General features: G+C 62.7%; 112 protein-coding genes (1 of these 112 running past the window's edge). 59 read left to right on the top strand and 53 right to left on the bottom strand.

Annotated features, from left to right (window positions below; genetic code table 11):
* Together M653_RS0115650 and M653_RS0115645 are read right to left on the bottom strand one after the other, a co-directional pair.
* Positions 1-500, bottom strand: partial view of an alpha/beta hydrolase gene (locus M653_RS0115650; RefSeq protein WP_027144200.1) — the 5' portion only. It extends 400 nt beyond the left edge of the window; 500 of the gene's 900 nt are visible here — the first part of the coding sequence; the start codon lies at positions 498-500; its stop codon lies beyond the left edge, outside the window.
* Positions 501-608: 108 nt separating this feature from the next.
* Complete coding sequence (locus tag M653_RS0115645; RefSeq protein WP_027144199.1) at positions 609-2,639, bottom strand: lytic transglycosylase domain-containing protein; 2,031 nt, start codon at positions 2,637-2,639, stop codon at positions 609-611.
* Between the two features lie 350 nt (positions 2,640-2,989).
* Here M653_RS0115645 and dapA point away from each other — a divergent pair, with 350 nt between their 5' ends.
* The 3 genes from dapA to M653_RS0115630 all read left to right on the top strand — a co-directional run bounded on the left by dapA (position 2,990) and on the right by M653_RS0115630 (position 5,383).
* Positions 2,990-3,871, top strand: coding sequence for a 4-hydroxy-tetrahydrodipicolinate synthase (gene dapA, locus M653_RS0115640; RefSeq protein WP_027144198.1), 882 nt, complete (start codon positions 2,990-2,992; stop codon positions 3,869-3,871).
* 247 nt (positions 3,872-4,118) lie between these two features.
* Entirely contained in the window at positions 4,119-4,598 is a 480-nt protein-coding gene (gene smpB / locus M653_RS0115635; protein ID WP_027144197.1) for an SsrA-binding protein SmpB, read from the top strand.
* Positions 4,599-4,672: 74 nt separating this feature from the next.
* The gene (locus tag M653_RS0115630) at positions 4,673-5,383 is read left to right on the top strand and encodes a GH25 family lysozyme (RefSeq protein ID WP_027144196.1); all 711 of its coding nucleotides are present in this window, start codon (positions 4,673-4,675) and stop codon (positions 5,381-5,383) included.
* A 61-nt stretch (positions 5,384-5,444) separates the two neighbouring features.
* On the opposite strand, the gene M653_RS1000000137670 is transcribed toward M653_RS0115630, so the two are convergent.
* Both M653_RS1000000137670 and M653_RS1000000137665 read right to left on the bottom strand, forming a co-directional pair.
* The gene (locus M653_RS1000000137670) at positions 5,445-6,035 is read right to left on the bottom strand and encodes a DMT family transporter (protein WP_245262148.1); all 591 of its coding nucleotides are present in this window, start codon (positions 6,033-6,035) and stop codon (positions 5,445-5,447) included.
* A gap of 47 nt (positions 6,036-6,082) precedes the next feature.
* Positions 6,083-6,367, bottom strand: coding sequence for a hypothetical protein (locus M653_RS1000000137665; RefSeq protein ID WP_245262147.1), 285 nt, complete (start codon positions 6,365-6,367; stop codon positions 6,083-6,085).
* 147 nt (positions 6,368-6,514) lie between these two features.
* Here M653_RS1000000137665 and M653_RS0115620 point away from each other — a divergent pair, with 147 nt between their 5' ends.
* A complete protein-coding gene (locus M653_RS0115620) occupies positions 6,515-6,988 on the top strand; it encodes an Lrp/AsnC ligand binding domain-containing protein (protein ID WP_027144195.1) in 474 nt (157 codons plus the stop codon).
* A 32-nt stretch (positions 6,989-7,020) separates the two neighbouring features.
* On the opposite strand, the gene M653_RS0115615 is transcribed toward M653_RS0115620, so the two are convergent.
* Together M653_RS0115615 and M653_RS0115610 are read right to left on the bottom strand one after the other, a co-directional pair.
* Positions 7,021-7,677 (bottom strand): uracil-DNA glycosylase, encoded by a 657-nt coding sequence (locus M653_RS0115615; RefSeq protein WP_027144194.1) that lies wholly within the window; start codon positions 7,675-7,677, stop codon positions 7,021-7,023.
* 11 nt (positions 7,678-7,688) lie between these two features.
* Entirely contained in the window at positions 7,689-8,270 is a 582-nt protein-coding gene (locus M653_RS0115610) for an NYN domain-containing protein (protein ID WP_027144193.1), read from the bottom strand.
* A 282-nt stretch (positions 8,271-8,552) separates the two neighbouring features.
* Here M653_RS0115610 and rpoZ point away from each other — a divergent pair, with 282 nt between their 5' ends.
* From rpoZ to M653_RS0115510, 19 genes are all read left to right on the top strand, one after another.
* The gene (gene rpoZ / locus M653_RS0115605; protein WP_027144192.1) at positions 8,553-8,954 is read left to right on the top strand and encodes a DNA-directed RNA polymerase subunit omega; all 402 of its coding nucleotides are present in this window, start codon (positions 8,553-8,555) and stop codon (positions 8,952-8,954) included.
* A 258-nt stretch (positions 8,955-9,212) separates the two neighbouring features.
* On the top strand, positions 9,213-11,441 hold the full coding sequence (locus tag M653_RS0115600) for a bifunctional (p)ppGpp synthetase/guanosine-3',5'-bis(diphosphate) 3'-pyrophosphohydrolase (protein ID WP_027144191.1): 2,229 nt from the start codon (positions 9,213-9,215) through the stop codon (positions 11,439-11,441).
* Positions 11,442-11,465: 24 nt separating this feature from the next.
* Complete coding sequence (gene pyrE, locus M653_RS0115595; protein WP_027144190.1) at positions 11,466-12,044, top strand: orotate phosphoribosyltransferase; 579 nt, start codon at positions 11,466-11,468, stop codon at positions 12,042-12,044.
* A gap of 10 nt (positions 12,045-12,054) precedes the next feature.
* Positions 12,055-12,435 (top strand): VOC family protein, encoded by a 381-nt coding sequence (locus M653_RS0115590; RefSeq protein WP_027144189.1) that lies wholly within the window; start codon positions 12,055-12,057, stop codon positions 12,433-12,435.
* A gap of 262 nt (positions 12,436-12,697) precedes the next feature.
* Positions 12,698-13,297: a DUF2062 domain-containing protein gene (locus tag M653_RS0115580; RefSeq protein WP_027144188.1), complete on the top strand. Its 600-nt coding sequence runs from the start codon at positions 12,698-12,700 to the stop codon at positions 13,295-13,297.
* The gene (acpS, locus tag M653_RS0115575; RefSeq protein WP_015318576.1) at positions 13,294-13,707 is read left to right on the top strand and encodes a holo-ACP synthase; all 414 of its coding nucleotides are present in this window, start codon (positions 13,294-13,296) and stop codon (positions 13,705-13,707) included. The genes M653_RS0115580 and acpS overlap by 4 nt, the downstream gene beginning before the upstream one ends.
* A 77-nt stretch (positions 13,708-13,784) precedes the next feature.
* Positions 13,785-14,534: a signal peptidase I gene (gene lepB / locus M653_RS0115570; RefSeq protein WP_027144187.1), complete on the top strand. Its 750-nt coding sequence runs from the start codon at positions 13,785-13,787 to the stop codon at positions 14,532-14,534.
* A 4-nt stretch (positions 14,535-14,538) separates the two neighbouring features.
* Complete coding sequence (rnc, locus tag M653_RS0115565; RefSeq protein WP_027144186.1) at positions 14,539-15,264, top strand: ribonuclease III; 726 nt, start codon at positions 14,539-14,541, stop codon at positions 15,262-15,264.
* The gene (gene era, locus M653_RS0115560; protein WP_027144185.1) at positions 15,261-16,181 is read left to right on the top strand and encodes a GTPase Era; all 921 of its coding nucleotides are present in this window, start codon (positions 15,261-15,263) and stop codon (positions 16,179-16,181) included. The genes rnc and era overlap by 4 nt, the downstream gene beginning before the upstream one ends.
* 40 nt (positions 16,182-16,221) lie before the next feature.
* Positions 16,222-17,112 carry an aminoglycoside phosphotransferase family protein gene (locus M653_RS0115555; protein ID WP_027144184.1) on the top strand — a complete coding sequence of 297 codons (891 nt, stop codon included), beginning with the start codon at positions 16,222-16,224 and terminating at the stop codon, positions 17,110-17,112.
* Between the two features lie 511 nt (positions 17,113-17,623).
* On the top strand, positions 17,624-18,802 hold the full coding sequence (locus M653_RS0115550) for a porin (RefSeq protein ID WP_027144183.1): 1,179 nt from the start codon (positions 17,624-17,626) through the stop codon (positions 18,800-18,802).
* A gap of 131 nt (positions 18,803-18,933) precedes the next feature.
* Complete coding sequence (gene recO, locus M653_RS0115545) at positions 18,934-19,710, top strand: DNA repair protein RecO (RefSeq protein ID WP_027144182.1); 777 nt, start codon at positions 18,934-18,936, stop codon at positions 19,708-19,710.
* Positions 19,707-20,225, top strand: coding sequence for a PaaI family thioesterase (locus M653_RS0115540; protein WP_027144181.1), 519 nt, complete (start codon positions 19,707-19,709; stop codon positions 20,223-20,225). The genes recO and M653_RS0115540 overlap by 4 nt, the downstream gene beginning before the upstream one ends.
* Positions 20,226-20,307: 82 nt before the next feature.
* Positions 20,308-23,046: a DUF2339 domain-containing protein gene (locus tag M653_RS0115535; protein ID WP_027144180.1), complete on the top strand. Its 2,739-nt coding sequence runs from the start codon at positions 20,308-20,310 to the stop codon at positions 23,044-23,046.
* A 172-nt stretch (positions 23,047-23,218) separates the two neighbouring features.
* Positions 23,219-23,737 carry an RNA polymerase sigma factor gene (locus M653_RS0115530; RefSeq protein WP_027144179.1) on the top strand — a complete coding sequence of 173 codons (519 nt, stop codon included), beginning with the start codon at positions 23,219-23,221 and terminating at the stop codon, positions 23,735-23,737.
* Positions 23,734-24,525 carry an anti-sigma factor gene (locus M653_RS0115525; protein WP_027144178.1) on the top strand — a complete coding sequence of 264 codons (792 nt, stop codon included), beginning with the start codon at positions 23,734-23,736 and terminating at the stop codon, positions 24,523-24,525. Before M653_RS0115530 ends, M653_RS0115525 begins: the two co-directional genes overlap by 4 nt.
* A 208-nt stretch (positions 24,526-24,733) precedes the next feature.
* Positions 24,734-25,831 carry a GNAT family N-acetyltransferase/peptidase C39 family protein gene (locus tag M653_RS0115520; RefSeq protein WP_027144177.1) on the top strand — a complete coding sequence of 366 codons (1,098 nt, stop codon included), beginning with the start codon at positions 24,734-24,736 and terminating at the stop codon, positions 25,829-25,831.
* Positions 25,831-27,294: a RimK family protein gene (locus tag M653_RS0115515; protein WP_027144176.1), complete on the top strand. Its 1,464-nt coding sequence runs from the start codon at positions 25,831-25,833 to the stop codon at positions 27,292-27,294. Before M653_RS0115520 ends, M653_RS0115515 begins: the two co-directional genes overlap by 1 nt.
* 16 nt (positions 27,295-27,310) lie before the next feature.
* Complete coding sequence (locus tag M653_RS0115510) at positions 27,311-27,583, top strand: DUF3303 family protein (protein ID WP_027144175.1); 273 nt, start codon at positions 27,311-27,313, stop codon at positions 27,581-27,583.
* A gap of 16 nt (positions 27,584-27,599) precedes the next feature.
* On the opposite strand, the gene M653_RS0115505 is transcribed toward M653_RS0115510, so the two are convergent.
* Positions 27,600-28,517 (bottom strand): LysR substrate-binding domain-containing protein, encoded by a 918-nt coding sequence (locus M653_RS0115505; protein ID WP_027144174.1) that lies wholly within the window; start codon positions 28,515-28,517, stop codon positions 27,600-27,602.
* Between the two features lie 113 nt (positions 28,518-28,630).
* Between M653_RS0115505 and M653_RS0115500 the strand changes: the two genes are divergently transcribed.
* Complete coding sequence (locus M653_RS0115500) at positions 28,631-29,521, top strand: fatty acid desaturase family protein (protein ID WP_027144173.1); 891 nt, start codon at positions 28,631-28,633, stop codon at positions 29,519-29,521.
* Positions 29,522-29,536: 15 nt separating this feature from the next.
* On the opposite strand, the gene M653_RS0115495 is transcribed toward M653_RS0115500, so the two are convergent.
* The 3 genes from M653_RS0115495 to M653_RS0115485 form a co-directional block, all read right to left on the bottom strand.
* A complete protein-coding gene (locus M653_RS0115495; protein WP_027144172.1) occupies positions 29,537-31,672 on the bottom strand; it encodes an EAL domain-containing protein in 2,136 nt (711 codons plus the stop codon).
* 65 nt (positions 31,673-31,737) lie between these two features.
* Positions 31,738-32,373, bottom strand: a complete 636-nt coding sequence (locus M653_RS0115490; RefSeq protein WP_027144171.1) for an HD family hydrolase — start codon at positions 32,371-32,373, stop codon at positions 31,738-31,740.
* Positions 32,373-33,233, bottom strand: a complete 861-nt coding sequence (locus tag M653_RS0115485; protein WP_027144170.1) for a folate-binding protein YgfZ — start codon at positions 33,231-33,233, stop codon at positions 32,373-32,375. Before M653_RS0115485 ends, M653_RS0115490 begins: the two co-directional genes overlap by 1 nt.
* A 75-nt stretch (positions 33,234-33,308) precedes the next feature.
* Between M653_RS0115485 and M653_RS0115480 the strand changes: the two genes are divergently transcribed.
* Positions 33,309-34,640 carry a dihydroorotase gene (locus M653_RS0115480; RefSeq protein ID WP_198028787.1) on the top strand — a complete coding sequence of 444 codons (1,332 nt, stop codon included), beginning with the start codon at positions 33,309-33,311 and terminating at the stop codon, positions 34,638-34,640.
* A 33-nt stretch (positions 34,641-34,673) separates the two neighbouring features.
* Here the strand turns inward: M653_RS0115480 and M653_RS0115475 are convergent, their stop codons facing one another.
* From M653_RS0115475 to M653_RS0115460, 4 genes are all read right to left on the bottom strand, one after another.
* Positions 34,674-35,462 carry a hypothetical protein gene (locus M653_RS0115475; protein ID WP_027144168.1) on the bottom strand — a complete coding sequence of 263 codons (789 nt, stop codon included), beginning with the start codon at positions 35,460-35,462 and terminating at the stop codon, positions 34,674-34,676.
* Between the two features lie 70 nt (positions 35,463-35,532).
* On the bottom strand, positions 35,533-35,790 hold the full coding sequence (locus M653_RS0115470) for a hypothetical protein (protein ID WP_015318556.1): 258 nt from the start codon (positions 35,788-35,790) through the stop codon (positions 35,533-35,535).
* A 352-nt stretch (positions 35,791-36,142) separates the two neighbouring features.
* Positions 36,143-36,520, bottom strand: coding sequence for a TIGR02301 family protein (locus tag M653_RS0115465; protein WP_027144167.1), 378 nt, complete (start codon positions 36,518-36,520; stop codon positions 36,143-36,145).
* 111 nt (positions 36,521-36,631) lie between these two features.
* Positions 36,632-37,054: an NUDIX hydrolase gene (locus M653_RS0115460; RefSeq protein WP_027144166.1), complete on the bottom strand. Its 423-nt coding sequence runs from the start codon at positions 37,052-37,054 to the stop codon at positions 36,632-36,634.
* A 119-nt stretch (positions 37,055-37,173) separates the two neighbouring features.
* Here M653_RS0115460 and M653_RS0115455 point away from each other — a divergent pair, with 119 nt between their 5' ends.
* Positions 37,174-37,935 carry an SOS response-associated peptidase gene (locus tag M653_RS0115455; protein WP_027144165.1) on the top strand — a complete coding sequence of 254 codons (762 nt, stop codon included), beginning with the start codon at positions 37,174-37,176 and terminating at the stop codon, positions 37,933-37,935.
* A gap of 79 nt (positions 37,936-38,014) precedes the next feature.
* On the opposite strand, the gene M653_RS1000000135620 is transcribed toward M653_RS0115455, so the two are convergent.
* Together M653_RS1000000135620 and M653_RS1000000137300 are read right to left on the bottom strand one after the other, a co-directional pair.
* On the bottom strand, positions 38,015-38,170 hold the full coding sequence (locus tag M653_RS1000000135620; protein ID WP_023771655.1) for a hypothetical protein: 156 nt from the start codon (positions 38,168-38,170) through the stop codon (positions 38,015-38,017).
* Between the two features lie 111 nt (positions 38,171-38,281).
* The gene (locus M653_RS1000000137300; RefSeq protein WP_181167474.1) at positions 38,282-38,422 is read right to left on the bottom strand and encodes a hypothetical protein; all 141 of its coding nucleotides are present in this window, start codon (positions 38,420-38,422) and stop codon (positions 38,282-38,284) included.
* A gap of 167 nt (positions 38,423-38,589) precedes the next feature.
* On the opposite strand from M653_RS1000000137300, the gene cysS reads away from it, so the two are divergent.
* The 8 genes from cysS (at position 38,590) to rarD (ending at position 45,581) form a co-directional block, all read left to right on the top strand.
* Positions 38,590-40,041, top strand: coding sequence for a cysteine--tRNA ligase (gene cysS, locus M653_RS0115440; RefSeq protein WP_027144164.1), 1,452 nt, complete (start codon positions 38,590-38,592; stop codon positions 40,039-40,041).
* 199 nt (positions 40,042-40,240) lie between these two features.
* A complete protein-coding gene (locus M653_RS0115435; RefSeq protein WP_027144163.1) occupies positions 40,241-40,651 on the top strand; it encodes an endonuclease domain-containing protein in 411 nt (136 codons plus the stop codon).
* The gene (locus M653_RS0115430; RefSeq protein ID WP_027144162.1) at positions 40,648-41,034 is read left to right on the top strand and encodes a VOC family protein; all 387 of its coding nucleotides are present in this window, start codon (positions 40,648-40,650) and stop codon (positions 41,032-41,034) included. The genes M653_RS0115435 and M653_RS0115430 overlap by 4 nt, the downstream gene beginning before the upstream one ends.
* 6 nt (positions 41,035-41,040) lie before the next feature.
* The gene (locus tag M653_RS0115425; RefSeq protein ID WP_027144161.1) at positions 41,041-41,532 is read left to right on the top strand and encodes a GFA family protein; all 492 of its coding nucleotides are present in this window, start codon (positions 41,041-41,043) and stop codon (positions 41,530-41,532) included.
* The gene (locus M653_RS0115420) at positions 41,529-42,005 is read left to right on the top strand and encodes a GFA family protein (RefSeq protein WP_027144160.1); all 477 of its coding nucleotides are present in this window, start codon (positions 41,529-41,531) and stop codon (positions 42,003-42,005) included. Before M653_RS0115425 ends, M653_RS0115420 begins: the two co-directional genes overlap by 4 nt.
* A complete protein-coding gene (gene pip, locus M653_RS0115415; RefSeq protein WP_027144159.1) occupies positions 42,002-42,952 on the top strand; it encodes a prolyl aminopeptidase in 951 nt (316 codons plus the stop codon). Before M653_RS0115420 ends, pip begins: the two co-directional genes overlap by 4 nt.
* Entirely contained in the window at positions 42,949-44,571 is a 1,623-nt protein-coding gene (gene cimA, locus M653_RS0115410; RefSeq protein ID WP_198028785.1) for a citramalate synthase, read from the top strand. The genes pip and cimA overlap by 4 nt, the downstream gene beginning before the upstream one ends.
* 83 nt (positions 44,572-44,654) lie before the next feature.
* Entirely contained in the window at positions 44,655-45,581 is a 927-nt protein-coding gene (rarD, locus tag M653_RS0115405) for an EamA family transporter RarD (protein ID WP_027144157.1), read from the top strand.
* Here the strand turns inward: rarD and M653_RS0115400 are convergent.
* The 3 genes from M653_RS0115400 to M653_RS0115390 all read right to left on the bottom strand — a co-directional run bounded on the left by M653_RS0115400 (position 45,559) and on the right by M653_RS0115390 (position 47,896).
* The gene (locus tag M653_RS0115400; protein ID WP_027144156.1) at positions 45,559-46,557 is read right to left on the bottom strand and encodes a transporter; all 999 of its coding nucleotides are present in this window, start codon (positions 46,555-46,557) and stop codon (positions 45,559-45,561) included. The two genes, rarD and M653_RS0115400, sit on opposite strands and share 23 nt — an antisense overlap.
* A 107-nt stretch (positions 46,558-46,664) precedes the next feature.
* Positions 46,665-47,447: a glucose 1-dehydrogenase gene (locus M653_RS0115395; RefSeq protein ID WP_027144155.1), complete on the bottom strand. Its 783-nt coding sequence runs from the start codon at positions 47,445-47,447 to the stop codon at positions 46,665-46,667.
* Between the two features lie 158 nt (positions 47,448-47,605).
* Positions 47,606-47,896: a muconolactone Delta-isomerase family protein gene (locus M653_RS0115390; protein WP_027144154.1), complete on the bottom strand. Its 291-nt coding sequence runs from the start codon at positions 47,894-47,896 to the stop codon at positions 47,606-47,608.
* Positions 47,897-48,015: 119 nt separating this feature from the next.
* On the opposite strand from M653_RS0115390, the gene M653_RS1000000135610 reads away from it, so the two are divergent.
* Entirely contained in the window at positions 48,016-49,035 is a 1,020-nt protein-coding gene (locus M653_RS1000000135610) for a LysR substrate-binding domain-containing protein (RefSeq protein WP_084636707.1), read from the top strand.
* Here M653_RS1000000135610 and M653_RS0115380 read toward each other — a convergent pair.
* Positions 48,968-49,579, bottom strand: a complete 612-nt coding sequence (locus M653_RS0115380; protein ID WP_027144152.1) for a TIGR00730 family Rossman fold protein — start codon at positions 49,577-49,579, stop codon at positions 48,968-48,970. The two genes, M653_RS1000000135610 and M653_RS0115380, sit on opposite strands and share 68 nt — an antisense overlap.
* Before the next feature lie 126 nt (positions 49,580-49,705).
* Here M653_RS0115380 and M653_RS0115375 point away from each other — a divergent pair, with 126 nt between their 5' ends.
* From M653_RS0115375 to M653_RS0115360, 4 genes are all read left to right on the top strand, one after another.
* On the top strand, positions 49,706-51,181 hold the full coding sequence (locus M653_RS0115375) for a LysM peptidoglycan-binding domain-containing protein (protein WP_027144151.1): 1,476 nt from the start codon (positions 49,706-49,708) through the stop codon (positions 51,179-51,181).
* A 131-nt stretch (positions 51,182-51,312) separates the two neighbouring features.
* On the top strand, positions 51,313-51,606 hold the full coding sequence (locus M653_RS0115370) for a metalloregulator ArsR/SmtB family transcription factor (RefSeq protein WP_156938202.1): 294 nt from the start codon (positions 51,313-51,315) through the stop codon (positions 51,604-51,606).
* A gap of 25 nt (positions 51,607-51,631) precedes the next feature.
* Positions 51,632-53,515: an ABC transporter ATP-binding protein/permease gene (locus M653_RS0115365; protein WP_027144149.1), complete on the top strand. Its 1,884-nt coding sequence runs from the start codon at positions 51,632-51,634 to the stop codon at positions 53,513-53,515.
* 90 nt (positions 53,516-53,605) lie between these two features.
* Positions 53,606-53,959, top strand: coding sequence for a hypothetical protein (locus tag M653_RS0115360; protein WP_051442686.1), 354 nt, complete (start codon positions 53,606-53,608; stop codon positions 53,957-53,959).
* A gap of 67 nt (positions 53,960-54,026) precedes the next feature.
* Here M653_RS0115360 and M653_RS1000000134445 read toward each other — a convergent pair whose 3' ends face one another.
* The gene (locus tag M653_RS1000000134445; RefSeq protein ID WP_245262146.1) at positions 54,027-54,728 is read right to left on the bottom strand and encodes an SMP-30/gluconolactonase/LRE family protein; all 702 of its coding nucleotides are present in this window, start codon (positions 54,726-54,728) and stop codon (positions 54,027-54,029) included.
* Between the two features lie 360 nt (positions 54,729-55,088).
* Here M653_RS1000000134445 and M653_RS0115350 point away from each other — a divergent pair, with 360 nt between their 5' ends.
* Complete coding sequence (locus tag M653_RS0115350; protein WP_027144147.1) at positions 55,089-55,787, top strand: phosphatidylserine decarboxylase; 699 nt, start codon at positions 55,089-55,091, stop codon at positions 55,785-55,787.
* 2 nt (positions 55,788-55,789) lie between these two features.
* Entirely contained in the window at positions 55,790-56,608 is an 819-nt protein-coding gene (locus M653_RS0115345) for a phosphatidylcholine/phosphatidylserine synthase (RefSeq protein ID WP_027144146.1), read from the top strand.
* Here M653_RS0115345 and M653_RS1000000134970 read toward each other — a convergent pair.
* The 4 genes from M653_RS1000000134970 to M653_RS0115325 all read right to left on the bottom strand — a co-directional run bounded on the left by M653_RS1000000134970 (position 56,605) and on the right by M653_RS0115325 (position 61,015).
* Complete coding sequence (locus tag M653_RS1000000134970) at positions 56,605-57,198, bottom strand: TetR/AcrR family transcriptional regulator (RefSeq protein ID WP_051442685.1); 594 nt, start codon at positions 57,196-57,198, stop codon at positions 56,605-56,607. The genes M653_RS0115345 and M653_RS1000000134970 overlap by 4 nt on opposite strands.
* A gap of 78 nt (positions 57,199-57,276) precedes the next feature.
* Positions 57,277-58,077: an NAD(P)H-binding protein gene (locus M653_RS0115335; RefSeq protein WP_027144145.1), complete on the bottom strand. Its 801-nt coding sequence runs from the start codon at positions 58,075-58,077 to the stop codon at positions 57,277-57,279.
* Positions 58,078-58,281: 204 nt separating this feature from the next.
* Positions 58,282-60,504: an AMP-binding protein gene (locus M653_RS0115330; protein WP_027144144.1), complete on the bottom strand. Its 2,223-nt coding sequence runs from the start codon at positions 60,502-60,504 to the stop codon at positions 58,282-58,284.
* Positions 60,505-60,607: 103 nt separating this feature from the next.
* Positions 60,608-61,015: a 4-oxalocrotonate tautomerase family protein gene (locus M653_RS0115325; RefSeq protein ID WP_027144143.1), complete on the bottom strand. Its 408-nt coding sequence runs from the start codon at positions 61,013-61,015 to the stop codon at positions 60,608-60,610.
* 112 nt (positions 61,016-61,127) lie between these two features.
* Here M653_RS0115325 and M653_RS0115320 point away from each other — a divergent pair, with 112 nt between their 5' ends.
* Positions 61,128-61,991 (top strand): LysR substrate-binding domain-containing protein, encoded by an 864-nt coding sequence (locus tag M653_RS0115320; protein WP_027144142.1) that lies wholly within the window; start codon positions 61,128-61,130, stop codon positions 61,989-61,991.
* 206 nt (positions 61,992-62,197) lie between these two features.
* On the opposite strand, the gene M653_RS0115315 is transcribed toward M653_RS0115320, so the two are convergent.
* Together M653_RS0115315 and M653_RS0115310 are read right to left on the bottom strand one after the other, a co-directional pair.
* Complete coding sequence (locus tag M653_RS0115315; RefSeq protein ID WP_027144141.1) at positions 62,198-63,106, bottom strand: DMT family transporter; 909 nt, start codon at positions 63,104-63,106, stop codon at positions 62,198-62,200.
* A gap of 53 nt (positions 63,107-63,159) precedes the next feature.
* Positions 63,160-64,047: a DMT family transporter gene (locus M653_RS0115310; RefSeq protein WP_027144140.1), complete on the bottom strand. Its 888-nt coding sequence runs from the start codon at positions 64,045-64,047 to the stop codon at positions 63,160-63,162.
* 336 nt (positions 64,048-64,383) lie between these two features.
* Between M653_RS0115310 and M653_RS0115305 the strand changes: the two genes are divergently transcribed.
* The 3 genes from M653_RS0115305 to M653_RS0115295 all read left to right on the top strand — a co-directional run bounded on the left by M653_RS0115305 (position 64,384) and on the right by M653_RS0115295 (position 66,714).
* Entirely contained in the window at positions 64,384-64,965 is a 582-nt protein-coding gene (locus M653_RS0115305) for a VOC family protein (protein ID WP_027144139.1), read from the top strand.
* A 26-nt stretch (positions 64,966-64,991) separates the two neighbouring features.
* A complete protein-coding gene (locus M653_RS0115300; protein ID WP_027144138.1) occupies positions 64,992-65,840 on the top strand; it encodes a glutathione S-transferase family protein in 849 nt (282 codons plus the stop codon).
* Between the two features lie 166 nt (positions 65,841-66,006).
* A complete protein-coding gene (locus M653_RS0115295; protein ID WP_032935341.1) occupies positions 66,007-66,714 on the top strand; it encodes a LuxR C-terminal-related transcriptional regulator in 708 nt (235 codons plus the stop codon).
* Between the two features lie 19 nt (positions 66,715-66,733).
* Here M653_RS0115295 and M653_RS0115290 read toward each other — a convergent pair whose 3' ends face one another.
* The 3 genes from M653_RS0115290 to M653_RS0115280 form a co-directional block, all read right to left on the bottom strand.
* Positions 66,734-67,837: a polyamine ABC transporter substrate-binding protein gene (locus M653_RS0115290; RefSeq protein WP_027144136.1), complete on the bottom strand. Its 1,104-nt coding sequence runs from the start codon at positions 67,835-67,837 to the stop codon at positions 66,734-66,736.
* Between the two features lie 75 nt (positions 67,838-67,912).
* Positions 67,913-69,019, bottom strand: coding sequence for an agmatine deiminase (gene aguA / locus M653_RS0115285; RefSeq protein WP_027144135.1), 1,107 nt, complete (start codon positions 69,017-69,019; stop codon positions 67,913-67,915).
* A 182-nt stretch (positions 69,020-69,201) separates the two neighbouring features.
* Positions 69,202-70,719, bottom strand: a complete 1,518-nt coding sequence (locus M653_RS0115280; protein WP_027144134.1) for an alpha/beta hydrolase — start codon at positions 70,717-70,719, stop codon at positions 69,202-69,204.
* Between the two features lie 192 nt (positions 70,720-70,911).
* Here M653_RS0115280 and M653_RS0115275 point away from each other — a divergent pair, with 192 nt between their 5' ends.
* Positions 70,912-71,415 carry an OsmC family protein gene (locus M653_RS0115275; RefSeq protein ID WP_027144133.1) on the top strand — a complete coding sequence of 168 codons (504 nt, stop codon included), beginning with the start codon at positions 70,912-70,914 and terminating at the stop codon, positions 71,413-71,415.
* Positions 71,416-71,465: 50 nt separating this feature from the next.
* On the opposite strand, the gene M653_RS0115270 is transcribed toward M653_RS0115275, so the two are convergent.
* The 12 genes from M653_RS0115270 to rpsF form a co-directional block, all read right to left on the bottom strand.
* The gene (locus M653_RS0115270) at positions 71,466-71,684 is read right to left on the bottom strand and encodes a hypothetical protein (protein WP_015318519.1); all 219 of its coding nucleotides are present in this window, start codon (positions 71,682-71,684) and stop codon (positions 71,466-71,468) included.
* Positions 71,685-71,940: 256 nt separating this feature from the next.
* Positions 71,941-72,681: an SDR family NAD(P)-dependent oxidoreductase gene (locus M653_RS0115265; protein ID WP_027144132.1), complete on the bottom strand. Its 741-nt coding sequence runs from the start codon at positions 72,679-72,681 to the stop codon at positions 71,941-71,943.
* 48 nt (positions 72,682-72,729) lie between these two features.
* Positions 72,730-74,199, bottom strand: coding sequence for an amidophosphoribosyltransferase (gene purF / locus M653_RS0115260; protein WP_027144131.1), 1,470 nt, complete (start codon positions 74,197-74,199; stop codon positions 72,730-72,732).
* A 105-nt stretch (positions 74,200-74,304) separates the two neighbouring features.
* Positions 74,305-74,964 carry a CvpA family protein gene (locus M653_RS0115255; RefSeq protein ID WP_027144130.1) on the bottom strand — a complete coding sequence of 220 codons (660 nt, stop codon included), beginning with the start codon at positions 74,962-74,964 and terminating at the stop codon, positions 74,305-74,307.
* Positions 74,965-75,011: 47 nt separating this feature from the next.
* Complete coding sequence (gene radA / locus M653_RS0115250; RefSeq protein ID WP_027144129.1) at positions 75,012-76,415, bottom strand: DNA repair protein RadA; 1,404 nt, start codon at positions 76,413-76,415, stop codon at positions 75,012-75,014.
* 125 nt (positions 76,416-76,540) lie between these two features.
* The gene (locus M653_RS0115245) at positions 76,541-78,031 is read right to left on the bottom strand and encodes a replicative DNA helicase (RefSeq protein WP_027144128.1); all 1,491 of its coding nucleotides are present in this window, start codon (positions 78,029-78,031) and stop codon (positions 76,541-76,543) included.
* A 245-nt stretch (positions 78,032-78,276) separates the two neighbouring features.
* Positions 78,277-79,242, bottom strand: coding sequence for a small ribosomal subunit Rsm22 family protein (locus M653_RS0115240; protein WP_027144127.1), 966 nt, complete (start codon positions 79,240-79,242; stop codon positions 78,277-78,279).
* Positions 79,243-79,245: 3 nt separating this feature from the next.
* Positions 79,246-79,569, bottom strand: a complete 324-nt coding sequence (locus tag M653_RS0115235; protein ID WP_027144126.1) for a YnfA family protein — start codon at positions 79,567-79,569, stop codon at positions 79,246-79,248.
* An 88-nt stretch (positions 79,570-79,657) separates the two neighbouring features.
* Positions 79,658-80,986: a cyclopropane-fatty-acyl-phospholipid synthase family protein gene (locus M653_RS0115230; protein WP_027144125.1), complete on the bottom strand. Its 1,329-nt coding sequence runs from the start codon at positions 80,984-80,986 to the stop codon at positions 79,658-79,660.
* 161 nt (positions 80,987-81,147) lie between these two features.
* Positions 81,148-81,732: a 50S ribosomal protein L9 gene (rplI, locus tag M653_RS0115225; RefSeq protein ID WP_027144124.1), complete on the bottom strand. Its 585-nt coding sequence runs from the start codon at positions 81,730-81,732 to the stop codon at positions 81,148-81,150.
* 214 nt (positions 81,733-81,946) lie between these two features.
* Positions 81,947-82,195: a 30S ribosomal protein S18 gene (rpsR, locus tag M653_RS0115220; RefSeq protein WP_006203718.1), complete on the bottom strand. Its 249-nt coding sequence runs from the start codon at positions 82,193-82,195 to the stop codon at positions 81,947-81,949.
* Entirely contained in the window at positions 82,195-82,683 is a 489-nt protein-coding gene (gene rpsF, locus M653_RS0115215) for a 30S ribosomal protein S6 (RefSeq protein WP_027144123.1), read from the bottom strand. Before rpsF ends, rpsR begins: the two co-directional genes overlap by 1 nt.
* Before the next feature lie 459 nt (positions 82,684-83,142).
* Here rpsF and M653_RS0115210 point away from each other — a divergent pair, with 459 nt between their 5' ends.
* Entirely contained in the window at positions 83,143-84,783 is a 1,641-nt protein-coding gene (locus tag M653_RS0115210; RefSeq protein WP_027144122.1) for a pilus assembly protein, read from the top strand.
* Between the two features lie 42 nt (positions 84,784-84,825).
* Here M653_RS0115210 and M653_RS0115205 read toward each other — a convergent pair whose 3' ends face one another.
* Positions 84,826-86,787, bottom strand: a complete 1,962-nt coding sequence (locus M653_RS0115205) for an LTA synthase family protein (protein ID WP_027144121.1) — start codon at positions 86,785-86,787, stop codon at positions 84,826-84,828.
* Positions 86,788-87,032: 245 nt separating this feature from the next.
* On the opposite strand from M653_RS0115205, the gene fabD reads away from it, so the two are divergent.
* From fabD to gmk, 7 genes are all read left to right on the top strand, one after another.
* A complete protein-coding gene (gene fabD / locus M653_RS0115200) occupies positions 87,033-87,986 on the top strand; it encodes an ACP S-malonyltransferase (protein WP_027144120.1) in 954 nt (317 codons plus the stop codon).
* Between the two features lie 57 nt (positions 87,987-88,043).
* The gene (gene fabG / locus M653_RS0115195) at positions 88,044-88,781 is read left to right on the top strand and encodes a 3-oxoacyl-[acyl-carrier-protein] reductase (protein ID WP_027144119.1); all 738 of its coding nucleotides are present in this window, start codon (positions 88,044-88,046) and stop codon (positions 88,779-88,781) included.
* A 209-nt stretch (positions 88,782-88,990) separates the two neighbouring features.
* On the top strand, positions 88,991-89,227 hold the full coding sequence (locus M653_RS0115190; RefSeq protein WP_006203723.1) for an acyl carrier protein: 237 nt from the start codon (positions 88,991-88,993) through the stop codon (positions 89,225-89,227).
* Positions 89,228-89,261: 34 nt separating this feature from the next.
* Positions 89,262-90,524, top strand: coding sequence for a beta-ketoacyl-ACP synthase II (fabF, locus tag M653_RS0115185; RefSeq protein WP_027144118.1), 1,263 nt, complete (start codon positions 89,262-89,264; stop codon positions 90,522-90,524).
* Positions 90,525-90,626: 102 nt separating this feature from the next.
* Positions 90,627-91,910, top strand: a complete 1,284-nt coding sequence (mltG, locus tag M653_RS0115180) for an endolytic transglycosylase MltG (protein ID WP_027144117.1) — start codon at positions 90,627-90,629, stop codon at positions 91,908-91,910.
* A gap of 155 nt (positions 91,911-92,065) precedes the next feature.
* Positions 92,066-92,956, top strand: coding sequence for a YicC/YloC family endoribonuclease (locus M653_RS0115175; protein WP_027144116.1), 891 nt, complete (start codon positions 92,066-92,068; stop codon positions 92,954-92,956).
* 21 nt (positions 92,957-92,977) lie between these two features.
* Positions 92,978-93,634 carry a guanylate kinase gene (gmk, locus tag M653_RS0115170; protein ID WP_027144115.1) on the top strand — a complete coding sequence of 219 codons (657 nt, stop codon included), beginning with the start codon at positions 92,978-92,980 and terminating at the stop codon, positions 93,632-93,634.
* A 6-nt stretch (positions 93,635-93,640) separates the two neighbouring features.
* Here gmk and M653_RS0115165 read toward each other — a convergent pair whose 3' ends face one another.
* The 7 genes from M653_RS0115165 to lptF all read right to left on the bottom strand — a co-directional run bounded on the left by M653_RS0115165 (position 93,641) and on the right by lptF (position 101,617).
* Positions 93,641-93,934, bottom strand: a complete 294-nt coding sequence (locus M653_RS0115165; protein WP_027144114.1) for a DUF1330 domain-containing protein — start codon at positions 93,932-93,934, stop codon at positions 93,641-93,643.
* Between the two features lie 68 nt (positions 93,935-94,002).
* Complete coding sequence (gene rsmA, locus M653_RS0115160) at positions 94,003-94,836, bottom strand: 16S rRNA (adenine(1518)-N(6)/adenine(1519)-N(6))-dimethyltransferase RsmA (RefSeq protein ID WP_027144113.1); 834 nt, start codon at positions 94,834-94,836, stop codon at positions 94,003-94,005.
* A 25-nt stretch (positions 94,837-94,861) separates the two neighbouring features.
* Positions 94,862-95,878: a 4-hydroxythreonine-4-phosphate dehydrogenase PdxA gene (gene pdxA, locus M653_RS0115155; RefSeq protein WP_198028784.1), complete on the bottom strand. Its 1,017-nt coding sequence runs from the start codon at positions 95,876-95,878 to the stop codon at positions 94,862-94,864.
* A gap of 13 nt (positions 95,879-95,891) precedes the next feature.
* Positions 95,892-96,824 (bottom strand): peptidylprolyl isomerase, encoded by a 933-nt coding sequence (locus M653_RS0115150; protein WP_027144111.1) that lies wholly within the window; start codon positions 96,822-96,824, stop codon positions 95,892-95,894.
* Positions 96,825-96,912: 88 nt separating this feature from the next.
* Positions 96,913-99,333, bottom strand: coding sequence for an LPS-assembly protein LptD (locus M653_RS0115145; RefSeq protein ID WP_027144110.1), 2,421 nt, complete (start codon positions 99,331-99,333; stop codon positions 96,913-96,915).
* A complete protein-coding gene (gene lptG, locus M653_RS0115140; RefSeq protein WP_027144109.1) occupies positions 99,333-100,418 on the bottom strand; it encodes an LPS export ABC transporter permease LptG in 1,086 nt (361 codons plus the stop codon). The genes M653_RS0115145 and lptG overlap by 1 nt, the downstream gene beginning before the upstream one ends.
* Positions 100,415-101,617 (bottom strand): LPS export ABC transporter permease LptF, encoded by a 1,203-nt coding sequence (gene lptF, locus M653_RS0115135; RefSeq protein WP_027144108.1) that lies wholly within the window; start codon positions 101,615-101,617, stop codon positions 100,415-100,417. Before lptF ends, lptG begins: the two co-directional genes overlap by 4 nt.
* 362 nt (positions 101,618-101,979) lie before the next feature.
* On the opposite strand from lptF, the gene M653_RS0115130 reads away from it, so the two are divergent.
* Positions 101,980-103,500 carry a leucyl aminopeptidase gene (locus tag M653_RS0115130; RefSeq protein WP_027144107.1) on the top strand — a complete coding sequence of 507 codons (1,521 nt, stop codon included), beginning with the start codon at positions 101,980-101,982 and terminating at the stop codon, positions 103,498-103,500.
* 9 nt (positions 103,501-103,509) lie between these two features.
* Entirely contained in the window at positions 103,510-103,959 is a 450-nt protein-coding gene (locus M653_RS0115125; RefSeq protein WP_027144106.1) for a DNA polymerase III subunit chi, read from the top strand.
* Between the two features lie 152 nt (positions 103,960-104,111).
* Here the strand turns inward: M653_RS0115125 and M653_RS0115120 are convergent, their stop codons facing one another.
* Both M653_RS0115120 and M653_RS0115115 read right to left on the bottom strand, forming a co-directional pair.
* On the bottom strand, positions 104,112-104,627 hold the full coding sequence (locus tag M653_RS0115120; RefSeq protein WP_027144105.1) for a DUF995 domain-containing protein: 516 nt from the start codon (positions 104,625-104,627) through the stop codon (positions 104,112-104,114).
* Between the two features lie 85 nt (positions 104,628-104,712).
* Positions 104,713-105,582: a glycoside hydrolase family 26 protein gene (locus M653_RS0115115; protein ID WP_245262151.1), complete on the bottom strand. Its 870-nt coding sequence runs from the start codon at positions 105,580-105,582 to the stop codon at positions 104,713-104,715.
* A 669-nt stretch (positions 105,583-106,251) separates the two neighbouring features.
* Here M653_RS0115115 and M653_RS0115110 point away from each other — a divergent pair.
* The 3 genes from M653_RS0115110 (at position 106,252) to M653_RS01000000132620 (ending at position 109,813) form a co-directional block, all read left to right on the top strand.
* Positions 106,252-108,132, top strand: coding sequence for a cellulose synthase catalytic subunit (locus M653_RS0115110; RefSeq protein ID WP_027144103.1), 1,881 nt, complete (start codon positions 106,252-106,254; stop codon positions 108,130-108,132).
* A 301-nt stretch (positions 108,133-108,433) separates the two neighbouring features.
* Positions 108,434-108,844, top strand: coding sequence for a hypothetical protein (locus M653_RS0115105; protein WP_084636698.1), 411 nt, complete (start codon positions 108,434-108,436; stop codon positions 108,842-108,844).
* Between the two features lie 468 nt (positions 108,845-109,312).
* Positions 109,313-109,813: a DUF995 domain-containing protein gene (locus M653_RS01000000132620; RefSeq protein WP_032935334.1), complete on the top strand. Its 501-nt coding sequence runs from the start codon at positions 109,313-109,315 to the stop codon at positions 109,811-109,813.
* 964 nt (positions 109,814-110,777) lie between these two features.
* Here M653_RS01000000132620 and M653_RS01000000132610 read toward each other — a convergent pair.
* A complete protein-coding gene (locus M653_RS01000000132610; protein ID WP_245262149.1) occupies positions 110,778-111,890 on the bottom strand; it encodes a UDP-glucuronic acid decarboxylase family protein in 1,113 nt (370 codons plus the stop codon).
* Positions 111,891-112,973 lie beyond the last annotated feature (1,083 nt).

Here is a 112,973-nt window from a genome sequence, read left to right as displayed (position 1 = left end):
GCCATCGCCTCGGCGAGGGTTTTCGGCTTCGGTGCGCGTTCGAGATAGGACTGGATGTGAGCGAGACCCGCGGGTTCGATCACTGGCCCGATGTCGTTGAGCACGATGGCTTTCAGCGCCGCCGGCTGCATCGCGCCAAGCACATGGATGATCAGCCCGCCGCGCGAGGTGCCGATGAAGGCCGCCTGTTCGATGCCGAGCGCCGCCAGCCCGGCAAGGACGTCGCCGGCTTCGATGACGACATTATAGTGGCTGACATCGGGATCGTAGGCCGACTGCCCGCGTCCGCGGTAGTCGAAAGCGACGACCTTACGCGCAAGGGCGGATCGCGTCGAGAGATGGAGCGCAAGCTCGTGAAAATCCCGCGCGTTACGCGTCAAGCCAGGCAGACAGACGACCGGCCAATGTGCGGAATTCGCTTCGCCATAGACGCGCGCGTGAAGTCTCAGCCCATCCGGCGCCGCATAGAAGAAGTCGGAGAAATCTGGATTGCTCGACATGGGACGGGCTCTTTAGCCGAAGGATCGTCCACGACTGCTACAGACGGAGCGCCGGAGGGTCAAACGGGAAAGGCTCCTCCTTTTCCTCGCAAGGCGAGGGCAAGAGCCTCAGCTGCGCCCGTTCACGAGATCGCCGACGATGTCGTACTTGCCGGAAATGCGCATTTTGTAGACCTCGTAATTCTCCATCACGCGCTGCACGTAACTTCTTGTTTCCGTGTAGGGAATCCGCTCGATCCAGTCCACCACCGCATCGATGTCCTTGCCGCGCGGGTCACCGTATTTCGCCACCCACTGGCTGGCTCGGGTCGGGCCGGCATTGTAGCCCGCGAAGGTCAATACGTACGAGCCATTGAAGCGATCGAGCTGTTCGCCGAGGAACGCCGAACCAAGCGTTGCATTGTAGCCGGCGTCGGTAGTCAGCCTGGTCTGCGAAAACTGTAATCCGGCCTTCTTCGCCAATTGCTTGGCGGTTCCCGGCATCAGCTGCAGCAGTCCGCGTGCGCCGGCACTGGATACGGCGCCGATATTGAATTCGCTTTCCTGGCGGGCGATCGCATAGGCCAGTGCCTTGCCCGAACCGGAAATATTGGCCGAATCGGGGATGACGCCGAGCGGATGCGACAGCGCGCCGACATCGATGCCGCGCGCCCCGGCGATCTTGCCGATTTTCAGCGCCATGAAATGGTTGTCCTGCTTTTCGGCAAGGACAGCGAGCAGCGCCAGTTCACCCGGGCTGGTCAACTGCCCGGCAAGGTCGCGATAGAGCGTTTCGGCATAACGGTCGTAGCCTGCCTCTTGCAGGCGCTTGATGGCCGAGACGGCCTCGCGGCCGGCAAAGTTCTGCCGGTCGGCGGCACTGGGCTGGGGATAGACGATGTTGAGCGCCTGCCGGCCGACGCGTTCGGCGGCTAGCTGGCCGTAAAACGTCGTGCCGTAGGTCGCCGCACGCCCAAGATAGTCCTTGGCATTGCCGGGGCCACCGACTTCCGCCGCACGGCCGAGCCAGTAATAGGCGCGCGACAGGGTCATTGGCCCTTGGGCAAGGTCGGCGATACGCGCGAAATGCGTCGCCGCGAGCTTGGGATCGTTCAGGCCGCGCAGCGCATACCAGCCGGCATGGAATTCGGCTTCCGCCGCATTGGCCGCGCTTTCGGCGGCATGCGTGGCGACTATTTTGTAGGCGGTCTTCATGTCGCCCTGGTCGACCAATTCGCGCGACAGCACCCGGCGTTCGACCCACCAGGCATCCGGATCGACCAGGGATTCCCGGTCTGCCGGCGCTTTCATGACAATTGCCGCGGCGCCCGCAAAATCCTTCTGCTTGCGCAGATATTCGGCCTGCGCGAAGAAATAGCCGGCCGAGCGTTGCGCCACCGGCACAGTCTTCAATAGTTTGGCAGCATTCTTGTCGCCCTTGTCGACCGCCGCCCAGGCGTCGGCAAGCTGCTGGGCGCCGGCGAGGCCGGCGACACGCAAGGCGGAATTCACCCGGTCGGCATAGAACATGCGCTCCATGCGAAAACGGTGATCGGCGGCGGGAACAAGGCTGCCGAACTCCTTGATCAGAGCCGTCTCGTCCTTGGCTTCCAGGATCGCGGTGCGCCAGAACGGCGACAGCACCGATCGCGCCGCCTTGGCGTTGCCCGACGACACATAGGCGCGCGCGAGAACCATCACGCCTTCGACTGTCTGCGGCTGGCTGCCGTCGAATGCCTTGACGACGACATCCGCCGCCGGGTTCTCGCGATAGAGTGCGCGCTCGCTGTTCTTGCGCAATGCAACGGTGCCCGGCCAGTTGGGCAGCATCTTCGCGGCCGTGGCGATGTCGCCGCTCGGAACCTTGTCGCCCCCGTAGAGCGCGATCGCCCAGGCCAATATGTGCTGGTCGAGCGATTGTGCGGGTAGCGCATCGCGCACACCGCGCGCGCCGGGAATATCGCCAGCCGCCAGCGCATCCAGTCCGCTTTTCAGGAGCGTGACGGCCGGTGAGGGGTCCGGTTGCGCCTTGTCCTGTACACCAGGCATCGGAATGGCCGAGGTGACCCGCACATCGACGCTGCCGCTGATCGCCACGCCGGGCACCAGCGCGGCGATGGCGCCAAGAAGCGCGAACAGGTGGGGCCGACTGGGCGGCATGATTTCGTGTCTTTCCTTAATCCAGCATTTTACCAGCGGGCGAAGAAGCCTTGAAGCCTAAGCTTAGGTCATGAAGGGCTCGTAAACAAAGGGTTATCGAGGCCGTTCGAATTACGCTTGCTGGCACCATGGCAATGCTTGCCGCGCAACAATGTCGAGACTATGGTGCGCCGCTTCGCTTTCGGTTAGAAGGCGCGCACGACAAAACACCGATGCATGTCGCCCAAAAGTGGATACCGGTTTTGGGGCAGCGACATGCATAACCGACAAAGTGCATGTCGCCCAAAAGTGGATACCGGTTTTGGGACCACGACATGCGTGTACCAAGAAGTCCCAAGGAGTTGGACGACATGCTGAGAGGCTCGCTTACTGCGCTCGTGACACCGTTCGAAAAGAGCGGGCGTTTCGACGAGAAAGCCTTTCGCGCGTTCGTCGAATGGCAGCTTGGCGAAGGCACCACGGGCCTTGTCCCGGTAGGCACCACCGGCGAATCCCCGACGCTGTCGCATGACGAGCACCGCCATGTCGTCAAGGTCTGCATCGAGGTGGCCAAGGGCAGGGCGCCTGTCGTCGCCGGCGCTGGCTCCAATAACACCGTGGAAGCGGTAGGTCTGGTGCAATATGCCGAAAAGGCCGGTGCCGATGCCGCCCTGGTCGTCACGCCCTATTACAACAGGCCGACGCAGCGCGGCCTGTACGAGCATTTCGCCGCCGTCGCCAGGGCGACCAGCCTGCCGATCATCATCTACAACATCCCGCCTCGCTCGGTGATCGACATGACGCCGGAAACGATGGGCCGGCTGGCGCACGACTTCAAGAACATCGTCGGCGTCAAGGATGCGACCGGCAAGGTCGAGCGCGTGTCCGAGCAGCGCATGACCTGCGGCAAGGATTTCATCCAGCTTTCCGGCGAGGATGCCTCAGCACTCGGCTTCAACGCGCATGGCGGCGTCGGCTGCATTTCGGTGACCTCGAACGTTGCACCGCGGCTGTGCGCCGAGTTTCAGGAAGCGACGCTCTCCGGCGACAGCGCCAAGGCGCTGGAACTGCAGGACCGCTTGCTGCCGCTGCACAAGGCGATCTTCATCGAGCCCGGCGTGTCCGGCGCCAAATACGCGTTGTCGAAGCTGGGCAAGGTCGAGAACGTCCTGCGTTCGCCGCTGGTCACCATCGAGCAGTCGACGGCCGAAAAGATCGATGCGGCCATGAAGCACGCCGGCTTGATTAATTAACGAGTCCGTTTGGAAACTCTACTCCTGCGGCCATCTGAAGGCGCCACCTGCGCTTCCGGTGCTCGCGTACTATATGTACGCTCCGCTCCGGTTCCGCGCGTGGCCCCGAAAGCACTTCGCTTTCGGAAAGGACCATGCGCAAAGTCGGATTTCTAGAGCGTCCCTTGCGCGTTAAAAAACGCGCGGCGCTCTAGTAGCACCATCATCTGACTCGCAGGAGCGAGTTTCGAAACGGATTCTAGACGTTATGAACCAAGTCAGAAAAGCCGATCCCAACAACAAGACCGTTGCGGAAAACCGCAAGGCGCGGTTTTCCTATGAAGTGCTCGACACGATCGAGACAGGCCTGGTGCTGACCGGAACCGAGGTCAAGTCGCTGCGCCAGGGCCAGGCCAACATCCAGGACAGCTATGCCTCGGTCGAAGGCGGCGAGATCTGGCTGATCAATTCCTATCTGCCGGAATACCTGCAGGCCAATCGCTTCAACCACGAGCCGCGCCGGCGCCGCAAACTGCTGCTCAACAAGCGCGAGATGGCAAAACTATCGCAGAGCGTCGATCGGGAAGGCATGACGCTGGTGCCGCTGAAAATCTATTTCAACGACCAAGGGCGCGCCAAGCTGCTGCTTGCAGTTGGCCGCGGCAAGAAACTGCATGACAAGCGCGAGACCGAGAAGCAACGCGACTGGTCGCGCGAAAAGGGGCGGCTGCTCAAGGAACGTGGGTGATCAGGTGACAGCCTGAAAAAAGCCAACGATCGGGCTTCAAGGTCGAACAACGGCAAGCCCTACAGGGGATGGTCTTGAAGAAGCGGATTGTTCTCCGGGGCGTGGCCAGTCTTGCCTTGGCATGCGTCGTTGTGGTGGGCGCCGTGGTCTATTTCCACACCTACTCCCCCGACCGAGGCGAATATCCGGTCCGGGGCATCGACGTCTCCCATCATCAGGGCAAGATCGACTGGCGGCGTGTTGCCGCCGATGATGTGGCTTTCGCCGTCATCAAGGCGACTGAAGGCGGCGACCATGTCGATAATGCCTTCGCCGGCAATCTGCGCGAGGCCCGCGCCGCCGGGCTCGCCGTCGGCGCCTATCATTTCTTCACCTTCTGCCGGCCGGGCGCCGACCAGGCCAGGAATTTTATCTCGGTGGTGCCGCACGATCAGCCATCGCTGCCGCCGGTGGTCGACATCGAGTTCGGGGGCAACTGTCCGCAGCGCCTGTCGCCCGAGCAACTGAATGCCGAACTGGAGGCTTTCCTCGGACCCGTCGAGGCTGCCTTCGGCAAGCCGGCGATCATCTATCTGACGGATGAAGCCGAGGCTGCCTATGCCGGGCAAATCGCCGCTCGCCCACTCTGGCTGCGCTCGCTGCTCATGGAGCCGGACCGCCGTGACTGGATTTACTGGCAGTACCACAACATGGGGCGCGTGGACGGCATAGAGGGGGACGTCGACCTGAACGTTTTGCAGGGTGGGCCGGAGAAACTGGCGGCGCTGCTTGCCTCCGCACTTTGACGGACAGACCCGATCCGATGCCGGCCGGTTCTTCAGAAGCCTGCCATGCCGCTGAAACCATTCACGATCCAACTGATGTCGGGACAGCCAGATTTTCCCTGGTGCCGCGTCGACCCGTCGCCGAATAACCTATCCCGGCGGCCATGATGGCGATGGCCACGCATTGGATCGCCAGCGGGGTCTCGCCAAGAACGATCATGCCGACCATCACGGTGGCGATCGGCACACCCGGCAGGAACAGCGATGCAGCCTGCGAGCCCAATCGGTCGACAATGTAAGTGTAGAGGAACATTGCGGCAGCGCCCGCGAGAAGACCTTGAATGACGATCTGGCTGGCGATTTCGGCGCCCGCGGCGGCATGAAGCCCGCTTGGTGCAAACAGGCAGAGAAGCGGCAGCGGCAGGCACGACAAGATCACGACGGTCGCGGTCGCGGTGACGGGTTCGACGCGCCATCGCTGCACAAGAGCCGCATAGGCGGAAAACATCGCGCCCGATCCGATGAACAGCAGATCGCCGAAGAGGACATCGCCGGCACCGCTGCGCGCCGGCGCGATGAACAGCAGCAGCCCAGCGATGATCGTGACGACACCGATGACCCGCTGCCGCGAAGCACTTTCCCTGAACAAGGACAGCAGGAATGAGAAGAACACGATCGAGGCCGGGCAAAGTGCCGCGCCATGGGCGGCGGGCGCATAGGTCAGGCCCAGTTGATGATGAGTGGGTAGGGCAAACCGGCCAGTGCCGCCAACGTCAGTCCACGTCGCCAGCCCAGCGCCTTCAGGGGCGCCAGGCCGCGCCACCAGACGATCGGCAGGAACACCACGCCGGCACCGGCAAAGCGCAGGCTGGCCATGTCGGTGGGCGTCAGATGCTCCCTGAGGCTGAAGCGGGCGGCGACGAACTGCGCCGCATAGATGGCGATCATGACGAGGCCGGCGATCACCGCCAGTCTTGTGTTTCCGGTGTCTCGTACGTCCGCCATGTCAGTTCTGCCGTCATATTCATTGTCGCCAGGAGGAGATAGCCCCGACCTCGCGACGAAGCGCAGCCTATTGCCGAAATGGCCGCGACGAAATACGCTGTTTTTCGCAACTTCAAGTGTAATTCACGCAAAAGAGGTGGCTTGAACGTGAATTCTGAATCTGGCGACCTGGACGCCATCGACCGCACTCTTCTGCGACTGCTGCAGGAAGATGGACGCCGCACCACGCTTGACCTGGTCGCGCGCGTCGGCCTGTCGCCGACCGGCGCCAGCCAGCGCGTGAAGCGCCTGTTTCGCGACGGGTTCATCACAGCCGTCAGAGCGGTGCTCAATCCGGCAAAGATTGGCCGCGGCATGCTTGTTTTCATCGAGGTGCGGCTCGATCACACGGCCCCGCATATCTTTGACCGCTTCGCAGAGGCGGTCGCAAAGGCGCCCGAGGTTCTGGAATGCCACATGGTCGTCGGCGGCTTCGACTATCTCGTGAAGGCGCGCATTGCCGAGATGGCCGACTATCAGGACTTTCTCAAACGCGTCATCCTGCCGCTGCCGGGAGTGAAGGAAACGCATACCTATGCATCCATCGGCGACGTGAAACCGGATGCCCTGCTGCCGGTGTGAGCAGGCACGGGATACCGCCCGGTGTCCGATCCTCAATTCTTCAGGAATGCCTCGATCTCGCTGAACACCCTGACGAACATGTCTTCGGTCAACACGCCGGTATTGGTGTTGTAACGTGAGCAATGATAGCTCGAAAACAGCGTAATGCCGCCGGCCGGCAATTGCCCGCCATGTTTGAACGGGTAGGCGGCGATGCGCCCGCCCAGTGCCCGCACGGTCGACTGGTGCGCGATCGATCCCAGCGCCAGCACGGCGCGCAGGTTGGGAAAACGAGCGATCGTCGGCACCAAAAATGTCCGGCAGGTGGCGATCTCTGCACCCACCGGCTTGTTCTCCGGAGGCACGCAGCGCACCGCGTTGGTGATCGCCGTGCCGACGAGCTCCAGCCCATCATCGGGCCGCGCCTTGAACTCGCCGCGTGCGAAGCCGTGGGCAATCAGCGTCGAGTAGAGCAGGTCGCCGGCATAGTCGCCGGTGAACGGACGCCCGGTGCGGTTGGCGCCGCGCAAGCCAGGCGCCAGACCGACGATCAGAAGCCGGACGGTATCTTCGCCGCCCAATGGCAGGAAGGTCGGCACCGGCGCGTTGAACCAGGACGGCTCGCGCTGCCGCCATTCGGCGATGAAATCATGCAACCGCGGGCAGAGTGGGCAGTCGCGGCTGGGTTCGGAAGCGGGGAGGGTGGTCAAGTCGACCGGCCTCAGTAGTCGTCCTCATCGACTTCAGCCGGTTCGGGCCGCCTTACGGGCCGCTCCGAGGGATCGCGGCCGACTTCGTTCTTCAGCGTCGCCAGGTCGATGAAATGGTCCGCCTGGCGGCGCAGGTCATCTGAGATCATCGGCGGCTGCGAGGCCATGGTCGATACGATCGACACCTTGCGGCCACGCCGTTGCAGCGCCTCGACCAGCGTGCGGAAATCGCCGTCTCCGGAGAATATGACATAGTGGTCGACGACGTCGGCGAGTTCCAGCGCATCGACGGTGAGCTCGATGTCCATATTGCCCTTGATCTTGCGGCGGCCGGTCGAGTCGGTGAATTCCTTGGCCGGCTTGGTCACCACCTTGAAGCCGTTATAGTCGAGCCAGTCGATCAGCGGCCGGATCGAGGAGTATTCCTGGTCCTCGACCAGTGCGGTGTAATAATAGGCGCGCAGCAGGTAACCGCGCTTGTGGAAGCTCGCCAAAAGCTTGCGATAGTCGATGTCGAACCCGAGCGCGCGTGAGGTGGCGTAGAGATTGGCGCCGTCGATGAACAGGGCGATTTTTTCACGGGGATCGAACATGGAAATAGTCCTTTTCGAAATAACGGCCGTCTAACGAAATGCGGTAGCGACGAGCGGTCAGGCCCATAATAAACCGGCCGACCTTGGACCAACCGAGATAACGCCAGTTTGGTGGCAATCCAAGGGCACGTGGCGCACTGCAAGCAATTGTGATCGCGGCGCCGAACCGTGGACGCGGGCTGCCCTGTGGGCACGCATTGCCATGATGCTTGTATTTTGGCGCCGTTCGGGTTATGGACCGCGCCTGTTTTCCATTACATCCAGGCATGAAAGGGGCAATCCATGGCCCGCGTAACCGTTGAAGATTGCATCGACAAGGTCGACAACCGCTTCGAGCTGGTGCTTCTGGCCGGCCACCGCGCTCGTCAGATCAGCCAAGGCGCGCAGATCACCGTGCCGCGCGACAATGACAAGAACCCGGTCATCGCGCTGCGCGAGATTGCCGACGAGACGCTGTCGCCCGACGATCTCAAGGAAGATCTGATCCATTCGCTGCAGAAGCATGTCGAGGTCGACGAGCCCGAAGCCGATGGCGAAGTGATCGCCGACCAGACTGGCGGTGCCGTTGCCGCCGCCGACGCGGACGACACCGAGGACAACGTCACCTTCGATCGCATGACCGAGGAAGACCTGCTGGCCGGCATCGAAGGTCTGGTTCCCCCGGAAAAGAGCGACGACTACTAAGAGCTTTGATAATTCTACCCAGCCGGTCGCCTAGCGCAGTTTTCTGCGCTTCCGGTGCGCACGGACCCAAATGTCCGCTCCGCTCCGGTTCTCGAAAACTACGCTATCCGGCTCGGCTGAGCGAATTCTGAAAAGCCCTTTGGAATTGGCTGGAACAATCTTCCGGCACTTCCGTCCCGGCGGTTTCGTGGCTATCTATGACATGCGCCGTACAGCAGTGCGGCGCATGATTCATTTCATCGCCGAGAGATTCCGCCCATGATGCGTCAGTATGAGCTTGTCGAGCGCGTCCAGCGCTACAAGCCTGACGTCAACGAGGCGTTGCTCAACAAGGCCTACGTCTACGCCATGCAGAAGCATGGCCACCAGAAGCGCGCTTCCGGCGACCCCTATTTCTCGCATCCGCTCGAAGTCGCAGCCATCCTCACCGAAATGCATATGGATGAGGCCACGATCGCCGTCGCCCTGCTGCACGACACCATCGAGGACACCACGGCGACCAGGGCCGAGATCGATGAGCTGTTCGGTCCAGAAATGGGCAAGCTGGTCGAAGGCCTGACCAAGCTGAAGAAGCTCGACCTCGTGTCGAAGAAGGCGGAGCAGGCGGAAAACCTGCGCAAGCTTCTGCTGGCGATCTCGGAAGATGTCCGCGTGCTCCTCGTCAAGCTCGCCGACCGCCTGCACAACATGCGCACCCTCGACCATATGCCGGAGGCCAAGCGCCTGCGCATCGCCGAGGAAACGATGGACATCTATGCGCCCTTGGCCGGGCGCATGGGCATGCAAGGCATGCGCGAGGAGCTGGAGGAGATAGCCTTCCGCTTCATCAATCCGGAAGCCTATCGCGCCGTTACCGCCCGGCTCGCCGAAATCTTCGAGCGCAACAAGGATGTGCTGTCCGAGATCGAGAAGGCTCTTTCGGGCCTGTTCGAGAAACACGCCATCAAGGCCGGCGTCAAAAGCCGGCAGAAGAAGCCGTGGTCGGTGTTCCGCAAGATGGAGGCCAAGGCGCTGTCCTTCGAGCAATTGTCCGACATTTTCGGCTTCCGCGTCGTGGTCGACTCTGTCGAAGACTGCTATCGCGCGCTGGGAGCCATCCACACCACCTGGTCGATGGTGCCCGGCCGTTTCAAGGATTATATCTCGACGCCGAAACAGAACGACTACCGTTCGATCCACACCACCATCGTCGGTCCTTCGCGCCAGCGCGTCGAGCTGCAGATCCGCACCCGCGAGATGAACAAGATCGCTGAATATGGCGTCGCCGCCCATTCGATCTACAAGGACACTGGCGGCAAGACGAACGGCGCCGTGCACGCGATCTCGAAGGAGACCAATGCCTATGCCTGGCTGCGGCGCACCATCGAGCAGCTGGCAGAGGGCGACAACCCGGAAGATTTCCTCGAGAACACCAAGCTGGAGCTGTTCCAGGACCAGGTGTTCTGCTTCACGCCGAAGGGCATGCTGATTGCCTTGCCGCGCGGAGCCACGCCGATCGATTTCGCCTATGCCGTCCACACCGATGTCGGCGATACCTGCGTCGGCGCCAAGGTCAACGGCCGCATCATGCCGCTGATGACGGAACTGAAGAATGGCGACGAGGTCGAGATCATCCGCTCCAAGGCGCAGGTGCCGCCGGCCGCGTGGGAATCGGTCGTCGTCACCGGCAAGGCGCGCGCCGCCATCCGCCGCGCTACCAAGAATGCGATCCGCAAGCAGTATTCCGGCCTTGGCGCGCGTATCCTGGAGCGTGCCTTCGAACGAGCCGGCAAGACCTTCACCAAGGAAAGCCTGAAGCCCGTCCTGCACCGGTTGGCGCGCAAGGACATCGAGGATGTGCTGGCATCCGTCGGTCGCGGCGAACTGGCTTCCACCGATGTCATGAAGGCGGTCTTCCCTGACTACAAGGACGAGCGCGTCACCCCCGCGGCTCCCAAACAGCGCGAGGAGGGCTGGTCGAAGATCCGCAACGCCGCCGGCATGCTGTTCCAGATTCCGGGCCGGGCCGCGCGCAAGGACAAGGACCAGCCAGGCGCCGGCGCGGTGCCGATCCGTGGTGTGCGCGGCGATCTGCCGGTGCGCTTCGCGCCGGAAGGCGCGGTCCCTGGCGACCGTATCGTCGGCATCGTCCAGCCGGGCACCGGCATCACCATTTACCCGATCCAGTCGCCGGCGCTGCAGGCTTTCGATGACCAGCCGGAGCGCTGGATCGACGTACGTTGGGACATCGACGAACGCACCAAGGAACGGTTTCCCGCGCGCGTCTCGGTCACCGCCATCAACGCGCCGGGCTCGCTTGCCGACATCGCCCAGGTCGTTGCCTCCAACGACGCCAACATCCATACGCTGTCGATGGTGCGCACCGCGCCCGATTTCACCGAAATGCTGATCGATCTCGAAGTCTGGGACCTGAAGCATCTCAACCGGCTGCTGTCGCAGCTCAAGGACAATTCGAGCGTCAGCGATGCGCGGCGCGTCAATGGCTAGCGATAGCCGACCATGGGGGACGAGATGAATACCGACGAAGTGCTGGGCATATTCCGTGAGGCTGGCGCTGTTCTGGAGGGTCATTTCATCCTGACGTCGGGCCTGCGCAGTCCAGTCTTCCTGCAGAAGGCACGGGTGTTCATGCATGCCGACAAGACCGAGCGGCTGTGCAAGGCGCTGGCCGAGAAGATCCGCGCCGCGATCCCAGGCAAGCTCGACTATATCGTCGGGCCGGCGATCGGCGGGCTGATCCCGGCTTACGAAACTTCGCGCCACCTTGGCGTGCCGGCGATCTGGGTGGAGCGGGAAGGGGGCGAGTTCCGCCTGCGGCGCTTCGAGATTGACCGAGGCGCGCGCGTCGTCATCGTCGAGGACATCGTCACCACCGGATTGTCGATCCGCGAAACCATCGATTGCCTGCGCGTCCTTGGTGCAGAGGTGGTCGCGGCCGCCTGCATCATCGACCGATCGGCCGGCAAGACCCATGTCGGCGTGCCGCTGATCGCGCTTGCCGAATATGAGGTCCCAGCCTATCCGCCGGACAGATTGCCGCCGGAGCTTGCCGCCATCCCGGCCATCAAGCCGGGCAGCCGCAACATCTGAGGAGGTCGCATTGATCGTCGGTATCGATCATTTCGTGCTGACGGTGGTGTCGCTCGACGCGACCTGCGCCTTTTATCAGCGCGTGCTGGGCTTCGAACGCGTCGACACGCCGGGCCGGCCGACGGCACTTGCCTTCGGCAACCAGAAGATCAATGTCCACGAGATCAGCCGCACCTTCGAGCCGAAGGCGAAGTCGCAGACGCCCGGATCCGGTGACTTCTGCCTGATCACCGACCGCCCGCTCGATGAATTCCTTGCCGGCCTCGAAGCCAATCACGTAGTGGTGGAACTCGGGCCGGTCGAACGCATCGGTGCGCAGGGGCCGATGATGTCGGTCTACTTCCGCGATCCGGATGGCAACCTTGTCGAAGTCAGCCAGTACCCGCGGTAGCATATCGATCATTGGCTGCGACAATTAGCCGAAACCACTTCTCAAATTCGCCGCGATTCTCCGATGTTGGAGGAGACGGACCTTACCCGAATTTGGCGGTGCGGCCGCTGCGCGGACGGCCTCCAGTTGTTGTCGGGGTTGCGGATGGCTATATCAAAGTCGCGATTGCCTTCTGGCGACCGTAAAGCGCAGGATGTGGTGGTCGAAGCCCGGCTGGAAACAGCGGGCGTGTAAGCTGTGAATTGTCGGGAATAGGAAGAGAGTGCTTTTTCGTCGCCGCAAACCTGATGGTCTTTTCGAGCGGGTGCGCACCTATCTGTGGCCGCGCCGTTCGTTTTCGCGCTCGCTTCAATATTTCTCCAAGCGCATCCTGCGGCTGAAGGCCACCCCGCATGCGGTGGCGGCGGGCGTCGCGGCAGGTGTTTTTGCTTCGTTCTTCCCCGTCGGTTTCCACTTCATCATCGCCGCCGTTCTGTGTTGGGTGATCGCCGGCAATCTGGTGGCAGCAGCTCTCGGAGCCGTGTTTTTCGGCAATCCGCTGACCTTTCCGCTCTTGTGGGGCGCGTCCTGGGAAACCGGCAAGCTCATCTTGCACGATCGCCTGCCTACGCATGGCCCGCCTGCGCATCTGGGCGAAATGATGCACAAGCTTTCCTTCGCCAAACTATGGCATCCCGTACTGGAGCCTATGCTGATCGGGGCGGTGCCGCTCGGGCTCGTGTTCGGCCTGGTGTTCTACGGCATCACGCGCTGGGGCATGAATGTCTTCCGCGAACAGAGGCGCAAGCGGCTGGCAGAGCGCGCGAAACGCCGTGAGCATTCGCCTCATCCCGGCGGAAGCATCGGTTCCGCCACCCAATGATCATTGGCATCGGCAGCGACCTGATCGACATCACACGCATCGAGAAATCGCTTGAGCGTCATGGCCAGCGCTTCATCCAGAGGATCTACACCGAGGTGGAGCAGGCGCGTTCGGAGAACCGGCGCGCCCGCGCGGCGTCCTACGCCAAGCGCTTTGCCGCCAAGGAGGCTTGCGCCAAGGCACTGGGCACCGGTCTGGCGCAAGGGGTCTTCTGGCGTGACATGGGTGTCGTCAACCTGCCCAGCGGTGCGCCGACGATGGCGCTGACCGGCGGAGCGCTGGCGCGGCTGGAGAAGATCCTGCCGCAAGGTCATCGGGCAGCGATCCACCTCACCATCACGGATGATTTCCCGCTCGCTCAAGCCTTTGTGATCATAGAAGCGCTACCGGTCGAAGAAGCGCCACATTGATTGCATCTGACGACCGGCATTGACGTTGCCCAGCGCGCGCCGAGACTCTATACCATCCAACGCACATCGAGGACGACATGAGCGTGGCTGAAAAATCCCAGAAGAAATCCGGCGGGCTTGGCGAAACCGTCAGCGTCATCGTCCAGGCGCTTTTGCTCGCCCTGGTCATTCGCACGCTGCTGTTCCAGCCGTTCTCGATCCCGTCGGGCTCCATGCGGCCGACGCTTCTGGAAGGCGACTATCTGTTCGTCACCAAATGGTCCTACGGCTATTCACGCTATTCGCTGCCTTTTGGACCGGACATTTTCTCGGGCCGTATCTGGGGCTCCGAGCCCAAGCGTGGTGACGTGGTGGTGTTCAAGTTCCCGCCGGATCCGTCCGTCGACTACATCAAGCGCGTCATTGGTCTCCCCGGCGACAAGATCCAGATGAAGGATGGCCAAGTCTTCATCAACGGCGTCGGCGTGCCGCGCGTCAAGACCGGCCAGATCGACAATCCCGACATCACGGAAAAGGATTATCCGATCGATGTCTATCGCGAGACGCTGCCCGATGGCGTCAGCTACGACACGCTTGACCTGTCGCCGAACTCGATTGGCGACAACACCCGCGAATTCGACGTGCCTCCCGGCCACTATTTCATGATGGGCGACAACAGGGACAATTCCGCCGACAGCCGCTTCACCGTCGGCTATGTTCCGGCCGAGAACCTGGTCGGCCGCGCCAACCTTGTCTTCTTCTCGATCGCCGGCAAGGCAAGCCCGCTCGAAATCTGGAAATGGCCGTCGCTGATGCGCGCCTCGCGCCTATTCCATTTCGTCAACTAGGGTCATGGCGGCACCAAAAAGGTTGACCGCCGATGCGCTCGCCGAAGCGCTTGCGGAACGCACGGGCCATGCCTTTGCCGACCGTCAGCGCCTGCAGCGTGCGCTTACCCATGCCAGTGCGCGAGGCGCCAATGCGGGCGCCGATTATGAGCGGTTCGAATTTCTCGGCGACCGGGTTCTTGGCCTTGTTGTCGCCGATATGCTGTTGGCTGCCTTTCCCGATGCCGCGGAAGGGGAGTTGTCGCTGCGGCTCAATGCGTTGGTCAATGCCGAGGCGCTGTCTGACATCGCCGAAGATATCGGGCTGCCGGACCTGATCCGTGCCGGGTCGGATGTGCGCGGGCTCGAGGGACGCAAGCGCGTCAACCTACGCGCCGACGCACTGGAATCGCTGATCGCCGTGCTGTATCTCGATGGTGGTCTGGAAGCAGCCCGCGCGTTCATCCATAAATACTGGCAGCCGCGTTCGCAGGCCTCGGGTGCCGCGCGCCGCGACGCCAAGACCGAATTGCAGGAATGGGCGCATCAATCGGCGAGTGCTGTTCCCGCCTATCAGATCGACGGCCGGGAAGGCCCCGATCACGATCCGCTGTTTACCGTCAGCGTCAAGGTCGGCGCGTTTCAGCCGGCAACCGGCAGCGGCCGCTCCAAGCGCGAGGCCGAACAGGCCGCCGCTGCTGCCCTTCTGGTTCGGGAGGGCGTCTGGGTTCATGAAGGGAGTGCGGCATGACCGCCGAAGACACCGCAGCCGCTCCAGTCACGCATTCCGGCTTCGTCGCGCTGATCGGCGCGCCCAATGCCGGCAAGTCGACGCTGGTCAACCAACTGGTCGGCGCCAAGGTCTCGATCGTCACCCATAAGGTGCAGACGACACGCGCCATCGTGCGCGGTATCGCCACGCACGACAACGCGCAGATCGTCTTTGTCGACACACCGGGCATCTTCAAGCCCAAGCGGCGGCTGGACACCGCGATGGTGACCACCGCCTGGGGCGGCGCCAAGGATGCCGATATCGTGCTGCTGCTGATCGACGCCGAGCGCGGCATCAGGGGCGACGCCGATGCGATCCTCGAACGGCTGAAGGATGTGCGCCAGCCGATGGTGCTGATCCTCAACAAGGTCGATCGGGTGAAGCATGAGGCGCTGCTCGCCCTGTCCGCGGCAGCGAACGAGAAAGTACCGTTCCAGCGCACCTTCATGGTCTCGGCGCTGACCGGCTCCGGCTGCAAGGACCTGCTCGACTACCTGGCCCAGGCGCTGCCGGCCGGCCCGTGGTACTACCCGGAAGATCAGATTTCCGACCTGCCTATGCGCCAGCTGGCGGCCGAGATCACCCGCGAGAAGCTCTATCTCAGGCTGCATCAGGAACTACCCTATTCCTCGCATATCGAGACCGAGAAATGGGAAGAGAAGAAGGACGGTTCGGTGCGCATCGACCAGACCATCTTTGTCGAGCGCGACAGCCAGAAGAAGATCGTGCTCGGCCACAAGGGCGAGACCATCCGCGCCATCGGGCAGGCCGCGCGGATGGAAATATCAGGCATATTGGAGCAGAAGGTGCACCTGTTCCTGTTCGTGAAAGTGCGCGAGAATTGGGGCGACGACCCCGAGCGCTATCGCGAGATGGGGTTGGAGTTTCCGCATTAGGCGTGATCCCGAGAAGTGAGCGCCGTTTTCGGGAAAGATCATGCTTGAGGTAGCGATCGATGCCGCCTTGGTGCGCCGGCTGATTGCCGCGCAATTCCCGCGTTGGAAGAATCTTGCGGTCAGGCCGGTTGATTTTGGCGGCTGGGACAACAGGACCTTTCATCTCGGCGACGAGATGACCGTGCGGTTGCCGAGCGCCGCCGCCTACGCCCTGCAAGTGGAAAAGGAACATCGCTGGCTGCCGAGATTGGCGCCGCTGCTGCCACTGCCCATTCCCGTACCGCTGGCGATGGGCGTTCCGGCCGAGGGCTATCCCTGGCATTGGTCAGTCTATGGCTGGATCGAGGGCGAGATCGCGAAACGGGAACGTATCGCAAATCTGTCGGAATTCGCGGCGGACCTGGCTCGGTTCCTGGTTGCGTTGAAACAGGTGGACGCGACCGATGGGCCCGCGCCTGGGCAGCACAATTTCTTTCGCGGCGGACCGCTGACGGTCTATGACGGCGAGACAAGGCAAGCGATCTCGGCGCTCGGCAACCGCATCGATGCCGGCGCCGCCACCGCCGTCTGGGAGATAGCTCTTGCCGCGGCCTGGGAAAGTCCGCCCGTCTGGTTCCATGGCGATGTCAGCCGGGGCAACCTCCTGGTCGAAAAGGGCAGGTTGAGCGCCGTGATCGATTTCGGCACCTCCGGTGTCGGCGATCCATCCTGCGATCTGGCAATTGCCTGGACGCTGTTCGAAGGCGAAAGCCGGGACACGTTTCGCGCCTGCCTCGCGGCAGATGAAGCGACCTGGGCGCGCGGGCGCGGCTGGGCGCTATGGAAGGCATTGATCACCGCCGCCGGGCACATAGACGTGGCCTCGGCCGAGATCGAAGAATCGTGGCGAGTGATCGATGCTGTGCTGATCGATCGCAAGCGCCAGGCATGAGGCGAGACGCCTGGCTCCGTCATCGGGCGGCGCTGATGGATCAAAAAAAACTGCTGTCCCGGCAGCTTTCGCATGGGCCTCTATCGTCGGTTGAGCGCTCAAGAAATTGGCCAGATTTGACTTGAGAATCTGATGTTTAAAAAATAACATATTCGACATTTGTTAGACAACGTGCGCGATTGACTTGAAAATAGTGGAATAAACTGGAATATTGGAGTCTAAAGTAAAAGAAATCCGGGATTATTACATAAAAATGACGATGTGCCATTTGTGCCGATTTGAAAATTGACCTGACTCGGTCAGTGTTATTTGTGCAACACAGATTTAATCTGTGGCGTGAATCCAGCATATTTGCGGAATTGTCATTGAAGGCGGAAGATTGGTGGGTATGTTCGCCGCGAAAAGGGGACGCGATGCGAGCCTTTTTTCATTGTGGGGGTGAGGCGGGAAAACATATCCGCCAGCCACAATTCGGAAGCCATTTTAATAACTTGACTGGAGAGGTCAGAAAATGAACATCAAGAGCCTTCTTCTCGGCTCAGCCGCGGCACTGATCGCGGTGTCCGGCGCACGCGCCGCGGACCCTGTCGTCGTCGCCGAACCGGAACCGGCCGAATACGTCAAGATCTGTGACGTCTACGGCGCCGGCTATTTCTACATCCCGGGCACCGAAACCTGCCTGCGCATCGGCGGCTATCTCCGCTACGACATTGGCGTCGGCGATTCCGGCACGTTTGATGGCGTCAACAACGTTCGCGATCACATGGACGGCGGAAACCACGACACCTACTACAAAAATATGCGCTTCACGCTGCGGACCTATACCGGCCAGGAAACCGAGCTCGGCACGCTGAAGACCTTCACCGAGACCCGCTTCCAGTTCGGCAACTCCTCTGGCGACTATGATGGAAGCGCAAGCACTGGCTGGCAGGCTGGCAATACCAAGGCAGACGGAACCAGCAAGACTTCGCTGAATTTCGCCTGGATCCAGCTCGGTGGCCTGCGCGTCGGTAAGGACGAGACGGCATACGACCAGTTCATCGGTTACGCCGGCAATGTCATTCAGGACACGATCATCCCGTATGGCATCAAGGACACCAACGTCGTCCAGTACTACTTCGACGCTGGCAGCGGCTTCACGGGTGTGGTCTCGCTCGAAGAAGGCACCGGTGCTAACACGATCGACAGCTATGTTCCGCATGTCGTCGGCGGCTTGAAGTATAAGGGCGACTGGGGTGCGATCACCGGCGTCGTCGCTTATGACAGCAACTACGAGGAAGTGGCCGGCAAGGTTCGCTTGGACGTCAACGTCAGCAAGGAACTGTCGCTGTTCATCATGGGCGGCTACGGCACCGACGACAACCTCACGGACGACGCCCACAATGCCATCGACGCACATGGCCGTGGCCAGTACAAGCCGTGGGGCGGCAACTGGGCTGTCTGGGGCGGCGGTACCTACAAGTTCAACGAGAAGACCTCGTTCAACGTCCAGGCTTCGGCTGACGACGACAAGAACTACGCTCTTGCCGCGAACGTCGCCTACACGATCGTCCCGGGCTTCACGATCACGACCGAAGTCGACTGGGATCACTACGGCAATTTCGGCAATCCCTCCATCTACGGCAACTGGTCCAAGGCCGACAAGAAGGACAGCGTCGGCGGCATCGTCCGTTTCCAGCGCAGCTTCTAAATCGACTGACCTCATCAACCGCCCGCAGCACATCGCTGCGGGCGGCTTTTTTATGCGTTGTTGCGGGAGACGGCCCAGGCGCTCAGGCCCATACCTTGATTTTGCCACCCGATCGGTGAAAAGCTCGTGATATGGAATGGCGCGACGAGGGAATCATTCTCGGCACCCGCAAGCATGGCGAAACCAGCGCCATTCTCGAGGTGATGACGCGTGCCCATGGCCGTCATCTCGGCCTCGTGCGTGGCGGCCGCTCGCGCAAGCTGCAACCCGTTCTCCAGCCCGGCAATCGCGTAGATCTCTTGTGGCGCGCGCGCCTCGACGAGCATCTGGGTACCTTCCAGGCCGAAGCGATCGAGATGAACGCCGCCCGGCTGATGGACAGTGCCATCGCCGTCTACGGCCTTCAGACGATGGCGGCGCATCTGCGCCTGCTGCCCGAGCGTGATGCCCATGGGGGCCTTTACGAGGCGCTTTCGGTGATGATCGTCCACCTGGACGATGCCGACGCCGCCGGCGAGCTGGTGGCGCGTTTCGAACTGCTGATCCTCGATGAACTCGGCTTTGGCCTCGATCTCAGCCAATGCGCCGCCACCGGCACCAAACAGGACCTTGCTTATGTCTCGCCGAAATCGGGGCGCGCGGTGTCGCGTGAAGCCGGAGCACCATGGCACGACAAGATGCTGGTGCTGCCTGCATTTCTGCAGCGCGGTTCCGGCATGGGCGCGAATCATGCGGCGATCGCGGACGCCTTCCGCTTGACCGGTTTCTTCTTCACCCGCCATGTCTACGAGCCGCGCGGCATCGATCAGCCCGACGCGCGCGCCGGATTTCTTGCAGCGTTGCGCAAGCACCACGCAACGCACAAGCCCATCGCCGGAGAGATCGCGGCCAGAGAAATCATCAGATGAGCGAAGTCGAACTCTATCCAGGCCGTGTCTCGCCGCTCGGCCTCGGCACCATTCCTCACGCCGACATCCTGAAATACACCGGCCTGGAATTGCTTCAGCGAATCATCGACGGCAAATATCCGGCACCGCCGATCTCCTTCCAGCTCAGCTTCGCGTTGACCGAAGTATCGGAAGGTCGCGCCGTATTCCGCGGCGTGCCGAACGAACGTCACCTCAACCCGCTGGGTGGCGTTCATGGCGGCTGGGCGGCGACGCTGCTCGATTCGGCGTTGGCCTGCGCCGTGCAGTCACTGCTCGACAAGGGTGAGGCCTACACGACGGCGGAGTTCAAGGTGAACCTCACGCGGCCGATAACGCCCAGGACCGGCGAGGTCGTCTGCGAAGGCAAGGTGGTCCACAAGGGCCGCACGCTTGCCGTTTCGGAAGCGACGCTGAAGGACGCCAGCGGCAAACTGCTGGCTTTCGGCACCGAGACATGTTCGATATTTCCAGCCGCCAATCTGGCGGCACGTTGAGTTTTCAGCCGTTTGGCCGCCGCATTTGAATGTCAATGAGACGAAACGTCAGTGAAAACTGGCCTGGTTTGGGGGAACCGCCATGTTTGAAAGCCTGATCGGCCTTGTCGCCATCATCGCCTTGTTCGTCATCATTTCGCGCCAGCAGAGCCGGATCGGCCTGATCGAGCGCGAACTTGGCGCGTTGCGCAGTCTCGTGCTTTCGGGCGCGGTGCCGTTCGCGGCCAGGCCGTCGGAACAGGAAGCGGCCGAGGGCGAGGCCTACACGGCACCGGTGGCCGCGCCCGCGGCCGATATCGCCCCGGCAGCAATCAGCGAGCCCGCGCCGGTACAGGCCACCGAGGCGGAAATCCCGGCCGCAGAGAGTGTGCCCGGTCCCTGGAGCACCCCCGAGGCAACACCGAAAACGCCAGAGGTCGCGCCGGCCGCGGTCGCCAAAGCCGCTCGCCAGTCCGACGTCGAAACCGCGCTCGGCACGCGTTGGGCGGTCTGGGTCGGTGGCATTGCACTTGCTCTGGGCGGCTTGTTCCTGATCCGCTACACCATCGAGGCCGGCATTTTCGGCCCCGGCGTGCGGCTCACCATGGCGGCCGTGCTCGGTTTGGTGCTGGTCGCCGCCGGCGAGTTCATTCGTCGCACTGGATTCAAGGTGCCGGTGCAAGGTGTTGCCGGCGCTTATATTCCGGCGATCCTCACGGCAGCCGGCGCCTTCATCCTGTTCGGCACCGTCTATGCCGCCCATGGCGTTTACGGCTTCATCGGCCCGGCGCTTGCCTTCACGTTGCTTGGTGCGATCGGCATTGCAACCATCGCCGCCGCTCTCGTCCATGGCCAGGCGCTGGCTGGCATCGGTCTAGTCGGCGCCATGGTGACGCCGGTGCTGATCGCTTCGCAGGCGCCCAATCCCTGGGCGTTGTTCGGCTATCTCGCAATCGTGCTCGCCGCCACCGGCGTTATCGCCCGCATGCGCGACTGGAAAGCGCTGATGGCGGCCGCCTTTTTCGGCACCGGCATCTGGACCATCCTCTACATGACCGACGCACCGGGCGCGAACCTTTCCGCGATCCTGTTCATCGACACTGTGACGCTGGCTGTGCTTGCCCTTGTCTGGCTGAGCAGTCGCGGCAACGAGACCGGACCAGCAAGGTCCTTTGACTGGCCGTCCATCGTGCCTGGACTGTTCGTCGCCTTCTCGGCGCTGGGCCTCTCGGTTGACCCGGTCTTCGCCGCTGCCGGTGATGCCTTGCCGGGCGCGGTGCTGCTTATGGTGATGGTAGCGGTCGCGCTCTACCGCCCGCTGGCGCTGCCACTGCTTTATGCCGCGGGACTGGCGACGGTACTGATCTATCTCGGCATCATCCCGCCGACCTCTATCGCTTCCGATTTTTCGAGCGGCGCTCTGGGTGTTGATGGGGTGCCTTTGGCCACGGCCAACGCGCTGAGCTTGCGCCTTGGCATCGGACTTGGCGTGGTCTTCGTTGCCGCCGGTCTCTGGGCCGCGCGCCGTTTCGCCGCCTCGGCGCAGATCCGAGCAGCCTCGTGGGCTGCATGGGGTGTCATCGCGCCTCTGGTCATCCTGCTGGCGCTCTGGTTCACCTTCGGCAATCTCGACCGTGACTTTGTCTATGCCGCCGTTGCGGCCCTGCTGGTCGTGGTCTTCGCCGCCGGCGGCGAGTGGATCGCGCGGGCTGACGAACCGCCGCTCAGGGGCGGCGTGGCAGTGTCGTTTGCCTTGGGTGGCGCAGCGGTCGCCGGACTCCTGATGCTGCATATGGCTTTTGATTCCGGCTGGACCACCACCTTGCTCGGTGCCGCGGCAATCGTGCCGGCGCTCGCCACGCGCTGGCGCTCGTATCCTGTGCTCGGCTGGATTTCAGTCGCCGCCGTCATCGCGGTGCTTGGCCGCGTCGCCTTCGACCCGACGATCGTCGGCGCCGAGTTCCTGTCAACGACACCGGTCTTCAACTGGTTGTTGCCGGGCTATGGCGTGCCGGCGCTCGCCTTCGGCTTCGCGGCCTGGCAGCTCGCCAACACTACCGATGGCCGACCGCGCCTTGCCATGGATGCGGCGGCGACACTGTTCGCGCTGCTGACGCTCGCCATGCTGGTGCGCCACGCCATGCATGGCGGCGTCATCAACAGCGACGCGCCGACGCTCGCCGAACAAGCGATCTACACGCTGATCGCAATCGGTGCCGGAGCCATCCTGATCGCCATCGACAGGCGCTCGCCAAGTTCGGTGCTGCGCTATGCTTCGATGGCGGTGGGCGTGGTCTCGGTCGCCTTTGTCGTCATCCAGCATTTCCTGGTGCTCAATCCGTTGTTCACCGACGAATCGACCGGTCGGATTCCGGTTTTCAATCTTTTGTTCCTGGCCTATCTCGTGCCGGCCGTCGCCGCCGGCGGTCTGGCGCTCTATAGCAGGGGCAAGCGGCCGAAATGGTATTCGGCCATGCTGGCGCTGGTGGCGGCGCTGCTTGCCTTCGCCTATGCCACGCTGTCGGTGAGGCGCCTGTTCAAGGGTGAGTTCATCGGCTTGTGGAGTGGCCTTGGCCAGTTGGAGACCTATACCTATTCGGCACTCTGGCTGGCGATCGGCGTGGCGCTGCTCACGGCTGGCGTCTGGCTGAAATCGCAGGTTCTGCGCATTGCTTCGGCCGGGCTGATCGCGGTTGCTGTGCTGAAAGTTTTCCTCTTCGACATGTCGGAACTGGAGGGCGTACTCAGGGCGCTGTCCTTTATCGGTCTGGGTGCGGTGCTGATCGGCATTGGCCTGTTCTACCAGCGGCTTTTGACGCGGGCGGCGAAGGAAAAAGGATAATCGCCTGCGATCATTGGTTTTCCTTGCCGGTCGGGAATAAACCGGCACCCGCCGGCGTTATCTCGTTGCTTGGGTGACCGGAGCGGTGGACCGCTTCGCGCTGGCCGCTTGCGCCGTGCCGGGAAGGCGCGTTCAATCGAGATCAACAAGGGCGACCTCAGAACCAGCGGTCATGAACGAAAAAAAGGCAGCAATCCTTGGCGAAATACCGCGCCTGCGACGCTACGCACGCTCGCTTTTGCGCGACCGCGATGCTGCCGACGATCTCGTTCAGGACTGTCTTGAGCGCGCGCTGTTGCGGCTCGACAATTGGCAGACAGGAGAAAGCCCCAGGAGGTGGCTGTTTACGATCATGCATCATTTGTTCATCGACCAGATGCGCAAGGTGAATCGCCGCGGCGAAGCGGCGATGCTGCCGCTGGAGGCGGGCGAGACGGTTGCGCAGCCGCCCGAACAGTTGGAGGGCATCGCTTCGCGCGAGATCATCGACGCATTGCAGGCGATCAGCCCGGATCGCCGCGCGGCGCTGGTCATGGTCGCCATTGAGGGCTTTTCCTATGCCGAAGCCGCCAACATTCTGGGTGTGCCCGCGGGCACGCTGATGTCGCGCATCGCGCGTGGCCGTGAGGAACTGCGTGGGTTGCTGGACGACACAGCACGCCGCCGAGCCATAAGGATCGTCGAGAAATGATCCGCCGCGATTTTTCCGAACGGGACATCCACATGGCGCTCGACGGCGAACTGCCGCCCGATGAACGTGCCGCCTACGATGCCTGGCTCGACTCCAATCCCGAGATGAAGGCCAGGAGCGCCCGCTTCACCGCCGACCGGGAGGCATTGCGCTCGGCTTTTGCCGGCGTACTGGATGAGGCTGTACCAGTGCGCCTGCGCAAGGTGGTGCTCGGCGAAGCGCCTGTTAAGGTTGTGGTGCCACGCTCACGCTGGTGGCTTGCCGCCGCTGCGGCCGTGCTTCTCGCCACGGGCGGATTTGGCGGCTACTTTGCCGGCATCGGCGGCCTCGGGCAGGAGGATCCGGCGGAGGATCAGCTCGCCGAACAGGCGATCGCCGCCCACGTCATCTATGCCGCCGAGAAGCGGCATGCGGTGGAAGTTCCGGCCAGCGACAAGGATCATTTGCAGACCTGGCTGTCCAACCGGATCGGCCTGAATCTGGTGGTGCCGGACCTGAGCGCGAACGGCTTCCAATTGGTTGGTGGCCGGTTGCTGCCGGCCGGCGAAAGCAAGGCCGCGATGCTGCTTTACGAAGACGACAAGGGCGAGCGCATATCCCTCTTCGTGACGGCGGAATCGACCGAGAATGCCAAGGGTACCTACGCTTCGGCGCAGGACGGTCCGCAGGCGGTCTACTGGCTGGACAAGGGCTATGGCTGTGCCGTCGTCGGTTCGCTGCCGCGCGAGCAATTGGCGGTCGTGGCCAAGAGCGCGTATGGCCAGCTTTTGGCCGGGCTGGCCAGTTGAGCCGGTTGCGAACTTGCGCGGCCGACTGACTTGAAAACAGCGATTGCGTTCAAAGCTTGCCAGCTTCCCTGTCGTGGCGGAAACTGTCACAATTCGGCCCTAATCAAGGAGCGATAGCGCTTGATGAATACCGGCGCTTCGGCCGGTGTTCGCGACGCTTTTGACCGGGGCCGTTTTCCGCAACGCAATCGAGGTTTTCTCAAGCCGCATGCCTGCCGAGATCCGCAAGGCCCGCGCGTCAGACGTCGATGATCTCGCCGCCATCGAGAAAGCCGTGTTCTCGAGCGACCGCATTTCCCGCCGCTCCTTCCGCCAGTTCATCGAGCGGGAGACCGCCGAGACGCTGGTCGCCGAAATCGATGGCCGCGTAGGCGGTTATGCGATCGTGCTGTTTCGCAAGGGCAGTGGGGTGGCGCGGCTCTATTCCATAGCCGTCGGACCGTTCTTCGGCGGGCTCGGCATAGGCCGCCAATTACTGTCCGCGGCCGAAGAGGCAGCCTTCGAACACGACCGCATGATGCTGCGTCTCGAAGCGCGCGAGGACAATGGCCGCGCCATCCATATCTACGAGCAGGCCGGCTACCGCAAGATTGGCCGTGAGCCGGGGTACTACGAAGACGGCGCGACGGCGCTACGCTATGAAAAAACCCTGCGCGGCGACCTTCCGGTCGCCACCAGGGTGCCGTTCTACCAGCAGACCTGCGAGTTCACCTGCGGTCCATGCTGCCTGATGATGGCCATGGCCAATTTCGATGGTGGCTTCGTACCCGACCCGGTGATGGAAATCCGCCTCTGGCGCGAGGCAACGACCGTCTTCATGATGTCTGGACCAGGCGGCTGCGAACCATTCGGTCTGGCCGTTTCGGGGTACGAAAGCGGGCTTGCTGCGGAGATTTACGTTTCCTTCTACGGCGCATTGTTCCTGCAATCGGTGCGCAGCGAGGAGAAGCGCCGGGTCATGGAACTGGCACAGGTCGACTTTCGCCGCCGCGCGGAACTTTACGGCATCCCGGTGAATTACCGTCCGTTCACCATCGACGATATAAGGGCGGCTCTCGCTAGTGGCAAACTGGTGCTGGTGCTGATCAGCGGCTTCCTGATGTTTGGCAAGAAGGTGCCGCACTGGGTGCTGGCCATCGGCGATGATGGCGATCATATTCTGATCCACGATCCGTGGGTCGAGGATGAAAGGCAGGAAACCATCCTTGATGCCGCCAACATTCCCGTGCCTTACGGCATCTTCATGAACATGGCGCAGTTCGGTCGCGACGGACTGCGTGCCGCCATCACTTTGGGAAAGAGATAATGACCTGGGTCATTCTTACCGGCAGGCAGAGCGATCTCGACCAGGTGGCGACACCGCACAAGATCATCACCAATCGTGACTATCTCGCGCATCCCTCGCTATTCCGCGGCCAGCGGCCGAAGGTCATCAACCTGTCGAACAACTACGGCTACCAGAGCCGCGGTTATTATGCGTCACTGCTGGCAAGTTCGCGCGGCCACAAGGTCATCCCGACCGTCGAGACGATGATCGACCTGTCGGAGCGCAAGCTCTACGAGCACGCCTTGCCGGAACTGGAACTGGCGCTCAACAAATGCCGCAAGGATCTCGGCGGTATATTCCCGGCGAAGGTCTGCATCTTCTTCGGCATCGGCCCGTCCAAGATCTGGGACCGTTTTGCCAAGCTGTTGTTCGACTGGTTCCGGGCGCCAGCGCTCGAAGTCCACATCAAGGACAGCGCCGAATGGGCTTCGATCCGCAAGATCGGCTTCCACCCGCTGGCGCGCATGACCGAGGACGAGGAAAAGAGCTTCATCCAATGCCTGGAGACCTACACCAACCGCGAGTGGCGCGACACCAAGGGCCGCACGCCGGCGCGGTACACCTTCGCCACGCTGGTCGATCCGCATGAGGAATTGCCGCCCTCGGAAATCTCCTCGCTGCGCTACTGGGCCAAGATCGCCGAAAAGATGGGGGTCGAAATCGAGCCCATCACCAGGAAGGATCTCGCCAAGCTCGCGAATTACGATGCGCTGTTCATCCGCGAGACCACCTCGATCTCCAATCATACCTATCGTTTCGCCCGCCGCGCCCAGCAGGAAGGCATGCCTGTCATCGACGACCCGCTGTCGATGATCCGCTGCACCAACAAGGTCTATCTCAACGAACTGATGGCCTACAACAAGGTGCCGGTGCCGCCGACGGTGATGATCGCCGGCGCCTCCGATCTCGAACTCGCGGCGCAGACGCTGGGTTTTCCCCTGGTGTTGAAGATCCCGGATTCGTCATTCTCGCGCGGTGTCAAGAAATGCGCCAATTTCGAGGAGCTGAAGACGCTTGCCACCGAATGGCTCGAGGATTCCGATCTTCTGATCGCGCAGAAATTCATCCCGACCGAATATGACTGGCGTGTCGGCGTGCTCGGTGGCCAGCCGCTGTTTGCCGTGCATTATCTAATGGCCAAGAAGCACTGGCAGATCGTCAACCACAAGGCCAATGGCAAGCCCGACCAGGGCGGCATCAAGACCTTCACGCTGAAGGAGACGCCGCCTCATGTCGTCGAGACGGCAGTGAAGGCGGCGCGATGTATCGGCGATGGTCTCTATGGGGTCGACCTCAAGGAGACCAAGGACGGCGTCTTCGTCATCGAGGTCAACGACAACCCCAACCTTGATCATGGCTGGGAGGATTCCGGCGAGAAGGATGAGGTCTGGGTGCGGCTGACGCAGTGGTTCCTAGAGCGGCTGGACAGGCCGGGACGGTAATCAACCGAGGGGAAACATGCAGTTCATCGTCATCGAGGATTTCACCGGCTGCGACCGCAAGGAAATCTATCGCCGGTTCCGCGACCGCGGCCGCCTGAAGCCGGAGGAGCTTGTTGTGCATCATAGCTGGATCGCGGCCGATATGAGCCGCTGTTTCCTGCTGGTGGAGACCGATGACGTCACGCTGCTGCAGCGCTGGGTCATCGAATGGGCTGATCTGGTCGAGTTCGAGATCGTGCCCGTGGCGGCCAACAAGGACATGGTGGCGGCCTTGAGCGCGCACCTCTGATCATGGCCCCACCCGGTCAGCGCAGCGCCGGCGAGCCCACGGCGCGCTGGCATTCATCGATCAGCCAATCGCGGAACGCGGCCACCACGTCGCGCCTTGCGCTTCGCTCCGGGACGGTCAGGCAATAGGGCTGTCGCAGGGCAATTGCGCTCTTGGCGGGGCGGACCAGCCGGCCGTCCTCCACCGCCTCGGCACAGTAGATCCCTTGCGCCAGTGCCAGGCCCAGCCCCGAAATGGCGAGGTCGAGGGCCGCGCGCGACGAATTGGCCGAGAGCCCGCGCCGTACCGCCCGGCCAGATTGGGCGCCCGCCGCCTCGAACCAGTTGCGCCAGGCCGGAAACGATGCGCCGGTCGGTCCCCAATCCGTGTGAATGAGCGGCAGCCCGGCGAGCGGCTCGCCGCCCGCCTTGATCATGCCGGCAAGCTTTGGCGCGCAGACGGGGTAGACCGCATCCCTGGCAATGTCCTCGGTCGGATGCTCGCGATAATGCGGGCCGTAGGAGAGCCTGATGTCGATCAGCTCGCGGTCGAACGGCACCGGGTCGTCATCGCCCCGGAGCGATATGTCGGCGGCGCCATGGCTTGCGACGAAGCCGGCCAGACGCTGCGAAAGCCAACCCATGGCCATGGATGGCGGTACCGATACCACGAGACGCGGGCGGAATGCGTCGCCGGCAAGCTCGCGCGAGACGCTGCCGATCTCCTGAAAGGCCACGGTCAGCCGCGGCAGCATTTCCACGCCGGCCTCGGTGAGGACAACGCGCCGGTTGACCCGCTGAAACAGCTTGCGGCCCATCTGCTCCTCCAAGGTGCGGATAAGCTGGCTGACGGCGGCGGCCGAAACCGACAGCTCCTCCGCCGCCGCGGCAAAGCTGCCCGTACGTGCCGCAGCCTCGAAAGCCTGAAGCCCTTTCAGGGATGGAGATGTGACCATTGCCGCCCAATAAGATAAGCTTACCTTATCCAAATCGCAGGAATCGTCGTTTTTGGAAAGCTTTTTCGCCGGCTAGAGTGGTCGTCATCAATCTCCAGCCTGGATCGAAGCCGATGGACCATCGCGACATCATCGCGTCACTGACACCGGAAGAGCGCAATCGCCTGACGACCAAATCCGATGTAGCGGGCCTGTTCCAGCTCTGCGCTCACTTGGGCGCGATTGTCATCATTGGATCGTTGATCGCGGCCAAGGTGCCGTTCTGGCCATTGCTGATGTTGCCGCAGGGCATTCTGATCGTGTTCCTGTTCACGCTATTGCACGAGACGGTTCACCGCACGGCTTTCGAAACACAGCGGCTGAACGACGGCGTGGCGCGGCTGTGCAGCCTGGCGATCGCGCTGCCGGCCGACTGGTTCCGCTACTTCCATTTCGCTCACCACCGATACACGCAGGATCTGGAGAACGATCCCGAGCTCGCTTTCCCCAAACCCGAGACCTTGCGGCAATACATTGTCCACGTCTCGGGCCTCCCGGTGTGGTGGGGGCATGTCAAGACGCTGTACACCAATGCAGGTGGTGGCAGTCAGGAGAGTTATGTGCCGCCGAAAGGTCGACCCAAGGTACGGGCCGAGGCGCGCGCCATGATTGCCTTCTACGCTGTGGTCATTCTGCTCACCGTCTATTTCCGGCTCACCGTGCTGCTCTATGTCTGGATCATTCCCGCACTACTCGGGCAGCCATTCCTGCGCCTGTATCTGCTGGCCGAGCATGGCCGCTGTCCGTTCGTCGCCAACATGCTGGAGAACACAAGAACCACGCTGACCAATTGGGTGGTGCGCAAGCTGGCCTGGAACATGCCGTTTCATGCCGAGCATCATGCCTATCCCGGAGTGCCGTTTCACCAATTGCCGCGGTTTCACGCGCTGATCGAGCGGCATCTGAAGGTGGTCGAGCCCGGCTACGTCAGCTTCCACGAGAAATACCTGGAAACATTGAGCTGACATGTCCCGATGCCGTCAGCCGGTTTGGCTGCGCGTCGCACGCGACTTCAATAGGCGCTGGATCTCGGCCGGCTCCGATGGCACGCCGATCAGATAGCCTTGCGCCTCGACACAACCATTGTCGCGCAGCATGTCGAGTTGCCTCTCGGTTTCGACGCCCTCTGCCGTGACCACGATGCCAAGCTCGGCACCCAGCCCGATGATGGTGCGAACGATCGCCGCCGTGTCGCGGTTGCCGATGTCGCGAATGAATGATCGGTCGATCTTGATCTTGTCGACCGGAAACCGTCTGAGGTAGCCGAGCGAGGAATAGCCGGTGCCGAAATCGTCCAGCGCGATGCGGATACCGAGCTCACGCAACTGGCGCAGCGTTTTCAGCACGGCTTTGCTCTCGTCCATCAGCACGGTTTCGGTGATCTCCAGTTCCAGCTGTCCGGCCGGCATGCCGGAAAAAGCCAGCGCCGAGATGACGCTGCGGGCAAACCCGCTGCTTTTGAGCTGCACCGCCGAGACATTGACCGCGATGCGCAACCCCGGCGGCCAGCTAGCCGCCACCGCACAGGCTTTCCTCAGCGCCCATTCGCCAAGCGGCACGATCAGTCCTGTCTCTTCGGCGACTGGAATGAAGTCGTCCGGCGCCACCCTGCCGCGCGCTGGTGAATGCCAGCGCATCAAGGCCTCCGCGCCGATGATCTCGCCCGAGGCGATGTTCATGATGGGCTGGAAATCGAGACCGAATTCCTGGCGCGGCAGTGCCGCCTCCAGATCGACTTCAAGCGCCCGGCGGGCCTGCACCACTGCGTCCATTCCAGGTTCGAAGAAGCGATAGAGGTTTCGCCCATCGTTCTTTGCCCGATAGAGCGCCGTATCGGCGTTCTTCAGCAGCGTGTCGGCGTCACGGCCATCGGCGGGGAAAACGGCAATGCCCAGGCTGACGCCGACATGCATGTCCCGGCCCTTGTCGCGAAATGGTTTTGCGATTGCCTCGACGATGCGTTTCGCCAGTTTCTCGGCATCGGCAATGCCCACGGAGTTGGATTGGATGACGACGAACTCATCGCCGCCGAAACGGGCGATCATATCTGCATCATTGCGCAGGCAACGCTGCAGTCTTTCGGCCACACTCTTCAACAGCCAGTCGCCGGCGGGGTGTCCCCAGGTGTCGTTGACCGCCTTGAAGCGGTCGAGGTCGAGCGAGAAGATCGCGAGCGGTGTAGCGGCCACATCCTCCAGCGCAAGGTCGAGCCGCTCGCGAAACATCGATCGATTGGGCAGTCCGGTCAGCATGTCGTGATGCGCGAGATGGGTCATGCGCTCTTCGGCCAGGCGGCGTTCCGTGACGTCGTCGAACGTCGCTACCCAACCGCCGCCACTCATTGGCTGGCGCACGACCAGAAACGTCCTGCCGTCGGCAAGATGGCGATAGGTCGAATGCATTTTTCCCGCCCGCCGGCAGGCTTCGGCCTTGGCGACTTCGCTGTCGACGTCGATCTCCGTGTAGATGCCGAGTTCCAGCAGTCGTTCGAGCGCGTCGCGATGCGTCGTTCCAAGCGGGAAGTCGGCCGCCGTGACGTTGTACAGTTCCAGAAAACGCCCGTTGCGCACGATCATTTTGCCGTCGGCGTCGTACATCAGCAGGCCTTGCGACATGTTGGCGAGCGCTGCGTCGAAGCGGCGATGCTGCTCCTTGAGATCCTGCTCGGCGCGCCGCTGTTCAGTAATGTCCTCGTAGATCGAGACCCAGCCGCCCGAAGCCAGCGGCCGGTGCGAGATAAGGATGATGCGGCCGTCCGACAGGATTTCTTCGTAGGTCGAAGGCTTCGCCTGGTCGATATAGGGCTTGCGGATGGCATAGAGCTCGTCGGCGCTTTGCGAGGCGACGCCGAGATCGACGCTGTGCCGCAGGATATCGAGGAAGCGGATGCCTGGCCGTATCAGCTTGGCGTCGAGGTGGAAGATGTCGATGTAGTTGCGGTTGCAGATGATCATGCGTTCATCGGCGTCGAACATGCACAGACCATGCGACATGTTTTCGACAGCGGCTGAAAAACGTTCGTTCTGCTCGCGCAGCTCATCTTCAATGCGGCGCGACCGCTCCACGCCTCCGGCCACCCGTTCCGGGACGATCGAACCATCCTTGACGACGGGCATGAGGCGCCCCTGCGGTGTTTGATCGAACACCACACTGTTGACGCTTTCGGTTAATTTAGCGTTTTCTATCCTAATGCGGATGTCGCAACGTGATGCCTTGACGTCTCGATCGCCGAAAACCGCTTCAGGAACGCATTCTGTGCCCAGATCACCGAGCGTGGCGTGAAGTCGAAACGTTCGGCTGAAAAACCGCGCGGGCGGCCGAAGAACTCGGTCGCCTCCGCGGTCGAAAAGCCGGCGAGCAGCGTAGCCTCGAAATAGGCGGCGATCTGGTCGGCGCGCTTGATCTCCTTGCGCAGGGCAGCGGCCGGTTCGGGAGGCAGCGAGAAACGCAGATGGATGGCGCGCTGCAGGCGCAATTCGCAGTCCTTGTAGCTGCCGCCCATCACCGACTTGAATGGCGAGATCATGTCGCCGATGACATATTCCGGCGCGTCGTGCAGCAGTGCCGCCAACTGGTCGTCGGCCGAAGCCTGCGGCACCAACTCGTTGAACAGCGCCTCGACCAGCAGTGAATGCTGGGCCACCGAGAAGGCGTGCTCGCCGCTGGTTTGGCCGTTCCAGCGCGCGACGCGGGCAAGCCCATGGGCGATGTCCGAAATCTCGATGTCGAGCGGCGAGGGGTCGAGCAGGTCGAGCCTGCGGCCGGACAGCATGCGCTGCCAGGCGCGTGGTGGCGCACCGGCGCGGTCTGCCGCCATCAGGCATCCTCCGCGCCGGCGGTTTCCTGCGGGAAACTGAATTTGGCCCAGGCGGGGATGGTGAGCGTCACTGGCACGTCGTCCGCCAGGACCGGCTGGCCGGCATCGAGCGCCGCCTTGACCCTGTCGATGCGGGCGATGGCGAGCCCGGTCACGGTGGCGGTCGAGCCGAGCGTGCCGACCGGGCGCCCGCCGACGGTGAGCTCGGCACCCGCGGCGGGCAGAGGAAGTCCAGCCTGGACGATCAGCACGCGCCGCCGGGCCGTGCCCCGATGCTGCATGCGCGACACGACCTCCTGGCCGACATAGCAGCCCTTCTTGAAGCCGACACCGCCCATCTCGTCGAGCAGCACGTCATGCGGGAACGCGTCGCCGAGTGCATAGTCGGACCCGCTCTCGGCAATGCCGCAGGCGATGCGGAAGGCCTGCCACGCGGCGATGTCGCCGGCGTCCGCTGTGCCGGCATGGAAGCGCGTGACGCCTTCGTCGCCAAAGCGCCTGTCGGCAACCGCGGTTGAATCACTTTCTGAGGCGATTGACTCTTTTCCCCACGCGACAGTGACAAGCGTTTGTTCCGACTTGGCAATCTCGACCTTGGCGCGAAGCCTGTAGAGCATCAGCCGGCGAATGAAATCGTCTGAAACGTCGGCACGGCATTCGATGCGGAAGGCGTTTTCTCCTGCCCGTGAGATCAGGAAGTCGAACAGTATCTTGCCTTGCGGCGTCAGCAGCGCGCCCGGCTTGGCCTCACCATTGCCAAGCGCATCGAGATCGGTGGTCAGGATGTTTTGCAGAAAATGTTCGGCATCCGGGCCGGAGACGGAGATAAGCGCGCGGTCTTTCAGCAGGGCAAAGGGCATGGAGCGGATAAAAGCCTGATCTTGCAAAACGGTTGGCCATTACGTAAGCCGCTGACACCTCCCCCGCAAGAGAGCATCACCATGACCTATGACCTCATCCTGACAGGCGGCACAGTGGTCAATCATGACGGCGAGGGGTTGCGCGACATTGGCGTGAAGGGCGGTCGCATCGCCGCGATCGGCGATCTGCGCCAGGCCTCGGCCGGCGAGACGATCGACTGCCGGGGCCTTCATATCCTGCCCGGTGTCGTCGACAGCCAGGTGCATTTCCGCGAGCCGGGACTGGAGCACAAGGAAGACCTGGAAACGGGATCGCGGGCTGCTGTGCTCGGCGGTGTCACCGCCGTCTTCGAGATGCCCAACACCGACCCGTTGACCACCAGCGAGGCAACGCTTGCCGACAAGCTCCGGCGCGGCAGCGGCCGCATGCATTGCGATTTTGCTTTCTGGGTTGGCGGTACCCGCGATAACGCCAGGGATGTCGGCGACCTCGAGCGTTTGCCGGGAGCTGCGGGAATAAAGGTCTTCATGGGGTCGTCCACCGGTGACCTGCTGGTCGAGGACGACGAAAGCGTCGCCTCGATCCTGAGGAATACCCGCCGCCGCGCCGCTTTTCATTCGGAGGACGAGTTCCGGCTGCGCGAGCGCCTGGGCGAGCGCATTGAGGGCGACCCGTCATCGCATCCCGTTTGGCGTGACGAGATCGCCGCCTTGCGCTGCACCGAACGGCTGGTGCGCATCGCGCGCGACGTCCGCGCCCGCATCCATGTCCTGCACATTTCGACCTCCGAGGAAATCCTGTTCCTCGAACGGCACAAGGATGTCGCGACCTGTGAGGCCACGCCGCACCATCTGACGCTGAGCGCCGACGATTATGCGCGGCTCGGCACGCTGATCCAGATGAACCCGCCGGTGCGGGACAAGCGCCATCGCGACGGCGTCTGGCATGGTATTGCGCAGGGCATTGTGGACGTGCTCGGCTCCGACCACGCGCCACACACATTGGCGGAGAAGGCAAAGCCCTATCCGGCTTCGCCCTCGGGCATGACCGGCGTGCAGACGCTGGTGCCGATCATGCTCGACCACGTCAACGCCGGCCGGCTGACCCTGCAGCGCTTCGTCGATCTCTCCAGCCATGGCCCGCAGCGCATCTTCGGCATGGCCCGGAAAGGCCGTATCGCCGCCGGCTATGACGCCGACTTCACCATTGTCGACATGAAGCGGCGCGAGACCATCACCAACGCGCAAGCCGGCTCGAAAGCCGGCTGGACACCTTATCACGGCAAGGAGGTGACCGGTTGGCCGGTCGGCACAGTCATTCGCGGTCAGCGTGTCATGTGGGAGGGCGAAATCGTTACACCCGGCCGGGGCAGGGCGGTGGAGTTCTCCGAGGCATTGCCCGGTTAGGCCTTCTTAATACCTTGCAGCCTGGTCGTGCCTTCAATCGCCCGCGACGAAGAAGGACCATTGCCCGGCGGGCGTGATGCCGACGCGGTAGAAGATGTAGGCGCCGAACTGCTTCATGTCGTCGAAATCGCCGGCGGTGACGATCTTGAACAGCTCGACCCGCTGCCTGGCGTCGAGCCTGTCGAGCGGCAGCGCGAAGAAATACGGCCAGACATAGAGTTCCTGTGGCGTGCCCGCATCGACATGGACGTAGCCGGCGCTAAGCACCTCCTCCAGAATGGCCAGGATCTCCTGGCCGTCAGGGTCGCCGGACAGCCCTTTGAGGAAGGCGATGGCATCGCCATCGATGTCGGCCAGCGACAGCTGGGTCATGCTGTCGCCCTTGCCGATTAGAGGCCTGAGCTTCTCGATGTCGCCGCTCTTGCAAGCTTCGATGATGAGGTCATGCATGCGTCGCACGGACTCGGGCAGCTTGCCGAGGTCATAGACGACCTCGGGCAAGGGCGCCTGGGGATCGACACGCGGCCTGTTGCTGCCGCCATCCGACGGAATGTCCGGCTCCGCGGCGTCGGGAGCGGCCGGTTGGCTGGCCGAAGGCGGCGTTCCCAGCGGGCCAGGCACGGGAATCGCGCCTCCGGGCGACGACGCGTCGTCGTCCGTCGAGGGTGTGACCGGCGAGGGGAGTTCTTCGCTTTTGATCTCGCTCAGCGCATAGGCAGGGCTGCTGGCCAGGCACGTCACCAAGGCAATCGCGCCACAGCAGGCAGCGAGGCGGATGTAGAGGACAAGACCCTTCGGCCTGCCTGACATCGGAAAATTCACTGCCCCTATCTCCCTGCTCCCGGGCATGGTGCCCGGTCGGCATCTACTCGTCAAAGAACCTGATGTTGGTTCAGTGCCGCAGCCGCTCGGGTTCGAAGGCGCCAGCAATCACCTTTTCACGCATACGGTCCAGCAGGGCAAGGGCCGAGGTCTCGCCATTGGCGCGCAGCATTTCGCCGAATGCCGTTTCGAGCGCCGCCTCGGCAATGATCTCGGGCTCGATGCCGGCCGAAAGGCCTTCCGCCCAGGCTTCGCTGTGGCTCTCAACCGCCGTCAGGCGCTTCTCTTCCCTGACCAGCGCGTCGATGTCGTTGGCAGCATGTTCCATAAGCGATGTCCACCCTTTCAAGCGGCAACCCATCAGTGTGGATCAGGCTTGATCTGTTCCATTCATAGGCAGCGCCAAGTAAGTATCTGTAAATACGACATTTTTTTGGTCGCGTTTTACAGGGGCCAATTGTGTTTGGCGAAGCTGCGTTTCAACCCGGATCAAACTTAGCCGATTAGGCCGGCCTGCGGGGCGAAAACCTTCAGTTTGAGTTAATTCCGCATTCGCGTGGTAACGTTTGATTAACGCTGTTGCAGAAGTGCAACATCAGAATTGCACCAAGACATGGACAGGCACAAGTAGGATATGCCGACGATCCTTGCCGACGCGCCTGATATCTGTTGATGGATGCTCAGTTGCCATAACGCGAGGCGATGTCGCGCGACAGCGTCTCACCTTCCTTCATATAACGGCTGATGGCTTCAGCGGCCGAAGCAGTGCACTGGGTGTAGGTGCCGCCGAAGGAGCGATAGCCGCGGTTGAAGCTGGCGATGAAGCGGGCGCGGCGTTCTGGATCGGGATTTTCCGAATCGAGCAGTTTTTCCATCTCGCCCCGCCACTGGTCGCCTTTCTCCCCGCACAGATTGCGCAGGAAATGCAGCGACCCCAGAACCTCCGCCAATCGCATCAGCCCCGGCTCGAACGGCGACTCGGCACTGAACGCGGGCCGTACCGGGACGGCCGCGCTGACGGCAAGGCAAATGGCGAGGAGTATTGACGGACGGTTCATAAGCCCAAAGCCGCTACGGTCCGCCGAATGGCCTAAACCGTGGCTGGCGAGACAACATAAGCGTTGTGACGAAACAATTTGTCGCCTGCAAGGCGATTTTTCAGTGCTGCGTCAGCGTGTTTGAATGTGACCGAGGAGTTCCTCGGCGACCGCCAACACCGAGCCGGCAAGCGGTAACAGGGTCATTTCTTTAAGTGTGTAGAAGGCAGCTGTCTCGGCGTCGTCGCTGGCCACGGCCTCGCCACCGGCATAGGCGGCGCCGAACACCGTGAGGAGATAATCGACCGGGTAGCTGTCGTCCCTGCCGTCGATGTGGATTTGCCGAAGCGGGCGCAAACCGGTGGCGCGCAAGCCGGTCTCTTCCATCAGTTCACGCCGTGCCGCGTCCTCCAGTGTCTCGTCGCCTTCGACCTTGCCGCCGGGAAAGGCGTAGAACCCTTGCGAAGGCGGCCGTGCCCGTTTCACGAGGAGTACGCTGTCGCCGCGCACGACGGCGACCGAGACGGCGGGAAGTGTCTTGCGTGCTTCGTTCATGATCAGGCTCATTCGAGGACCGCTCTGTTGTGGACCGCCCGGTAAGGGGAAGCATTACCGGTTGCGCAACACCGGTTCCATAGCCACTTTCGAAGCCGAACCATTCGAAAGGCTCCATCATGTGCGGACGTTTTGCCTTGACCGCCACGCCGGACCAGACCGCCGCCTTCCTGGGCCTTGCCGAGCTGGAGGATTTCCCGGCCCGCTACAACATCGCGCCGACACAGCCGGTCCTGATGGCGACCGCCGGCGCGCCGCGGGCTCCGGGCTCCAACCTGCCGGACCGGCAGCCGATGCTGGTGCGCTGGGGCCTCCTTCCCGCCTGGGTCAAGGACACCAGGGAATTTCCGCTGCTGTTCAACGCGCGTTCGGAAGGCGCAATCGAAAAGGCCTCATTCAAGGCCGCCATGCGCCATCGGCGCGCGCTGGTGCCGGCATCCGGCTTTTACGAGTGGCGGCAGACCGGAGGCAAGAAGGGGCAACCCTATTGGATCCGGCCGCGGCATGGCGGGCTGGTCGCCTTTGCCGGTCTGATCGAAACCTATGCCGAGCCGGGCGGCTCGGAGATGGACACCGGCGCCATCCTGACCGTGAACGCCAATGCCGACATCGCCCATATCCATGACCGGATGCCGGTGGTGATCGATATCCCCGACTTTGCCCGCTGGCTGGATTGCCGTACGCGCGAACCGCGCGATGTCGCTGATTTGCTGCGGCCGGCGAAGCCCGATTTCTTCGAGGCGATTCCCGTCTCCGACCTCGTCAACAAGGTCGCCAACACCGGACCGGAGATACAAGAGAGGGGCGAGATCGGACCTGAGCCCGAGAAAGCCAGGCGCAAGAAACCCGGCGCGGACGACAGTCAAATGACGCTGTTCTAGCGAAGCCCGTCGGGGCCTTAAATCAGGGCGCTTGTTCGCGCCCCTCGGGGCCGGCGATTGCGTCGGCCGGAGCGCCGCTTCAGGCGGCGCGGGGCGATACGATCTTCTGCGCCGGCTTGTTCTTCTTGGCGGTGTGAAGAAGGGCGGCGACGATAGCTGCCGGGCCGATCGCACGATAGTGATTGGCCAGCGCCGGTTGCTTGGCGCGGTTGGCTTCCTGCTTGCTTCGAGGCATGTTTCTCTTCCCAGATAACGTTTTCGTGTATGCGATTTGGTCGCCGAATCCGACCAAATCGTGACGCTTGGTGATCTAGCGGGCGAATGTTTCATGACCGTGCCGACATGTTTAATAAAATGTTTCATTGGCTGATTCCGTGTGATCGGGCGATGCGTTTGCCAGTCTTTGCGACGTTTTTCCCGGGATCAGCGACTTGACGGCAACACCGGCCAAGGCGATAAAGCCGCCCATGAAAACGTCTTTCGCCATTTGTGGCATTTGCATTATTGGCTAGCCTCGCGCTGGTCCGGACGTTTTCGCCTCATCTTTCCCCAGATTGGACAAACGCCCCGGCCAGCAGGCTGGAGCCAGATTTGCGCCTCGGCGCTGGGCTGGCTCCATCCAGACAAGAAGTTCAGAAACCGGGAAGGCATGGAATGTCTGACGCATCGCAGGGCCTGCGCCTCTACAACACGCTGACGCGCACGAAAGAGGACTTCGTGCCGATCGATCCGCGAAATGTGCGCATGTATGTCTGCGGCCCGACCGTCTACGACTTCGCCCATATCGGCAACGCCAGGCCGGTGATCGTCTTCGACGTGCTGTTTCGTCTGCTGCGCCATCTCCATGGCGAGACGCACGTCACCTATGTGCGCAACATCACCGACGTCGACGACAAGATCAACGCACGCGCCTTGCGGGACTTCGGCGGCGAGATCGCTTCAGGGGCGCTTTCGCTCAACGAGGCGATCCGGCGGGTTACCGAAAAAACGGCCGATCAGTTCCACAGGGATGTCGCGACGCTTGGCTGCCTGGAGCCGACGGTCGAGCCGCGCGCCACCGAATTCGTCGAGCCCCGCGCCGACGGCAAGGCTGACATGATCACCTTGATTCAAAGCCTGATCGGGCGCGGCCATGCCTATGTCGCGGCGGGCGAAGTGCTGTTCGATACGGCGTCGATGCCGGACTACGGGCAATTGTCGAAACGCAATCTCGACGAGCAGCAGGCCGGCGCCCGCATCGCCGTCGACGCGCATAAGAAGAACCCCGGCGATTTCGTGCTGTGGAAACTGTCGTCGCCGGAGGAGCCCGGTTGGCGAAGTCCATGGGGCAGGGGCCGGCCCGGTTGGCATATCGAGTGCTCGGCCATGTCGGCCGCCTATCTCGGCGAGGTCTTCGATATCCATGGCGGCGGCCTCGATCTGATCTTCCCGCACCATGAGAACGAGATCGCCCAGTCGCGCTGCGCCCACGGCACGTCGGTCATGGCCAATGTGTGGATGCACAATGGCTTCCTGCAGGTCGAGGGCCAGAAGATGTCGAAGAGCCTCGGCAATTTCTACTCGATCCACGAGTTGCTGGAGACCGACACTTTTGGTGGTCGCAAATGGCCCGGCGATGTGCTGCGGCTGGCGATGCTGATGACGCATTACCGCGAACCGATCGACTTTTCCGTGCGCAAGCTGGAGGAGGCGGAAAACACGCTGCGCAAATGGAAACGCGCGGCGGATCTGGCGCCGGCCGCCGGAAGTCAGTTGCCGGTTGAGGTGGTGGAGGCGCTGTCGGATGATCTTGCGACCTACGCGGCCTTCCAGCAACTCACCCAGCTTGCCGGCGAGGCGAGCGACTTTGACGGTAACGGCGACAACGCCGCCGCCGTCGCATTGAAGACTGCGCTCACCTTCCTTGGCTTCGATATTGGCGCGACCAAAGTGGACGAAACCGTGGTCGCCAAAGCGATTGCCGAGCGCCTGACGCTTATCGCTGCGAAAAACTGGGCAGAGGCCGATCGCGTGCGCGATGAACTTCTGGCGCAAGGTGTACAGTTGAAGGACGGCAAGGACCCGGTCACCGGCGAGCGCGTGACGACGTGGGAGATCAAGCGGTGAGGGTGACGGCGGGAATGGAGAGGTCATCGCGAGGCGCCCCCCTCTGCCCTGCCGGGCATCTCCCCCTCCAGGGGGGAGATCGGCAGCTTCATCGATGGCGCCGAATCTTCAACGTCGGCGATTGGCGAAAGCCGAAGCGACGTCCAATCTCCCCCCTTGCGGGGGAGATGTCCGGCAGGACAGAGGGGGGCGCCTCGCGATGACCCATCATCTCGTATCTCCCCTTAATCGTGGCAATGCGCGCAAGATGCGCAAGGCAATGACCGATGCCGAACTCAAACTTTGGAATGAGATACGTGCACATCGCCTTATGGGGCTGGCTTTCAGGCGCCAGATGCCGATCGGTGGCTACATCGTCGACTTTGCTTGCCCGACCAGAAAACTGATCGTCGAGATTGACGGCTCCCAACATACAACGGCCAAAGCCTCGGAGATGGATGCGGCGCGTACCGCGAAGCTTGAAGCGCTGAGCTGGACCATCCTGCGCTTCTGGAATGACGACGTCATCCGCGATATCGACAATGTCTGCCAGCACATCGTGATCGTGGCCGGTTTGGCCGATGCTGTGATGCCGGCAAGCCAACCAGCAACGGAGGAGCTCGTTCCATGATCGATCATCTTGGCATCGCCGTTTCCGATTTCGATGCTTCCAAGGCCTTCTATGACAAGGCGATGGCGCCTTTGGGCGCCTCGCTGCTTTACATGGTGCCGCAGGAATATACCGGCGGCACCAAGGTTGGCGGTTATGGCCGCGACCGGCCGGTGTTCTGGCTGAGCGCGGCAAGGGAAAAGCCTCGGGATCACCAGCACGTCGCCTTCACAGCGCGCAGCCGCGCCGAGGTCAACGCCTTCCATGCTGCCGCCCTTGCAGCCGGCGGCAGGGACAATGGCGGGCCGGGCCTGCGTCCGCACTATCACCCCAACTACTACGGCGCCTTCGTCTTCGATCCCGACGGCAACAATGTCGAGGCGGTCTGTCATGATCCGGAGTGAAAGCCGATGAGCCTCGACAACCGGCCGGTCTACACCGGCGGCTGCCAATGCGGGGCGGTGCGCTTCCGCGTCGAAGGCGCGCTTGGCGACGCTTCGGTCTGCCACTGCCGCATGTGTCAGAAGGCGAGCGGCAATTTCTACCTGCCGCTGGTCTCGGTGCGGGGCGCAAAGGTCGACTGGACGCGCGGCGAGCCCAAGCGTTTCCGTTCCTCCAATGCCGCCTGGCGCGGCTTCTGCGCCGACTGCGGCACGCCGCTGACCTTCGAGGCGCCCGACGGCATGGCGCTGGCGATCGCGGCCTTCGACGATCCGGCTGGTATCGCGCCGACCATTCAATGGGGCACGGAAGCAAAACTGCCCTATGTGGATTCCATACCGCGATTGCCGGGCGAGGACACGATGGCGGATATTGGCTCGGCCCCCTATCTCGCCGAACTCGTCTCCTATCAGCATCCCGACCACGACACCGACCAATGGCCGCCGGAGGAAAGACCATGACCGAGACCGTCCGAACCGGCGGCTGCCAATGCGGCGCCGTGCGCTTCCGCATCAAGGGGGCGCTGGGACGCGCGTCCATCTGCCATTGCCGCATGTGCCAGAAACAGTTCGGCTCCTTCTTCGGCGCCTTAGTGACGGTGCCCAAGGACGGCGTCGAATGGACCCATGAAGAACCAAGCTATTTCCAGTCTTCGGTCAACATCGATCGCGGATTCTGCGCCCGTTGCGGCACGCCGCTGACCTATCGCCAGCCCGGCGGGCTCGAGATTGCCATCGGCGCGTTCGACGACCGCTCGGATCTGGCGCCGCGGATCCAGGTCAACTACGCGGCACGGCTGCCTTGGGTCGAGACGATCTTCGATCAGCCTGTCCACGATGATCCCGACTATTACGCGCGGCAGGAGCAGATCATCTCCTTCCAGCATCCCGATCACGAAACGGCCAATTGGCCGCAACAGGGCCTGAAACTATGAGCTTGCGCACTCTCTACCCGGAAATCGAACCGTTCGAGTCGGGGATGCTCGACGTCGGTGATGGCCATAGGGTTTATTGGGAGCGGTCAGGCACCAAGGGCGCCAAGCCGGCGGTGTTCCTGCATGGCGGGCCGGGAGGCACCATCTCGCCAAAACACCGGCGGCTGTTCGACCCCAAGCTTTACGATGTCATCCTGTTCGATCAGCGCGGCTGTGGAAAGTCGACGCCGAACGCCTCGCTGGAGGCCAACACGACCTGGCATCTCGTTGCAGACATCGAACGCCTGCGCGAAATGGCCGGCTTCGATAAATGGCTGGTGTTTGGCGGCTCCTGGGGCTCGACGCTGGCGCTCGCCTATGCCGAGACACACCCTGATCGCGTCAGCGAACTGGTGGTGCGCGGCATCTATACGCTGACCCGCGCGGAGCTCGAATGGTACTATCAGTTCGGCGTCTCAGAGATGTTCCCCGACAAATGGGAGCGCTTCCTGGCGCCGATCCCGGAGGCCGAGCGCAGCGACATGATGGCCGCCTACCGCAAGCGGCTGGTCGGGTCCGACCGCAAGGCGCAGGTCGAGGCTGCCCGCGCCTGGAGCCTGTGGGAAGGCGAGACGATCACCCTGCTGCCGGAGCCTGAAACCAGCGGTCCGTTTGGCCAGGACGACTACGCTGTCGCCTTCGCCCGCATCGAGAACCACTATTTCGTCCATGCCGGCTGGCTGGAGGAGGGGCAGTTGCTGCGCGATGCCGGGAAGCTCAAGGACATCCCCGGCACCATCGTCCATGGCCGTTACGACATGCCGTGCCCGGCGCGCTACGCCTGGGCGCTGCACAAGGCGTGGCCGAAGGCGGACTTTCATCTGGTCGAAGGCGCTGGCCATGCCTATTCGGAGCCGGGCATCCTCGATCAACTGATCCGCGCGACGGACAAGTTTGCAGGCAAATGACCATGTCCCGCGAGCGCCTCTATCTCTTCGACACCACGCTCCGCGATGGCCAGCAGACGCCGGGCATCGACTTTTCGGTCGAGGACAAGATCGCGATTGCAAAATTGCTTGACGAGTTCGGCTTCGACTATGTCGAAGGGGGTTATCCCGGCGCCAATCCGACCGACACTGCATTCTTTCAGCAGAAACGCACGGCCCGCGCCAAATTTGTCGCCTTCGGTATGACCAAGCGCGCGGGGGTATCGGCCTCCAACGACCCCGGGCTCGCGGCACTCGTCCAGTCGAAGTCGGACGCCATCTGCTTCGTCGCCAAGAGCTGGGATTACCATGTTCGCGTGGCGCTCGGCTGCACCAACGAGGAGAACCTGGAGTCAATCAAGGCCTCGGTCGAAGCGGCGGTCGCTTCGGCCAAGGAAGCGATGGTCGACTGCGAGCATTTCTTCGATGGCTTCAGGGCCAACCCGGACTATGCGCTGGCCTGTGCGAAAACCGCCTATCAAGCCGGCGCGCGCTGGGTTGTGCTTTGCGACACGAATGGCGGCACGCAGCCCTCGGAAGTGCGGGTAGTCGTTGAAAAGGTCATCGCCGCGGGCATTCCGGGCGAGCATCTCGGCATCCACGCCCATGACGATACCGGCCAGGCGGTGGCCAATTCCCTTGCCGCCGTCGAGGCTGGCGTGCGCCAGGTGCAGGGTACGCTGAACGGCATCGGCGAACGTTGCGGCAATGCCAATCTGATCTCGATCGTGCCGACACTGGCGCTGAAGCCGGCTTTCGCCGACCGCTTCGAGACTGGAATTTCAGCTGAGGCGCTGACCGGCATCTCCAGGCTGTCCCGCGCCTTCGACGAATTGCTGAACCGCGCCCCGGAAGCGCAGGCACCCTATGTCGGCTCGTCCGCCTTCGCCACCAAGGCCGGCATCCATGCTTCCGCACTGGCCAAGGAGCCGGCGACCTATGAGCACGTGCCGCCGGAATCGGTCGGCAACCGCCGCCGCGTCATGGTCTCCGACCAGGGCGGCAAGGCCAATTTCCTCGCCGAGTTGAAGCGGCGCGGCATCGATGTGCCGAAGGACGATCACCGGCTCGATGCCCTGATATCCGTGGTCAAGGAGCGTGAAGCGTCGGGCTATGCCTATGAGGGCGCCGACGCCTCGTTCGAGCTCCTGGCGCGCAAGATGCTGCATGGCCTGCCCGAGTTCTTCCACGTCACCTCGTTCCGCTGCATGATCGAGCGCCGCTTCGATGCCAATGGCCAGTTGAAGACCGTGTCGGAAGCGGTCGTCAAAGTGCTGGTCGAAGGCGAGGAGAAGATGTCGGTGGCCGAGGGCCATGGCCCCGTCAACGCGCTCGACATCGCTCTGCGCAAGGATCTCGGCAGATACCAGAACGAGATCGCCGATCTCGAACTCGCCGACTTCAAGGTGCGTATCCTCAATGGCGGTACCGAGGCCATTACCCGCGTGCTCATCGAATCGCATGACGGCACCGGCGCCCGCTGGTGGACGGTCGGCGTTTCCGAAAACATCATCGACGCCTCGTTTCAGGCACTGATGGATTCGATCATCTACAAGCTGATGAAGAACCGCGAAATGGCGGGTCTGGTGGCGGCGGAGTAAGTTTGAACCATCAGCGAAAGTCCATTGATCCATCAGAACTTTGCGATGGTCTTGCCAAGGTTACTGGGCCATAGCGTTGGGCCATGGCCGCTGAAGCAATTACCCCCGATGCAGATTCAAAAGCCCGCCGCGGCTTCCTGCTGGCGCTGGGTGCCTATCTCTTGTGGGGATTGCTGCCCTTCTACATGAAGGCGGTGGCGCATCTGCCGCTTGCAGAGGTGATTGCACATCGCATCGTCTGGTCGGTGCCGATTGCCGCGGCGGTCCTGATCTGGGCCGGCCGCACGGCGGACTTCAAGGCGGCGATCCGCTCCCCCCGCACCATCGCCATGGCGGCGCTGACGGCGGCGCTGATCTCGGTCAACTGGGGCATCTATGTCTGGGCGATCGCCGTCGATCGCACCGTCGAGACCGCGCTGGGCTACTATATCAACCCGCTGGTCAGCGTCGTCGTCGGCGCGTTGCTGCTCGGTGAACGCCTCAATCGGCTGCAGATCGCGGCGGTGGCGCTTGCTGCGGTTGCCGTCGGCGTGCTGACAATCGAGGGCGGCAAGCTGCCCTGGGTGTCGCTGGCATTGGCGTTTTCCTTCGCCGCCTACGGCTTCTTCCGCAAGACCCTGCCGATCGGTCCCAGCCAGGGTTTCCTGCTCGAAGTGCTTTTGCTGTCGGTGCCGGCGCTGGGCTACATCATCTTCCTGATCGCCACCGGACAGGATCATTTCGTCTCGGGCAGTGGTACCGACACAGCGCTGCTCATCGGCTGCGGGCCGGTGACCGCCGTGCCGCTGCTGCTGTTCGCCTTCGGCGCCAAGCTGCTGCGCCTGTCGACCATCGGCCTCATGCAGTACATAGCGCCAACCATGGTGTTTCTGATCGCCGTGCTGATCTTCGACGAGCCGTTCGGCACCACGCAGGCCATCGCCTTTGCGCTGATCTGGGCGGCGCTGGCGATCTATTCCTGGTCCATGCTGGCGACGGCGCGCCGGGCTACATCTGTCCGAGCCGCCTGACGAAAAGATAGGTCACGCCCGCGATCAGCAGCGATACGGCCGTGACCACCCAGAAGCCCAATGGGGTGTTGACCAGCGGCAAGCCGCCGACATTCATGCCGAACAGGCCCGAGATGATGGTCATCGGCAACAGCACCGCCGTCATCACCGACAGCACATAGAGCAGCCGGTTCGACTGCGTCGTCAGCTTGGCCATCAGCTCGTCCTGCAGCAGCCGCGTGCGCGCCTGCAACTGCTCGCCGTCATAGTGCAACGTCTGGGCGCGATGCGACAGCCGCGCGGCCATGTCGTTGATCGAATCCGGCAGGTCGTTGCGGTGCGAATGGTCGAGATGGCGAAACAGATTTGTCAGCGTCGCCATCTGCCGATGGATGACCACCAGGTGCCGGCGTGCATCGACCAGCGCTTGCCGCTCATTGTGCCATGCGTCGCAGACGATACGGTCCTCGATGCCGTCGAGACTGTCGCTGAGTGTCGCGAGTTCGGCGGCCATTCCGTCGAACGACTGGCCGACGACAGCCTCGATCAGCTCGGCCGGAGAGCGGAATTTGCGCGATCCGTTCTCGATCGCCTTGCGGATGTTGTCGACCGATTGCAGCGGTTGTTTGCGGGCGCCGACCAGCATCGTGTCATTCAAGGCAAAGCGGAAATGACCAAGCCCGCCGGCTTCCGCCGAATAGTCATGGCGCAGGTCCGGCAGATCGCCATAAAGCCAGTCATCCTCGAGATCGATGTGACAGCCATGGCTGGCGCTCAGGAAGGCTTCGCGCACCGGCGCCGGCAACGCCTGATCGGCGCCGATCTCGTGACGGGCGCGCATGTCGGAAAGCTGGTAGCTGCGCCATGTCCAGTGTGCGGCTGCGGCATCCCGGGTACGCGCGCCCTCGGTGGTAAAGTGGTAGATGAAGAACAGCCCGTGCTCATCGGGCAGGTAAGGCGACAGGTCAGTGCCTTCGGAGGGGAGGGCGATGTTCATGGCGGCTTCGCCGGTCTCTGATGCGGTCGGGGTCGCGGGGGCGGCCAAGCGCCATTTCTAGCATGGCATGCCCGATTTAGTGTGACTGTTTCGTGACGGCGTGCCGCCTACAGGACGCTGGTGATCCCGCCATCCACCAGCAGCGTCTGTCCGCTCACGAAACTGGCGGCGTCGGACGCCAGGAATACGGCGGCCCCCGCGAGTTCCCTCACTTCGCCCCAGCGCCGCATCGGTGTGCGGCCGGTCAGCCAGGCGGAGAATGTCTCGTCAGCGACCAGCGCGGAGTTGAGCTCGGTCATGAAATAGCCCGGCGCGATGGCGTTGACGCGCACGCCGTGCTGGCCCCATTCGCCGGCCATCGACTTGGTCAGCATGGTGATGGCGCCTTTGCTCGCCGCGTAAGGCGCGATCGAGGGGCGCGCGAGCACGCTCTGCACCGAGGAGACATTGATGATCGCCCCCCTTTGGCGGGCGATCATGCCCTTTACGACGGCCCGGCTCACCTTGAACACGCCGTCCAGGTTGGTGGCCATCAGCGCGTCCCAGTCGGCGTCGCTAAAGGTCTCCAGCGGCGCCCGTCGCTGGATGCCGGCATTGTTGACCAGGATGTCGATCGGTGCGGTGCCGGTTTCCGCCGCTGCGATCGCCTGGTCGACCGACTGGGTGTCGGTCACGTCGATCACCGCTTCGGCGATCGAATGGCCCGCGGCGCGCAGCCTGTCTGCGGCCGTTTTCAAATCGTCGGCCTTGCGGCCGCCGATCGTGACGCGAGCGCCCGCGCTCGCAAGCGCCTCGGCGAAGGCCAGGCCCAGGCCGCGGCTGGCGCCGGTGATGAAGGCATGCTTGCCCTCGAGGCCGAACAGGCGGCCGAGATAGTCAGTCGAATGCAATTTTGCACCTTCATCGATTGCGATTTATCGCCGCCAGCGCGAAGGCTCGTCTGACCTCGGCAAGCGGCAGCACCAGCGTGCCGCGTGGCTTGACGACATGCAAGGCGCTTTGTCGCCTCGTGCCTGGCCGGCGGCCTCGGTTGTCGCGGCCGTCAGCCTCAGCGTTTCGGCCCAAACCCCGGATAGGGGTTGAGCGGCACGATCGCGGCAATGTCCATCATGCCGGCCTTGACCAGCGGCAAGGTGGCGAGATGGCCGCGCACATCGGCATCGCTGCCGGCTTCGAACATCATGCCGCTGCCGGGAATGTCACCGCGATTCCAGATCTGGCGCACCGCGCCTTCGGCATAGAGGGTGCGGCGCTGCTCTGCCTCGCCAGGCAGAAGGGGTGCGAAGTCGGCGTCGGCGAACTTTTCCGTGTTGCGGGTGAGAAGGGCAAGGAACTGCATTTCGGTCTCCTGTTGTCAGCGGTTGATGACAGGAAATATCGCGCCGGATGGTCAGACTGTCCAAGACTGATTAGGCTAATGTTAAGACCTGAGAGGACTTGGGTTTCGAGGAGCTAAAGGTGTTCGACCTTCGCCAGATCAGATATTTCGTCGCCGTCGCCGAAACCGGCAATGTCGGTCGAGCCGCCGAACTGCTGCATATCTCGCAATCGCCGCTCAGCCGGCAGATCATGCAGCTGGAGCGACAGCTTGGTGTCCCCCTGTTCGAGCGGGCAAAGCAGCGCGTTCATCTCAATGCCGAGGGCCGCGCCTTCCTGACCGAAGCCCGTGCCTTGCTGTCGAATGCGCGCCGGCTGGAGGAACTTGGCCGCAATCTGGCCAGCGGTTCCATTGGGCGTCTTGCCATCGGCTATGTCGAGGGGGCGGTCCATGCCGGGCTTGTCGCCGGCATGCTGCGCCAGTTCCGCCGCGACCGGCCGGATTTTCATCTGCAGTTGAGAAGCATGCGCTCGGCGGCGCAGATGGAGGGGCTTCGGCAGCGGTTGCTGGATCTTGGTTTGGTGTATGCCCCCGCGGCGGCCGAGGACCCTGACATCGCCAGCACGCCATTGCGCCACGAGCCGCTGGTGCTGGCCATTCCCGAAGACGATCCGCTCGCCGATGTGGCTGATATCCAGCCGCATCATCTCGACGGCCGCGTCTGGATCACCGTGGTGCGCCAGCCCGACGACACCAATCGTGGCCAGTTCCTGGCCGCTTGCGCAGAGGCTGGCTTTACGCCCGACATCGCTTACGAGACGGCGGACCCGCTGACCTCACTCGGGCTTGTCAGCGCCGGCCTCGGTCTCGCCACCGTGCAGGCAAGCCTGCGCACCGCCGCGCCGCCCTCGATCCTGTTCCGCGACATGCCATGGTTCGGGCGCACGGTGTCCATCCACCTCGCCTGGCGGCGGCAGGACCGGCGCGTGGTGATCACTGACCTGCGGGAGGCTGCCCGGAGGGAGGGGAGTAGGGGAGTAGGGGAAAGTGTACACTCGGAGACTGCAAACCTACTGCCCCACTCCCGTGACTCTACATCTTGTCGATCACCGACTGGACGCCCTCCGTCGGTGCATCGACCGAGGACCCGGCCACCATGATGGCGGCGACGATAGCCTCGGGATCGTTGACGACCAGCGGCTTCACACGTTGCGCGGTATGAATGAAGCCTTCCGCCGCCATGTGGTCAAGCAACGCCGTCATCGGATTCCAGAATCCGTTCACATTGCCGAAGACGATCGGCTTGCGGTGATGGCCAAGTTGCGCCCAGGTCATGATCTCGACGATCTCCTCGACTGTGCCGATGCCGCCAGGCAGCGCCACAAAGGCGTCGGATTTCTCGAACATCTTATGTTTGCGCTCGTGCATGTTGTCGGTGATCAACAACTCGTCGAGCCGGTCAAGCGCGGTTTCGGTTGCTTCCTTGTTGATGAGGAAGCGCGGAATGATGCCCGTCACCTTGCCGCCGGCCTTGAGTGCGCCTTCGGCGACGGCGCCCATGATGCCTTTGGTGCCGCCGCCATAGACCAGCCGCAGTCCTGCCTTGGCAATTGAGCGTCCAAGCAGGTGACCGGCCTTGGCATAAATTTCATCGCGGCCCGGAGACGAGCCGCAATAGACGCAGACGGATCGAATCGTGTTCATGCCGATGATTGGTGATTGGGTCTGAAAGCGCGGTCAAGCCCCAAGGGCTGAGAAGGCCGGGCTTTTTCTTGTCGGTCATGGCAAAACACGCTAGACCGGCGTTAGGTGGCTAAGGGGTAGGGAAATATGGCAATCAATCCATTGAAGGCGTTCCTGTTCGCGGCGGGTGGGACCGTCGCGGCCGCGGGAACCGCCTATGTATCGGGCGCGCTCGACCCGTATCTTCATCCAACGCCGCCGGCGGAAGTCGCGGCCTTGACGCCGCCCGCGACGCCGAAGCCGGCCACGGAAGGGCGCCTGCCGGCTCCGGCGGTGCCGGCCGCTCCGGCCACAGCACCCCAGGCGACAGCCCCGGCAGCGCCCGCAACCGATGCGGCGGCGCCTGCGACGCCCGCGACGGCGGGTCCGATCGCCCCGACGTTCGACGTCGTTCGCGTCGAGGGCAACGGCTCGATTGTCATTGCCGGCAACGCGGCGCCCAACTCGAAGGTCGAGATCCTCAACGGCACGATGGTGATCGGCTCGACGGTGGCTGGTCCCAATGGTGCCTTTGTCATCGTGCTCGATGATCCGCTGAAGCCCGGCGATTATACAATCGCCTTGCGTTCGACGGTCGGCACGGTGGTGACCGCCTCGGGGCAGACCGCTGTGGTCTCGGTACCCGCGAATGCGGCTGGTCAGGTGCTGGCCATGGTCGAGGAACCGGGCAAGCCGGCCGAACTGCTGACGGTCCCGGCGCCCGAGACAAAGCCTGCGCCGGCAACCGGCGACCAGGCCGCCGCTCCGGCTGCTGAAGCGCCCGCGACGGTCGCTCCAGCGACCGCCGCGCCGGCGGCGACCGCGCCAGCCGTGGTTGAAGCAAAACCCGATCCGGCGGCGCCGGCCGCGCCCGCGGCGGCTGTGGCCGAACCCAAGATCGTCGTCGAGGCGGTCGAGATCGAAGGCAACAAGATCTTTGTCGCCGGTCTCGCCGATCCGGGCCGCAAGGTGCGCGCCTACGCCAACGACATTCTGCTCGGCGACGCACAGACCTCGTCGGACGGCCATTTCCTGGTCGAGGCGACGCGCGACATTCCGGTCGGCAATTATACCATTCATGTGGATGGCCTCGATGCCGATGGCGTGAAGGTGGTGGCTCGCGCCGCCGTGCCCTTCGAGCGCGAGCCGGGCGAGGCGGTCGCCGCTGTTGCCCCCGCCGCGACCAAGCCCGCTGCACCTGCTGCGGAAGCACCAGCCGCTCCGGCGCCTGCTGTTGCCGCCGCTGCTCCAGCGGAGACCGCACCGGCCACCGAGGCTCCGGCCGTCGTCGCGGCAGCCACGCCGCCAAGCGACGTGCCCGAAATCGTGTCGCCCAAGCTCGAACATGCCGATGGCGCGGTCATCATCCGTCGCAACGATACACTGTGGCGGATTTCACGGCGGATCTATGGTCACGGCACGCGCTACTCCACCATATACCTCGCCAACCAGGACCAGATTAGGAATCCGAACCGCATCTGGCCGGGGCAGGTGTTCAAAGTCCCGGAAAAGTCGAAGGAAGGCGAAGCCGCCGACTTCAAGGCGATGGGTGAACAGGCGACCACCGCGACGAAGACGGAGTAGGGAGACCGGCAATTCCGGCGATCTACCCATCGGCCTAGCTTGCCCTGTCATCGGTCATCGTCTATCGCCGATGAACGATGACAGAGTGCTTCCCCATACCAGACCACGCCGTCTCGGCACCGTCCGGCCGCATGCCGGACAGTCGCGCTGTCGCGGCCCGGTTCGCAGCGCTTTCGCATCCGGCCCGGATCGAGATACTGAAGCATCTGTCCGCCAGCAATTCCTGCTGCTGCCGTGAGGTCGTCGATCATTTCGATCTGGCGCAGTCGACCATCTCACAGCATTTGAAAATATTGGTCGAGGCCGGCCTGGTCCGGTTCGAGCCCGACCGTCAGCGATCGCGCTATGCTGTCGATCGCGCGGCACTTGCCGATGTATCGGAATCGCTCGGCGCGCTCATCAATTCCTGCTGCTCCGGCCGCTGACCCTCTCACCCAAAAGGCAAGAAAAGTGGCCGAAAAAACCGTCTCCGCCGACACCTCGACACTCGCGACGTTGCGCAACCTCTGGCCCTATATGTGGCCGGCCGACCGCGCCGACCTCAGAGCACGGGTGACCTGGGCGACGCTGCTGCTGGTCGTGGCCAAGGTGACGCTGGTCGCCGGTCCCTATTTCTTCAAATGGGCAACCGATGCGCTGGCGGGCGGCTTCAAAACACCCCCGCCGCTGCCGTCGTTCATGCTTGCCCCGGTGATGCTGGTCGTTGCCTATAATGTGCTGAGGCTCGTCCAACTCGGCTTCAACCAACTGCGCGATGCGCTGTTTGCCCGTGTCGGCCAGCATGCGGTGCGCCAGCTTGCCTTCCGCACCTTCGTGCACATGCATCAGCTGTCGTTGCGCTTCCATCTCGAACGCCGCACCGGGGGCCTGTCGCGCATCATCGAGCGCGGCACCAAGGGCATTGAGACGATCGTGCGCTTCATCATGCTGAACACGGCGCCGACGATCCTCGAATTCGCGCTGACCGCCGGCATATTCGGTTTCACCTATGGCTGGAAATATGTGGCCGTCGTGGCGATCACCGTCTGCGTCTACGTCTGGTTCACCGTCAAGGCGAGCGACTGGCGCATCTCGATCCGCCGCGACATGAACGACAGCGACACCGACGCCAACACCAAGGCGATCGACTCGCTGCTCAATTTCGAGACGGTCAAGTATTTCACCAATGAGCGCATGGAGGCCGAGCGCTTCGACCGCTCGATGGCGCGTTACGAAATCGCCGCCACCAAGACCTGGACCTCGCTCGGCTGGCTGAACTTTGGCCAGGGCTTCATCTTCGGCGTCGGCACGGTCGTCGTCATGTGCATGTCGGCGCTGGAGGTGCAGGCCGGCACCCAGAGCGTCGGCGATTTCGTGTTCATCAATGCAATGCTGGTGCAGCTGTCCGTGCCGCTCAACTTCATCGGCTTCATCTACCGCGAGATCCGGCAAGGGTTGACCGACATCGAGCACATGTTCGACCTGCTCGACGTGCCGCAGGAGATCGTCGACAGGCCCAACGCCAAGCCGCTGGCCGTCAGCGCCGGCAAGGTCGAGTTCCGCGACGTCCACTTTTCCTATGATCCGAACCGCAAGATCCTGAAAGGCGTCTCCTTCGAAGTGCCGGCCGGCAAGACGGTTGCCATTGTCGGGCCGTCGGGCGCGGGCAAGTCGACCATCTCGCGGCTGCTGTTCCGCTTCTATGACGTACAGGGTGGCCAGGTGTTGATCGACGGCCAGGATATCAAGGACGTGACGCAGGACAGCCTGCGCGCGGTGCTCGGCATGGTGCCGCAGGACACGGTGCTGTTCAACGACACCATCGCCTATAACATCCGCTATGGCCGTGTCAGCGCCGGCGAGGAGGAGGTGCGCAAGGCCGCCGAACTCGCCCAGATCGGACCGTTCATCGAGAAGCTGCCCGACGGCTACAAGTCGATGGTCGGCGAGCGCGGGCTGAAGCTTTCCGGTGGCGAGAAGCAACGTGTGGCGATCGCCCGCACCATCCTGAAGGCGCCGCCGATCCTGATGCTCGACGAAGCCACTTCGGCGCTCGACAGCCACACCGAGCAGGAGATCCAGGCCGCGCTCGACCTGGTCAGCAAGGGCCGCACCACCATCGTCATCGCCCACCGCCTGTCGACGGTGATTTCAGCCGACGAGATCATCGTGCTCAAGGATGGCCAGATCGCCGAGCGCGGCACCCATGTCGAGCTGATGCGAAAGCACGGCCTCTACGCCTCGATGTGGGACCGCCAGCGCGAGGCGACCGAAGCCGAGGAGCGGCTGCGCATTGCCCGCGAAAGCGACGAACTGGGTGTCGTCGTGCGCAGGCGCACGTCGGAGATGTCGTAGCTCACAAAAAGCCACTTGACCTCAACCTAAGTTGAGATTGTAGACCGTCGCCCGAGAGCCGAAAAACAGCATCCTCGAGGACGCAATCAAATGGATATCAGCTTTACGAATCAAAACGTTAATGGCGGCAGCGTGTTCAGGGTGGACAAGTTCGTCGTACCCGCCAATGCCCGCGACGAGATCCTCACAAAGGTGAAGATGACGCATGAGTTGCTGCGTCTGCAGCAAGGCTTCGTCCAGGACTTCCTGCTCGAGCAATTCTCCGGACCGGGCGAGTTCAACCTCGTCACCATCGTCGAATGGGAAAGCCAGGCTGCCGTCGACAAAGTGGTGCCGATCGTCAAGGCGGCGCATGAGCGCATAGCCTTCAACCCGCAGGAGACGATCGCCCGGCTCGGAGTTCGGGCTGATATCGCCAACTATCAGCGCGTGCCGGGACTCTAGCCGGGCCAGCCCACGCCCGGTGCCGGCGCTTCGATGCCGAGCACCTGGCCGGTGCGGGCGTCGCTTGTCATGTGCTCGAAGCCGCGCCACTGGGCTCGCGCACCCGCACGCAGTGCTTGTTGGGAACGTCGGCATACCAGGCCGCCCCTTCGGCATCGAGGCAGATGCCGTCGGGATATCCGTCGAGATCGGCCCAGATGCATCGGTTGGACAAGGAGCCGTCGGAGGCAAGGTCGAAAGCGGTCAGCCTGTTGGCATGGGATTCGGCGATGATCAGCGTCTTGTTATCAGGGGTCACAGCCATGCCGTTGGCGAAGGCGATAGCGTCCGCCACCTGCCTGACCTTTCCATCCGGTGTGACCAAGACGATGGTGCCGGGGCCGAAATGCTGGCCCGCCGCCGGAGCCGGCCCGCCGCCATTGACATAGATGTTGCCCCGCCCATCGACGACGATCTCGTTCCACGGGCTTTTCGACAGGCCGCGCATATCCGCATGAGTGACGAGCGAGCCATCGGCTTCCTGCCGCAACAGAAGGCCCTCGCGGCCTGAGACAACCAGCAGACGACCATCCGGCAGCCAGTCGATGGAGTAGGGCAGGACAGCCGGAATCCTGAGCATGACCTCGCTGTTGCCGTGCGCATCGACGGCAATGATCTCGCCGGTGCCCCAGTTGCAGACCCAAAGGCGTCCGTCATGCCAACGCGGCGATTCGCCGACGGCGAGACCTTCCATGACAATATGCGCTTTGTTGCCGGATGATATTCGCATGATCAGGAGCCTCCGTTGCGCGTCATCAGCCCTGTGATGAGGTGCTTCTCACCAAGGACGGGCGAGAAGGCGATTTGCCGACAGCGGGCTTAATGCTTTTCACTAACGAAGAACGCTCCATCGGCGTGATCGTTGGCGCCGCATGATGGCGGGTCCGAATTGCCGTCGCTGACGACAGGCGCATCTTGTCGTGTCAGCTATATCGACAACCCGCAAGCCGGTCTCGACTTCACGAGATACGGAGCATCCGGCCATCCGGACACGGCCCGCCCTTGCCGGTTCATCCGCGCCGCCCATTGTCGCGTTGCGGGCAGGGGGTGTTTCGGCTATTGAGGCCGGACCTGAAACAGGGACCGCCCCATGAGCCTTGTCGACACGGTCAAGAACGCGTTCGTACCGATCCATCGCGAAGGTTATCCCTTCATCGCGGCCTTTGGCGCGGCGACGCTCTTCCTCGGCTATTTCTCCTCGATCCTGTTCTGGATCGGCCTGATCCTCACCGCCTGGTGCGTCTATTTCTTCCGCGACCCCGAGCGCGTCACGCCTGTCGACGACCGCCTGGTGGTGAGCCCCGCCGATGGCATCATCTCGGCGGTCGGGCCGGCCGTGCCACCGCGCGAGCTTGGCCTCGGCAATGTCGAGATGACCCGCATCTCCGTGTTCATGAATGTCTTTTCCTGCCACGTGAACCGCTCTCCGGTTCGCGGCCGCATCACCAAGATTGAACATCGGCCCGGAAAGTTCCTCAATGCCGAACTGGACAAGGCGAGCACCGAAAACGAGCGCAACGGCCTTCTCATCGAGAGCCCCAACGGCACGGTGGCGGCAGTCCAGATCGCCGGCCTGGTGGCGCGCCGCATTGTCTGCTGGACCGAGGCCGGCGCTTCGATCGGCACCGGCGAGCGTTTCGGCCTGATCCGTTTCGGCTCGCGCGTCGACGTATTCCTGCCTTTGACCGCCACGCCGCGCGTTGCCGTTGGCCAGACGGCGGTCGGCGGCGAAACCGTGCTGGCCGAGTTCGGCGGCGTTGCCGGCACGCCCCTCGTGCGGATTTCCTGACGGTGGGCACGCAGTATAAAAAATTCGAAGCCCATGCCAGCGGCGGTCCGCGCATCCGCGAGATCCCGATGCGCATGGTGCTACCCAACCTGGTCACCGTGCTTGCCATCTGCGCCGGCCTGTCCGGCATCCGCTTCGGCTTCGAGGGGCGTTTCGAGCCGGCGGTGGTGATGGTGCTGCTGGCTGCTTTCCTCGACGGCATCGACGGCCGCTTGGCGCGGATGCTGAAGGCGACCTCCAAATTCGGCGCGCAGATGGATTCGCTGGCCGACATCGTCAATTTCGGTGTCGCGCCAGCACTGGTGCTCTATGCCTTCCTGCTCGACCGTGCCGGCTCGCCGGGCTGGATAGCGGCACTGCTGTTTGCGATCGCCTGTGGGTTGCGGCTGGCGCGTTTCAACGTGCTCGACGACGAGAAGGCCGAGCGCCCGATATGGCAGACCGAATATTTCGTCGGTGTGCCGGCGCCGGCGGGTGCCGTGCTGGTGATGCTGCCGCTCTACCTATATTTCCTTCGCCTTGGGGTTGAGCCCAGCCGGCCGGCCGCCTTCGTCGCCACCGGCTTCACCATCCTGGTCGCCTTCCTGCTGGTCAGCCGGTTGCCGGTTTATTCCGGCAAGAACGTCAAGATCCCTGGCGACAGGGTGCTGCCGGTCATCCTCGCCGTCGTCCTATACGTCCTCCTGCTGATGACCTATCCGTGGTACACGCTGACGGCATCGGTCGCGGGCTACCTGATCTTCCTGCCGTTTTCCGTGCGCGCCTACTCCAAGCGCGCCAAGCTGGAAGGCGAGAAGGTGCCGCCTTCGGATATAGGTTAGGGCCGCAGGCCCCGGATCAGCAAATCGGTCCAGGCGGACGCGAAGCGTTCGTCGCTGACCTCGATCGAGCGCTCGGTCCAGATCGCTTCGAAGACGCGGAACATGGCGACGCTGCCGACGATGACGGCGGCGACCGCGTCGCTGTCATGGGGGCGCAGTTCGCCTTGGCGCTGGCGCTCCCGCAGCCATTCGGCGACTGCGTGGTATGTGCTTTGCATGATCTCGCCACGCGCCGAGGCTTTCAATTCCGGGAAGTGCTCGAGATCGCGCCACAGGATTCTGAGCATGTCGCGATTCGCGCCGAGTTTTTCCAGCATACCCTCCACGATCCGCCGCGCCCCCTGATCGGCAGGAAGCACCTGTTCGCCAAGCTCGGCCCGTCCCTCCCGTGCCGTTCCAACAAACCGGTCGATAGCCGCGGCAAGCAGCGCTTCCTTCGAGGGAAAGTGCTTGTAGAGCGCACCCGAGCCACGCGACAGGCCGGCGGCCTCCTGAATTTCGGGAACGCTGGTCCGGTCATAGCCGCGCTCGGCGAACAGGCGGATGGCTTCGCGTAGAATGCGCTCGCGTCCTGCGGATGACGGCTTCATGGCTATTCCTGTTCACCCGATCCTGGCGGCGGGGGTTAGCGCTCGACAATGCCATCCCCGTGCGAAATCAGGGATCACTCACCGCACGCTTCCACCCTGCTCGGAAAGCCATGCCGTCCATGTTCTTTCTCCCAGCCGCTCGCTGGTTTCGACCAAACCGAGGGCAAGGCTTATCTTTCGACTGACTGGCAACGGCAGAATGAGACGTCGTAGCCCGAGCGCATCGCGGTACTGTCGAGCGAATGTCGAGAACGGCATCACCTCGGGTCCGCCGATCTGCGGGCGGACGCCGCGTTCCCCATCGCTGACAGCCTGGGCCAGACTGCGGGCGACGTCGCGCGTATCGACGGGATTTGATGGCGAGGCCGGCAGCGGCCAGACCGGCAGCCATCGCAGCCCGGCCAGCATCTGCGCCAGAAGGTAAAAGAATGGCGTCGCGCGGATGACCGACCATGAAAGTGGCGACGTCCGCACGAGCTGCTCGCCGGCCAGCTTCACGCGGCTATAGGGCAGGGTGCTGAAGTCGAGGCCGACGATCGACACAAAAATGAAATGCGAGACATCGGCGCGTTGCGATGCGGCAAGCAGCCGCCGCGTGCCCTCGACGTCGACATCCGACGGACTGGAGAAGAAATCGATCGGCCGCATACCGCGCCTGGCGATCGGCGACAGCGTCGCCGCATGGATGACCGTATCGATGCCGCCAAGGGCTTCATCGATGCCTTCGCCCGTTGCGAGATCGCCGAGCGCCCATTCCACGGAGCGGTCCAGCCCGGCTTTCCTGGCCAGCAACCTGACGGCGTGCCCGGAGGCGTTTAGTGCCGGCACGAGATCGCGTCCGAGATGTCCGGTGCCGCCGGTGACGAGGATTTTTGCCATTCAGGATCTCCTTGCCGTGCAAAGGAGGTGTCATGTCGCGCTGGCTGGAAACAGGCATGCTCAGCGTCTCTTTCCGTTGGGAGTGAATACTCTCTCACCTAAGATTTGTCCATCTGAATCGCTGCGGCACGACGGCCCAATCCTGGGTCGGGCGATCTCGAAAGGAGTAGTTTATCCAGCGATTGTATCAAACGCTGAACGGCTCTAAGCCGCCACCCCAAGCCCCAGCCGGTCGATCGCCAGCTTCCTGGTCGATACATAATCGGTCTTGCCCGAACCGAGGACCGGGATTTCTTCGACCTTGACGATGTCGTTTGGCACCATCAGTTCGGCCGCTCCAGCCTTTTTGCCGAACTGTCGCAGCTCCTCGGCGCTTGCCTCGTCTGCGGTGGTGACCAGCACGATGCGCTCGCCGCGCCTCTTGTCCGGCACCGCTACCGCCGCATGGCGTTCTTCCGGCCAAAGCGACTGCACCAGCATCTCGACCGCGCCCAGCGACACCATCTCGCCGGCGATCTTGGCGAAGCGCTTGGCGCGGCCGCGAATGGTGATGAAGCCTTCGCGGTCGACGGCAACGATGTCGCCGGTGTCGTGCCAGCCGGTCAGCGGCTGTAGCTCGCCGGGTCGGTCTGCGGTCATGTAGCCCATCATCATGTTCGGCCCGTCGAGCCACAACTGGCCGGCATCATCGATGCCTTCGACCGGCTCCAGCTTCATGCGCATGGCCGGCAGCAGCCGCCCGACCGTGCCGTCGCGGCCGTGGATCGCGGTGTTGACGGCAACCACGGGCGCCGCCTCGGTCAGCCCGAAACCTTCGATGATCTCGGCCTGGAAGCGCTCGCGATAGACGCGGCGGGTATCCTGCTTCACCGCCTCGGCGCCGGCGACGACGAAGCGCAGGCTGGAAAAATCTCCGTCCTTGGCGGTGCGGGCATAGTTGGCGAGGAACGTATCGGTGCCGAACATGATGGTCGGTTTCACCTTGCGCGCAATCTCGGGGATGATCTTGTAGTGGAGAGGCGATGGATAGAGGAACAGCTTCACCCCTGTGACCAGCGGCAGGATGGTGCCGCCCGTCAGGCCGAACGAATGGAACACCGGCAGCACGTTGAGCAGGATGTCCGCCGGCGAGATGGTGATGCGCGCCTCGGCCTGCATGGCATTGGCGAAAAGGTTCTTCTGCGACAGGACGACCGCCTTCGGCGTGCCTTCCGAACCCGAGGTGAACAGGATCACGCCCGGCTTGGCCGCATCCTGTCGCTGCAGCGGCAGGCGCCACAGCAAGGCGGCTGCAACCTTGTCCAGCGCGGTGACGCTTTGGCGTACATCTTCCAGCCACAGCAGCCTGGCGCCGCCCTTTTCGACCGCGGCGACGATATCGGCGAGATCGGCCTTCTCTACGAAGGCGCGCGAAGAGACAACGGTGCGGATGACGGCCGTGCGCACCGCCGCGGTGACGCTTGCCGGCCCGGCCGTGTAATTGATCATCGCCGCCACCCGGCTGGCCGAGAGAAGGCCGACGAACGACAATACGACACCGTTGGCATTGGGCAGCATCAGTCCAACAGCCTCTCCCGGCGCCGTCACCGCCTCGAAGCGTCTGCCCAGAACTCGGGCGCCGATGAACATGTTGCGGTAGCTCAGGGCCCCAGAGATGACATCTTCGATGATGGTGTGCGAGGCGCCGACACGATCAGCGGCATCGCGCATGGCCAGGAACAGGCCTCGGTCGAGGTCGGTGCCGAAAAGCCGGGCTTCGGCAACCCGGTCGAACAGCGCATTGGTGTTCGAGGCCTGGTCCGGATTGCGCGCCACCAGTTCGGCGATCGTCATCGGCTCCAGAACACTGATCGACAGCCGTGGGAACCAGTGACGGGGTGCCTTGTCCTTAGGCGTCAGCGAGACCGGCAGGTTGCGTGCGCCAGCGACGAAGATCGGCACGATGCGGGCGTCGGCCTGCATGGCGATGCGGGTGACGGCGCGAAACAGCCGAAACGTCTTGACGTCGGGCTCGACCGCGTCCGGCAGATAGACGGCCAGCCGGCCCTTGCCCTTCAGCACGCGTACCAGCCGGCGGCTGACGAAGACATGTTCGGCGTTGAAGGCAATGGTGCGGCCGAGTTCGCGCCAGGGCTCGAGCCATGGCGAGCGCGCCGAAACCTCGTCGAGTATATGCAGCGTGTCGTCGGGCAGTAGCGACAGCATCAGCGCCGGCTCGAAGCGCGACTGGTGCGAGATGACATAGATGACCGGCACCTGCGCCCTGCGGGCGAGCCTGATGCGATTGTCGCTGATCCGGTAGGCGAGCTTGAACGGCACGTAGAGCAGCGCCTGGGTGAAGCGCAGGCCGAGGCGGAATTTCTCCATCACGCCGATCAGCAGCCAGGCCACAACCAGACCCGCAAGCAGCGCCAGTGTCAGGATCATGCCGCGTCTCTCCCAACGATTTTGTCATTGCGGCTCTTGCACGGCCGCTTCGGGAGCAGAGCCTAGCGGAAGTCGGGGCAAGGTCAATGCGGAAGGGGCGCCCTCACGCCGCCTTCAGCCGTCCGCTGATGAAACGGAACTCCTGCGTCTTGCCGCCATAGCCGTAGGCGGCTGCCGGAACCTCGTGCACGAAAGCATAGCTTTCCTGGTGCAAGCCGCCCAGCAGGCGGCCAAAGGCGTCGAAGATCGCCTTGAGATACGCTTCCAGTTCGAGCTTGGTATTGGTGCCGTCGACCACCTTGATGTCGAGCCAGAACGTGTTGGTGCCGTGCTCGGCGAGCGACTTGCCGCCGGCGAACCAGTGCTGCGGATCGAGATAGGATACGGCCACTGCGGTGATCGTCGGGTCCTTGCGCAGATGCGCGGCGGTGATTTCGGTTATTTCCCTGGCGATCTCGGCGGACAGGGTGGCGTCTGGCTTGCCGGTGACGCTGACATTGATGATGGGCATTTTTCTTCTCCTTTGTTTGACCGGCGTCGGTCGCCGTTGGAGAGACCGTGCCATCATTCTAGGATCAAAAAAATCGAATTGTTTTCAACTGAAGATTCGATAATATCGAATTATGGAAACGCTCGATCCCGACCTGCTCAGAACCTTCCTTGCGTTCGTCGACAGCGGTTCGCTGGCGCAGGCGGCGGCCAATGTCGGCCGCTCGCCGTCCGCGGTAACGGCCCAGATGCAACGTCTGGAAGAGATTGTCGGCGAGCCGCTTCTGGCGCCGCAGGGCAGAGGTCGCGGTCTGACCCCGGCAGGCGAGGACCTCGTCGGCCATGCCAGGCGCATTCTCGCTGTGCATCGCGAGGCGTGGCTGGCGCTGAAAGGCGCACGTGCTGCCGGGCGCGTCGCCATCGGCACGACACAGGATTTCGCCGATAGCGGCCTGCCGGACCTGCTGCGTGCCTTCGCCTCCAGCCATCCGCGCGTCAGGATCGAACTGCGTGTCGGCCGCTCCCTCGAACTGGCGCAGGCGCTGCAGGCCGGCAGCCTCGATCTGGCGATCGTCATGCGCCAGACGGCGGCACCGGACGAGGTCGGGGTCCTGCGTGAGCCGATGATATGGCTGTGTTCGAGCAAGGGGCTGGCCTCGCGGCAGGAAGAATTGCCGCTGGCGCTGCTTGATCCCTATTGCGGGTTTCGCGAGGCGGCACTCGCCGCGCTCGATGCCGCCGGCCGCCGCTACCGCATCGCTGCCGGCAGCGCCAGCCTGGCCGGCCTGCGTACCGCGGTGAATGCCGGCGTGGCGCTGACCTTGCGAACATCGCGCTTTGCCCATTCCGGCATTGTCGAAGCACCGCGCGAGCTTGGCCTGCCGCAGGTGCCGATGGCTGAGTTCGCGATCCGGCTGCGCGCCGGCGCCGATGCGTCCGCGAGCGATCTGGCGGCGTTGCTGGGTGCCAACCTAGCTCTCTCCGAATCGCCTGGTTGAATTCAACGAGGCCACATTTCCACATCAGCCCTCTGCGCAAAGGAAAGCCGACCTTGCGGTCGGGCCGGGTCTATTGCAAAGAAAAAGCCGACCTTGCGGTCGGCTTGGGAGTGAGACGGGCCGAGGGGTTTGGGGGGACTTGGGGGGTGGCCCGTCGCAGCAATAATGTCCGAGCACGGTGATGGTTCCGTGACTTCCGACATTTTTTAAGAAATATTTGACGGCGCTTGCCGGGAGCGTGCCATCAGCCAGTCGCGGCCGGCGTGGGCAAAGACCGCGCAGAGCACGATCGCGCCGCCGACCATGCTGGCCACCGGCGGTATTTCGGCCAGGAACAGAAATGCAAACAAGATCGCGAACGGCACTTCCGCCGAGCCGAGCAGGCCGGATTCAGGCGCCGGGATAAGCCGCGAGCCTTCCGTCCACAGGATGGAAGCCAGCGCGAAGGACGCGCCGAATGTGGCAAGCAGAACCGCGTCCCTTGCTGAGACCGCCAGGGGATCGGTAACGAACCAGCCAAGTATGAACAACAGGAAGGCCGAGACCGCGCCGGCCCACACCACCGGCGTGTCGCGGAACGCGCGCACCATGATCATGTAAAGCGCGCTGCCGGCCGTCATCAGCAGCGCCAGCCCGTCGCCGAACAGGTTGCCGGTGCCGAAACCCGACCACACCATGATGGCGACCCCGCACAACGACACTGCCGCTGCCACCATCGTCTGCAGGCGGAACGGCTCGCGCACCAGCATCCAGGCCAGTACGGCGGCAATGAAGGGTGAGGTCGCGTAGATGACCGCGACATTGGCGACGAAAGTGAACTTGAAAGCCGAAATGAAGGCGATGCTGGCCAGCGCGCCTTCCACCGCCAGCAGCCAGCCGCGCCAGCCGAGCCGCAGCGGCTCACGATTGCCGGCACGGTGGCGGCGCCACAGCACGTAGAGGCTGATCAGGATCGCGCCGACAAAGCCGCGCCAGCAGGTGATCGTCAGCGGATCGGCATGGATCGACTTGGTCAGCACACCGGTCAGCCCGAATACAGCCGCCGAGGATGACACGAGAATGACGCCCAGCGTGCGCTCGGCGACAATGTCGGTGGTGGCTGTCACATCAGTCATGCCGCAAGACTACGCCACTCTCCCTGACATCGTAGCGTCAGCAATAATGAACATCAAAGCCGCTTGCGGAAGTGCTCGCCGCCGACGATCAGCAGGCCGGCGGCGACGATAAGGGCAGCACCCAGAAAAACCTCGCGGCGTGGCACGTCGCCCCAGATCGCGAAGCCGAGCGCGAACGCCCACAACAGTGAGGTGTATTCGAGTGGTGCCAGGATCGATGCCGGCGAGCGCTTCATGCCTTCGAAGAGAAGATATTGCGCCAGGCCGCCGAGTGCACCGACGCTGGCAAGAAGCAGCAATTGCGTCGGGTCCGGCATGTGCCACCACAACAAAGCCGGCACCGCCGAAAACACCAGGAAATAGAAATTGTTGAGGAGCAGCTGGATCATCGAGCGCTCGGCAAGTGCCGTCTTGCGCAGGAGCACGATGGCGATGCCCCACAGGCAGGCAGCCATCAGCACCAGCAACACGGGTACCGAAAGGCCGAGATGGGCGGGATCGCAGGCGACAAAGACACCGGCAAAGCCGATCAGAACCGCCAGCCAGCGCAGGACAGGCACCTTTTCGCCGAGCAGGACCACCGAAAGCACGGTGACGATGATCGGGGCCGCGTAATAGACGGTGGTCAGTTCGGCGAGTTGCAGGCTGCGGGCCGCATTGTAATAACAAAGCCACGCGGCAAGCGTGAAGGCACTGCGAACCAGCATCGGCCGCACGATCGGCGAGCGCACCGTATCGGCGAACAACTGCCGCCCGCCTATGGCCGCGCAGGCGCCGAGAATGGTGATGCTGCGGAAGAATATGATCTGCCAGACAGTCATGCTGGTAACCAGCAGCTTGATCGAGGCATCCTGCGTCGAAAACAGCAAGTAGGCGGCGCCAGTCAAAAAGATGCCGACGAGAACCCTTTCGCGTGTATCGAGAATGGCGATATCGGCCATAAGGCGTGCGCCTGCTTGAGTGAAGGCGGCTCCAGCCCCTGTCGGCTCCGCACCTGCCAGCTATACTGGCGAAATCCCGCACGGCGCTGCTCCAGCGCAGTGCTTGCGTTTGGGGCAGGGGAAGGCAGCGCTAAATACAGCCTGTCCCGGATGCCGCTTCTGGCGCGGCACGGCTGATTGGTTTAGCATCGTCTCATAAAGCGGGGGCCGAAGGGCAGGCGCGCAGAACGCCGGGGAACGGACAGGGAATTGGCGCTCAGCCCATGCCGGATGTAGCATGCGCAGGTCCGGCCTGACGGGCCGCCTCTGACAGAGCGGATTTTGGGGAGAAGGCCGATGCAGAAACTGCAGTCGCAAGGCGTCCATCACATCACCCTGGTCGGTGCCGGCCGCCAGACCTCGATCGATTTCTGGGAAGGTGTGCTGGGCATGCCTTTCATCTTCGAGCAGCCCAACCTCGACAAGCCGACCGAAAGCCATCTTTATTTCGATCCGGGCGACGGCCGGCTGATCACTATCTTCACCGACGAGACCCGCACGGCCGTGAAGCGCCGCACCCCGACCGACCCGGGCTGCGTTCATCACATCGCCTTTGCGGTGTCGCGCGTCACCTTCCTGCAGGCGGTCGCCCGGCTCGACGAGCGCGCCATCAAGCACAGCGGCGTCAAGGATCGCGGCTTCATGGATTCGATCTATTTCGAGGATCCGCTCGGCCTGCTGATCGAGCTTGCCTCCTACCGTTTCGAGCCGCCTGCCGGCTTCACCCATGCCGACGTGCTGATGGAGGCGCATAGGCTTCGTGTCGCGCGCGGCGACTACAACATCGCCGAAGTGCATCTGGCTGACGCCATCCAGGCGCTGGTGGAACGCTCGCGCGCGACATTGTCGCCCGACCGGGCACCCAAAAATCCATATTGAAGGCTGAACAGGCAAGGGAGGAATACGTGGCAAAGACAGTGACGAAGAGCGCAAGGAAACCGGCGGCCAAGCCAGCGTCAAAAGCCGCAGCGAAGCCGGCAGCAAAAGCAGCGGCCAAACCCGCGGCCAAGACGGCGTCAAAGTCAGCCGCCGGCAAGGCCAAGGCGAAACCGGCAAAGAAACCAACACTGACAATCAGCATGCTGAAGCCGAGCGTCAACAACATGACCGTTCGCGTCTTTGCCCGCGCTGCCGGGCTCGATCATGCGGAGGCCGATGCGTGGGGGCACACGCGCTCGCCGGAATACATGGCGCGCAATCCGGCCCATCTGACGCCGATGATCGAGGACAAGGGCCTGCCGCGCGGCGTGCTTTGGGAGAGCTGCGCCATCATGCAATATCTTTCCAACAAACATGGACTGGAGAAATTCTACCCCAAGGCGCCAGCCAAGCGGGCGATGATAGACAGCGCCATGTTCTATCTGATCGGCACGCTCTATCCCTATGTGGCGCGCGCCACCTATCCGGCGCTCGGCTTCCCGCAATATGCCGGCGAGGTCGGGCACAGCGACGCCCACCCGGACAGGAAATCGGAGGCGCAGAAGGCCGCGGTCGCCGCCATTGCCGAACCGCTCGAGGTCTTCCACTCCTTCTTCCGCGACGGCAAGCCGTTCATCGGCGGCAAGAGCCCGTCGATCGCCGACATCCGCCTTGCGGCGACCCTCGAGTTCCTCGCCGTCATCGACTACGCCCTGCCCAAATGGGCGAAGGAATACATGGCGGCAATGGAGAAGAAGCTCGGCAAGGCCTATGCCGGCCCGGCCGGCGACGTACGCGGCTACATCGCCCATGTGAGGTCGCAAGCCCAGGCGTGATTCCAACCAGTCGATGGGGCGATGATCCGCGGAGGCGGCCGCAGGACTGATTTCGCCGGTGGCGTCGTGGTTCCCCGCCAGCTTGAAGTTGGCGGGGCTTGCGTTAGTCTGGGCGCGCATGCAGTCGAATTTTTCTCTCGACCGGCTTGGACGCTGGAGCGGTGGCGTGGCCGCCGCGGCCCTGGCGGCAACGCCCGAAGACTTGTCGGCCCGCTTCAGCGCGGCGGCAAGCGTGCTGCTTGGCTCGGATCGCGCCTATGTCGGCTTCTATCGTCGCGACATAACGTCCCTGACCATCGACGAGGCCGGACCCGATCACTGGAACCGCGACTATGATGCGCGCATCTATCGCCAGGATCCTTTCTTCCAGAGGTTCGCCAGCACCAGACAGGATTTCCTGCTGCCGTTGTCGGCTCTCAGCCACGGCGATTTCCAGCGCACGCCGTATTATCGCGAATTCTACGGGCCTTCCGGCAGCTTCGATGAAATAACCGGCGTGTTCAATCTCGACGGACTGACCGCCGGCTATGTGACCTTTCTGCGCCGCGATGGCGCGCCGCGTTTTGGCGAGCATGATCTGGCGGTGGCCGGCGCGGCGAGCAGCGCCACAAAGCTTATTCTGCAAAGGCTGCTTCATTTGTGCCGTCTTCGGGACAAGGGGGCCGCAATCGAAGCCGCAGGGTCGCACCTCAGCGCCCGGGAAAGGCAGATCGCACGGCTCCTGATCGAGGGCGGCAGCGCCAAGACGATTTCGCGAAACCTGTCGATTTCACCCGGCACCGTGCGCAACCACATCAAGCAGGTCTACCGCAAGCTCGGTGTGCACTCCCAGGTCGAGTTGCTGGCCGCCGGCTGGGAGGCCCCGCGCGACTGACGGTTTCGTTTCGCCAGCTTCACTGCCCCGTCACGACGCGTGTCCACATGCGGTTCTGCAGTCGCAGCAACTTTGCGTCGTTGTTCTCGACCACGAACAGCTTGGCTTTTACGTCATCGGGGGGGAAAACGCCGGGATCCTTGGCGACAGCCTGATCCATCAGCGGCAGGGATTCCGGGATCGCATTGGCGTAGGAAACATAACTGGAATTGGCCGCCGCGATATCGGGCCGCAAATTGAAATCGATCCAGGCCTGGGCATTCTCCGGATGCGGCGCATCCTTCGGCACCGCCATCGTGTCGAAGTTTATCAGCGTGCCTTCCCTGGGAATGGAATAGGCAATTTCCAGCTTCTTGGCGGATTCCGCCGCACGGGTCTTGGCCTGCAATATGTCGCCCGACCAGCCCAGCACGACACAGATGTCGCCATTCGCCAGATCGTTGATGTATTTCGACGAGTGGAAGTAACGGATATAGGGCCGCACCTTGCCCATCAGCTCTTCGACCTTGGCGAGGTCGTCCGGACTGGTCGACCTGGGGTCGATGTGCAGGTAGTTCATAGCCATCGGAATGATCTCCGCTGGGGCATCGATCATGGCGACGCCGCAATCGGAGAATTTCTTGACGACGTCGGCGTCGAAGACCATGGCGAAGGAATCTGTCGGCGCGTCCGGCATCCGTTGCTTGATGGCAGCAACATTGTAGCCGATGCCGTCCGTGACGGCCATGTAAGGCACGGCGTGCAGGTTCTGCGGATCCGCGCCCGCGATCAGCGACAAGGCATGCGGATCGATCTTCGAGTGGTTTGAAAGCTTCGATCTGTCGAGCTGCAGGAAAACGCCAGCCTTCACCTGGTTCTTCAGGAATGGAAAGGCCGAGGGATAGACCACGTCATATCCCGAGCCGCCGGTGAGCAGTTTCGTTTCAAGGACCTCGTTGCCGTCATAGACATCGTAGCGAACCTTGATACCTGTCTCCTTCTCGAATTTCTCAGCCGTGTCCGGCGCGATATAGTCGGACCAGTTGTATACGTTGACGACCTTCTCATCGTCCGCCCGGGCAACGCCGAAGCAGATGCCGCAGGCAAGCGCGGCAGTCAGGACTGGGAAGAGCAGAGAGCGCATGGGTGTCCTTCTTTCGCTGGTGGCGGGCCGATGCGGTGTGCACCGTTCCAATTTCACTGTCGGCACCCTTGCCGATCAACGCCGTTGCGGCGCGTAAACCGGTAAGGTGATACAGGCGACGTTGCCGCCGCCGAGCAGGATTTCGCGGGAGTTCTCGATGCCGACCACCTTGTGGTCGGGAAACAGCGTGGCCAGCTGTTGCTTTGCCTTCCGATCGAGATCGCAGCCGAACTCAGGCACGACCACAACGCTGTTGCCTGGATAATAGTTGATGTAACTCGCCGCGATCCGGTTGCCGGCCGGCCGTGCCCAGGTCGAATCGACCCGGTCCACGCTCTCGCTCTCTTCCATCGTCATTTCGATCGGCAGGGGGTGAGCAAGCCGATGAACCTCAAGACCACGGCCACGCGCATCACGGGCCGAACGCAGCACCTCCTCGGCTTCGCGCACGATCTCATATTGCGGGTCGTCCCGGTCTTCGGTCCAGCTTAGCGCGACCACGCCAGGGCGCACGAAGCAACAGAGGTCGTCGACATGGCCATCCGTCTCGTCGAAGGCAAAACCGCGCGGCAGCCAGATGATTTTGTCGACGCCGAGATAGTCGCCAAGCTGCTGTTCCACCTTCGCCTTGCCGAGATGGGCATTACGATTGCGATTGAGCAGGCACTGCTCGGTCGTGATGAGCGTTCCCTGGCCATCGCATTGCAAACCGCCACCTTCGGCGACCAGCGGCGCGCGGTAGCGGTCCATCCTCTCAACCTCGAGGACCTTTTGCGCCGCGAGGTCGTCCAGATCCCATGGCGAGTAGAGGCCGCCGTCGAACCCGCCATAGGCATTGAAGATCCAATCGACGCCGCGCACTTCGCCTCGATCATTTACGACGAAATTGGGGCCGCTGTCGCGCAGCCAGGAATCGTTGGTGGACATCTCCACGACGCGCACGTCGGCAGGCAATCGCGCTCTGGCGTTCTGCCACTGGCGGCTGGATGCCGCCACGGTTACGGGCTCGCTTTGTGCGATCGCGGCGGCGACGTCTGCGAACAGCTTCTGCGCGGGTTTGGCACCCAGACGCCATGTGTCCGGCCGTTCCGGCCAGATCAGCCAACAGCCTGATTTGGGTTCGAATTCGCCAGGGGCGCGAAAACCATCCTGTCTCGGTGTGGTCGAGAGCGTATGTGACATTGTGGGACTACCGGAAAATGGGACGACCAAACTTTTCCGGATCAGACGGTTTTAGGGCCTTGTCCGTCAATGTCCCATTTGGGATACCTTGATCACTGCGCTAGCCACTGGCCTGCGTTCGGCTGGGGCGAGCACCACTGGTGCCGGACCTTGGTTGCCCGTAAGTTCGATGTCTCTGTCGTTTACTGCGTCGCCTGGTAAAGTTCCGAAGCGGCCTCTTTCAGCGCGCGCCGGCCGTCCGGCTTGAGATACATCATGTGCCCACCTTCAACGACGTCGAGGCGGATCGGCCTGGCGCCGGCGAGCGCCGGGATCTGGCCGACCAGATAACGTGACGCCAGATAAGGAGTGACGAGATCGGTGTAGCCGTTGACGATGACGACGCCCAGCGCGGGATTCAAGGAGCGCGCCCGCTGCAAATCGTCCATCACGCCGGCATAGCCCTGGCGTGAGGCGCTCGTGCCATAATCCCAGTTATGGCTGATATCGCCGTTCAGCAAGCGGTAGCTGACATCGGTGCGAAAGTTCAGCTCGTCGCGCGCGTAACCGACAAAGGCCGAGGTCAGCGCCGGCACACTGCGGTCCAGCACCGGATCGGGACCGGCGATGCGGGCGCTCTGGGGCGCGATGTCCGCCGTCGCGATCATGCCGTCATACGGGCTGAGCACCTTGCCCGTGGCACGGGCAAACTCCCTTGCGAAGAGCGAGGTCGGGACGCGGGCGAAGTTGCGGTGAACGAGGTCGAGTGGCAGACCGGTGATCTCGGCCACGCGATCGCTCGCCAGCCGCCCGCCTTGCTCCAGCCCGCTGGTGAGCGCGGTGAGGTACTCGCCAAGTGCATAATGCTCGACCTCGGCGAGCTTTTTCCGCAGTGTATCGCCGTTTACACCTTCACTGCGCAGGCGGACCGCCGCGAGCGAGGGTAGTTCGAGAGCCCAATGCAGCGGCTCGAATTCGTCGGGCTGCACCAGGGTGAATTCCAGCGCCGGTGAGATCAGCACGATGCCGCTCGGGCTGATGCCGATATCTTCCTGCAGCGTCCTGGCAAGCAGTGCCGCCCGGAACCCGCCATAGCTCTCACCGGCGAGGAACAGCGGGGATCCCGTGCGGCCATTTTGGGCGAGATAGAGCCGGATAAAAGCGCCGATCGAACTGGCGTCCTGACTGACGCCCCAGAAGTCGTGCGTGTCCTGGCCAGGAGCCTCGCGACTGTAGCCGGTTCCCACCGGGTCAACGAAGACGAGGTCGGTCATGTCGAGCCAGCTGTCGGAATTATCGACGAGCTTTTGCGGCGAAGGGAGGAATTCCCCGTCGGCTCCGGTCGCCACGATGCGCGGTCCGAGCGCGCCGAGATGCAGATAGGCTGATGCGGCGCCCGGGCCGCCGTTGAACACGAAGGTGATCGGCCGCGGTGCTTCCGTCGCGACGCTGTCCCGCGGTTTCAGCGTATAGGCAACATAGAAGATTTCCGCCGTGACCTCGCCCTTGCCGGAGAGCAGCGGGAGCGTGCCGGCCTTTGCCTGGTACTGCAGGCTGCGCCCGCCAATGCTGATCGAATGGTCGGTGATCGCGGGCGGAGGCAGCAGCGACAGCACGCCGCCCGCGGGCGCCGGCCGCTCTGGCGTTTCAGCCAGGAGAGGCTGCGCGAAGCCGGCAAGCATGAAGAGGGCAAGGCAGACGAGTTTCAGCTTGGAACGCATGAGGCCTCCGCGGGAACGACACCCGCATAGGTATGGCCGAGGCGAATGAAGTCAAAGGGAATAGAGGATGGCGAGCCCCATGCTGTCCCGCCGACACCAGTTCCTGATAGCTTGGGGCGTCCTGCTCGGATTGGCTCACAGGTCTTGCACGACCGTGCTATCAAGGCAGAAAGCCGTTCGGGAGGAACGAAAATGGACGCAACCGAACTCAAGGCCATGCAGGCGCCGCTGAAGCAGGCCTACCGCGACGATGCCGCGCAAGCACTGATCACGCTGAGGGCAAAGGGCTCGATAGACGAACAGTCGGTGGCCTGCAAGGTGGAGACGGGCAGGGCGTTGGCAATCGCCGGCCTTCATCCGGCAACAGGCGGCTCGGGGCTCGAACTGTGTTCCGGCGACATGCTGCTCGAGGCGCTGGTGGCGTGCGCCGGGGTGACGCTGAAGGCGGTGGCCACGGCGCTCGAGTTCAAGCTCGGTGCCGCGACCGTTGAAGCCGAAGGCGACCTTGATTTTCGCGGCACACTTGGCGTCGCCAAGGACGCGCCGGTAGGCTTTCGCGCCATCCGGCTCAATTTCAGTCTCGACACGCAGGAGCCGCAGGAGCGCATCGATTCGCTGCTGAAGCTGACCGAGCGCTATTGCGTGGTGTTCCAGACCATCAACCAGAAGCCGGAACTGACGGTGAGCGCGCGGTGATGAATCACAAGGCCCGCGGCAATGGCAGCGGGCCTTGTGATACCTGATACTTACTGAGCTGCCGGCTCTTCGGCGTCGCCTTCGTCGGTGAAGGGCGAGGCGCTCGGCACGCACTGCACGGACCAGCCTGCGGGTGTCGGCTGCTTCTGATACTCGGTGATGGCGGCGGTGCACTGTTCGCGCTTGTCGAAGGTGCTGGGCAGCACGACCATGCCGCCCTGCGGGCCGGCGATTACCAGATACCAGACCAATGCTGCGGTCGTAGCCATGGAGTTTTCCTTGTCTGCCCAGCAGGGCGCTTGGTGTGGGAGTCGTCCGATGCTAACAACTCCTCGGAAATGACGAAAGCATGACCACCGCCTTAGATCACAGCCGCGTCATGATTCGGCAGGTTTTCGGGCTGGGCGTGTTGCAGCCGCCACTCAATCGGTCGCAAAGCAATAGAACAGCCGCCGAGGCATCTAGAACGGTGCGGCCGTGATGACCCATCATGGCCGCCTCTTCGGCACCGTCAAAGGCTCGAGTTTATTCCGGTTGCCGGTAGGCGACGAAGCGGTTGTGCTTGGCCTGGAAGATCAGCCCGGTCTCTTTGAGATCCGGGCTGGCCAGCGGCACGATGCGTTTGGCGATCTCTGAAGGGTGCGGCAAAGTCTCGGGATCCTCACCGGGCACGGCTTGCGCGCGCATCGCGGTGCGGGTGGCGCCGGGGTCGGCGGCGTTGACACGCAGCGGCAGGCTTTGCGTCTCATGCGCCCAGGAGCGCATCATGGTCTCGACCGCCGCCTTCGATGCCGCGTAAGGCGCCCAGAAGGCGCGCGCCGAATGCGCGGCATTGGAAGAAAGGATAATCGCCCGGCCGGCATCCGAAAGCCGCAGCAGCGGGTCGACGGAGCGGATCAGCCGCCAGGTCGAGGTGACATTGATGGTCATCACCTTTTCGAAGGTCTTTGCCTCGACATGGCCGATCGGCGAGATGACGCCGAGCACGCCGGCATTGGCGACGAGAATGTCGAGCTTGCCCCAGCGCTCGTTGATGGCGCTCCCTAGCCGGTCGATGCCGGCCATGTCGGCGAGATCGAGCGGCACCAGCGTCGCCTGGCCGCCGGCCACCTTGATCTGGTCGTCGAGTTCTTCCAGCCCGCCGACCGTGCGGGCAACCGCGATGACATGCGCACCGGCGGCCGCCAATTCCCTGGCGATGAAATAACCGATGCCGCGCGAGGCGCCGGTGACGACCGCAACGCGGCCGGTAAGGTCGAGGGTCATGCGATGGCTTCCGCAGATATGGCTGGAGCTAAGGACGGTCCGGCAATCCTATGCCCCATTGTTCGCCAGCAGCGACAGTGTGCGCACATTGTCGTGGCCTTCGAAGTCGAGCAGGCGGGTCGGATATTGGCCGGTGAAGCAGGCGTCGCAGAATTGCGGCTGGTCGTCGTCGCGGCCGGCCTCGCCCACGGCACGGTAGAGCCCGTTGATCGAGAGGAAGCCGAGCGAATCGACGCGGATGAACTCGGCCATCTCTTCCACCGACATGCGCGAAGCCAGCAGCTTCGACTTCTCCGGTGTGTCGACGCCGTAGAAGCACGACGCGCTGGTCGGCGGCGAGGCGATGCGCATGTGCACTTCCTTGGCGCCGGCGTCGCGCACCATCTGCACGATCTTCTGGCTGGTGGTGCCGCGAACGATCGAATCATCGACCAACACCACGCGCTTGCCCTCGATCATGCGGCGGTTGGCGTTGTGCTTCAGCTTGACGCCCATGTGGCGGATCGAATCGCCTGGCTGGATGAAGGTGCGGCCGACATAGTGGTTGCGGATGATGCCGAGCTCGAAGGGAATGCCCGCCGCCTGGGAAAAGCCGATCGCCGCCGGCGTGCCGGAGTCCGGCACCGGTACGACGATGTCGGCCTCGACCGGATTTTCCTGCGCCAGTTCGGCGCCGATGCGCTTGCGCACCTCATAGACGTTGCGGCCTTCGACCGAAGAGTCGGGCCGGGCGAAGTAGACATATTCGAAGATGCAGAAGCGGGTCTTCTGTGGTTCGAACGGGAACAGGCTCTCGATGCCCTTGGAAGTGACGACGACCATCTCGCCGGGTTTCAGGTCGCGCACGAAACGGGCGCCGATGATGTCGAGCGCGCAGGTCTCGGAGGCCAGGATCCAGGCGCCGTCGAGATCGCCCAGAACCAGCGGGCGGATGCCGAGCGGATCGCGGCAGCCGATCATCTTCTTGGCCGTCATCGCCACCAGCGAGAAGGCGCCCTCGACCTGACGCACCGCATCGATGAAGCGCGAGTTGAGATCGCGTTCCTTGCTGGTAGCAACCAGGTGCAAAAGCGTCTCGGTGTCGGACGTGGAGGAGAAGATCGCGCCTTGCTGCTGCAGCGCGCGCTGCACGGTCATGGCGTTGGTGAGATTGCCGTTATGGGCGACGGCGAAGCCGCCATCGGCCAACTCCGCGAAGAAGGGCTGGATGTTGCGCATGCCGGCGCCACCAGTGGTGGCGTAGCGCGTGTGGCCGATGGCGCGGTTGCCTTGCAGGCTGTCGATGACGCGTTGCTTGGTGAAGGTGTCGCCGATCAGGCCGACATGGCGTTCGACATGGAACTGGGTGCCGTCATAGGAGACGATGCCGGCCGCTTCCTGGCCACGATGCTGCAGCGCATGCAGACCAAGTGTGACGATGGCTGCCGCATCCTGCCGGCCAAAGATGCCGAACACACCGCACTCGTCATGGAAATGATCGTCAGCCTCGGCGGAAAGCACGTCGTCTGCGTCTGCCATCTTAAGCTCCGCTAAAATCGCCATATAAGGCGGTCGCGCGTCGAAAGCAACGCACTGCGTGCGGTCGTTCACATGGATCGACCGTCCGACGTCCAGTTTGGGGCCTCAGTTCGCCGGCGCTGGCTGCGGCTTGGCGGTGTTGTCGGCAGGACCGGCGTCGTTGTCGTCGGGCGCCGGCGCATTGGCGTCGTCACCACCGGCCGGAGCATCCGCCGCCGGCGCGTCCGGCGCGGCGGGCGTCTCGGCGGCCGGCTGATTCGGATTGAGCTTCTTGAGGATGGCGTTTTCCGGATCTTCTGGCAGCAGGCTTTCGAGCTTGGCGCCGATCTGTTCCAGCAGCGGCCGCGACTTGGCTTCCGTGACCCAGGCCGGGGCCTTGGCGCCGGCCAGCCAGTTGAAGAACAACAGCGCCACCGCGACGACCAGGATGCCGCGCGCGGCGCCGTAGAGGAAGCCGAGCGTGCGGTCGAGCGCGCCGATGCGTGAATCGATGATCCAGTCGGCGAGCTTCATGGTGATGACCGACACGACGATCAGCGCGATGATGAAGACGACGCCGGCGGCCGCCGCCATGGCGATCTTTTCATTGTCGATATAGGGCTTCAGGTAGGGCAGGACCGGTTTGTAGAAGAAGAAGGCGGCCGCGGCCGCCGCCGCCCACGAAACAACCGAAAGCACCTCGCGCGAAAAGCCGCGAACCATGGCGAGCATCGCCGAGACCAGGGTGAAGCCGACGAGAATTCCGTCAAGCAGCGTAATCGGCATGTCTTTGGCCCCACTCCGATCTCATTTTCACGGCTCGGCGAGCCGCGTCACTCTTCATCGTCGACACGGCTGCGCCGTGAGCCGGCTATGCGCGCCACGAGGTCGGCAAGCTCGGTGGGCTGGAAAGCGCCGGCCCCGATCCCTCCGGCAAGTTCCTCGCTGCCCAAGGGCAGAACCGCGCTACCAAAACCCAGCTTTTCGGCTTCCTTGAGGCGCTGCTGCGCATGCGCAACCGGCCTCACCGCGCCCGAAAGGCTGATTTCGCCGAAATAGACGCAATCGGCGGGAAGGGCAAGACCGGTGAGCGAGGAAACCAGTGCGGCGGCGACCGCCAGATCGGCCGCCGGCTCGCTGATGCGATAGCCGCCGGCGACGTTGAGATAGACGTCATGCTGCCCGAAACGGACACCGCAATGCGCCTCCAGCACCGCCAGCACCATCGACAACCGCGCGCCGTCCCAGCCGACCACCGCCCGGCGCGGCGTGCCGAGTGAGGAGGGTGCGACCAGCGCCTGGATCTCGACCAGAACGGGCCTGGTGCCTTCCATGCCGGCGAAAACCGCCGCTCCCGGCGATTTCGCGTGCCGTTCGCCAAGAAAAAGTTCGGACGGGTTGGAGACCTCGCGCAGACCCTTATCCGACATTTCGAAGACGCCGATCTCGTCGGTCGGTCCGAAGCGGTTCTTCACCGTGCGCAGGATGCGGAAGTGGTGGCCGCCTTCGCCCTCGAAATAGAGTACGCCGTCGACCATGTGCTCGACCACGCGCGGACCCGCTATCTGGCCCTCCTTGGTGACGTGGCCGACCAGCACGATCGCGGCGCCCGTGGATTTCGCGTAGCGGATCATTGCCTGGGCGGCGGCGCGTACCTGGGTAACCGTGCCCGGCGCCGAATCGGCAAGGTCGGTCCACAGTGTCTGGATCGAATCGAGGATAACCAGATCCGGCCGCTTGCCGTCGGCGATCGTGGCGAGGATGTCCTCGACATTGGTCTCGGCCGCCAGTTCCACGGGCGCCGACGCGACGCCGAGACGCTGCGCACGTAGCCTGATCTGGGCAACGGCCTCTTCGCCCGAGACATAGACGATGCGATGGCCCTTGGAGGCAAGAGCGGCCGCGGCCTGGGTGAGCAGCGTCGACTTGCCGATGCCGGGATCGCCGCCGACCAGCAGTGCCGAGCCGCGCACGAAGCCGCCGCCAGTGGCGCGGTCGAGTTCGCCGATGCCCGAGACGATGCGCGGTGCGTCCTCGATGTCGCCCGAAAGCGTGGTCAGCACCACGGCTCGGCCCTTGCGGGCATTGCGCGTGTTGGCAGGCCCCGAGCCGATGCCGCCTGACGTGCCTTCCTCGACCAGCGTGTTCCACTCGCCGCAGGCATCGCATTTGCCGGCCCAGCGCTGGTGCACCGAACCGCAATTCTGGCAGATGAATTGGACGCGGGATTTGGCCACGCTTTTACCTTCCCGCGCGCTTGCGGGCGCCGCGATCCTCCGCGCCCCCTTCTGTCCTGCCGGACAGAGGGGAGCGTCGTAGGACGCCTTGCTTGCGTATTTCTGTTGCGACCGCGGGCAAGAGGCTACTCAAACCTCTCCGCGATGTGGTGCTCTTCCGCCAAATCCGAGAAGCGGGTGAATTCGCCGTGGAAGGCGAGCGTGACCGAGCCCGTCGGCCCGTGGCGCTGCTTGGCCACGATCACCTCGGCCTTGCCGCGCATCTCGTTCATGTCGTTTTCCCACTTGACGTATTCCTCGGTGCCGAGCTTCGGCTCGCGGTTCTTGAGGTAATATTCCTCGCGATAGACGAAGATGACGACGTCTGCGTCCTGCTCGATCGAACCGGATTCGCGCAGGTCGGAGAGCTGCGGGCGCTTGTCGTCGCGGCTTTCGACCTGACGCGAGAGCTGCGACAGCGCGATGATCGGCACGGCCAGTTCCTTGGCCAGCGCCTTCAGGCCCGTGGTGATCTCGGTGATTTCCTGCACGCGGTTCTGCGAAGACTTGGCGGATGAGCCCTGCATCAGCTGGATATAGTCGATGACGATCAGGTCGAGGCCACGCTGGCGCTTCAGGCGACGCGCGCGGGCAGACAACTGGGCAATGGAAATACCGCCGGTCTGGTCGATGAACAGCGGGATCTTCTGCATGGTCTGCGAACAGGCGACCAGCTTTTCGAAATCCATTTCGCTGATTTCGCCGCGGCGGATCTTCGAGGAAGAGATTTCCGTCTGTTCGGAAATGATACGGGTTGCGAGCTGTTCGGACGACATTTCGAGCGAGAAAAACCCGACGACGCCGCCATTGGCCGCCTTGAACGAGCCGTCGGCCTGCTGCGCCGGCTCGTACATCTCGGCAATGTTGAAGGCGATGTTGGTGGCTAGCGATGTCTTGCCCATGCCTGGACGGCCGGCGATGATGATCAGATCGGACGACTGCAGGCCGCCCATGCGGCGGTCGAGATCGCGCAAGCCGGTGGCGAGGCCCGACAGACCGCCGTCGCGCATATAGGCGGCGTTGGCCATGTCGACCGCGGTCTTGACCGCGTCGGTGAAGCTCTCGAAGCCGCCGTCATAGCGCCCGGTTTCAGCCAGCTCGAACAGGCGGCGCTCGGCGTCCTCGATCTGTTCGGAAGGCGACATGTCGACAGGTGCGTCATAGGCGATGTTGACCATGTCCTCGCCGACCGTGATCAGCGCCCGGCGCGTCGCCAGGTCGTAGATGGCGCGGCCGTAATCGGTGGCGTTGACGACGGTGACGGCTTCCACCGCCAGCCGCACGACATATTGCGCCACCGTCATGTCGCCGACCTTCTCGTCGGCCGGCAGGAAGGTCTTCAGCGTGATCGGCGTCGCCGCCTTGCCCATGCGGATCAACTCGGCCGCGACGTCGAAGATCTTGCGGTGCAGGGGTTCATGGAAATGGCCGGACTTCAGGAAGTCGGACACTCGGTAGAAGGCATCGTTGTTGACGAGGATGGCGCCAAGCAGCGCCTGCTCGGCCTCGATGTTGTTGGGCGATTCGCGATAGAGCGGTTGCTCCGCCACGCCGAATTTTCGCGCTGCCTCTGCCATGATGTCCCCGATTTAGATCCCGGCCTTTCGATATCAGAACTGGACAAGTCGATGCTGACTTATCTGCAACAGCTCGTGTCGAAGCGGCCTTGATGCTCGCGATTCACAGCCAAAATTTTTCCGTGGAAAGAATCGCAATTGACTCGAATCGAGAGTTGCGAGTTTAGCGTTTCTCGAAGGAGAACAAAACAGGAAAGTGGTCGATGGTTGACACCGGATTGCGGAGCGATGGTCTTCGTTTCATCTCACGCCAGCGCATCGCCCCAGTCCAGCCGCCGCGCCACCTTGAAGGCGTCGCCGTCGCGTTTGGTGAAGAGCTTTTCGTCGGCGCTGCCGTCTGCCTCGCATAATTTCAGCGACACCTTGCCGGATCCTGATTTCGGCGGCGCGATCACTCGTGCGGCGAGGGAGGCAGCCGGCTGGCGCGAAGCAGCGACATAAATGAATTTCTCGTCTTCCCACGGCACCTCCGCGTCCTTGGCCAGCCGGTGCAGGCGCGAGCGGGCGACGCGGCGGGAAAAGTGGCACCAGTCGGGCGGGTTGAGCGGGCAGAGTGCTTCGTGCGGGCAAGGCGCCAGCAGATGCGCGCCGGCGGCGATCAGTTGCTGCCGCACGGCCAGAATTCGCAGCCAGCCCGCCGGCGTGCCCGGCTCGACGATCAGCAACGTGTCCGTCGTGAGTTGCCATAGCCGGTCGACCATTTTGGGCAAGGATGCCGGCACGATCTCGTCCAGCACATAGGCGCATGTGACGAGGTCGGCCGGTTGAAGGTCGGCAAGGTCTGTCGTGACATCGCCGGCCCGCCAGATGGTCCGGGCCGCGATTGCGCCGGCCGCGAGTGTCTCGCCGATCTTGCGCACTGCGGCACTCGCCTCGAACAACGTTGCAAGTTCCAGTTCAGGCCAGAGATCGCTGGTAGCCCAAAGCACCGTGCCAGGGCCGGCGCCAACGTCGAGCAAGGTCGCGGGTGTGAAATCCGGCCGGGCTTCGGCGAGCGCATCGAGGCTGGCGCGGACCGCCGCGTAGGTCGCCGGCATCCGCGTCGTCAGATAGGCCTTGACCGCCATGTCCTGCACCATGTGCAGGCGCCCGTCGCGCAGTTCGGCGCGGTAGCGGTCGGACAGGATTTTTGCTGCCTGCTTCAGGTCCGGCAGCGGCACCTTTTCCAAAATGCGATCGACAGCCTGTCGAAGAGTGGCTGGCAGTTCCACGGCCTATGCCCCTCTCGGTGCGAGCAGGATGATCGAGGCGCCGGCCATGCAGAGCGCCGCACCGGCAAGGTCCCAGCGATCGGGCCGCACGCGCTCGACCAGCCACAACCAGGCGAGTGAGGCAGCGATGTAGATACCGCCGTAAGCGGCATAGGCACGGCCGGCCGCACTGATGTCGACCAATGCCAGAAGCCAGGCGAACACAAGCAGCGAGGCAAAGCCCGGCAGCAGCCAGAGGGGCGACTTCTCCAGTCGCCACCACGCCCACACCAAAAAGCAGCCGGCGATCTCGGCCAGCGCCGCGGCTGTGTAGAGGAGATAGGTCATGAAAAGGCCTCGCTTCGATCACGAGGCCTTTTTCGGGGCAGGAGCCGGCAATGGCAAGCGCCAATAATGCGTCCTGACAGCGCCGTTCCTATTCCGCCACCTTGCGTCGGCGGGCGGGCTTGGCGGGCTTCTCGGCGGGAGCCGCCTCGCGGCGGCCCATATCTTCACGGTGCCCCATATCTTCACGGTGCCCCATGTCGCGCATTTCCAGCGCCTTTTCGCATTTGGCCATATAGTCGCGCGTCATCGGCAGCGTGTCGTTCGTCTTGGTGATCTGGAACTGGAAAATCACCAGATCCTGCCAACGGAAGGCGGCTTCCGAGGCGGCCAGATAGAACTCCCACATGCGGCAGAAGCGTTCGTCATAGATAGCCTTGGCCTTGTCGCGGTTGGCGGCGAAGCGCTGGCCCCAGTGCTTCAGCGTGTCGGCATAGTGGAGCCGCAGGATCTCGACGTCAGTGACCACGAGGCCGGACTTCTCGATCGCCGGCAGTACTTCGGACATTGCCGGAATGTAGCCGCCGGGGAAAATATACTTGCGGATGAAGGCGCTGGTCGCCCATGGCACGCCGGAGCGGCCGATCGTGTGCAGGAGCATGACACCATCAGGCTTCAGCAATGTTGCCGCCTTGTCGAAGAAGGTCCGGTAATGGTTGACGCCGACATGCTCGAACATGCCGACCGAGACGATGCGGTCGAAGCGTTCGTTGAGCTCGCGATAATCCTTCATCTCGAAATGGACGTGGTTTTCCAGCCCTTGCGCATGCGCCCGGTCGGTGGCGACGCCATGCTGTTCGGTCGACAGCGTCACGCCTTGTACGTCGACGTCGAAAGCTTTGGCGAGGTAGAGGCCAAGCCCGCCCCAGCCGGAGCCGATGTCGAGCACCGTCTGGCCGGCCTTCAGCCGGAGTTTGGCGGCGATATGGCGCTTCTTGGCGGCCTGCGCCTCGTCCAGCGTCATGTCCGGTTGCTCGAAATAGGCGCAGGAATACTGCATGTCCTCATCGAGGAAGAGCCGGTAGAGCTCGCCCGACAGATCGTAGTGGCGCTGCACGTTGCGGCGCGAGCGCGTGGCGGTGTTGATCTGCTGCAGGCGGCGGAAGGCGTGGCGCAGGCCCTCGATGGCTTTCGACCAGGTTGCGTCGATGCCGCCGCTGCCCATGTTCTGGAAGGCAATGCGCATCAGTCCGAGCACGCCGCCTTCAAGAATGTCCAGCTCGCCGTCCATGTAGGATTCAGGCACCGCCAGCATCGGGTCGAAGGTGATGGCGCGCTCGGCATGCCGGGTCTTGATGTGCATATGCACCGGCTCGCCGCTGCCGTCGCCGAAGATGAATGTCGAACCCTGCGGCCCGGTTACCTTGAGATTGCCCGTGCGCACCAGGCGGTCGAGAACGCGCTTCAACAGAATATTCATGGTCCGATGTCCCCTCGCGGTCAGACAGGCTGTCCTACTCTGCATCAATATATAGGGTTTCGAAAAGTTCCTTTTGGCACAAAAATGCCCGGGCGAGAGGCCCGGGCATTGGTCCAGAAATGGCTGGAAAGCCGTGATCCGAGTGGCTCGGACCTGTGCGATCAGGCGTTTTCTTCGCCGCCTTCGAACTCGGCATTCGGATCGAAGAAGTTTTCCGGCCGCGCATTGTCGTTGATGTCGTCGCCGTAAATAGCTTCGGCGGTGGTCAGCGTCTCGCCCTTGGCCTGGCGTTCGGCCTCATCGGCCGTGCGGGCGATGTTGAGCGTGATGGTGACTTCGACTTCCGGATGCAGGGCGATCGCCACATTGGTGACACCGATGGTCTTGATCGGCTGGTTGAGCTGGATCTGGTTGCGGTTGACCGTGAAGCCCTCCGTGATCAGCAGATCGGCGATGTCGCGCGTCGACACCGAACCGTAGAGCTGACCGGTCTCGCCGGCCGAGCGAACGGCGATGAAGCTCTTGCCGTCGAGCTTTTCGGCAACCTGCGCGGCTTCAGACTTGCGCTCGAGGTTGCGGGCTTCGAGCTGGGCGCGCTGGCCTTCGAATTTCTTCTTGTTGGCTTCGTTGGCGCGCAGCGCCTTGCCCTGCGGCAGCAGGAAGTTGCGGGCAAAACCGTCCTTGACCTTGACGGTATCGCCCATCTGGCCGAGGCGGGAGACGCGTTCGAGAAGAATGACGTCCATGATTATGTTCCTTTTGGTTGGGCGTCCGTCCACAAGGCCGGCGCCGAATTCTCTGGAACAGGTCAGGAAGCAAAAGGGCGTTGCCGCCGTGTCGCTGTCCTGCCTGTCGCGGCAGTTAGAGGTTTTGACCTCAACTCGGGATTTGATGCCTAACCGGTCATGCCCGTCATGGCCGGCGATAAGGAACGGGCGGCGAACCGCCCGTTCGGAAGAACTAGCGAACCACGTAGGGCAGCAGGCCGAGGAAGCGGGCGCGCTTGATCGCCTTGGCGAGCTCGCGCTGCTTCTTCTGGCTGACGGCGGTGATGCGCGACGGCACGATCTTGCCGCGCTCGGAAATGTAGCGCTGCAGCAGACGCACATCCTTGTAGTCGATCTTCGGTGCGTTGGCGCCGGAGAACGGGCAGGTCTTGCGGCGGCGATGGAAAGGGCGCCGGGTCGGGATCTGGTTGATGTCGACCATTATTCTGCACCCCCTTCAAAACCTTCGCGCGGACGGCGCGGACCACGGTCGCCGCCTTCGCGATCGCCGAACGAACGCGGGCCACGATCGCCGCGGTCGCCGAAGCTGCGCGCCGGACGATCGCCACGGTCGCGATCGCCGAAGCCGCCGCGCTCGGAGCGCTCTTCGCGCTTCTGCATCATGGCCGAAGGGCCTTCCTCATGCGCCTCGACCTTGATGGTCAGGAAACGCAGCACGTCCTCGGACAGACCCATCTGGCGCTCCATCTCGTTGAGCGCTGCCGGCGGGCAGGTGAGATCCATCAGCGTGTAGTATGCCTTCCGGTTCTTGTTGACCCGGTAGGTGAGGGACTTCAGTCCCCAGTTCTCGACCCGGCCGACGGACCCGCCATTTGCTGCGATGACGCCCTTGTACTGTTCGACAAGCGCATCGACCTGCTGCTGCGAGAGGTCCTGCCGGGCAAGAAACACATGTTCGTAAAGAGCCATTATGTATCAGTGCCTTTCTTCGTTTCTCTCCCGGTTCCCGGCGGCAAAAGCCTCTGCAACTTCTCTGACCCGCGTGTGCCTCGAAAGGCGCGAGGAAGAAAGGAGCATGACGAGACGGTCGAGAGCGGAGACACGGGAGGCGGAAGCGCTTCTGGCATCACACGAAGGTTCTAGAAAAAACCTCCGGCCCTCCGTTCAGCCCCCAGCTGGGACCGGCAGATTGGCGGCGTCTATACAGCAATCCGCTGATAAGGCAAGGGCAAGCGGCATCCCCGATGTCGCGGCCACCAGAAAATCAAGCCGCGGCGCGCGCAAGGCCTGGCGGTTTTCCCGGCAACCGGCGCTTAACCACAACATCAGCTTGCGCCGGGTTGAGCCCCACCGTCAACGGTCGATTCATCATGCAACATGCAAAAGACCGGGCAACCGCGCAAGCGGCAGGCATTTCCGGGGGTAAGGATGCTTCTCAACAGATTCTGGCGCTCGAAGAGCGGCAATTTCGCGCTTCTGATGGGGTTGGGGCTGCCAGCCATTCTGTCAGCCGTGGCCTTCGCGACCGATGTCTCGACCATGATGCGGGCGAAGAGCAACCTGCAGAACGCGCTCGATTCCGCAAACCTTGCCTCGTCGCATCTTGGCGATCTGGACATTACCCGCACCGACGCCTTCAACCGCTATTTCCAGGCAAACATCGCCGGGCATGGCGAACTCGTCAACGCGCAGGCGACGCTGACCGTCGACAAGGGCGTCAATTTCATCAAGACCAAGGCGGTCGCCTCGGCCGACGTCAATCTGAACTTCGCTTTCCTGTTTGGCCAGAGCAAGCACATCGTGGTCGATGCCTCGGCGGTCGAATCGAACAATCAGCTCGAAGTCGTGCTGGTGCTGGACAATACCGGCTCGATGCGCGGCGCCCGTATGACGGCGCTCAGGGCCGCGACCAAATCATTGCTCGATACTCTCGAATCGACGAAATCGCCGACGCGCCAGGTCCGTGCCTCACTGGTGCCATTCGTCACGGCCGTGAACGTCAACGGCGACGGGTTCGACCCGTCCTGGATCGATATGGACGGCAAATCCTCGACCAACGGCATAAATTTCCCCGTCATCGACGGCAAACGCCCGAACCACATGGCGCTGTTCAAGCAGCTCAAGGACACCGGATGGGCCGAGCCCGGATGGAACGACACGGGATGGAAGGGCTGCGTGGAGGCGCGGCCCGGCGCCTACAACATCTCCGACACGCCGCCCGATCCGACCAAGCCCGACACGCTGTTCGTTCCCTATTTTGCGCCGGATGATCCCGGAGATGCGCAGATGCCGTCCAGCACCTATGGCAATGAGGCAAAATACTACAACAATTCTTATCTCGCCGACACCGGCGACACGGTCAAGCTGGACAAACAGAAAGGCAACAACCGGCTCGGCATCGACTTCAGCGGCCTCGGCAGCGATCCCGACAAAGCCACCAAGGAAAAAGTCGCCAAATATGTGGCGCCAGACAAGGAACTTATCACCGAGACAGGAACTTCCATCACCGTTGGCCCGAACCGTTCCTGCCCGACCCCTGTCGTTCCCTTGACCGAAGATTTCGACAAGCTGCGCAAGGCGGCAAGCCAGATGACCGAGTGGAACGGCTCGGGCACCAACGTGTCGGAGGGCCTGTCGTGGGGCATGCGTGTGCTGTCGCCCGCTCCGCCTTATACCGACGGGGCGCCGTGGAAGACGCCTGGCATCAGCAAGATCGTGTTGTTGCTCACCGACGGTGAGAATGTCGTCTATGGTGCCAGCGAACAGCCGACGAAATCCGACTACACATCCTATGGCTATCTGGCGGGTGGCCGCTTCGGGTCGGATAACCAGGCGACGGCGGCCCGCAATGTCGACGGCTGGACCAAGAGCGTCTGCACGCAGTTGAAGAACGAGGGCGTGCAAATCTATACTCTGGTGCTGCAATCCGACACGCCCGCCAACCGCACGCTTTACAGCGCCTGCGCTTCCGACCCGAGCAACTATTATGCCGTCAATGACCCGACCAAACTGCCGGACGTGTTCCTGCAGATCGCCAACAAGTTCTCGAAGCTGCAATTGACGAATTGAACCCATGGCCCGAAAGCATCGGGCCTGAGCCGACCGGTCGGCTCAACTGGTATGGGAGACAACCTTGTCGACCGTTTCAGGGAAGAAGTCGGGTGCCGCGAGGCGTTTGCCGAACATCATGTCGTATTGCAACAGACGGAAATCGCGGATCGCCGGGTCGATCTCCTTCTGCCGAGCCCAGTCGGACGTCGCCTCGCCCGTCGGCGTCAGCAACAAGTTGCGGTCGACGACGCGATAGCGCTGCCGCATCTCGCCCAGGAAGCCGGTGTAGTAGGGGTGGGTGATGCCCGCGGCGGTCAGGATATGATAGGGCAGGAAGGCAGGGCTCACCGTCCCCAGATTCTCGACCGGGCCCGAGCGGTTCGACCAGATGATCAGCGGTGTCGCGTGGTGTTCGAGAGCCGCCTCCGGTGTCGGTTCCTTGCGTGGCGCGACATTGTCCTTCAGGAAGCCGGTCTCGACATAGACCGGTCCGAGTGGCGGCAGGTGGTCACCGAAAAAGGCGACAATCGTTGGCCGCTCGCGCGTCTTGGCCCATTCGATCAGCCGCTCGAGGCCGCGGTCCGCGTCGGCTGAACCCTCGGCGTAGGAGATCAGCGAGTCACGCGCCCACTGGCTGATCGGGGCTTGCACCGAGTGGGTCGGGTTCGAATAGCGGTTCGGTTCATACGGGCCATGGTTCTGCAGGCTGACGGCGAAGAAGAAGACCGGGTCGTCGCTGGCGTCGGCTTCGCGGATGATCTCGTCGGTCATCGCGGCGTCGGATGCCAGCGGTCCGCGCTTTTCCATGGGCGGCAGCGTCTCTTCCGATTTGAAGTCGTTGAAGCCGAAATCGGCATAGACTGCGCCGCGATTCCAGAACCAGTTTGTGCCTGGATGGATGGCGCGTGCCCTATAGCCTTCGCTCTTCAGGAAGGTCGCCATCGACGGCGTCGGGGTGCGTACATATTGCTGGTAGGGGATGCTGCCGGCCGGCAGGAAGGCGTTCGAGAACCCGGTCAGCGCTTCGAATTCGATGTTGGCGGTCATGCCGCCGAATTCAGGCGAGAACATCGAGCCCGAGCGGAGCGCCCGCACATTGGGGATCGGATCCGGGGTGATGGTGACGCCGGGCAGCTTGGTCGAATCCCAGAAGGATTCGCTCATGACGACGATGATGTCGGGCTTCTCGGTAGGTACCGAGGCCGTCACATTGGTTCGGTCAATGGCCGCAATTGCCTTGTCGGAATAGCCTNGGGGTGCCGAGACATGCGCCATCGGCACGTTGAGCGCGAAGGCGAGCGCAAAGCCGTTGGAGGCGTAGTTTTCCTTCTGGTCCCACATGATGGGGATGATCTGCAGCCGGTCCCGCGTCCACGAGAAAGTGGCGTAGTCCATGATCGAGACGAAGAAGGCGAGCAGCGGCACCGCCAGCGTCAGCCGGGCAAGGCGGCCCTTGTGGCTGAGGGCTGGAACCTTGCGGCGCCAAACCCGCCAGCCGTAGACGAGCAGGGACAGGCTGGCGACGATGCCCGCGACCATGGCGAGCGCGGTCATAGGCCGCTCGCGCACCAGCAGCGGCAGCAGGGCGAAGATCTGGCGGGCATAGAGAAAATCCGTTGGATAGAGCGGATCGCCGAGATAATGCGATTTCTGGTGGCCGACAAAGGCCAGCGACAGGGTCAGCGGCGCCACGATCATCAGGCTCTGATGACTGCGCCCGAGCACCGCGTCGAGACCGATCAGGACCAGCGCGAACACGACGATGGTTGTCCAGCCCGGCTTGAACGGCTGCAGGAAGAAGGAAACGGTGCCGGCAACATCGCCGCGCACGATCAGTTCGATGGCGAACACCAGCACGGCCGAGATCGCCAGGCTGATCAGCCCGTAACGGACGACCGGCCATCGCCGGCCCGGCAGATAGCCGGTGGACGGATCGTCTTCCAGGAACTGCGGCGCGGCGTTGCCGGCACGTTTGAAGCTCTTTGCCACTTTAACTTCCCACCCCAAGACAATCCACGTCATTCGATTGTCATATAATTGTCACGCAAAGCTAGCGCCTGTGACGAAAATAAGAAGAGCCAGCAAACGATTCGTGAGCGGTTTTCATCAGGTGTGATCGTCGCAAAGCCCTTTGGGAACAGGCGCTCGGCGCATGGTTCGGGTTCGGCTCCGGGTTGAACCGGGCTTGACTTGGCGGCCTGCCTTGCGTCACAGGCAGGGAAAATTCGTAGTATCAGTCAAGCAAAACAAGTCTGGGGAGCCCCCGCATGGCCGTCGCATTCACCTTTCCAGGACAAGGAAGCCAGGCTGTCGGCATGGGCAAGGATCTCGCCGATGCCTTTCCCGAGGCGCGCAGGATCTTCCAGGAAGTCGATGACGCGCTCGGCGAAAACCTGTCGAAGCTGATCTGGGAAGGTCCCGAAGAAACCCTGACGCTGACGGCCAATGCGCAGCCGGCCCTCATGGCGGTATCGCTGGCGGCGATCAGGGCGCTGGAAGCGCGCGGTTTCTCGCTGAAGGATAAGGTCGCCTATGTCGCCGGCCATTCGCTGGGCGAATATTCGGCACTCGCCGCCGCCGGCTTCGTTTCCGTTGCCGATGCCGCCCGTCTGCTGCGCATTCGTGGCAACGCCATGCAGGCGGCGGTGCCGGCCGGCGAGGGCGCCATGGCGGCGATCATCGGGTTGGAGCAGGCCGATGTCGAAGCTGCCTGTGCCGAGGCCGCCCTGGGCGCTGGCAAGGCCGCTGCCTGCCAGGTGGCGAACGACAATGGCGGCGGCCAGCTGGTCATATCAGGCACGAGAGCCGCGGTGGAACTGGCGGCGAGACTGTGCACGGAAAAGGGTGCCAAACGGGCCCTGATGCTGCAGGTTTCGGCGCCTTTCCATTCCGCGCTGATGACACCGGCGGCCGAGATCATGCGCGAGGCGCTGGCGAGCGTCGCGAGGGCCGCGCCGGTGGTGCCCATCGTCTCCAACGTCACCGTCACTCCGACCAGTGACCCCGATGAGATCGCACGGCGTCTGGTCGAACAGGTGGTTGCCCGCGTGCGCTGGCGCGAAACGGTGGAATGGTTCGGCGCCAACAGCGTCTCCACGCTTTACGAGATCGGCGCCGGCAAGGTGCTTTCGGGCCTGGCGCGGCGCATCAACCGCGACATCGCCACCACCTCTGTGGGTTCCGCGGCTGAGGTCGAGGCGGCATTGGCGGCGCTTGCATAAAACGCCATTTGATACCATCCCTATACGGGGTGTCCTCTTCTCAACCTGGAGACAAAAATGTTCGAATTGACCGGCCGCAAGGCGCTTGTCACCGGCGCATCGGGGGGCATCGGCGAGGCGATCGCCAGGGTGTTGCATGCGCAGGGCGCGATCGTCGGCCTGCACGGCACGCGGCTCGAGAAACTGGAAACGTTGGCCTCCGAACTGGGCGACCGGGTCAAGCTGTTCCCGGCCAACCTGTCGAACCGCGACGAGGTCAAGGCACTCGGCCAGAAGGCGGAGGCCGATCTCGAGGGCGTCGACATTCTGGTCAACAATGCCGGCATCACCAAGGACGGCCTGTTCGTGCGCATGTCGGACGCCGACTGGGATACGGTGCTGGAGATTAACCTCACCGCCGTTTTCAGGCTGACCCGTGAACTGACCCACCCGATGATGCGCCGCCGCCATGGCCGCATCATCAACATCACTTCGGTGGTCGGCGTGACCGGCAATCCCGGCCAGGCGAATTACTGTGCCTCCAAGGCCGGTATGATCGGGTTGTCGAAGTCGCTGGCGCAGGAGATCGCCACCCGCAACATCACCGTCAACTGCATCGCTCCGGGCTTCATCGAATCGGCGATGACCGACAAGCTCAACGACAAGCAGAAAGAGGCGATCATGGCGGCGATCCCCACGAAGCGCATGGGCACCAGTGCCGAAGTGGCGTCCGCCGTTGCCTATCTGGCTTCGAACGAGGCCGCCTACGTAACCGGGCAGACCATTCATGTGAATGGCGGTATGGCGATGATCTGAGCGAGGTCCGCGGCAACATCACCGCGCTGTGAAAACCCACCATTTCGGCTTGGACCTTGGCTATTTTTCGTGTAATGCGGCCCGCAACCCGGCGGTTCGGGCAAAAACCGGTCCGTGGCCGTTGCGTTTCCGGCAGGACCATCTTTCAGCTTGATTAGCGGCATTCCGCCCGCTAACGAAGACAGACAAACAAAAGACGAGGATGCCAAATGAGTGACACCGCAGAGCGCGTCAAGAAGATCGTCATCGAACACCTTGGCGTCGATGCCGACAAAGTGACGGAGCAGGCGAGCTTCATCGATGATCTGGGCGCTGACAGCCTCGACACTGTCGAACTGGTCATGGCGTTCGAAGAAGAATTCGGCGTCGAGATCCCCGATGACGCAGCCGAGACCATTCTGACGGTCGGCGATGCGGTGAAGTACATCGACAAGGCTTCGGCCTGACGCTTTCCGCAGTCGTCACCGGGGAGGACCTGCGATGAGACGTGTCGTCGTCACGGGCCTTGGCCTGGTTTCACCGTTCGGCATGGGCTTCGAGCACGGCTGGAAGGAACTGCTGACCGGCCGCAGCGCTGCCAAGCGCGTCACCGAGTTCGAGGTGGACGATCTTGCCTGCAAGATCGCCCACGTCATTCCGCGTGGCGACGGCTCCAACGGCACGCTCAATCCCGAAGCCATTCTTGAGCCGAAGGAACTTCGCAAAATCGGCGACTTCATCCTGTACGGGATCGCGGCCGCCGATGAAGCGCTGAAGGATTCCGGCTGGCAGCCTTCAACCGAGGAGGAGCGTTGCGCCACTGGTGTGCTGATCGGCTCCGGCATCGGCGGTCTTGAGGGCATCGCCGAGAACGCGATCATCCTCAAGGAACGCGGCCCGCGCCGCATCAGCCCGTTCTTCATCCCCGGAAATATCATCAATCTCGTGTCGGGCCAGGTTTCGATCCGGCACGGATTGAAAGGCCCCAACCACGCTGTGGTCACTGCTTGCTCGACTGGCGCGCACGCCATTGGTGACGCCGCCCGGCTGATCATCTTCGGCGATGCCGACATCATGCTGGCAGGTGGCGCCGAATCGCCGGTGACCCGGCTTTCGCTCGCCGGCTTCGCCGCCTGCCGGGCACTCTCGACCGAGCGCAACGATAGCCCGCAAACGGCCTCGCGGCCTTACGACCGCGACCGCGACGGCTTCGTCATGGGCGAAGGCGCCGGTGTCGTCGTGCTGGAAGAGCTCGAGCATGCCAAGGCGCGCGGAGCGAAGATTTATGCCGAGGTGACCGGCTACGGCCTGACCGGCGACGCCTATCACATCACCGCACCGGCAGAAGATGGCGACGGGGCCTTCCGTTGCATGACGGCCGCGCTGAACCGGGCAAAGCTTACGCCAGCCGATGTCGACTACATCAATGCGCACGGCACCTCGACCATGGCCGATACGATCGAACTCGGCGCTGTCGAGCGGCTGGTCGGCAATGCGGCGTCCAAGATTTCAATGTCGTCGACCAAGTCGTCGATCGGCCATTTGCTGGGAGCAGCCGGCGCGGCCGAAGCGATCTTTTCGATCCTCGCCATCCGCGACAATATCGCACCGGCGACCATCAACCTCGACAATCCCGAACGCGAAACCGCGATCGACCTGGTGCCGAACAAGCCACGCCCGCGCCAGATCGACGTAGCCCTGTCCAATTCCTTCGGCTTCGGCGGCACCAACGCCTCGCTCGTTTTCCAGCGGTATAATGGCTGACGGTCCGGTTGCCGGGCAATGCTTTGGCGTGCCGTCAATTTTGCCATATTCGCCCCTACTCTGCCGCAGGGGATTCGTTGAGAGATCGAACGGTAGGGCGAAATGAACACAAATCCGTCAGACAACGGAGAATTCGGGCAAAGGCCGGCGAATACCGGGCCGATCGTGCCGAAGACGGCCAGCGAGGCGCTGCGGCCGGAAGCCGGAACGCCGCCGCCGAAACGCTCGCGCGCTTCGCGCAGCCAGGTCGTCGTGTTCATGAACTTCGTCATCTCCTCGGTGATGCTGATGGTTCTGGCGGCGGGCGTGGCCCTCTATTTCGGCAAGCAGGAGTTTACCGAGCCCGGCCCTTCCGCCAATGGCGACACTTTCCTCGTCAAGCCCAACAGTGGCGTCCAGGATATCGCCGACCAGCTTGAGCGCCGCGGACTGATCAGCGACGCCCGCGTATTCCGCCTCGGCGTGCGTGCCTTCGGCAACGATTCCGCACTCAAGGCCGGAGAATACGAGATCAAGCCCAGGGCATCCATGCGCGACATCATGGAACTCCTGAAGAGCGGCAAGTCGGTGATGTACTCGCTGACTATTCCCGAAGGGCTGACGGTCGAGCAGGCCTTGCAGCGCATCGCCGACGAACCCGCCCTGAGCGGCGATATGCCGGCGAAGACGCCCCCCGAGGGCAGCCTTGCCACCGACACGCTGCGCTTCACCCGTGGCGCAACGCGTCAGCAGATGGTCGAAAAGCTGCTCGCCGATCAGAAGAAACTGGTCGATGAGGTGTGGCAGCGGCGCGCGCCGGATCTGCCGCTGGCCAACGTCGAGGACTTTGTCACCCTGGCCTCGATCGTCGAGAAGGAAACCGGCAAGGGCGATGAACGCTCACGGGTGGCTGCTGTCTTCCTGAACCGGTTGGCCAAGGGCATGCGCCTGCAGTCCGATCCGACCATCATCTATGGTCTGTTTGGCGGCAAGGGCAAGCCGGTGGACCGCCCGATCTACCAGTCCGACATCCAGAAGCAGACGCCTTACAACACCTATGTGATCAGCGGCCTGCCGCCGACGCCTATCGCCAATCCAGGCCGCGCGGCCCTCGAGGCCGTGGCCAATCCGTCGAAGACCGACGACCTCTATTTCGTCGCCGACGGCACGGGCGGTCACGTCTTTGCGTCGACCCTGAACGAGCACAATGAAAACGTCGCCCGCTATCGCGCGCTGCAGAAGAAGCAGGCCGATGAAGCAGCCAAGGCCGCCGCTGCCGCCGGTACCAGCGGCAGTGCCGACAAGCCTGCTGCCGACAACCCTGCTTCCGACAAGCCTGCTGACGACAGCGACGGCACCGGTGGTGACAACGGCGATGCCGGCGGTGATGCGGGCGCGGTCCAGTAAGGTGAAGAAAGGCGTTGCCTGGAAGGCGGCGGCCTGACATTTGAAGGAACGCCGGGCGTCCGATTTCGACGCATTCGCGGTGTGGTCATTTTTAGCCGCGCTTGCCCCTCCGGAAAACCGTTTCGGGGTAAGGCGCCAGGGGTGTACAGGGCGACATGAATTTGCAGAGCATGACCGGTTTTGCGCGCGTCGTCGCCGAGCATGACGGCACCGCGATTGCCTGGGAAGTCAAATCCGTCAATGGCAAGAGCGTCGAGGTTCGCCTGCGGCTGCCTCAGGGATTCGAGCGGCTGGAGCCTGTGGTCAGGCAAACGCTGCAGAAGCGTTTCGCCCGCGGCAATTTCCAGGCGACGCTGACCATCGGCCGCGCCGCCAGCGCGCAGACGCAACCTGTCGTCAACGAGGCGTTTTTGAAAGATCTCGCCGGTCTGGCCAAGCGGCTGCAGGAACAGTTCGGCGTTGCGCCCGCGACGGCTGACGGATTGCTGTCGCTGCGTGGCGTGCTCGACGTTGCCGAAACCATCGAAACCGAAGAAGTGCGGGCCGCGCTCGATACCTCCATCATGGCCGCGCTGGACGTGGCGCTGAACGGCCTGGAACAGGCCAGGCAAGGCGAGGGCGCCGCGCTGGCCGTGCTTTTGTCCGGCCATATCGACACCATCGAGACACTGACCCTGCGCGCGGAAGCCGACCCGTCACGCGATACGGCGGCGATCCGCGAACGCATTGCCGAGCAGGTCCGGCTGCTGATGGACGCATCCGCCAATCTGGATGCAAGCCGGCTGCACATGGAGGCGGCGTTCCTTGCCACCAAGGCCGATATTCGCGAAGAGATCGACCGGCTGAAAACGCATGTCGCGTCTGGCCGGGCCTTGCTCGAGGGCGGCGGCGCCGTCGGCCGCAAGCTCGATTTTCTGGCACAGGAATTTAACCGCGAATCGAATACGCTGTGTTCGAAGTCGAATGCCGCCGCCGTCACCGCGATCGGGCTGGAACTGAAGGCGGTCGTCGACCAGTTTCGTGAACAGGTCCAGAATCTGGAGTAGCCGATGGTCGCCAACGAACCGATGGTTCCCAGGGATATGGGGTCCCGGATCCGCCGCCGGGGGCTGATGCTCGTCCTGTCGTCGCCATCGGGTGCCGGCAAGTCGACGATCGCGCGCAATCTTCTGGAGAGCGACTCCAGCCTCGAACTGTCGGTCTCGGTCACCACGAGGCCACGCCGCGGTTCGGAAATCGAGGGCGTCCACTACCATTTCCGCACCATGCGCGAATTCGAGCGGCTGCGCGATTCCGACGCGCTCCTCGAATGGGCGGAGGTGCATGGCAACTGCTATGCGACACCGCGCGAGCCGGCCGAACTGGCGCTGGCGCAGGGCCGCGACATGCTGTTCGACATCGACTGGCAAGGCGCCCAGCAGCTCAAGGAGAAGATGCGTGCCGACATCGTCTCGATCTTCATCCTGCCTCCGTCGATGAAGGAATTGAAGGCGCGGCTGAAGCGGCGCGCCGAGGACCAGGAAGCGGTGATCGAGACGCGACTGAAGAACGCCCGCAACGAGATCGAGCACTGGAAGGAATATGACTTCGTCATCGTCAATGACGATCTCGACCGTGCCTTCGCCGAGGTTCGCGGCATCGTCGTGGCCGAGCGGCTGCGGCGCGACCGCCGGCCCGGTCTCTTCGATTTCGTGTCGGGATTGTTGGACGAAAAGACCCTCTGACCGGCGTCAGGGCGCCATGCCCTCGACCAGGATCAGATGTCGGCTGAGCGCGGCATCGCGTACCTCCAGCGCCGCCGCATATTCGGCGGATGCGTACCAGCGCCTTGCCCGCTCGATGTCGGGAAATTCGACGACGATCAGCGGACCAGGATGCCAATCACCCTCCAGCGTCTGCACTTGGCCGCCGCGCACCAGATAACGCCCGCCATGCCGGGCGATCGAGGCCGCGGCGCGGGAGCGGTATGTCTGCAACGCCTTTTCGTCACGGACCGTGACATCGGAAATGACATAGGCGGGCATTCCTGGTTCTCCGGCATGTTCGCCAGACTACCTATGCCTCGGTCATCACAATTCCAGACCTGCCGGCGCTAGACCGCATTGGTCAGCCGCACGAACTCCTCGACGCTGAGCGTTTCGGCACGTCGCGTCGGGTCGATCCCCGCTCTTTCGAGCAAGGCCTCGCCGCCGAGGCTTTTCACGCTCTGCCGCAGCATCTTTCGGCGTTGGCCGAAGGCGGCTTCCGTGACCCGGCCGAGTTTCTTCACCTCGGCGGGCAGGGGCGTCGCGCGTGGTTCCAGATGCACCACCGAGGAGGTGACCTTGGGCGGTGGCGTGAAGGCTTGAGGCGGGACGTCGAAGGCGATCCTGGCCTGCGTGCGCCAGCCGGCGAGCACACCCAGCCTGCCATAGGCATCGCTGTCGGGTGCGGCGACGATGCGCTGCGCCACCTCACGCTGGAACATCAGCGTCATCGAGGCATAGAAGGGCGGCCAGTCCGCGACCGTCAGCCATCGGACCAGCAGTTCGGTGCCGATGTTGTAGGGCAGATTGGCCACGATCCGGACCGGAGCGTGGTCGGTCCCCGAGGCGAGGGCGGCGAAGTCGATCTTCAGCGCGTCGCCTGAGATCACCTCCAGCCGACCTGGGTAGTGAGCGGACACCTCCGCAAGCGCCGCCAGGCAGCGTTCGTCGCGCTCGATGGCGACGACCCGGCGGGCGCCGTTCGATAGCAGCGCCCTTGTCAACCCTCCAGGCCCGGGCCCAACCTCGATCACCGTGGCATTCGTCAGGTCGCCGGCGCTGCGTGCGATCTTGCCGGTCAAATTGAGATCGAGCAGGAAGTTCTGGCCGAGCGCCTTTTTCGCCTGCAGCCCATGGCGCTCGATGACGTCACGCAGCGGCGGCAGCCCATCGATGCTCATGCGCGAAGACCGGAAGCGAAAGCGCTCATGCGGTGCCGGCCTTTGCGTCGACGTCAGCCAGTCTTCTGGCGAGCTTCAGCGCCGCGATCAGGCTGTCGGGTCGCGCCACGCCCTTGCCGGTGATGTCGAAGGCGGTGCCGTGGTCGGGCGAGGTGCGGATGAAGGGCAGGCCCAGCGTGACGTTGACCGCCTCGTCGAAGGCCAGCGCCTTGGCCGGGATCAATGCCTGGTCGTGATACATGCACAGTGCGGCGTCGTAGCCTGCCCGCGCCCGGGCATGGAACAGCGTGTCGGCCGGCAAGGGCCCGAAAGCATCGATGCCTTCAGCGCGCAGGATGTCGACCGCCGGGCGCACGATATGCTCGTCTTCCAGGCCCATGGAGCCGCCTTCGCCGGCATGCGGATTGAGGCCCGCAATGGCGAGCCGCGGCCTGGCGATGCCGAAGCGGCTGGCAAGGTCGGCCGCCGTGATGCGCGCGGTCGCGACGATCAATTCGGTGCTTAGGACCTTCGGCACCTCGGCCAGAGCGATGTGGATGGTGACGGGAACCGTGCGCAGGTCGGGGCCTGCCAGCATCATCACCGGCATCGCCTCGACGCCGCTGTGCCGAGCCGCCAGATGCGCCAGATATTCGGTGTGGCCGGGAAAACGGAAGCCGGCATCGTAGAGCGGTTTCTTGGCTATCGGGCAGGTCACCACGGCAGCGGCCTCGCCGGCAAGACAGGCGGCGACCGCGCGGTCGATCGCTTCAATGGTGCCGGCTGCATTGGCCGGGTCGGGTCGCCCGGGGCTGTCGATGAAGCGCGCCGTCAGGGGAACGATCGGCAAGGCGCGGCCAAAGACCTCGATCGCCTGCACCGGCGTCGCTTCCTCGACAGGCAGCGAGACGCCAAGGTGGCGTGCGCGCGATGCGACCACCGCCGGGTCGGCCAGCAGGTAGAAGGCGGGCAAGCCGACGGCGTTCCGCGCAAGGAAGGCGGCGATCGCGATTTCAGGGCCGATACCGGACGGATCGCCGACGCTCAACGCCAGCGCGGTCATCGTGCTACTCACGTCAGCGCTTGACGATGCGGGCTTTCGCCTTCAGCTCGTCGACATATTTCTTGCTGAGATCGTCGGCGGCCTTGTCGCTGGAGCCTTCGCTCTGGAACACCATCTGGGCCGTCTTGTCGTCGGATACTTCGCGCGACGAGCAGATGCCGATGAATTCGACGCCGCGTTCGGTCTCGCGTGTGACGGTGGCGCCACCGACCTTGGTCGCCTTGATCTGCTCCGCCCAGTCCGGCGGCAGTTGCGGCGCCAGAATCCGTCCGAGGTCGCGAACGGTGACGTCGATCAGGCCTTTGGCGAACTCGCGTGTCGTGTTGCAGCCGTTGAAGCGGGCACGCATGGCGTCGGCCTCGCGCTTGCGTTTGGCCAGCGTCGCGCTGCGTTCGGCCGCTGGCACGACGAAGATGACCTGCTGCAGCATGTATTCCATGGCGCTCGGCTTGGCTCCTCCCTTGTCAAGCATGCGCCGCACCGCGTCCTGTTCGGTCACGCTGCCACCTTCCCCGGAACGGTAACGGGCGCTCAGGGCCTGGTTCCATGCCATCTGGGCGCGAATGAACTCCTTGAAATGATCCTTGCCGACGCCGGATTTTTCCATGACGCCGTTGAGCTGGCCGAGCTGCATCTTGTTGTTGGTGGCAAAGCGCTGGTAGGCGGCCTCGACCTGGGCATCGCTGATACGGATGCCAAGCCGTCTGGCCTCGGCCATGCGCAGCGTCTGGTCGATCATTTCCTGGGCAGCGTCGCCCTTCTTGCGCTGCAGCTTCAGGAAGGCGGCACGATGGGCGATATCACCAGTGGTGATTGCTATGTCGTTGACGACGTATTTGATCTCGCTGGCGAAAGCCGGCGGCGTCATCACTGTCATCGACACGGATGTCGCCGCCACAAGCAACGCGAACCCTGCTGAAAAGAGGTATTTCCTCATCGTTGGCATCCCAATTCTATCCCGGCTCCGCCCAATTCCGTCCCCTCCCGGATACGCGAATCCGTGCCAGCCCTATGCGGCGAAACGATGTCGCCCCTTATTGGATGGTGTCGACTGCGTTGGTCGACGAGCCGAAGTCGCCGAGGGTACGGAACGACAGGTTGAATCCGATGCTCTGCGTCACTTCCCTGGTGTTCAGGTCACGCGACTGCGCATACGTCATCAGGTAAGTGAAGCAGGAATCGTTGTAGGCGAAGCCCACCCCGTCCTTGACCAGCAGGCCTTCCTGCAAATCGTAGGTTCCTGTTCCGAACACGCGCCAGTTCTCGGCAAGATGCGTCGATGCGCCGAGCGTGACCTCGTGACGGTCGGTCGTGAAACCATAGAGCGGCTGGGCCTGGATGAAGGCATACTTGGCGCTCAACGACACCGGCAGGCCGGAATAGGCGGCTTTAAACTCGGCGCGGCGGATCTCGAAGCTCTGTTCGTCGAAACGGCCGCTGACCGAGGCCGCGAATCCATTGGGGCTGGTTATGCCAAACAGGCCGACATAGTCTGACTTGGTGGTCTCGAGCCCCGAATTTGCGCCGACATTGACCAGATCAGGTGCCGCGAAGGAGTTTTCGCCGCCGATCTGATAGGACTGGCCGAAGATCGCATTGGTGCCCCAGCCATTGATATAGGAGCCGGAGTAGCGCAGCCCGACATTGGCACGCGAGCCGCCTTCGATGCGGTCGTAGCCGGAGAACTTGTCGCGTTCGAACAGCGTGGTCGCATCGAAAACCATGCTCTGCGCGTCTTCGTTCGGAATGGAGAGGCCGCCGACATACTGTTCGTTCGGGCGCAGGAACACCTGAGCCATCGGTTCGAAAACGTGGCTCGACCCGCTGGCCAGCGAGAACAACAGGGGCCAGCTCATCTCGAGCCCGGCGGTCGCCATGTAGCGGGCAAAGGACGAGCGCATGTCGTCCTGCTCGCCCAGATTCGTCGCCATCTGGTTGATCGCGGTGAGCGAGGCCGATGACGCTCTGACATAGTCGACGTCGCCTTGCAGCGCCAGCAACGGTGTCAGCACCAACCCGTCATCGGTGACAAAGCTCCGTTTCCACTCGGCCTCGGCGGTAAGACGGCTGGACTCGCCTTCGATGCCACGCACGCGCTGCGTACCTGACGGGGGGTAGTAAGGGGTGAAATATGTCTCGTCGAGATCTTCGCGGCGGATGACGCGCGTATTGACATTGAGCGACAACTGGCCGCCGGCGACCGATGCGTCGGGGAGATAGGCATAGTCGAGCGAGGGCAGCACCCAGGGCTGCTGGCCGCTTCTCGCCGCGACGTTGTCGTTGAGCGTGTTTTCCTGGACTTCGAAATGCATGGCGCGCACGTCGAAATAGTTACGGTCATTGAGACCGGTCAGATAGACCGACGACTGGTGGACGTATTCGTTGTACTTGCCGATGTTGTAGGTGTGGGAGAAATCCTTGTCGGTCTGCAACAGCACGTCCCAGCCGAAATTCCAGCGTTCGTTGATCGCGAACTGCCCCTGCGTGCCCATCATGCCGCGGAACTTGTTGGAATCGCCAGCCGCGCCCGAATCGATGTTGCGGCCGGCGCTGTCGATGAAGGCGTCCGGATTCTGCTGCTGGATCCCGGCGATCTTAAAAGTGTATTCGCCATTGTTGAAGCGCTGGCGCCATTCGGCTTCGCCGAGGAAGCCCTGCTTGGTGTAGCCGCTCCCTGTAACCGTCAGGTCGTATGTCGGGGAAAGAGCGAAATAGTAGGGAACCTTGACGCTGTACCCCAGATGGCTGTTATAGCCGATGCTGGGGATCAGGAAGCCGCTCTTGCGCTTCACCGTCGGGTCGGCGATCTCGAATGCCGGCAGGTAGGCCAGCGGAAAGCCGAAGAACTCGAAATTCGCGCTCTCGAAGCGAACCGTCTTCTTCTCACCGTTCCAGATGATCTTCCTGGCTTTGACGCGCCATGTCGGCGCCTTGTCGGGCTTGTCTTCGCACGGTTCGCAGGCGGTGTAGACACCATTATGGAAAGTGGTCAGCACGCCGCCCATGCGTTCGGCGCTTTCGGCGGCGAAATAGGCCTTGTCGACGGTTTCAACACGCAGCGCGTTGACGAAGCCGTCCGCGAAATCGTCGGTGATGTCGATGTGCTGCGAATTGATCTTGGTGCCGTCGCTGTTGACGATCTCGACATTGCCGCTGGCAACCATCCGCTTGGTGTTGCGGTCGTACACAACCTTCTGGGCGACGAGGCGGTTGCCGCCATAGTCGATCTGCACGCCGCCGATGGCGGTCACTGTCTGGTTGTCGTTGTTATATTCCAGCGTGTCCGCCGCCAGCAGCATCTGCGAGCCGGACGGAACCGTGGTCGCCATGTTGCCGACATCCTGCGCGAACGCCGGCAGCGGGACGCCGCAGGCGACCAGACACGCCAAGGCGCTCGCCGCATAAAGGCGCGCCAAACGGGCCTGCCTGTCGCTGGGCAAAAACGCCTCCCTCACTAGCCGTCTTCCTTGTATAGCAGGAAAGTCACCCCGAAGAACATAGCTACCACGACCGGCACCCAGGCGGCTATGGCAGTCGGCACGAACCCCGCCACGCCGAACGCCTTCACCAGCACCGAAACGACATAAAGCAGAAACCCGGCAACGACGCCACCCAGAATCATAGTTGCCGACTGCCCCATTCGCGCAAATCGCATTGAAACTGTTGCCGCAATCAGCGTCATGGCGACGAGGAGGAATGGCAACGCCACCAACGAATCAAACTGCATGGCAAAGGCATTTGCCTTGAGGCCGAAGGAACGGGCAACCTCGATTTTTCCGGGCAGGTCATAGAAGGGAATCGTCTCCGGGCGCGCCAGCCGCTCCTGCACGAATTCCGGCTTCAGATTGGTCGGCACACGATCGTTCGCGACGGGCTGGATGGAGCCGTTCCTGAAGATCTTCACATCCTGCAATTCCCAATAGCCGTCGCGCAGGTAAGCACGCGCCGCATCCTTGCGCTCGACGATATTGCCTTGCTGGTCGAGGATGAAAAAGACCGCGTCGGATATCTCCAGACCCTGGCCGAGGATGGCGCGCGCGCCGATGATCGTGTCGCCGGAACTGGTTTTCTGGCGGATCCAGGGAGCGGCATCGGCCGAAACCGTGTTGGATTTGCCGGAGCGCAGCTCGGTCTCGATCTCTTCGGACAAGGAGAAGGCGTGCGCGGCGAGCGGGTTGATGATCCCGACCGATACGGCGCCGAACAGCAGTGCGCCGATGCAGCATGGCAAAAGGAACTGCCAGGCGGAAACGCCCGCGGAGCGCGCGATGACGAGTTCGTAACGTCGGTTGAGCGACACCAGCGTCGCCATCGCCGAGAACAAGCCGACAAACGGCACCGTCTGCAGCATGATCATCGGCATGCGAAGGCCTGAAATGGCCATCGCCGTGCCATAGGTGAACCCCGGCAGGCCGGTGGTGCGGCCGGATAGTTCGGTGAAATCGATAAGGAATACCAGCGCCAGAAGGCCGAGGAAGAACCAGATCGTGATCGCCACGTAGCGGAAGAAGAAGTAACGGCCCAGCGTCCAGCCCATCAGCCGGCTCCTTGGCCTGAGGTGTCGCGCCTGGATAGACGCAACTTGAGGGCATTCCAGCCGTCACCGATGCGGCTGGCCAGGTTTGTCATCCAGTCCGCCCAGGCAACCGGCAGTTCCATGGTCCGGTTCGACACGATGAACCAGATCGCCACCGCGGAAGCCACGATCGGCACGCCATAGACCACATAGGAATATTGCGGGACTTCGTCGGCCTTGCTCGCGGCGAAGAAACCCAGCCAGCGCACGAACAGCGATATCGCGATGGCCGTGATCAGCGGATTGACGCGCGCCTCGCGATGCGAACGCGCGTCTCCCGCGACCGCCAGCGCGATCAGGGCGAAAACCATGGAGTATGTCCATTCCGAAAACCGCTGGTCGACCTCGGCCCGGTACTCCTGCGGATTTTGCTGATAGTTCTTGTCGTTAGGGCTTGGATTGAGCAGGTACTGGGTCGTCTGGTCCTTTGGCAGGAGCGTCACCTGGTTGGCCGCGGACATGAAGGCCGACATGTCGAAGGCATAGGACGTGAACCGGATGACACTGAGGTCGCCCGTCAGCGTTTTGCGATGGATGACGCCGTCATTCATCATCAGCACCTTTTCGCCGCCGCGTTCGATGATGCTGCCGGTCTTCGCATAATAGACGAGATTGACGCCTTCCTCGCGCGAATCGGCGACGAAGATGCCACCCAGCCGGTTGTCGGGAAGCCGCTCGCCAATCTGCAGGAATAGTCCGTCCTCGATCTTCCGGAACGTGCCTTCCTGGATGATCAGCGACAAAAGGTCGGCGCGCGACTCCGCCACCAGGGCGCGGTTCTTCTGTCGTGCATAGGGGTCGATGCCGTTGTCCACGGCGAATGAAAAGACGCTGGCGGCCAGCGCCAGCAGCATGATCGGCCGCACGATGGTCCAGCGCGAGGCGCCCGATGCGTTGACCACCGCGAGTTCCGAATCCGAATTCATCACACTGAGTGTCTGGGCGACAGCCACCACGAGCGCGAAAGGCACGACGATCGGAACGATGGAGGGGAGAATAAGAGACGCGACCTCGAAGAAGGTCAAGGCTGACTGACCGCTGTCGGTGACCAGGTTGATCTTGGCCAGTACCTGCGTCGTCCACACGATGGCCAGCGTCCAGACCAGTGCTGCCAGGAAGACCACGCAAGCGCGGCGCATGATGTAGCGTTCAACGACCTTCATGAAGGCTTTACTCGATTTTCTCGAACGGCATCATGCCACCACGTCAAAGGTAGCTGTCCGGCGACGCCCGCACAACTGGCTCCGTTGGGCTGCGTCGGGCAGGCGAGCCGGTTCCGTCCCACGTCGCGTGCCGCAGTAGGCCGGAGTGTCGGCGGCAATGGATAAGAAAGGACGAACATCGATGGTTAACAACAGGTTGCGGCCTTAAGCGGGCCGTGCCGCGACGAATCGCCATCGATTCCATGTCTCATATGGGTAGCCATTTTGGCAAAGTCTTGCCAAATGCCGGAAAACGACCAAATGTCGCGGATCGCTTCAAACCGCTTCGCGCATCATCGCGCAATCCCCGAAAGCAGGACATGATGAACCCGAGACCATCGATCGCCTTTGCAAAATTCGTCGCGCCCCAGTCGGCGGCGAACAGAAAGGGCACGGTCTTCGTGCTGTCGGCGGATGATGGCTTGAGCGATGCGGCCAGGGCTTACGATCCGGGCAAGACGCTCGACCGGGCTTTCCCGGTCGCCGAGTTTACCGGCAAGTTCGCCGGCACTGTCGAAATCCTGGCGCCCGAAGCAACATCGCTCGACAGGTTGGTCGCGATCGGCGCCGGCAGGGTGTCGGGGCTCGACGAGTATGCCTGGCTGAAGCTCGGCGGCACCATTGCGGCATCGCTGCGCAAGGCAACCGACGTGGCCGTGGTCCTCGACCTGGCCGGTGCCTCGCCCGATGGCAAGGACGCCGCAAACCTCGCGGCGGGCATTCTTTTGCGCGGCTATTCCTTCGACAAGTACAAGACCAGGAAGGATAAGGACGACGGCCAAGGGGGCGGCAAGGCCGATCCGAAAAAGCCGGTCAAGGTGACCATCCATACCGCCGACCCGGCAGGCGCCAAGAAAGCTTTCACCGATGCCGAGGCGGTGATCGACGGTGTGCTTCTGGCGCGCGATCTCGTCAACGAACCGGCAAACGTGCTGGGACCCGTCGAGTTCGCCGCCCGCGCCAAGGACCTCGAGGCGCTCGGCGTCAAGGTCGAGATCCTGACCGAGAAGGAGATGAAGAAGCTCGGCATGGGCTCGCTGCTGGGTGTCGCGCAAGGCTCGCCCCGAGGCGCCCGCATGGCGGTCATGCAATGGAACGGCGGCAAGCCCAAGGACAGCCCGGTCGCCTTCGTCGGCAAGGGCGTCACGTTCGACACCGGCGGCAATTCGATCAAGCCGGCCTCCGGCATGGAGGACATGAAAGGCGACATGGGCGGCGCTGCCGCCGTGACCGGGTTGATGCATGCGCTCGCCGCACGCAAGGCCAAGGCCAATGTCGTCGGCATCATCGGTCTTGTCGAAAACGCCGTCGACGGTCATGCCCAGCGCCCGGGCGACATCGTCACCTCGATGTCGGGACAGACCATCGAGGTGCTCAACACCGACGCGGAGGGGCGCCTCGTTCTGGCCGACGCGCTGTGGTACTGCAACGACCGCTTCCAGCCGAAATTCATGGTCAACCTGGCGACGCTGACCGGCGCCATCATGGTTGCGCTCGGCCTGCATTATGCCGGCCTGTTCTCCAACAACGACGAACTGGCGCAAAGGCTGACCGCGGCCGGACAGTCAACGCAGGAACGGCTGTGGCGCATGCCGCTCGGCGCCGAATACGACAAGCTGATCGATTCCAAGAACGCCGACATGAAGAACATCGGTGGCCGCTACGGCGGCGCGATCATCGCCGCGCAGTTCCTGCAGCGCTTCGTCAAGGACACGCCCTGGGCGCATCTCGACATTGCCGGTACCGCGATGGGCTCGCCATTGAACGAGATCAACCAGTCATGGGGTTCGGGTTTCGGCGTGCGGCTGCTGGACCGGCTGGTGCGTGATCACTACGAGAGCTGACGTCGATCCATGGCCGATGTGCTGTTCTACCATCTGACCGAATCGACGCTGGAGGATGCACTGCCCGGCCTGCTCGAGCGCAGCATCGATCGTGGCTGGCGCGCCGTGGTGCAGACCGGCACCGAGGAGCGGCGCGACGCGCTCGACCAGCATCTATGGACTTTCCGCGATGATTCCTTCCTGGCACACGCGACCGATCGCGAAGCTTACCCAGCTGAACAACCAATCCTGTTGACCACCGGCGACAGCAATCCCAACGAAGCCAAGATCAGGTTCCTGGTGGACGGCGCGGCGCCGCCCGATCTTGGCGGCTATGAACGTGCGGTGTTCCTGTTCGATGGCCATGACACGGCCCAGGTCGAGATGGCCCGGGCGCATTGGAAGACGATGAAGGACGCGGGCCACGCCGTCACCTACTGGCAGCAGACCGCGGACCGCCGCTGGGAGCGCAAGGCGTGAGAGCAGGAAAAATTGGAAACGGTTTTTCCCGGGAAAAGCGCGTAGCGCTTTCCGTAGGGAGTTGGGTAAAGACAAAGAGCTGGAGCCGTTCATCGTGTCCGTGAAGCGATGAACGGCTCCAGGTCGGTTGCTTTCGCAGATGGTGCTGTCGGCTATTCTGCTTTGATGCGTTTCTGCTTCCGGCTGACGTAGTCGCCGTATTTCAATTTCATGAACTCGTCTGCCCGGTTGCGATGCGAGCTCCTGAAGACGTACCAGTCGCCATGCGGTAACTTGCGCTGGTAGAGCACTCTGCCGGTCTGGCGATGCTCGAAGCAGGTGAGGGCGTTGGAGTCGCCGCCCGCGCCGTGCCATTTCGCGCGGAAGCAAAGCTTGCCGCCTCCAGGAATGAACCAGATGCCGTCGCCGTAGCCCAGCTTGCCCTTGCCCGAAGTCCAGGAGCTGAATTGACGGCGCTGCACAGCAAAGTAACCGGCACCGTTTCGACCCCAGAGCCACGAACGGTTCTGGTACATCTGGTAGATGCCTTCGTCCGGTACCACCTCGGCTTTCATAGCCTGGTCGGTGATTTGCGCCGCCGTCTTGGCCGTCGCCGGAAGCTGGAAAGCAAAGAGAGCGATGGAACAGGCAAGTGCCGTTCCGATACAATTCCCTAGAACTCGTTTCACGACCCCACCCCTACTATTTTACGCCACGCCCAATTTTCTACGCTACGCCCAATTTACGTTTGAATTTGCGTCTGGCGCAGTAAGTCTAGGGCAAGATATGCTGGGTAACCCTCCAATCAGGCAGCCCATAGCCACCCAACCATGGCCACGTTTCCTTCTGGTTGAAGTAGACGACCGAGGTCAGCGCCGGAAACTCCGAATAGGACTTGCGGGAATCGGCCTCCCATTTCGAAACATATTCCTGCGTCCCGACATAGCCGAGCTCCGCCACCTTGATCGGCTTGTTGAAACCCGCGACGCGGTCATAGCCGGGCTTCAGCGCCTCGGCGAATGTACGGTCACGACCGGCCTCGTCATTGTCCTTTTTCTGCAAGCCGAACACCGACAGGCCAATGACGTCGACGTAGTCGTCGCCAGGGTAATATTTCTCCAGGCCCTCTTCACCTTTGGGTGACCACATGTATTTGGCAGCTGGAGCAGCCTTGCGGCAGAGATCGACCTCGCGCTTATAGGCGGCGATCCAGTCCTTGGGAGCCCAGTTGGCCCACGTGAAGCGGCCGTTCTTGTCCTCCATTTCCTGCGCCCAGCGAATAGTGACGGGGCTCTTCATCGCCCCCACCAAGTTGCAGATTGCCTGCATGTTGGCGTCATATTTGCCGCTCAATATGCCGTTGCGCAGTTCGTTAGGCGTGATACGCCAGTCCTTCGACCAGGTCCACGGCTCGATGGTGATCAAGAGCGACCGGTTTCGCTGAAGGGCATAGGCATCGGCCAAGGGAAGAGTTGCCAGATCGACGTCTTCCCAAGGCAGAAACAGCTCCTCGATGCTGGCGGTCTTGTCGGTGCTGAAATCGCCGTAGGGATCATAGGATCCGAACGCCGAAGCGGCGCTGCTCGTCTGGACAGGGTCCGTCGCAGCCGTCGAGCCCGCGTCTCCCATCGTCGGGCACGTCATGATTCCGCCCAATGCCAGCGCGAATGCAAGTGCACTTGCCGCAGAGTTTTTCATGTTTGTTCTCCCATGGCCTCAACCTCCCTCGGAAGTCAAAGCCTCGCCTGTGCGCATCGATGCGTGATCGATGCGACTACCCAAAACCAATCGGCTCAGTTGGGGAAATTCGTGGGATTTCGGAGCGATTGGTGGCGTGCGACCCTTCGCACGAAATCCACGTTACAGTTATCTCTCAACGCACCGAAACAAGGGGCAGAGAAAGACTTCGCCGCGATACTCACAAATTCGCGTCAACATTCCCGATATATCATCCCTAGCTAATTTAAGAGCCGGTCGGGACCAAGAGTCAAGTGCAATTAACGGTTGCTTAACCATGGCATTCGCAACATGGTTAACGCTGCCTTTTTGAGCCATCCCAGTCCGTGGGTTTGGCCTACATCGGTTGAATTCTCCAACGCAAAAAGTTCCGGCTTGCCCTTTCGAAACTGGCGGTGGCCAGCGGCCGCGGAATTTGGCGCCCGATTCAAGGCGTAGGTTAACTAGTACTCAAGAAGTATAGTTAAGAGATGTTTAATTTAGTTGACTCTAATAGATCTGGAGTGGATTCTGGAGCCGGGTTTTAAGGTTGTTGGCCGGCGTTCGGCCAACGCTGAGAGTGGTGGCGGTACGTGTATGAGTGTTTCCGCGGTCGTAGCAACCATCAGCGGTAAGACGAGGCCGACACGCCAGCCTCGGGTGGCTCTGGCCAAGGCGGCGGAGAAAGCCCCCTTTCTAGTGCCCATCCTGTCGGCCACCCAGCAATGGATCCTTCGGCTCGGCCTGGCTTTCTGGTTCTTCACCCTAGGCTTTTTCTGGGTCTGGTGGCTGGAGCCAGAGCATATCGAACACATCGGGCCGTTCACCGTTGCGACGCTCGTGCTGGCCTGGCTGACCCTGATGCCGATGTACTTCCTGCTCAACGTGCACGCGTCGAGGAAACCGTCCAAGCTTAACAGCATCCCAAAGCGTTCGCGGGTCGCCATGGTGGTGACCAAGGCTCCGTCCGAACCCTTTGACGTGATTGCGCGCACGCTGGAAGCAATGCTTGGGCAGGACTATCCGCATGATACTTGGCTGGCCGACGAGGACCCTTCGGAGGAGACGGTTCGCTGGTGCGATGCCCACGGCGTACTGGTTTCGACGCGCCGCGGCAGGGAAGATTATCACCGCAAGACATGGCCGCGCCGCACCCGCTGCAAGGAAGGCAATCTGGCGTTCTTCTACGACCATTATGGTTATGAGCGTTACGATTTCGTCGCCCAGATGGACGCCGACCATGTGCCGACGCCGACCTATCTCAGGGAAATCCTCTATCCCTTCGCCGATCCTGCGGTCGGCTATGTGTCGGCGCCGAGCATCTGCGACAACAATGCCTCCGAAAGCTGGTCAGCGCGAGGGCGGCTGTTTCCGGAAGGGATGTTCCACGGACCCTTGCAGTCCGGCCATACCGGCGGGGGGGCGCCGCTCTGCATCGGCTCGCACTATGCGGTGCGAACCAAGGCGCTGAAGCAGGCGGGCGGTCTCGGTCCGGAACTGGCCGAGGATCATTCCACCTCCATGCTGATCAACGCGGCCGGATGGCGCGGCGTGCACGCGATAGACGCTATTGCGCATGGCGATGGACCACAGACCTTTGCCGATCTCATCACCCAGGAATTTCAGTGGTCGCGGAGCCTGATGACGATCCTGCTCGAGTATTCGCCCGTATATCTGGCCAAGCTGTCGCCGCGATTGAGGTTCCAGTTTCTCTTTTGCCAGCTCTGGTATCCGCTATTCGCCGTATTTGCGTTGCTGATGTACGTCATGCCGATATATGCGCTGACTACGGGGCGCAACTTCGCCAATGTCATGTATCTCGACTTCCTGTTCTACTATGTACCGAACGCGATTGCCCTGGTCGGCCTGGTGATGATGCTGAAAGCTTTCGGCGTGTCACGGCCGATCACGGCCAAGACGATCAGCTGGGAAGGCACGCTGTTCCTCTTCTTCGCGCGCTGGCCCTGGGTATTGGCCGGCACGCTGTCGTCGCTGCGCGACTATCTGGCCAAATCGTTCGTCGATTTCCGTGTCACGCCCAAGGGCAGCGGCCCCAAGCACCTTCTTCCGGCTCGTGCCTTCGCGCCCTATATGGTGCTGGCGATCGGCGCGGCGCTGCCAGTCTTGCTTGTTGAACACCCCTTGGATGCGACCGGATTCTACTGGTTCGCTGCATTGAATGCCTTCCTCTACGGGCTTCTGGTGGCGGTCATCATCGTGAGGCACGTCATCGAGAACAAGATCCCGCTGCGCGCCAATTCCGCGAAAGTAGCCTTGCAGGCTTCGCTTGCCATGCTGGCGCTCGTCGTGCCGGCCATGGGTTTCTACGACCGTGGCATGGAGGGCGTCTACGGGCTGCAGCAAGGCGCCGGCGGCTTCCGCATCGTCCGCATCGCCTATGTGGTTTCCGGCGCTGGCCAAGGCAATATCGGAGCCCGCAATTTCTACTTCGATCCGGGTTGGGAAACGCGGCGCTGACGCCCAGAGGTATCCGCGCAAGAGCTCTCCTGAACTCCAATCATCTCGATTGACGGCTTCGATTGCTGCCCGGAAACCTGCCAGAGCTTCAGGCACGAGCAAATAAGCTCAAATTTTAATAATATTCGTCCGAGCGCTGAAATACTGTGCTCACCACGCCGTTTGTGCGAATTTTAATAAGTAACATCTAATATGTTCGCACGATGTGAGCGGCAATCGGCCGTTTACACGGCGCGGGAAGCCACCAAAGAAAAATATCTCCGCGTCCAATCGACTTGCATTTCTCGGCAGGGGATAGGTGATGAATAAATTCATGAGGGGTTTAGCTGCTAAAGGCAGAAAAAATGCTTGGTTTATAGCTGCCGTTGCATTGGGCTCGATAGTGTCCGGTTGTCAGAGCATGGATGCGATCAAGACCGGCTCACTTGCCGGCAAGACTGCGATGCATGCGCCTGGCAAGAAGATCCACTATGTCTGGAAGAAGCGGATTCATGTGTTCAACCGCAAGTCCCTGACACAGACGACCAGCGTGACGCGCACGACTGAGACGGCTTATGCCGTCTTCGTGCGGCCGCAGCGGGCCAGGACTGTTACGCTGGCGCCTATCGAGGTTTCTTACAAGCTGAGCAATGGCGGGCCGTTCCTCGGTCATTCGCCCTGGATTTGCGGTCCAAGCGGATTTGGCCAGCGTTCGAGTTGCCGCGCGCGCTGACAAGAGTTCAGGGAGACCGGAATCCCGGGCGTGAGGCAGGCCGAGCCAGCCCCTCACGCCCGGAGTTCCGCTCGAACCAACACCGCTCGACGGACGACTTCAAGCTTTCTTCGACCCGGCCTTGTGGTTGAAGACCAATCTCGCTTCAGAGCGTGCTGGCGGATCTTGTCGATCTCCGCGATCTCACGCACCTCGCTATGGTGCAAAGGTTGACATCACTCCTGGCACGCCTGTTAATGCTGCTGGGTGCCGACCGCGCCGCCCAAAAATCCGGTGCTGCGTCGGTGATGACAGTGCTCCGTGGTGGGCGTCTTCGGTCACGATCGGATGGCGCGGCGCGGGGGATGCGAGACCGACATGCGATCGCCGATTGTGCTGACAGCTCCGACCGAATTCCCCTGGCAGCGCAGAGGCTCCAGGCTAAGTAGAGAGCGGGAACCCGACCGCTCCGCCAGGGGCGTCCGACTCTTGTCTCTGCTGGTCATTTGTGGCCAATTGGCGGTTTCCGGAGCGGCTCACGCGGCCGACGAAAAGAAGCCGAAGCCCGTGGACGAAGCCGTCACCACGCCGACGCCTTTCGAGCTGCAACGTCTCTACACCGACCGCACCTGGTTATGGAGAGACGGAGCGGCCTATTTCGGAAAGACCGGCCGCCCCCTGAGGGCCTGGACGTCGGGACAGGATTCAGCCTCTGTCGCCGAAGGCAGGTGGCTGGCGACCAAAGACGGCAAAATGTGCATGGACCTCGCCTGGCGGTCCAAGAGCTACAAGGGCAAGCAGCAGCGCACCTGCTACAGCCACCGCATCAAGGGCGGAAACATCGAGCAGCGTAAAGATCCGGATGGGGAATGGTACAGTTTCAAACGAACTCCCGAGGATCGTTCCGACGAATACCGGAAATTCGAACCGGGCGACACCAAGGCCGCGCAGTTCGAAGAGACCCGTAAGTTGATCGATTCCAAGAATTAGGTCGGCCACGCTGAGAGCGGCATGGCTGGAAACGCCGTTCTTGGCTCCGATGCGCCCCTTTCCAATATCGCTTCGTCGCCGATGCATTCGGTGGTGTCAGATCCGGGCTGGCTGCTTTTGCCGGGGCCTGTCAAGGAAATTGCGAATCACTTATCATAAAGCGCGAAGCGGTTAGGCTGAACCTGCCGGCGCGCCATACGGGTTTTATAAAATTTAATAATTAGTGATGTCTAATATTTACGTGTGATGTGCGAGTAGGCACTGAAACGGCGAAGGCGACGCAACGCGCTCTTGGCTAGACTTAACTGCAAGGGACACATAGTGAACAATTCCGCAATGGGCGCATTTCGCACAAGCAAAAATGCCCTGTCTGTTGTGGTGGTGGCGATGACCTCTCTGGTTGCAGGGTGTCAGCTTATGGATGAAACCCAAACTGGTTCTGTTCTTATCGCGCCAGTCGTGCACCCGGACCGGAGCACGCCTTCATTCCGGCCAGCTGGATACGTCGTACATTCGCTCAGAGCCGAGCCTCAGGTCCTGATGACAAGCACCGAAAGAACTTACGCTTTTGCACCGCCGCCGCCGATCACGATCCGTACGTTTGGACCTAGGAAGGTCGCTTTTGATCCCGGCGATGATGGTGCGTTCCCGGGCAGTTCGCCCTACATCTGCAGTCCCAGCGGATTTGGCCAGCGCGCCAGTTGCCGCGCCCGCCCTCTCTGATCTATCGAGCAGCGACAGGTGCCGCGCCTTGCTTGGCGGCAGTACCGCCGGTTTCGTACGCAGTCCGAAAATGGGGCGGCCGTCCTGACGATCGTGTCGATGTCGGAAAGCTGCGGCACAAAGCCAAGATGGGTGCAGGCCTTGCTCGGATCGCCATAGAGTTCGGCCGGATCGCCCGGCGCCGGGCCCTGAAAACGGCCGAGACCGGTTTTGACGTCACCCGGCTGACCGCCTGGACGATCTAGCAGCTTACAGGTGTGGCTGCCGATGAAACCCGCGCCGTCTGTGACAGGACCGCCGGTCGGCTCATGAAGCCGCGCCCCCTTTGATCCTCCGGCTTTCCGTAGAGCAGGGTGTCGAAATAGTCGACGGTATGCGCGAGCCCTTGCGCCAGATCGATCCTTGGCTCCCAACCGAGGTTGTTCCTGGCAAAGGAAATGTCCGGTTTGCGCTGTCTGGGGTCGTCGATCGGCAGTGGCCGATGCACGATCTTCGATCTGGAATTGATGTAGCCGACGACCAGCGTCGCAAGTTCCATGATCGTGAATTCGCTGGGATTGCCGAGGTTGACCGGGTGGGCTGGCGCATTCGGCGCGTTCATCAGCCGCATGAAGCCCTCGATCAGGTCGTCGGCGTAGCAGAAGGAGCGGGTCTGCAGACCGCTGCCATAGACGGTCAGGTCTTCACCGCGCAACGCCTGGACGATGAAGTTCGAGACGACGCGGCCGTCATCGGGCTGCATGCGGCGACCGTAGGTGTTGAAGATGCGGGCTACGCGAATATCGAGGCCATATGTCCTCGAATAGTCGAAGAACAGGGTTTCGGCCGAACGTTTCCCTTCATCATAGCAGGAGCGCGGTCCGTGCGTATTCACATTGCCGAAATAGCTTTCGGGCTGCGGGTGCACGAAGGGATCGCCGTAGACCTCGGAAGTCGAGGCCTGGAATATCTTGGCATTGTTGCGACGCGCGAGTTCCAACAGGTTCAGCGCGCCAAGCACACTCGTCTTGAAGGTATGGATCGGATCTGCCTGGTAATGTGGCGGAGAAGCAGGGCAGGCGAGATTGTAGATCTCGTCGAACCGAAGGTCCAAAGGCAATTCATTGACAATGTCGTGCTCGATGCAGCTGAATCCCGGATCGCACAGCAGCGCATTGAGATTGTATCTTTTGCCGGTATGGAAATTGTCCATTGCGACGACGTCGTACCCGTCCTGCAAAAGACGTTCGCACAGATGCGATCCCAGGAAGCCCGCGCCTCCAGCGACCAGAGCGCGGGCTCGATCGCGGCTCTTGCTGTTACCCTTTTGACCGTTTCTGGAACCAAGTTTCAGAACCTTGATGACCTTATTCATGGCTTTCTCCACGCACCGCACACGCAACCACCGGGCCTGGGCAAAGCACCGCCCGGCCACGTCTTTGAAACGCGGCAATCCTCCGCATTCGCGGATCGCCATCATCATTGATGTGCGCTTGTCATTCTCTGAGTTACGAAGCCACTGCCGCCCGGCTTCCATGCTGCCGTCAGCAGTCCATGCGCCCCGAGATCGCGATTACGCGCTTCGTACCATCATCGCCGATTGCTCGCCCAAATTGCACATCCCAACGCTTTGAAAATATACCTGTGGAAATTCCAGTCAACTAAATTAGCAATTTCTTAACCAATTGTGTTTGCCGATGGTTAATCGTGGGTCGGCGTGTTCGCGGGGCGCGCCCAGGCGGCCTTGGAGGCGGTTCCCCATTTCGAATCAGCGCATTGGGTCGAGCCAAGGAGGTTTCACAAGCTGCGGCGATCTGTTCTGGAGGTGCCATCAAAAGCTTGATAGTCGAGGAATGTGGAGGCGTGCTCTTGTGAGACAATTGGGATGGGTAGCCCCTGGGCCCTATCCGAATGAACAGCGATTTCAGAAGGGCGTCAAATCTTTAGGTTGCAATGAGATTGCTGCCCAAATCCGCTGGGACTGCAGATATAAACACCTGGTTGTGAATACTTCGCCAGTATCTCTCTGCGAACGGAATCCGCGTCGCAACTAGCAGTGGCGCAGAGCAGACCAAGAGCCAAAATTGGAAGGTAAAATCGGCTCGCAAGAATAAGTTTTAATTTCTTTCTGTCGGGCCGCTCGCGATTTCTGGGCATTCGAGGTCCCTGATCCGCAACGCCGGCCATCTCGGCAAATGGCATTTGAGGGCATGGGCCGGCTGCTGGCTATTGCGCGATCACGCATTCGGGTTGAACGCGGCACTGGCGCGCGGACCGAAAAAAATGGCCGAGACTGGCGGATGGGCCGCTTCTCCACGAGCCATCCGGGCCAGGGCAACGGTTAAGCAGGGCGGGCGCACTTTACCTTTATCTTCTTGCCGTGTGTGGCGGATCCTGAAGCGGCACCGCACCCCCGGCGGGCTTACTGCCCGCCCATTTCCTTCTTGCCGGCGGGCTT

The organism is Mesorhizobium sp. WSM3626 (genome assembly GCF_000513935.1).
Classification (GTDB): domain Bacteria; phylum Pseudomonadota; class Alphaproteobacteria; order Rhizobiales; family Rhizobiaceae; genus Mesorhizobium; species Mesorhizobium salmacidum.
The sequence above is the reverse complement of the archived record's forward strand: the minus strand, read 5'-3'. Positions and strand labels throughout refer to the sequence as shown.

Bases quoted from the DNA above. Each gene is read 5' to 3' on its own strand.
- M653_RS0115645 (WP_027144199.1), bottom strand. From the start codon at position 2,639: ATGCCGCCCAGTCGGCCCCACCTGTTCGCGCTTCTTGGCGCCATCGCC.
- dapA (WP_027144198.1), top strand. From the start codon at position 2,990: ATGCTGAGAGGCTCGCTTACTGCGCTCGTGACACCGTTCGAAAAGAGC.
- smpB (WP_027144197.1), top strand. From the start codon at position 4,119: ATGAACCAAGTCAGAAAAGCCGATCCCAACAACAAGACCGTTGCGGAA.
- M653_RS1000000137665 (WP_245262147.1), bottom strand. From the start codon at position 6,367: ATGGCGGACGTACGAGACACCGGAAACACAAGACTGGCGGTGATCGCC.
- M653_RS0115610 (WP_027144193.1), bottom strand. From the start codon at position 8,270: ATGTTCGATCCCCGTGAAAAAATCGCCCTGTTCATCGACGGCGCCAAT.
- rpoZ (WP_027144192.1), top strand. From the start codon at position 8,553: ATGGCCCGCGTAACCGTTGAAGATTGCATCGACAAGGTCGACAACCGC.
- M653_RS0115600 (WP_027144191.1), top strand. From the start codon at position 9,213: ATGATGCGTCAGTATGAGCTTGTCGAGCGCGTCCAGCGCTACAAGCCT.
- pyrE (WP_027144190.1), top strand. From the start codon at position 11,466: ATGAATACCGACGAAGTGCTGGGCATATTCCGTGAGGCTGGCGCTGTT.
- acpS (WP_015318576.1), top strand. From the start codon at position 13,294: ATGATCATTGGCATCGGCAGCGACCTGATCGACATCACACGCATCGAG.
- lepB (WP_027144187.1), top strand. From the start codon at position 13,785: ATGAGCGTGGCTGAAAAATCCCAGAAGAAATCCGGCGGGCTTGGCGAA.
- rnc (WP_027144186.1), top strand. From the start codon at position 14,539: ATGGCGGCACCAAAAAGGTTGACCGCCGATGCGCTCGCCGAAGCGCTT.
- era (WP_027144185.1), top strand. From the start codon at position 15,261: ATGACCGCCGAAGACACCGCAGCCGCTCCAGTCACGCATTCCGGCTTC.
- M653_RS0115555 (WP_027144184.1), top strand. From the start codon at position 16,222: ATGCTTGAGGTAGCGATCGATGCCGCCTTGGTGCGCCGGCTGATTGCC.
- M653_RS0115550 (WP_027144183.1), top strand. From the start codon at position 17,624: ATGAACATCAAGAGCCTTCTTCTCGGCTCAGCCGCGGCACTGATCGCG.
- recO (WP_027144182.1), top strand. From the start codon at position 18,934: ATGGAATGGCGCGACGAGGGAATCATTCTCGGCACCCGCAAGCATGGC.
- M653_RS0115540 (WP_027144181.1), top strand. From the start codon at position 19,707: ATGAGCGAAGTCGAACTCTATCCAGGCCGTGTCTCGCCGCTCGGCCTC.
- M653_RS0115535 (WP_027144180.1), top strand. From the start codon at position 20,308: ATGTTTGAAAGCCTGATCGGCCTTGTCGCCATCATCGCCTTGTTCGTC.
- M653_RS0115530 (WP_027144179.1), top strand. From the start codon at position 23,219: ATGAACGAAAAAAAGGCAGCAATCCTTGGCGAAATACCGCGCCTGCGA.
- M653_RS0115525 (WP_027144178.1), top strand. From the start codon at position 23,734: ATGATCCGCCGCGATTTTTCCGAACGGGACATCCACATGGCGCTCGAC.
- M653_RS0115520 (WP_027144177.1), top strand. From the start codon at position 24,734: ATGCCTGCCGAGATCCGCAAGGCCCGCGCGTCAGACGTCGATGATCTC.
- M653_RS0115515 (WP_027144176.1), top strand. From the start codon at position 25,831: ATGACCTGGGTCATTCTTACCGGCAGGCAGAGCGATCTCGACCAGGTG.
- M653_RS0115510 (WP_027144175.1), top strand. From the start codon at position 27,311: ATGCAGTTCATCGTCATCGAGGATTTCACCGGCTGCGACCGCAAGGAA.
- M653_RS0115505 (WP_027144174.1), bottom strand. From the start codon at position 28,517: ATGGTCACATCTCCATCCCTGAAAGGGCTTCAGGCTTTCGAGGCTGCG.
- M653_RS0115500 (WP_027144173.1), top strand. From the start codon at position 28,631: ATGGACCATCGCGACATCATCGCGTCACTGACACCGGAAGAGCGCAAT.
- M653_RS0115495 (WP_027144172.1), bottom strand. From the start codon at position 31,672: ATGCCCGTCGTCAAGGATGGTTCGATCGTCCCGGAACGGGTGGCCGGA.
- M653_RS0115490 (WP_027144171.1), bottom strand. From the start codon at position 32,373: ATGGCGGCAGACCGCGCCGGTGCGCCACCACGCGCCTGGCAGCGCATG.
- M653_RS0115485 (WP_027144170.1), bottom strand. From the start codon at position 33,233: ATGCCCTTTGCCCTGCTGAAAGACCGCGCGCTTATCTCCGTCTCCGGC.
- M653_RS0115470 (WP_015318556.1), bottom strand. From the start codon at position 35,790: ATGGAACATGCTGCCAACGACATCGACGCGCTGGTCAGGGAAGAGAAG.
- M653_RS0115465 (WP_027144167.1), bottom strand. From the start codon at position 36,520: ATGAACCGTCCGTCAATACTCCTCGCCATTTGCCTTGCCGTCAGCGCG.
- M653_RS0115460 (WP_027144166.1), bottom strand. From the start codon at position 37,054: ATGAACGAAGCACGCAAGACACTTCCCGCCGTCTCGGTCGCCGTCGTG.
- M653_RS0115455 (WP_027144165.1), top strand. From the start codon at position 37,174: ATGTGCGGACGTTTTGCCTTGACCGCCACGCCGGACCAGACCGCCGCC.
- M653_RS1000000135620 (WP_023771655.1), bottom strand. From the start codon at position 38,170: ATGCCTCGAAGCAAGCAGGAAGCCAACCGCGCCAAGCAACCGGCGCTG.
- M653_RS1000000137300 (WP_181167474.1), bottom strand. From the start codon at position 38,422: ATGGCGAAAGACGTTTTCATGGGCGGCTTTATCGCCTTGGCCGGTGTT.
- cysS (WP_027144164.1), top strand. From the start codon at position 38,590: ATGTCTGACGCATCGCAGGGCCTGCGCCTCTACAACACGCTGACGCGC.
- M653_RS0115435 (WP_027144163.1), top strand. From the start codon at position 40,241: ATGACCCATCATCTCGTATCTCCCCTTAATCGTGGCAATGCGCGCAAG.
- M653_RS0115430 (WP_027144162.1), top strand. From the start codon at position 40,648: ATGATCGATCATCTTGGCATCGCCGTTTCCGATTTCGATGCTTCCAAG.
- M653_RS0115425 (WP_027144161.1), top strand. From the start codon at position 41,041: ATGAGCCTCGACAACCGGCCGGTCTACACCGGCGGCTGCCAATGCGGG.
- M653_RS0115420 (WP_027144160.1), top strand. From the start codon at position 41,529: ATGACCGAGACCGTCCGAACCGGCGGCTGCCAATGCGGCGCCGTGCGC.
- pip (WP_027144159.1), top strand. From the start codon at position 42,002: ATGAGCTTGCGCACTCTCTACCCGGAAATCGAACCGTTCGAGTCGGGG.
- cimA (WP_198028785.1), top strand. From the start codon at position 42,949: ATGACCATGTCCCGCGAGCGCCTCTATCTCTTCGACACCACGCTCCGC.
- rarD (WP_027144157.1), top strand. From the start codon at position 44,655: ATGGCCGCTGAAGCAATTACCCCCGATGCAGATTCAAAAGCCCGCCGC.
- M653_RS0115400 (WP_027144156.1), bottom strand. From the start codon at position 46,557: ATGAACATCGCCCTCCCCTCCGAAGGCACTGACCTGTCGCCTTACCTG.
- M653_RS0115390 (WP_027144154.1), bottom strand. From the start codon at position 47,896: ATGCAGTTCCTTGCCCTTCTCACCCGCAACACGGAAAAGTTCGCCGAC.
- M653_RS0115380 (WP_027144152.1), bottom strand. From the start codon at position 49,579: ATGAACACGATTCGATCCGTCTGCGTCTATTGCGGCTCGTCTCCGGGC.
- M653_RS0115375 (WP_027144151.1), top strand. From the start codon at position 49,706: ATGGCAATCAATCCATTGAAGGCGTTCCTGTTCGCGGCGGGTGGGACC.
- M653_RS0115370 (WP_156938202.1), top strand. From the start codon at position 51,313: ATGCCGGACAGTCGCGCTGTCGCGGCCCGGTTCGCAGCGCTTTCGCAT.
- M653_RS0115360 (WP_051442686.1), top strand. From the start codon at position 53,606: ATGGATATCAGCTTTACGAATCAAAACGTTAATGGCGGCAGCGTGTTC.
- M653_RS1000000134445 (WP_245262146.1), bottom strand. From the start codon at position 54,728: ATGCGAATATCATCCGGCAACAAAGCGCATATTGTCATGGAAGGTCTC.
- M653_RS0115350 (WP_027144147.1), top strand. From the start codon at position 55,089: ATGAGCCTTGTCGACACGGTCAAGAACGCGTTCGTACCGATCCATCGC.
- M653_RS1000000134970 (WP_051442685.1), bottom strand. From the start codon at position 57,198: ATGAAGCCGTCATCCGCAGGACGCGAGCGCATTCTACGCGAAGCCATC.
- M653_RS0115335 (WP_027144145.1), bottom strand. From the start codon at position 58,077: ATGGCAAAAATCCTCGTCACCGGCGGCACCGGACATCTCGGACGCGAT.
- M653_RS0115330 (WP_027144144.1), bottom strand. From the start codon at position 60,504: ATGATCCTGACACTGGCGCTGCTTGCGGGTCTGGTTGTGGCCTGGCTG.
- M653_RS0115325 (WP_027144143.1), bottom strand. From the start codon at position 61,015: ATGCCCATCATCAATGTCAGCGTCACCGGCAAGCCAGACGCCACCCTG.
- M653_RS0115320 (WP_027144142.1), top strand. From the start codon at position 61,128: ATGGAAACGCTCGATCCCGACCTGCTCAGAACCTTCCTTGCGTTCGTC.
- M653_RS0115315 (WP_027144141.1), bottom strand. From the start codon at position 63,106: ATGACTGATGTGACAGCCACCACCGACATTGTCGCCGAGCGCACGCTG.
- M653_RS0115310 (WP_027144140.1), bottom strand. From the start codon at position 64,047: ATGGCCGATATCGCCATTCTCGATACACGCGAAAGGGTTCTCGTCGGC.
- M653_RS0115305 (WP_027144139.1), top strand. From the start codon at position 64,384: ATGCAGAAACTGCAGTCGCAAGGCGTCCATCACATCACCCTGGTCGGT.
- M653_RS0115290 (WP_027144136.1), bottom strand. From the start codon at position 67,837: ATGCGCTCTCTGCTCTTCCCAGTCCTGACTGCCGCGCTTGCCTGCGGC.
- aguA (WP_027144135.1), bottom strand. From the start codon at position 69,019: ATGTCACATACGCTCTCGACCACACCGAGACAGGATGGTTTTCGCGCC.
- M653_RS0115280 (WP_027144134.1), bottom strand. From the start codon at position 70,719: ATGCGTTCCAAGCTGAAACTCGTCTGCCTTGCCCTCTTCATGCTTGCC.
- M653_RS0115275 (WP_027144133.1), top strand. From the start codon at position 70,912: ATGGACGCAACCGAACTCAAGGCCATGCAGGCGCCGCTGAAGCAGGCC.
- M653_RS0115270 (WP_015318519.1), bottom strand. From the start codon at position 71,684: ATGGCTACGACCGCAGCATTGGTCTGGTATCTGGTAATCGCCGGCCCG.
- M653_RS0115265 (WP_027144132.1), bottom strand. From the start codon at position 72,681: ATGACCCTCGACCTTACCGGCCGCGTTGCGGTCGTCACCGGCGCCTCG.
- purF (WP_027144131.1), bottom strand. From the start codon at position 74,199: ATGGCAGACGCAGACGACGTGCTTTCCGCCGAGGCTGACGATCATTTC.
- M653_RS0115255 (WP_027144130.1), bottom strand. From the start codon at position 74,964: ATGCCGATTACGCTGCTTGACGGAATTCTCGTCGGCTTCACCCTGGTC.
- M653_RS0115245 (WP_027144128.1), bottom strand. From the start codon at position 78,031: ATGGCAGAGGCAGCGCGAAAATTCGGCGTGGCGGAGCAACCGCTCTAT.
- M653_RS0115235 (WP_027144126.1), bottom strand. From the start codon at position 79,569: ATGACCTATCTCCTCTACACAGCCGCGGCGCTGGCCGAGATCGCCGGC.
- M653_RS0115230 (WP_027144125.1), bottom strand. From the start codon at position 80,986: ATGAATATTCTGTTGAAGCGCGTTCTCGACCGCCTGGTGCGCACGGGC.
- rplI (WP_027144124.1), bottom strand. From the start codon at position 81,732: ATGGACGTCATTCTTCTCGAACGCGTCTCCCGCCTCGGCCAGATGGGC.
- rpsR (WP_006203718.1), bottom strand. From the start codon at position 82,195: ATGGTCGACATCAACCAGATCCCGACCCGGCGCCCTTTCCATCGCCGC.
- rpsF (WP_027144123.1), bottom strand. From the start codon at position 82,683: ATGGCTCTTTACGAACATGTGTTTCTTGCCCGGCAGGACCTCTCGCAG.
- M653_RS0115210 (WP_027144122.1), top strand. From the start codon at position 83,143: ATGCTTCTCAACAGATTCTGGCGCTCGAAGAGCGGCAATTTCGCGCTT.
- fabD (WP_027144120.1), top strand. From the start codon at position 87,033: ATGGCCGTCGCATTCACCTTTCCAGGACAAGGAAGCCAGGCTGTCGGC.
- fabG (WP_027144119.1), top strand. From the start codon at position 88,044: ATGTTCGAATTGACCGGCCGCAAGGCGCTTGTCACCGGCGCATCGGGG.
- M653_RS0115190 (WP_006203723.1), top strand. From the start codon at position 88,991: ATGAGTGACACCGCAGAGCGCGTCAAGAAGATCGTCATCGAACACCTT.
- fabF (WP_027144118.1), top strand. From the start codon at position 89,262: ATGAGACGTGTCGTCGTCACGGGCCTTGGCCTGGTTTCACCGTTCGGC.
- mltG (WP_027144117.1), top strand. From the start codon at position 90,627: ATGAACACAAATCCGTCAGACAACGGAGAATTCGGGCAAAGGCCGGCG.
- M653_RS0115175 (WP_027144116.1), top strand. From the start codon at position 92,066: ATGAATTTGCAGAGCATGACCGGTTTTGCGCGCGTCGTCGCCGAGCAT.
- gmk (WP_027144115.1), top strand. From the start codon at position 92,978: ATGGTTCCCAGGGATATGGGGTCCCGGATCCGCCGCCGGGGGCTGATG.
- M653_RS0115165 (WP_027144114.1), bottom strand. From the start codon at position 93,934: ATGCCCGCCTATGTCATTTCCGATGTCACGGTCCGTGACGAAAAGGCG.
- rsmA (WP_027144113.1), bottom strand. From the start codon at position 94,836: ATGAGCATCGATGGGCTGCCGCCGCTGCGTGACGTCATCGAGCGCCAT.
- pdxA (WP_198028784.1), bottom strand. From the start codon at position 95,878: ATGACCGCGCTGGCGTTGAGCGTCGGCGATCCGTCCGGTATCGGCCCT.
- M653_RS0115150 (WP_027144111.1), bottom strand. From the start codon at position 96,824: ATGCCAACGATGAGGAAATACCTCTTTTCAGCAGGGTTCGCGTTGCTT.
- lptF (WP_027144108.1), bottom strand. From the start codon at position 101,617: ATGAAGGTCGTTGAACGCTACATCATGCGCCGCGCTTGCGTGGTCTTC.
- M653_RS0115130 (WP_027144107.1), top strand. From the start codon at position 101,980: ATGAACCCGAGACCATCGATCGCCTTTGCAAAATTCGTCGCGCCCCAG.
- M653_RS0115125 (WP_027144106.1), top strand. From the start codon at position 103,510: ATGGCCGATGTGCTGTTCTACCATCTGACCGAATCGACGCTGGAGGAT.
- M653_RS0115115 (WP_245262151.1), bottom strand. From the start codon at position 105,582: ATGACGTGCCCGACGATGGGAGACGCGGGCTCGACGGCTGCGACGGAC.
- M653_RS0115110 (WP_027144103.1), top strand. From the start codon at position 106,252: ATGAGTGTTTCCGCGGTCGTAGCAACCATCAGCGGTAAGACGAGGCCG.
- M653_RS0115105 (WP_084636698.1), top strand. From the start codon at position 108,434: ATGAATAAATTCATGAGGGGTTTAGCTGCTAAAGGCAGAAAAAATGCT.
- M653_RS01000000132610 (WP_245262149.1), bottom strand. From the start codon at position 111,890: ATGAATAAGGTCATCAAGGTTCTGAAACTTGGTTCCAGAAACGGTCAA.